Source organism: Gordonia sp. NPDC057258 (assembly GCF_042668985.1).
GTDB classification, from domain to species: domain Bacteria; phylum Actinomycetota; class Actinomycetes; order Mycobacteriales; family Mycobacteriaceae; genus Gordonia; species Gordonia hongkongensis.
The window spans coordinates 1-115,343 of sequence record NZ_JBHUXZ010000005.1 but is presented as its reverse complement, the minus strand read 5'-3'; the positions used below and the strand labels follow the sequence as shown (position 1 = coordinate 115,343).

At 68.6% G+C, this 115,343-nt stretch carries 96 protein-coding genes, 6 pseudogenes and 1 other annotated feature (1 of these 103 running past the window's edge); of the genes and pseudogenes, 76 read left to right on the top strand and 26 right to left on the bottom strand.

Annotation, left to right across the window (positions count from 1 at the left end):
* The 18 genes from ACFUEJ_RS05910 to ACFUEJ_RS05825 all read left to right on the top strand — a co-directional run.
* On the top strand, positions 1–338 hold the 3' end of the coding sequence (locus tag ACFUEJ_RS05910) for a peptidoglycan D,D-transpeptidase FtsI family protein (RefSeq protein WP_388028093.1). 1,588 nt of this gene lie to the left of the window's left edge; the window shows 338 of its 1,926 coding nt (coding positions 1,589–1,926); the start codon falls outside the window, past its left edge; the stop codon is at positions 336–338.
* A gap of 276 nt (positions 339–614) precedes the next feature.
* Positions 615–2,261: a UDP-N-acetylmuramoyl-L-alanyl-D-glutamate--2,6-diaminopimelate ligase gene (locus tag ACFUEJ_RS05905; RefSeq protein WP_226513545.1), complete on the top strand. Its 1,647-nt coding sequence runs from the start codon at positions 615–617 to the stop codon at positions 2,259–2,261.
* Positions 2,258–2,743 (top strand): UDP-N-acetylmuramoyl-tripeptide--D-alanyl-D-alanine ligase, encoded by a 486-nt coding sequence (locus tag ACFUEJ_RS05900; protein WP_137808486.1) that lies wholly within the window; start codon positions 2,258–2,260, stop codon positions 2,741–2,743. The genes ACFUEJ_RS05905 and ACFUEJ_RS05900 overlap by 4 nt, the downstream gene beginning before the upstream one ends.
* 121 nt (positions 2,744–2,864) lie before the next feature.
* Positions 2,865–3,962 carry a phospho-N-acetylmuramoyl-pentapeptide-transferase gene (mraY, locus tag ACFUEJ_RS05895; protein ID WP_058251712.1) on the top strand — a complete coding sequence of 366 codons (1,098 nt, stop codon included), beginning with the start codon at positions 2,865–2,867 and terminating at the stop codon, positions 3,960–3,962.
* On the top strand, positions 3,955–5,538 hold the full coding sequence (gene murD, locus ACFUEJ_RS05890) for a UDP-N-acetylmuramoyl-L-alanine--D-glutamate ligase (protein ID WP_388028089.1): 1,584 nt from the start codon (positions 3,955–3,957) through the stop codon (positions 5,536–5,538). Before mraY ends, murD begins: the two co-directional genes overlap by 8 nt.
* A gap of 5 nt (positions 5,539–5,543) precedes the next feature.
* Complete coding sequence (gene ftsW / locus ACFUEJ_RS05885) at positions 5,544–7,508, top strand: putative lipid II flippase FtsW (protein ID WP_388028086.1); 1,965 nt, start codon at positions 5,544–5,546, stop codon at positions 7,506–7,508.
* A 99-nt stretch (positions 7,509–7,607) separates the two neighbouring features.
* Positions 7,608–8,798, top strand: coding sequence for an undecaprenyldiphospho-muramoylpentapeptide beta-N-acetylglucosaminyltransferase (murG, locus tag ACFUEJ_RS05880; RefSeq protein WP_388028199.1), 1,191 nt, complete (start codon positions 7,608–7,610; stop codon positions 8,796–8,798).
* Positions 8,799–8,877: 79 nt separating this feature from the next.
* A complete protein-coding gene (gene murC / locus ACFUEJ_RS05875; RefSeq protein ID WP_065632398.1) occupies positions 8,878–10,449 on the top strand; it encodes a UDP-N-acetylmuramate--L-alanine ligase in 1,572 nt (523 codons plus the stop codon).
* On the top strand, positions 10,446–11,147 hold the full coding sequence (locus ACFUEJ_RS05870) for a cell division protein FtsQ/DivIB (protein WP_388028083.1): 702 nt from the start codon (positions 10,446–10,448) through the stop codon (positions 11,145–11,147). The genes murC and ACFUEJ_RS05870 overlap by 4 nt, the downstream gene beginning before the upstream one ends.
* A 326-nt stretch (positions 11,148–11,473) precedes the next feature.
* Positions 11,474–12,640, top strand: a complete 1,167-nt coding sequence (ftsZ, locus tag ACFUEJ_RS05865) for a cell division protein FtsZ (protein ID WP_058251716.1) — start codon at positions 11,474–11,476, stop codon at positions 12,638–12,640.
* A gap of 8 nt (positions 12,641–12,648) precedes the next feature.
* The gene (gene pgeF / locus ACFUEJ_RS05860) at positions 12,649–13,392 is read left to right on the top strand and encodes a peptidoglycan editing factor PgeF (RefSeq protein ID WP_065632301.1); all 744 of its coding nucleotides are present in this window, start codon (positions 12,649–12,651) and stop codon (positions 13,390–13,392) included.
* Positions 13,393–13,416: 24 nt separating this feature from the next.
* Positions 13,417–14,166 (top strand): YggS family pyridoxal phosphate-dependent enzyme, encoded by a 750-nt coding sequence (locus tag ACFUEJ_RS05855; RefSeq protein ID WP_065632302.1) that lies wholly within the window; start codon positions 13,417–13,419, stop codon positions 14,164–14,166.
* A 113-nt stretch (positions 14,167–14,279) separates the two neighbouring features.
* A complete protein-coding gene (locus tag ACFUEJ_RS05850; RefSeq protein ID WP_065632303.1) occupies positions 14,280–14,996 on the top strand; it encodes a cell division protein SepF in 717 nt (238 codons plus the stop codon).
* A gap of 56 nt (positions 14,997–15,052) precedes the next feature.
* Positions 15,053–15,394 carry a YggT family protein gene (locus ACFUEJ_RS05845; protein ID WP_065632304.1) on the top strand — a complete coding sequence of 114 codons (342 nt, stop codon included), beginning with the start codon at positions 15,053–15,055 and terminating at the stop codon, positions 15,392–15,394.
* 338 nt (positions 15,395–15,732) lie between these two features.
* Positions 15,733–16,548 (top strand): DivIVA domain-containing protein, encoded by an 816-nt coding sequence (locus tag ACFUEJ_RS05840; RefSeq protein WP_058251721.1) that lies wholly within the window; start codon positions 15,733–15,735, stop codon positions 16,546–16,548.
* Between the two features lie 33 nt (positions 16,549–16,581).
* Complete coding sequence (locus tag ACFUEJ_RS05835) at positions 16,582–17,463, top strand: hypothetical protein (protein ID WP_388028078.1); 882 nt, start codon at positions 16,582–16,584, stop codon at positions 17,461–17,463.
* Between the two features lie 332 nt (positions 17,464–17,795).
* On the top strand, positions 17,796–21,008 hold the full coding sequence (gene ileS / locus ACFUEJ_RS05830; RefSeq protein ID WP_388028076.1) for an isoleucine--tRNA ligase: 3,213 nt from the start codon (positions 17,796–17,798) through the stop codon (positions 21,006–21,008).
* Between the two features lie 254 nt (positions 21,009–21,262).
* Entirely contained in the window at positions 21,263–22,174 is a 912-nt protein-coding gene (locus ACFUEJ_RS05825; RefSeq protein ID WP_388028074.1) for an RNA polymerase subunit sigma-24, read from the top strand.
* Positions 22,175–22,241: 67 nt separating this feature from the next.
* On the opposite strand, the gene ACFUEJ_RS05820 is transcribed toward ACFUEJ_RS05825, so the two are convergent.
* Entirely contained in the window at positions 22,242–22,934 is a 693-nt protein-coding gene (locus ACFUEJ_RS05820; RefSeq protein WP_388028072.1) for a TetR/AcrR family transcriptional regulator, read from the bottom strand.
* Between the two features lie 115 nt (positions 22,935–23,049).
* Between ACFUEJ_RS05820 and ACFUEJ_RS05815 the strand changes: the two genes are divergently transcribed.
* Positions 23,050–23,505, top strand: a complete 456-nt coding sequence (locus tag ACFUEJ_RS05815; protein ID WP_068970578.1) for a nitroreductase/quinone reductase family protein — start codon at positions 23,050–23,052, stop codon at positions 23,503–23,505.
* Between the two features lie 91 nt (positions 23,506–23,596).
* The gene (locus ACFUEJ_RS05810; protein ID WP_388028195.1) at positions 23,597–25,042 is read left to right on the top strand and encodes a DNA polymerase IV; all 1,446 of its coding nucleotides are present in this window, start codon (positions 23,597–23,599) and stop codon (positions 25,040–25,042) included.
* Positions 25,043–25,102: 60 nt separating this feature from the next.
* Here ACFUEJ_RS05810 and ACFUEJ_RS05805 read toward each other — a convergent pair whose 3' ends face one another.
* Complete coding sequence (locus tag ACFUEJ_RS05805) at positions 25,103–26,125, bottom strand: asparaginase (RefSeq protein ID WP_388028069.1); 1,023 nt, start codon at positions 26,123–26,125, stop codon at positions 25,103–25,105.
* A 311-nt stretch (positions 26,126–26,436) separates the two neighbouring features.
* On the opposite strand from ACFUEJ_RS05805, the gene ACFUEJ_RS05800 reads away from it, so the two are divergent.
* A complete protein-coding gene (locus tag ACFUEJ_RS05800; protein WP_175401191.1) occupies positions 26,437–26,916 on the top strand; it encodes a hypothetical protein in 480 nt (159 codons plus the stop codon).
* Positions 26,917–27,041: 125 nt separating this feature from the next.
* Here ACFUEJ_RS05800 and ACFUEJ_RS05795 read toward each other — a convergent pair whose 3' ends face one another.
* Positions 27,042–27,989, bottom strand: a complete 948-nt coding sequence (locus ACFUEJ_RS05795) for a hypothetical protein (protein WP_068970582.1) — start codon at positions 27,987–27,989, stop codon at positions 27,042–27,044.
* A 40-nt stretch (positions 27,990–28,029) separates the two neighbouring features.
* On the opposite strand from ACFUEJ_RS05795, the gene lspA reads away from it, so the two are divergent.
* The 5 genes from lspA (at position 28,030) to ACFUEJ_RS05770 (ending at position 35,445) form a co-directional block, all read left to right on the top strand.
* On the top strand, positions 28,030–28,683 hold the full coding sequence (lspA, locus tag ACFUEJ_RS05790; protein WP_242697072.1) for a signal peptidase II: 654 nt from the start codon (positions 28,030–28,032) through the stop codon (positions 28,681–28,683).
* Positions 28,676–29,602, top strand: coding sequence for an RluA family pseudouridine synthase (locus ACFUEJ_RS05785; protein WP_165629909.1), 927 nt, complete (start codon positions 28,676–28,678; stop codon positions 29,600–29,602). Before lspA ends, ACFUEJ_RS05785 begins: the two co-directional genes overlap by 8 nt.
* A 98-nt stretch (positions 29,603–29,700) precedes the next feature.
* Positions 29,701–31,272 carry a protein kinase gene (locus ACFUEJ_RS05780; protein ID WP_388028066.1) on the top strand — a complete coding sequence of 524 codons (1,572 nt, stop codon included), beginning with the start codon at positions 29,701–29,703 and terminating at the stop codon, positions 31,270–31,272.
* A gap of 219 nt (positions 31,273–31,491) precedes the next feature.
* Positions 31,492–35,034, top strand: coding sequence for a DNA polymerase III subunit alpha (gene dnaE / locus ACFUEJ_RS05775; RefSeq protein ID WP_058251733.1), 3,543 nt, complete (start codon positions 31,492–31,494; stop codon positions 35,032–35,034).
* A gap of 141 nt (positions 35,035–35,175) precedes the next feature.
* Positions 35,176–35,445, top strand: coding sequence for a hypothetical protein (locus tag ACFUEJ_RS05770; RefSeq protein ID WP_055476140.1), 270 nt, complete (start codon positions 35,176–35,178; stop codon positions 35,443–35,445).
* On the opposite strand, the gene ACFUEJ_RS05765 is transcribed toward ACFUEJ_RS05770, so the two are convergent.
* Positions 35,388–36,374 (bottom strand): SMP-30/gluconolactonase/LRE family protein, encoded by a 987-nt coding sequence (locus tag ACFUEJ_RS05765; protein WP_388028062.1) that lies wholly within the window; start codon positions 36,372–36,374, stop codon positions 35,388–35,390. The genes ACFUEJ_RS05770 and ACFUEJ_RS05765 overlap by 58 nt on opposite strands.
* Before the next feature lie 233 nt (positions 36,375–36,607).
* Here ACFUEJ_RS05765 and ilvA point away from each other — a divergent pair, with 233 nt between their 5' ends.
* On the top strand, positions 36,608–37,984 hold the full coding sequence (gene ilvA, locus ACFUEJ_RS05760) for a threonine ammonia-lyase IlvA (protein ID WP_388028060.1): 1,377 nt from the start codon (positions 36,608–36,610) through the stop codon (positions 37,982–37,984).
* A gap of 261 nt (positions 37,985–38,245) precedes the next feature.
* Entirely contained in the window at positions 38,246–38,572 is a 327-nt protein-coding gene (locus ACFUEJ_RS05755; protein WP_388028058.1) for a hypothetical protein, read from the top strand.
* Positions 38,573–38,617: 45 nt separating this feature from the next.
* Here the strand turns inward: ACFUEJ_RS05755 and treZ are convergent, their stop codons facing one another.
* Positions 38,618–40,408, bottom strand: coding sequence for a malto-oligosyltrehalose trehalohydrolase (gene treZ, locus ACFUEJ_RS05750; protein ID WP_388028056.1), 1,791 nt, complete (start codon positions 40,406–40,408; stop codon positions 38,618–38,620).
* A gap of 313 nt (positions 40,409–40,721) precedes the next feature.
* Between treZ and ACFUEJ_RS05745 the strand changes: the two genes are divergently transcribed.
* From ACFUEJ_RS05745 to ACFUEJ_RS05705, 9 genes and pseudogenes are all read left to right on the top strand, one after another.
* Entirely contained in the window at positions 40,722–41,579 is an 858-nt protein-coding gene (locus ACFUEJ_RS05745) for an ABC transporter permease (protein ID WP_211539312.1), read from the top strand.
* 1 nt (position 41,580) lies between these two features.
* Positions 41,581–42,066: pseudogene (locus tag ACFUEJ_RS05740) on the top strand (MlaE family ABC transporter permease); the annotation flags it as partial.
* A pseudogene (locus ACFUEJ_RS05735) lies at positions 42,045–43,139 on the top strand (MCE family protein); the annotation flags it as partial. The pseudogenes ACFUEJ_RS05740 and ACFUEJ_RS05735, both read left to right, overlap by 22 nt.
* Positions 43,136–44,169: pseudogene (locus ACFUEJ_RS05730) on the top strand (MCE family protein). The pseudogenes ACFUEJ_RS05735 and ACFUEJ_RS05730, both read left to right, overlap by 4 nt.
* Entirely contained in the window at positions 44,166–45,155 is a 990-nt protein-coding gene (locus tag ACFUEJ_RS05725; RefSeq protein WP_388028053.1) for an MCE family protein, read from the top strand. Before ACFUEJ_RS05730 ends, ACFUEJ_RS05725 begins: the two are co-directional and overlap by 4 nt.
* A 41-nt stretch (positions 45,156–45,196) precedes the next feature.
* Positions 45,197–46,297 (top strand): MCE family protein, encoded by a 1,101-nt coding sequence (locus tag ACFUEJ_RS05720; RefSeq protein ID WP_078112849.1) that lies wholly within the window; start codon positions 45,197–45,199, stop codon positions 46,295–46,297.
* Between the two features lie 11 nt (positions 46,298–46,308).
* Complete coding sequence (locus tag ACFUEJ_RS05715; protein ID WP_078112850.1) at positions 46,309–47,457, top strand: MlaD family protein; 1,149 nt, start codon at positions 46,309–46,311, stop codon at positions 47,455–47,457.
* Positions 47,454–48,626, top strand: coding sequence for an MlaD family protein (locus tag ACFUEJ_RS05710; protein WP_078112851.1), 1,173 nt, complete (start codon positions 47,454–47,456; stop codon positions 48,624–48,626). Before ACFUEJ_RS05715 ends, ACFUEJ_RS05710 begins: the two co-directional genes overlap by 4 nt.
* 98 nt (positions 48,627–48,724) lie before the next feature.
* A complete protein-coding gene (locus ACFUEJ_RS05705; RefSeq protein ID WP_374193915.1) occupies positions 48,725–49,582 on the top strand; it encodes a hypothetical protein in 858 nt (285 codons plus the stop codon).
* Positions 49,583–49,663: 81 nt separating this feature from the next.
* Here the strand turns inward: ACFUEJ_RS05705 and treY are convergent, their stop codons facing one another.
* The 4 genes from treY to ACFUEJ_RS05685 form a co-directional block, all read right to left on the bottom strand.
* Positions 49,664–52,087 carry a malto-oligosyltrehalose synthase gene (gene treY / locus ACFUEJ_RS05700; RefSeq protein ID WP_388028049.1) on the bottom strand — a complete coding sequence of 808 codons (2,424 nt, stop codon included), beginning with the start codon at positions 52,085–52,087 and terminating at the stop codon, positions 49,664–49,666.
* Positions 52,088–52,092: 5 nt separating this feature from the next.
* Entirely contained in the window at positions 52,093–54,684 is a 2,592-nt protein-coding gene (glgX, locus tag ACFUEJ_RS05695; RefSeq protein ID WP_388028046.1) for a glycogen debranching protein GlgX, read from the bottom strand.
* A gap of 115 nt (positions 54,685–54,799) precedes the next feature.
* On the bottom strand, positions 54,800–56,977 hold the full coding sequence (locus tag ACFUEJ_RS05690; protein ID WP_388028191.1) for an acyltransferase family protein: 2,178 nt from the start codon (positions 56,975–56,977) through the stop codon (positions 54,800–54,802).
* Positions 56,978–57,136: 159 nt separating this feature from the next.
* Positions 57,137–57,694, bottom strand: coding sequence for a TetR family transcriptional regulator (locus ACFUEJ_RS05685; RefSeq protein WP_055476563.1), 558 nt, complete (start codon positions 57,692–57,694; stop codon positions 57,137–57,139).
* 131 nt (positions 57,695–57,825) lie between these two features.
* Between ACFUEJ_RS05685 and ACFUEJ_RS05680 the strand changes: the two genes are divergently transcribed.
* Genes ACFUEJ_RS05680 through ACFUEJ_RS05655 form a run of 6 tightly spaced genes read left to right on the top strand, consistent with a single transcriptional unit; the run spans position 57,826 to position 63,128 of the window.
* Positions 57,826–59,154 (top strand): adenosylmethionine--8-amino-7-oxononanoate transaminase, encoded by a 1,329-nt coding sequence (locus tag ACFUEJ_RS05680; protein ID WP_388028043.1) that lies wholly within the window; start codon positions 57,826–57,828, stop codon positions 59,152–59,154.
* Positions 59,151–60,350 (top strand): 8-amino-7-oxononanoate synthase, encoded by a 1,200-nt coding sequence (locus ACFUEJ_RS05675; protein ID WP_388028042.1) that lies wholly within the window; start codon positions 59,151–59,153, stop codon positions 60,348–60,350. The genes ACFUEJ_RS05680 and ACFUEJ_RS05675 overlap by 4 nt, the downstream gene beginning before the upstream one ends.
* Complete coding sequence (gene bioD, locus ACFUEJ_RS05670; RefSeq protein WP_388028040.1) at positions 60,347–61,183, top strand: ATP-dependent dethiobiotin synthetase BioD; 837 nt, start codon at positions 60,347–60,349, stop codon at positions 61,181–61,183. The genes ACFUEJ_RS05675 and bioD overlap by 4 nt, the downstream gene beginning before the upstream one ends.
* Positions 61,184–61,224: 41 nt before the next feature.
* Positions 61,225–62,262 carry a biotin synthase BioB gene (gene bioB, locus ACFUEJ_RS05665; protein WP_388028037.1) on the top strand — a complete coding sequence of 346 codons (1,038 nt, stop codon included), beginning with the start codon at positions 61,225–61,227 and terminating at the stop codon, positions 62,260–62,262.
* A gap of 33 nt (positions 62,263–62,295) precedes the next feature.
* Positions 62,296–62,535: a hypothetical protein gene (locus ACFUEJ_RS05660; protein WP_055476568.1), complete on the top strand. Its 240-nt coding sequence runs from the start codon at positions 62,296–62,298 to the stop codon at positions 62,533–62,535.
* Positions 62,532–63,128 carry a DUF2567 domain-containing protein gene (locus ACFUEJ_RS05655; protein WP_388028034.1) on the top strand — a complete coding sequence of 199 codons (597 nt, stop codon included), beginning with the start codon at positions 62,532–62,534 and terminating at the stop codon, positions 63,126–63,128. Before ACFUEJ_RS05660 ends, ACFUEJ_RS05655 begins: the two co-directional genes overlap by 4 nt.
* On the opposite strand, the gene ACFUEJ_RS05650 is transcribed toward ACFUEJ_RS05655, so the two are convergent.
* Both ACFUEJ_RS05650 and map read right to left on the bottom strand, forming a co-directional pair.
* On the bottom strand, positions 63,091–63,819 hold the full coding sequence (locus ACFUEJ_RS05650; protein ID WP_058251751.1) for an NUDIX domain-containing protein: 729 nt from the start codon (positions 63,817–63,819) through the stop codon (positions 63,091–63,093). The genes ACFUEJ_RS05655 and ACFUEJ_RS05650 overlap by 38 nt on opposite strands.
* Before the next feature lie 160 nt (positions 63,820–63,979).
* The gene (gene map, locus ACFUEJ_RS05645; protein ID WP_388028030.1) at positions 63,980–64,753 is read right to left on the bottom strand and encodes a type I methionyl aminopeptidase; all 774 of its coding nucleotides are present in this window, start codon (positions 64,751–64,753) and stop codon (positions 63,980–63,982) included.
* 101 nt (positions 64,754–64,854) lie between these two features.
* Between map and ACFUEJ_RS05640 the strand changes: the two genes are divergently transcribed.
* The 29 genes from ACFUEJ_RS05640 to ACFUEJ_RS05500 all read left to right on the top strand — a co-directional run bounded on the left by ACFUEJ_RS05640 (position 64,855) and on the right by ACFUEJ_RS05500 (position 96,966).
* A complete protein-coding gene (locus tag ACFUEJ_RS05640; protein WP_055476572.1) occupies positions 64,855–65,115 on the top strand; it encodes a helix-turn-helix domain-containing protein in 261 nt (86 codons plus the stop codon).
* A complete protein-coding gene (locus ACFUEJ_RS05635) occupies positions 65,112–65,618 on the top strand; it encodes a DUF1990 family protein (RefSeq protein ID WP_388028026.1) in 507 nt (168 codons plus the stop codon). Before ACFUEJ_RS05640 ends, ACFUEJ_RS05635 begins: the two co-directional genes overlap by 4 nt.
* Before the next feature lie 194 nt (positions 65,619–65,812).
* Positions 65,813–66,886: a quinolinate synthase NadA gene (nadA, locus tag ACFUEJ_RS05630; protein WP_388028023.1), complete on the top strand. Its 1,074-nt coding sequence runs from the start codon at positions 65,813–65,815 to the stop codon at positions 66,884–66,886.
* Positions 66,883–67,812: a carboxylating nicotinate-nucleotide diphosphorylase gene (gene nadC / locus ACFUEJ_RS05625; protein ID WP_388028020.1), complete on the top strand. Its 930-nt coding sequence runs from the start codon at positions 66,883–66,885 to the stop codon at positions 67,810–67,812. The genes nadA and nadC overlap by 4 nt, the downstream gene beginning before the upstream one ends.
* Positions 67,813–68,015: 203 nt before the next feature.
* A complete protein-coding gene (hisD, locus tag ACFUEJ_RS05620) occupies positions 68,016–69,359 on the top strand; it encodes a histidinol dehydrogenase (RefSeq protein WP_388028017.1) in 1,344 nt (447 codons plus the stop codon).
* Complete coding sequence (locus tag ACFUEJ_RS05615; RefSeq protein ID WP_388028014.1) at positions 69,356–70,501, top strand: histidinol-phosphate transaminase; 1,146 nt, start codon at positions 69,356–69,358, stop codon at positions 70,499–70,501. Before hisD ends, ACFUEJ_RS05615 begins: the two co-directional genes overlap by 4 nt.
* The gene (gene hisB / locus ACFUEJ_RS05610; protein ID WP_055476578.1) at positions 70,498–71,136 is read left to right on the top strand and encodes an imidazoleglycerol-phosphate dehydratase HisB; all 639 of its coding nucleotides are present in this window, start codon (positions 70,498–70,500) and stop codon (positions 71,134–71,136) included. The genes ACFUEJ_RS05615 and hisB overlap by 4 nt, the downstream gene beginning before the upstream one ends.
* Positions 71,133–71,774: an imidazole glycerol phosphate synthase subunit HisH gene (hisH, locus tag ACFUEJ_RS05605; RefSeq protein ID WP_068970342.1), complete on the top strand. Its 642-nt coding sequence runs from the start codon at positions 71,133–71,135 to the stop codon at positions 71,772–71,774. Before hisB ends, hisH begins: the two co-directional genes overlap by 4 nt.
* Positions 71,771–72,106, top strand: coding sequence for a hypothetical protein (locus tag ACFUEJ_RS05600; RefSeq protein WP_137808505.1), 336 nt, complete (start codon positions 71,771–71,773; stop codon positions 72,104–72,106). The genes hisH and ACFUEJ_RS05600 overlap by 4 nt, the downstream gene beginning before the upstream one ends.
* Positions 72,107–72,186: 80 nt before the next feature.
* Positions 72,187–72,930: a bifunctional 1-(5-phosphoribosyl)-5-((5-phosphoribosylamino)methylideneamino)imidazole-4-carboxamide isomerase/phosphoribosylanthranilate isomerase PriA gene (gene priA, locus ACFUEJ_RS05595; RefSeq protein WP_058251759.1), complete on the top strand. Its 744-nt coding sequence runs from the start codon at positions 72,187–72,189 to the stop codon at positions 72,928–72,930.
* The gene (locus ACFUEJ_RS05590) at positions 72,930–73,796 is read left to right on the top strand and encodes an inositol monophosphatase family protein (protein ID WP_388028007.1); all 867 of its coding nucleotides are present in this window, start codon (positions 72,930–72,932) and stop codon (positions 73,794–73,796) included. Before priA ends, ACFUEJ_RS05590 begins: the two co-directional genes overlap by 1 nt.
* Positions 73,793–74,566, top strand: a complete 774-nt coding sequence (hisF, locus tag ACFUEJ_RS05585; RefSeq protein WP_058251761.1) for an imidazole glycerol phosphate synthase subunit HisF — start codon at positions 73,793–73,795, stop codon at positions 74,564–74,566. The genes ACFUEJ_RS05590 and hisF overlap by 4 nt, the downstream gene beginning before the upstream one ends.
* 40 nt (positions 74,567–74,606) lie before the next feature.
* Positions 74,607–75,008, top strand: coding sequence for a phosphoribosyl-AMP cyclohydrolase (hisI, locus tag ACFUEJ_RS05580; protein ID WP_058251762.1), 402 nt, complete (start codon positions 74,607–74,609; stop codon positions 75,006–75,008).
* 73 nt (positions 75,009–75,081) lie between these two features.
* The gene (locus ACFUEJ_RS05575) at positions 75,082–75,261 is read left to right on the top strand and encodes a tautomerase family protein (RefSeq protein ID WP_004021167.1); all 180 of its coding nucleotides are present in this window, start codon (positions 75,082–75,084) and stop codon (positions 75,259–75,261) included.
* Positions 75,258–76,832, top strand: a complete 1,575-nt coding sequence (locus ACFUEJ_RS05570; protein WP_137808506.1) for an anthranilate synthase component I — start codon at positions 75,258–75,260, stop codon at positions 76,830–76,832. The genes ACFUEJ_RS05575 and ACFUEJ_RS05570 overlap by 4 nt, the downstream gene beginning before the upstream one ends.
* Positions 76,829–77,635 carry a TIGR02234 family membrane protein gene (locus ACFUEJ_RS05565; RefSeq protein ID WP_205332997.1) on the top strand — a complete coding sequence of 269 codons (807 nt, stop codon included), beginning with the start codon at positions 76,829–76,831 and terminating at the stop codon, positions 77,633–77,635. The genes ACFUEJ_RS05570 and ACFUEJ_RS05565 overlap by 4 nt, the downstream gene beginning before the upstream one ends.
* A gap of 164 nt (positions 77,636–77,799) precedes the next feature.
* On the top strand, positions 77,800–78,618 hold the full coding sequence (gene trpC / locus ACFUEJ_RS05560) for an indole-3-glycerol phosphate synthase TrpC (protein WP_065632347.1): 819 nt from the start codon (positions 77,800–77,802) through the stop codon (positions 78,616–78,618).
* A 62-nt stretch (positions 78,619–78,680) separates the two neighbouring features.
* Entirely contained in the window at positions 78,681–80,027 is a 1,347-nt protein-coding gene (gene trpB / locus ACFUEJ_RS05555) for a tryptophan synthase subunit beta (protein WP_388028000.1), read from the top strand.
* Positions 80,024–80,833 (top strand): tryptophan synthase subunit alpha, encoded by an 810-nt coding sequence (gene trpA / locus ACFUEJ_RS05550; RefSeq protein WP_388027998.1) that lies wholly within the window; start codon positions 80,024–80,026, stop codon positions 80,831–80,833. Before trpB ends, trpA begins: the two co-directional genes overlap by 4 nt.
* A 78-nt stretch (positions 80,834–80,911) precedes the next feature.
* On the top strand, positions 80,912–82,534 hold the full coding sequence (lgt, locus tag ACFUEJ_RS05545; protein ID WP_388027995.1) for a prolipoprotein diacylglyceryl transferase: 1,623 nt from the start codon (positions 80,912–80,914) through the stop codon (positions 82,532–82,534).
* Positions 82,535–82,806: 272 nt separating this feature from the next.
* Positions 82,807–87,378 carry a glutamate synthase large subunit gene (gene gltB / locus ACFUEJ_RS05540; RefSeq protein ID WP_388027992.1) on the top strand — a complete coding sequence of 1,524 codons (4,572 nt, stop codon included), beginning with the start codon at positions 82,807–82,809 and terminating at the stop codon, positions 87,376–87,378.
* Positions 87,371–88,876 (top strand): glutamate synthase subunit beta, encoded by a 1,506-nt coding sequence (locus ACFUEJ_RS05535; RefSeq protein WP_137808510.1) that lies wholly within the window; start codon positions 87,371–87,373, stop codon positions 88,874–88,876. The genes gltB and ACFUEJ_RS05535 overlap by 8 nt, the downstream gene beginning before the upstream one ends.
* A gap of 174 nt (positions 88,877–89,050) precedes the next feature.
* Positions 89,051–90,475 carry a pyruvate kinase gene (gene pyk, locus ACFUEJ_RS05530; RefSeq protein ID WP_388027987.1) on the top strand — a complete coding sequence of 475 codons (1,425 nt, stop codon included), beginning with the start codon at positions 89,051–89,053 and terminating at the stop codon, positions 90,473–90,475.
* A gap of 64 nt (positions 90,476–90,539) precedes the next feature.
* Positions 90,540–91,418, top strand: coding sequence for an acyl-CoA thioesterase II (locus tag ACFUEJ_RS05525; RefSeq protein WP_065632354.1), 879 nt, complete (start codon positions 90,540–90,542; stop codon positions 91,416–91,418).
* Between the two features lie 25 nt (positions 91,419–91,443).
* Positions 91,444–91,953, top strand: coding sequence for a hypothetical protein (locus ACFUEJ_RS05520; protein ID WP_247449477.1), 510 nt, complete (start codon positions 91,444–91,446; stop codon positions 91,951–91,953).
* A 218-nt stretch (positions 91,954–92,171) separates the two neighbouring features.
* The gene (locus tag ACFUEJ_RS05515) at positions 92,172–94,157 is read left to right on the top strand and encodes an ABC transporter ATP-binding protein/permease (protein WP_165629929.1); all 1,986 of its coding nucleotides are present in this window, start codon (positions 92,172–92,174) and stop codon (positions 94,155–94,157) included.
* 108 nt (positions 94,158–94,265) lie between these two features.
* Positions 94,266–96,095 carry a long-chain fatty acid--CoA ligase gene (locus ACFUEJ_RS05510; RefSeq protein WP_165629930.1) on the top strand — a complete coding sequence of 610 codons (1,830 nt, stop codon included), beginning with the start codon at positions 94,266–94,268 and terminating at the stop codon, positions 96,093–96,095.
* Positions 96,096–96,148: 53 nt separating this feature from the next.
* Positions 96,149–96,619, top strand: a complete 471-nt coding sequence (locus tag ACFUEJ_RS05505; RefSeq protein WP_065632357.1) for a DUF6325 family protein — start codon at positions 96,149–96,151, stop codon at positions 96,617–96,619.
* A 41-nt stretch (positions 96,620–96,660) separates the two neighbouring features.
* Complete coding sequence (locus tag ACFUEJ_RS05500) at positions 96,661–96,966, top strand: SHOCT domain-containing protein (RefSeq protein ID WP_165629931.1); 306 nt, start codon at positions 96,661–96,663, stop codon at positions 96,964–96,966.
* Positions 96,967–97,352: 386 nt separating this feature from the next.
* On the opposite strand, the gene eutC is transcribed toward ACFUEJ_RS05500, so the two are convergent.
* The 3 genes from eutC to ACFUEJ_RS05485 form a co-directional block, all read right to left on the bottom strand.
* Entirely contained in the window at positions 97,353–98,156 is an 804-nt protein-coding gene (gene eutC, locus ACFUEJ_RS05495; RefSeq protein ID WP_137808514.1) for an ethanolamine ammonia-lyase subunit EutC, read from the bottom strand.
* Positions 98,153–99,562, bottom strand: coding sequence for an ethanolamine ammonia-lyase subunit EutB (locus ACFUEJ_RS05490; RefSeq protein WP_065632360.1), 1,410 nt, complete (start codon positions 99,560–99,562; stop codon positions 98,153–98,155). Before ACFUEJ_RS05490 ends, eutC begins: the two co-directional genes overlap by 4 nt.
* Before the next feature lie 163 nt (positions 99,563–99,725).
* Positions 99,726–99,953: a dodecin gene (locus tag ACFUEJ_RS05485; RefSeq protein WP_065632361.1), complete on the bottom strand. Its 228-nt coding sequence runs from the start codon at positions 99,951–99,953 to the stop codon at positions 99,726–99,728.
* Between the two features lie 113 nt (positions 99,954–100,066).
* Between ACFUEJ_RS05485 and ACFUEJ_RS05480 the strand changes: the two genes are divergently transcribed.
* Complete coding sequence (locus ACFUEJ_RS05480) at positions 100,067–100,456, top strand: YchJ family protein (protein WP_165630821.1); 390 nt, start codon at positions 100,067–100,069, stop codon at positions 100,454–100,456.
* Positions 100,457–100,463: 7 nt separating this feature from the next.
* Here ACFUEJ_RS05480 and ACFUEJ_RS05475 read toward each other — a convergent pair whose 3' ends face one another.
* The 4 genes from ACFUEJ_RS05475 to ACFUEJ_RS05460 all read right to left on the bottom strand — a co-directional run bounded on the left by ACFUEJ_RS05475 (position 100,464) and on the right by ACFUEJ_RS05460 (position 104,298).
* Positions 100,464–101,396, bottom strand: a complete 933-nt coding sequence (locus ACFUEJ_RS05475; RefSeq protein ID WP_165630822.1) for an antibiotic biosynthesis monooxygenase — start codon at positions 101,394–101,396, stop codon at positions 100,464–100,466.
* Positions 101,397–101,475: 79 nt separating this feature from the next.
* Entirely contained in the window at positions 101,476–102,873 is a 1,398-nt protein-coding gene (locus tag ACFUEJ_RS05470; protein ID WP_165629932.1) for an amidohydrolase family protein, read from the bottom strand.
* A 193-nt stretch (positions 102,874–103,066) separates the two neighbouring features.
* Positions 103,067–103,702: a DUF2461 domain-containing protein gene (locus tag ACFUEJ_RS05465; RefSeq protein ID WP_165629933.1), complete on the bottom strand. Its 636-nt coding sequence runs from the start codon at positions 103,700–103,702 to the stop codon at positions 103,067–103,069.
* A gap of 2 nt (positions 103,703–103,704) precedes the next feature.
* Entirely contained in the window at positions 103,705–104,298 is a 594-nt protein-coding gene (locus tag ACFUEJ_RS05460; protein ID WP_165630823.1) for a CHAP domain-containing protein, read from the bottom strand.
* A 149-nt stretch (positions 104,299–104,447) separates the two neighbouring features.
* Between ACFUEJ_RS05460 and ACFUEJ_RS05455 the strand changes: the two genes are divergently transcribed.
* Positions 104,448–105,977, top strand: coding sequence for a phospholipase D-like domain-containing protein (locus ACFUEJ_RS05455; RefSeq protein WP_388027978.1), 1,530 nt, complete (start codon positions 104,448–104,450; stop codon positions 105,975–105,977).
* Between the two features lie 2 nt (positions 105,978–105,979).
* Here ACFUEJ_RS05455 and ACFUEJ_RS05450 read toward each other — a convergent pair whose 3' ends face one another.
* From ACFUEJ_RS05450 to ACFUEJ_RS05415, 8 genes and pseudogenes are all read right to left on the bottom strand, one after another.
* Positions 105,980–106,582 carry a TetR family transcriptional regulator gene (locus ACFUEJ_RS05450; RefSeq protein WP_165629935.1) on the bottom strand — a complete coding sequence of 201 codons (603 nt, stop codon included), beginning with the start codon at positions 106,580–106,582 and terminating at the stop codon, positions 105,980–105,982.
* Positions 106,579–107,775 carry an NAD(P)/FAD-dependent oxidoreductase gene (locus ACFUEJ_RS05445; RefSeq protein WP_165629936.1) on the bottom strand — a complete coding sequence of 399 codons (1,197 nt, stop codon included), beginning with the start codon at positions 107,773–107,775 and terminating at the stop codon, positions 106,579–106,581. Before ACFUEJ_RS05445 ends, ACFUEJ_RS05450 begins: the two co-directional genes overlap by 4 nt.
* The gene (locus tag ACFUEJ_RS05440; protein WP_058251790.1) at positions 107,772–107,951 is read right to left on the bottom strand and encodes a rubredoxin; all 180 of its coding nucleotides are present in this window, start codon (positions 107,949–107,951) and stop codon (positions 107,772–107,774) included. Before ACFUEJ_RS05440 ends, ACFUEJ_RS05445 begins: the two co-directional genes overlap by 4 nt.
* A gap of 116 nt (positions 107,952–108,067) precedes the next feature.
* Positions 108,068–108,238, bottom strand: a pseudogene (locus ACFUEJ_RS05435) (rubredoxin); the annotation flags it as partial.
* Positions 108,235–109,470 (bottom strand): alkane 1-monooxygenase, encoded by a 1,236-nt coding sequence (locus tag ACFUEJ_RS05430; protein ID WP_165629937.1) that lies wholly within the window; start codon positions 109,468–109,470, stop codon positions 108,235–108,237. The pseudogene ACFUEJ_RS05435 and the gene ACFUEJ_RS05430, both read right to left, overlap by 4 nt.
* Before the next feature lie 449 nt (positions 109,471–109,919).
* Positions 109,920–110,744, bottom strand: a pseudogene (locus ACFUEJ_RS05425) (HNH endonuclease); the annotation flags it as partial.
* A gap of 3 nt (positions 110,745–110,747) precedes the next feature.
* Positions 110,748–112,048 (bottom strand): IS3 family transposase gene (locus ACFUEJ_RS05420; protein WP_165629938.1). Its coding sequence is split into 2 segments (ribosomal slippage): positions 110,748–111,775 and positions 111,775–112,048, totalling 1,302 coding nucleotides; the frame shifts between segments, so codons are not numbered across the junction.
* Positions 111,645–111,776, bottom strand: a sequence feature (AL1L pseudoknot). It overlaps the preceding gene by 132 nt.
* 51 nt (positions 112,049–112,099) lie before the next feature.
* Positions 112,100–112,573 (bottom strand): annotated as a pseudogene (locus ACFUEJ_RS05415) (HNH endonuclease); the annotation flags it as partial.
* A 110-nt stretch (positions 112,574–112,683) separates the two neighbouring features.
* On the opposite strand from ACFUEJ_RS05415, the gene ACFUEJ_RS05410 reads away from it, so the two are divergent.
* Positions 112,684–113,922: an ISL3 family transposase gene (locus ACFUEJ_RS05410; RefSeq protein WP_165629939.1), complete on the top strand. Its 1,239-nt coding sequence runs from the start codon at positions 112,684–112,686 to the stop codon at positions 113,920–113,922.
* Between the two features lie 1,101 nt (positions 113,923–115,023).
* Positions 115,024–115,343 (top strand): transposase (locus ACFUEJ_RS05405; RefSeq protein WP_388027971.1); only part of this gene is annotated, 320 nt, incomplete at its 3' end.

Below are 115,343 nucleotides of genomic sequence, written 5' to 3'. Positions count from 1 at the left end.
TGCAGGACGACCCGACCGGTGAGCAACAGGGCACCGGGACCAAGGCGGCCGTCGACGGCTACCAGGTGAGCGGCAAGACCGGCACCGCGCAGCAGGTCGATCCATCCTGTGGGTGCTACTCGAACTCGCGGTACAACATCACGTTCGCGGGCATCGCCCCGGCCGACAACCCGCGCTACGTCGTCGGGATCATGCTCGACAACCCACGGCGCAGTTCCGACGGGTCGGGCGGTCAGTCGGCGGCTCCGCTGTTCTCCACCATCACGTCGTGGATGCTCCAGCGCGCCCAGGTGCCGCTGTCCGCGCCGACGCCCCGGCTGACCCTGACCGCACGGTAGCGCCCGCGGAGTCCGTCGCCGATCAGCCGGACACCCGGACAGGTGCGGCCACGGGCGCACCGTGTGCTGTGGCGTCGGGGCGGGTCGGTATCGTGAGTGCGATTCTGCGCCTCCCGACGAGGCACCGACGCACCTCGCGGCACAGCCCGGTCCGACGTCCGAACACCGACACCCGTACCGAGCAGTCCCGCACGACCAGCACAGTCCCGAGGAGCGAGCATGTCCGCTCGCCCGTGGGAAACGCCGAGAGAAGAACCGAGGAGGCGAGGAGCACCGATGGCGTCTCGTCGACCATCACCCGACCGGAGGGGCGGACCCATCCGTCCGCGTGAGGTCGCGCCGACAGCGGTGTCCGTGTTGTCCACCGCCACCGGGGCCCGACTCGACCTGGTCGGCGGCGCCGACGCCGAGACCCAGGTGACCGGGGTCGTCCTGCGGGCGCAGGACGTCCGGCCCGGTGACCTGTTCGCCGCTCTGCCCGGGGCCAGCACGCACGGCGCGAAGTTCGCCGATCAGGCCGTGGCGGCCGGTGCGACGGCCATCCTCACCGACCCCGCCGGCCGGGCCGAACTGGCTCGCGTCCTGCCGCCGGAGACTGCCGTCGCGGTCCTCATCCATCCCGCTCCCCGCACGGTGCTCGGCAATGTCAGCGCCCGCGTGTACGGCAATCCGTCCCAACGACTCAAGCTGATCGGCATCACCGGCACGTCGGGCAAGACCACCACGTCCTATCTGGTCGAGGCCGCCCTGCTGGCCGCCGGGCACTCGGTAGGGCTCATCGGCACCGTCGAGACCCGCGTGAACGGCGTCGCCCAACCGAGTTCGCTGACCACGCCGGAGGCCCCGACCCTGCAGGCCCTGCTCGCGGCGATGCTCGAGGACGGCGTCGACATCGTCGTCATGGAGGTGTCGAGTCACGCGCTGGCACTCGGTCGCGTCGACGGTGCGCATTTCGCGATCGGCGCGTTCACCAATCTCTCGCAGGACCATCTCGATTTCCACCTGACGATGCGCGCCTACTTCGACGCGAAGGCCCAGCTGTTCGTCCCGTCCGCCCCGACGCACGCGGTCCGGGCGGTCGTGTGCGTCGACGACGAGTGGGGTCGGCGGATGGCCGAGCTCGCCCGGCGGCCGGGCGAGGCCGCCCATCTGCAGCCGGTCCTGGTATCCACCGGGCCGACGCCGGCCCACTGGCAGGCGGATGACTCGTCGCTCGCCGACGACGGCTCGTCACGCACCCCGTTCACCGAGCCGGACGGCGAGCACGAGCTCCTCATCCCGCTGCCCGGCCGGTACAACGTGGCCAACGGGCTCCTGGCCGTCGCCGTGGCACACGCCGCCGGCGTGCCGGTGCCCACCGCACTCGAGGCGGTCGCGTCGGTAAGCGTCCCGGGACGCCTACAACGCATCGATCGTGGACAGCCGTTCCTGGCCCTCGTCGACTACGCCCACAAGCCGGGCGCGATCGAGGCGGTGCTGGCGACACTGCGCGGGCAGACGACCGGACGGGTGGCCATCGTCGTCGGTGCCGGCGGCGATCGCGACACCGGGAAACGGCCGCTGATGGGGGAAGCGGCCGCGCGCGGTGCCGAACTCGTGGTCGTGACCGACGACAACCCGCGTACCGAGGACCCGGGTGCGATCCGGGCCGAGGTGCTCGCCGGTGCACAGGCCGTGCCCGGAACCGAGCGCCCCCGCGGCGCGGAACCGATCCGGGAGATCGGCGATCGCGCCGCCGCGATCGAGGCGGCCGTCGCCTGGGCACGGCCCGGCGACATCGTGCTGGTCGCCGGCAAGGGACACGAGGCAGGACAGGAGATCGACGGCGTGAAGCATCCGTTCGACGATCGGGAGGTCGTCGCCCGCGCGCTCGAGTCCCGGGCAGGCGTCGCTCCGGGTGCGGTCGCGGAGGGCGAACGATGACCACCGGAGCGGTCACGGTCATCCGCGGCGATGCGCCGGTGTCGGTCGACGACGCCCGCCGGCTGATCCGGCGCCTCGCCGAGTCCGCCGGCGCCGGCCGCACCTGGGCGGTCATCGCCGAGCTGGCCTCGCCGGCCGACCTGACCGAGAACCAGCGCGTCGTCGAACACGATCTGCTGGGTCGCCTGGCGGTCCGGCTGGCCGTCGACAAGACTCTCTGCGTGGGGGATTCACGATCGGTGCACGCGCTGCACCAGGGCGCGGTCATGGAGGGTTCGTGGGGTGACGAGGCGCGCATCGTCGAGTCCGTCGACGCCGCCGCCCGACTCGCCGACACCGAACCGGACTGGCGGCCCGCCGCCGGCGACGTCATCCTGCTGGCCGCGGCCGGCGCCGATCTCGACTCGGTGATCACCGCGTGGTCCGAGCGGGGCGGATGGCGGGTCGTCGACGCCCCGGCCGGCGACGAGGCGGCGCCATGAGCGCTCGGGTGCGGGTGAAGGGGCCGACGATGCTCCTCCGCCTTGGGGTGCCAGGCAGGTTCGGGAAGATCGCGGCCGGGAACAGACCGGTCGCGTACGGAGAGGATGCGGGGGCAACGCGGTGACACAGATACTCCTCGCGGGGGCGATCGCGATCGCGGTGTCGATCCTGCTGACGCCGGTCCTCATCAAGGTGTTCTCCCGGCAGGGCTTCGGGCAGGAGATCCGGGTCGAGGGCCCGCAGAGCCACCAGACCAAGCGCGGGACGCCGTCGATGGGCGGCGTCGCGATCCTGGCGGCACTCTGGGCCGGCTATTTCGGCGCCCACCTCGTCGGGGTCTTCACCGACGCCGGGAACGGCCCGACCGCCTCCGGACTGCTCGTCCTGGGGCTGGCGACCGCGTTGGGCGTCGTCGGGTTCCTCGACGACATCATCAAGATCCGCAAGCATCGCAACCTCGGTCTGAACAAGACCGCGAAGTCGATCGGGCAGTTCATCGCCGCCATCCTCTTCGGCATCCTGGTGCTGCAGTTCCGCAACGACTACGGCTACACGCCCGCGAGTACGAACCTGTCCTACGTCCGCGACATCGATGCGATCACGCTGGGGTCGGTCGTGTTCGTGGTGTTCTGCTGGCTGGTCGTCGCGGCCTGGTCGAACGCGGTGAACTTCACCGACGGGCTCGACGGCTTGGCCGCCGGCTCCATGGCGATGGTCCTGGGCTCCTACGTCCTGGTCACCTTCTTCCAGTTCGTGAACGCCTGTGCGGGCGGCGCGAAACCGCCGAGCGAGATCCCCACCGGCTGCTACCAGGTCCGTGACCCCCTCGATCTCGCGCTCATCGCCGTGGCCGGCGGTGGAGCGTGCCTCGGCTTCCTCTGGTGGAATGCGGCGCCCGCCAAGATCTTCATGGGCGACACCGGCTCGCTCGCCCTCGGCGGCATGCTCGCCGGTCTGTCGATCACCACGCGGACGGAGTTGCTGGCGGTCGTCATCGGCGCGCTGTTCGTCGCCGAGATCATGTCGGTCGTGATCCAGATCGCCTTCTTCCGGACCACCGGTCGTCGCGTGTTCCGGATGGCCCCGTTCCATCACCACTTCGAACTCGGTGGCTGGGCGGAGACCACGGTGATCATCAGATTCTGGTTGCTCACCGCCATCGCCTGTGCGCTCGGCCTGTCGCTGTTCTACGGCGAGTTCCTGACCACCAATGGCTGATCAGCCGGAAGCGAGTCCGACCCCCGGGGGGCCCGACCCGCGCGCCCTGGCCGGCCGGACCGTCGTGGTCGGCGGGGCCGGGACCGCGGGGTTGTCCGCCACCCGGTTCCTGGTGACGCTCGGCGCGCATGTCCTGCTCGCCGACGACCGGTTCGCCGGTGCTGACGCGCCGCCCGTCGACCGGAACGCCGCGGCCGCGGCGGTCGCCGGGGTCACCGAACTGATGTCGCAGGGCGTCGAACCGGTCGCCGTCGCGGATCTGCTCACCGGTTCCGGGCGACTGGCGACGGCCAAGGTCGTGATCGTGTCACCCGGCTTCGCGCCCACCCACCACCTGGTGGCGGCCGCGGCCGCCGCCGGCGTACCGGTCTGGGGCGAGGTCGAACTGGCCTGGCGCGTGGACGTCGCGGGACTGCTGGGCGAACCACGCACCTGGCTTGTCGTGACCGGCACCAACGGCAAGACGACGACCACGTCGATGCTCGCCGGGATCGTCGAGGCGTCGGGCCGCAGGGGTGCGGCCTGTGGCAACATCGGGCTCCCGGTGCTCGACGCGATGCAGGCCGAGCCCAGGGTGGACGTGCTGTGCGCCGAACTGTCGTCATTTCAGCTGCATTGGGCGCCGTCGGTCCGTCCGCATGCGGGAGTCGTGCTGAACGTGGCCGAGGATCACCTCGACTGGCACGGGACCTTCGAGGCGTACGCACTTGCCAAGGCGGGAGCGCTGCGCGGTGCGGTGAGTGTCGTCGGACTCGACGACCCGGTCGCGTCCGGCCTGCCCGCCGCGGGCCGCCGCATCGGTTTCACGCTGCGCGAGCCGCAGCCCGGACAGCTCGGCGTCGCGAACGGTGTGCTGATCGACCGCGCCTTCGACGCGGGCCGGTTGTATGACGCCGACGAGGTGCGCCCGGCCGGACCGTCGGGTGTCGCCGATGCGCTGGCCGCGTCGGCTCTCGCGCTCGCGGCCGGCATCGGGCCGGAGGCGATACGGGCGGGGCTGGCGTCCTTCCGGCCGGCCGGTCATCGCGGCGAAGTCGTCGCCTCGCGGGACGGGATCGACTTCGTCGACGACTCGAAAGCCACCAACCCCCACGCCGCCCAGGCGGCGGTCGCCGCCTTCGATCGGGTCGTCCTGATCGCGGGCGGTCTGCTCAAGGGTGCGTCGATGGATGAGATGCTCACCGCGGTGGGCAGTCGGCTGGCCGGGGTGGTCGCGATCGGCCGCGACCGGGACCTGGTGATCGAGGCGATCGCGCGACACGCCCCAGAAGTCCCAACAGTCACAGTATTCACAGGGGACGATGGCACGGTGAACGCGCATCGTCCGGGACAGGCCGGTCCCCAAGCCTCAGCAGTTGATCTCCCGGGGACGGGCTCCTCGACATCGGTGGCGGTCATGGACCGGGCCGTCGAGGAGGCGTGGGTGCTCGCGGAGGCGAGCCCGTCCGCGCCCGACGCCGTGCTGCTCGCACCCGCGGCGGCCTCGCTGGACATGTTCGCCGGATACGGCGCGCGCGGTGACGCTTTCGCCGCCGCCGCGCGTCGGATCGCTGGCTTGCCCGACACCGGACGCTGAGTCGGATGAGCAGCCGCAACCCGGCCGCGGACAACGACCCCGTCGACGATGCCGACGACCGCAGCGGTCTCGACGGCGTCGGAGATGATGGTGTCGCTGCCGACAACGGGAGCGCTGATGTCGAGACCGGCGGGGACACCGGTGGCCGGACGCGCACGAGAGACGAACGGCCGGGCGTGAAGCGCGGCACCGGCGCCAGGTCGGCACGGGACGACGCCTCGGGCCGCTCCGCGGGTGCGGCAGCAGCGACTGCCGCGTCGATCCCCGCGATCGTGCTCGACGCCATCCGCAACCTGTTGGCGCGTCCGCTGGCGTCCTATCAGCTGATCCTCACGATGTCGTTCCTGCTCACCACATTCGGCCTGGTGATGGTCCTCTCGGCGTCGTCGGTCGAGGGGTATTCCAAAGAGGGATCGGCGTACGGGCTGTTCGCCACGCAGGTGATCTTCGCCCTGCTCGGCCTGGTGGTCTTCTACTTCATGCTGCGGATTCCGGTGCGGTTGCTTCGACGGTTCGCCGCTCCGGCGATGTTCGTCGCGGTGGTGCTGCTGGCGCTGGTCCTCATCCCCGGCGTGGGCACGCTCAGTCAGGGCGCGCGCCGCTGGTTCGTCATCTACGGCCTGTCGGTGCAGCCGTCGGAGCTGGTGAAGGTCGCGTTGTGCATTTGGGGTGCGCACCTGCTGGCCTCGCGCCGACGGGACAACGCCTTGCTGCGCGAGCTGCTGGTCCCGCTCGTCCCGGTGGCCATGCTCGTGTGCCTGCTCATCATCCTCGAGCCGAACCTGTCGACGACGATCACCATCGCGATCATCGTCGGTGCGCTGTTGTGGTTCGCGGGACTGCCGGTCAAGGTCTTCGTCTCGTTCGCGGTGTCCGGCATCGCGCTCGCCGTGATCCTCGCCCTGGCCGAGGGCTACCGCTCGCAGCGCGTGATGAGCTTCCTCGGCAACGTCGATGACCCGCAGGGCGCCGGCTATCAGGCGCGCCAGGCGACCTACGCGCTCGCCAACGGCGGGGTCTTCGGCGTGGGCCTCGGCCAGTCGAGTGCCAAGTGGAACTATCTGCCGAACGCGCACAACGACTTCATCTTCGCGATCATCGGCGAGGAGCTCGGGCTGCTCGGCGGGCTCATGGTGGTGTTCCTGTTCGTCGTCCTCGCCTACATCGGCTTCCGGATCGCATCCCGGTCGACCGATCCCTTCCTGCGCCTGATGTCGGCGACCATCACGGTGCTGATCACCGCGCAGGCGTTCATCAACATCGGCTACGTCATCGGATTGCTGCCGGTGACCGGGATCCAGCTGCCGCTGATCTCGGCCGGCGGCACGTCGACGCTCACCGTCCTCGCGATGCTCGGTCTGCTCGCCAACGCCGCGAGGCACGAACCCGAGGCGGTCGCCACGCTCACCGGCGGGTCGCCGAGCCGCGTCGCACGGTGGCTGCGCCTGCCGACGCCGGTGGCCTACCGGCAGACACGGGCGGAGTCGCTGCGCGATCGACTGGACCAGCGCCGCACGGCCGGTCCGCGTCCGACGGCCGGTGCGGGTCGCGGCGGCCGGGGACCGCAGTCGCGTCGCCGTCCGCCGAGCGGGCCCGCGCCGTCGGCCGATGCCGGACGTGGCCGTCGACGCTTCCCGTTGCCCTGGCGGCGTGCCGCCGAGACGTCGCAGCGGCGTGCCGCCCCGTCGTCGCAGTCCGCGCGGGACGATCGACGGCAGGGCCGGTCGTCGACGCGATCCGGTGCCGGCGACACCCGAGGGGCCCGGTCGGCGGCCTCCGGCCGGGCGGGTGTCCCGCGCGGGCGGGTCCGGCCGGGGACTTCTTCGCGGAGCGGCGTCGACTACGGTGTCGGGTATCGGGGGAGCGGGTCGTATGTACGCGGCGCCGGGAGCGGAGCGAGCGGGCCGTATGTACGCGGCGCCGGGAGCGGAGCGAGCGGGCCGAATGTACGCGGCGCCGGCCGTCGGTGACCGGCGGTGGGAGCGGCTGAGGTGCGGGCCCACGACGGGAGATCTCCCGGCCGGGAGCCCGCGAATGTGATCGAAAGCTGAAATGGAGTGACGACGCCGGTGAGTTCGGGTGCGGTACAAGCTGATACGACCGGACGGCCGAACGGCCGGCCGTTGTCGGTGGTCGTCGCAGGCGGCGGCACGGCCGGTCACATCGAACCCGCCCTCGCCGTCGCCGACGCGGTCAGCCGCATCGATCCGACGGCCCGTATCACGGCTCTGGGTACCAGTCGGGGCCTCGAAGTCGATCTCGTCCCGGAACGCGGATACGACCTGCAGCTGATCCCGCCGGTGCCGTTGCCGCGCAAACCCGGCCTCGACCTGGCGCGCACCCCCGGTCGTCTGCTGGGTTCGGTGGCCGCCACCCGCAAGGTTCTCGACGAGGTGGACGCCGACGTGGTCATCGGTTTCGGTGGTTACGTCTCGGTGCCGGCGTACCTCGCGGCGCAGATGCACCTGCGCCGACGCAATCGGATCCCGATCGTCATCCATGAGGCCAATGCCTCGGCCGGCATCGCCAACAAGGTCGGTGCCCGCTTCGCCGATCGGGTCCTGGCGGCGGTCGACGGTTCCGGGCTCGATGCGACGGTCGTCGGAATCCCGGTGCGCGGTGTCCTCGCCGAACTGGACCGGCCCGCCCTGCGGGCGAAGGCGCGCCACTACTTCGGACTCGACGACGACGCTCCGACGCTGCTCGTCTTCGGCGGCTCGCAGGGCGCGCAACGACTCAACGACGCCGTGTCGGGCGCGGCGAAGACATTGGGTGAGGCCGGCATCGGCGTGCTGCACGCATACGGTCCCAAGAACTCGATCGACCCCGCCGTCGTCGATGACGCGCCGCCCTACCGCGCCGTCGGGTATCTCAAACGGATGGATCTCGCGTACGCCGCCGCGGATCTCGTGATGTGCCGGTCCGGCGCGATGACCGTCGCCGAGGTGTCGGCGACCGGGTTGCCCGCGATCTATGTCCCGCTGCCGCACGGGAACGGCGAACAACGACTGAATGCGCTCCCGGTCGTGGAGGCGGGCGGGGGACTGCTCGTCGACGATGCGACGGTGGACGCGGAGTGGGTTGCCCGCGAAGTGCCTGCGCTGCTGACGGATTCGGCTCGGCTGCACGAGATGTCGATCGCTGCCGCGGGCACCGGGCATCGGGACGCCGCGGCGGCGGTGGCCACCGCCGCCATCGAACTCGCGCAGGATTTCCGGGCTGGACGTCGTCGCGGTGGGAGGTCGGCCCGTGAACGATGACGCCGTGAGCGAAGCGACGGAGAGGGACGAGGCGGCGTCGGCTCCGGGGTCGCTGCCCGATGAACTGAGCCGCGTCCACATGGTCGGCATCGGCGGCGCCGGGATGTCGGGGCTGGCCCGGATTCTGCTGGCCCGCGGGGGACAGGTGTCGGGGTCGGATGCCAAGAACAGTCGCGGCATCCTCGAACTCCGGACCCGCGGCGCCCGGGTGCAGGTCGGGCACGATCCGTCGGCGCTCGACCAGATCCCCGGTGGCCCGTCTGTCGTGGTGACCACTCACGCCGCGATCCCGAAGACCAATCCCGAACTCGTGGCGGCACGGTCGCGCGGCATCCCGATTCTCCTGCGACCGCGCGTCCTGGCCCAGCTGATGGCGGGTCAGCGCAGCCTGCTGATCGCCGGCACCCACGGCAAGACCTCCACGACCTCGATGGCGGTCGTCGCGCTGCAGCATGCCGGGACCGACCCGTCGTTCGCGATCGGCGGCGAGCTGAACGAGTCGGGGACCAACGCCCACCACGGTGGAGACCCGATCTTCGTCGCCGAGGCCGACGAGAGCGACGGCTCCCTGCTGGAGTACACACCCGACGTCGTCGTCGTCACCAACATCGACGCCGACCACCTCGACTTCTTCGGTTCCATCGAGGCATATGTCGAGGTGTTCGACCGGTTCGTCGCGCGCATCGCGGGCGGCGGGTCGCTCGTCGTGTGCCTCGACGACCCGGGCTCGGCCGCCCTGGCCGGCCGCGTCGCCGAGTCGCTCACCGCGCGCGGGGTGGAGGTCCTCGGTTATGGACGGGGGACCCACGCCGCGCTGGCGCCGACCGTCCGCAACGTCGCGACCATGACGTCCTGGCAGCCGCGCGGAGGCGGCGGAGCCGCCACGGTCCGGTTCACCTCGCCGCTCTGCCCGGATGTCGAGGATCGACCGATCGTCCTCCCGCTCCCGGGCGAGCACATGGCGCTCAACGCGATCGCCGCGGTGATCGGTGCCGCCCGGGTGGGTGCGCAGCTCGGCGTCGCAACATCCGACGCATCGACCGGGGCCGGGCGGCTCGATGGCATCGTGGCCGGGATCGGCGCGTTCGGCGGTGTCCACCGCCGCTTCGAGTTCCGCGGCCGGCGCGGCGGCGTCGAGGTCATCGACGACTACGCCCATCATCCGACCGAGGTGCGGGCCGTGCTCTCGGCGGCGCAGGACATGGTGTCCGCCCGCGGCGGGCCGAGCGGTTCGCGCGGGCGCGTGATCGCGGTGTTCCAGCCGCACCTCTACTCGCGGACCGTCGAGTTCGCCGACGAGTTCGCCGCTGCTCTCGACCTCGCCGACGCAGTCGTCGTCGCCGATGTGTACGGGGCCCGTGAGGCCCCGATCCCGGGAGTCAGCGGTCGCACGATCTCGGACAAGCTGACCGTGCCGGGGACCTTCGCCCCGGACCTGTCGCGGCTGGCCGCGCAGGTCGCGCGCCTGGCGCGGTCCGGGGATGTCGTGCTGACCCTGGGGGCGGGCGACATCACCATGCAGGGTCCGGAGATCCTCGACGCCCTGGCCTCGGCCTCGACGACCGCCGACACCGCCACCGTGACGGGTTCGGGCGCGACTCCGACCGACGGCCCGGCGGACTCCGACGGCCGGACGGGGCGGGTGTCGTGATCCGCTGGCCGCAGCGCCGCCGGTCGCGCGTGGTCCTCGGCACGCTCATGGTGGTCGCGGCCGGCGTCGGGTTGGTGCTCATCGCCTACCTCACGCCGCTGATGTCGGTGCGCGGCACCGACGTCCGCGACAACGGGTCGATTCCGGCCGACGAGATCCTGCGGGTCGCGGCGGTGCCGTCGGGCACCCCGCTGCTGCAGGTCGACACCCGGGCGGTCGCGCAGCGCGTCGCCACCATCCCGTCCGTCGAATCGGCGCGCGTGCAGCGGAGTTACCCCTCGTCGCTGACCATCACCGTCGTCGAGCGGGTCCCGGTCGTGATCGTGAACAACGGCGACGACGTCCACGTGATCGACAAGTCCGGGGTGGCGTTCCTCGACTACGACCGCACGCAGGGCGTCCCGCCCGAGGTGCTCAAGCTCCCCGTTCTCGACACCCCGAACCCGGGGCCGGCGGACCCGACCACCAGGGAGACGATCGCGGCGGTGGCGGGCTTGCCCGAATCGCTGGCGCGGCAGGTCATCCGGGTGACCGCGACCTCGCCGGTCGACATCGAGTTCACGCTGTCGGAGAAGCGCACCGTGGTGTGGGGGGACAGCGACCGCGGCGCCGAGAAGGCCCGCACACTGACGCATCTGCTCACCCGCGAGGCGCGGATGTACAACGTGTCGAGTCCCGAGTTCCCGGCCTATCGGTGACGCACGCCGGATCCGGCCGACCCCGAAATCACCGGTCGGGGTGAGGCGGACCCGCGTGACGGAACCGGACGACCCCCGTGGGGCGGCGAAAAGCTGAGGGTTCCGGCGGATTTCGCCACGACTTCCCGACACGCCGAGCGCGGATCTGGATACCGGGGCCCGCGATGCCTAGCGTCATCACCACAACGAGTTACTTGACATAACTCTAAATCTATGGTTCAGGTTTAGGGTTTGTCGCGAGCGGGACGTGGACCGGCCGGTTCACACAGGACATATCGAGACCAGAACTCGAACAACGAGATCGACCACACAAGGAAGGCGAGCGCATGACGCCACCGCACAACTACCTGGCCGTCATCAAGGTCGTCGGCATCGGCGGTGGCGGCGTGAATGCCGTCAACCGCATGATCGAACAGGGACTCAAGGGAGTCGAGTTCATCGCGATCAACACCGACGCCCAGGCGTTGTTGATGAGCGACGCCGACGTCAAGCTCGATGTCGGGCGCGACTCGACACGGGGTCTCGGCGCCGGTGCCGATCCCGAGGTCGGTCGCCGCGCCGCCGAGGACGCGCGCGACGAGATCGAGGAACTGCTCAAGGGCGCCGACATGGTCTTCGTGACCGCGGGCGAGGGCGGCGGGACCGGAACGGGTGGTGCACCCGTGGTCGCGTCGATCGCGCGGAAGCTCGGTGCGCTCACCGTCGGGGTGGTCACCCGGCCGTTCGCCTTCGAGGGCAAGCGGCGCGGCGGACAGGCCGAGGCGGGCATCACCGCGCTGCGCGAGTCCTGCGACACCCTGATCGTGATCCCCAACGACCGTCTGCTGCAGCTCGGCGACGCGCAGGTCAGCCTGATGGACGCGTTCCGCAGTGCCGACGAGGTGCTCCTCAACGGCGTGCAGGGCATCACCGACCTCATCACCACGCCGGGCCTGATCAACGTCGACTTCGCCGACGTCAAGGGCGTCATGAGCGATGCCGGCAGCGCGCTGATGGGCATCGGTTCGGCCCGCGGCGAGGAGCGTGCGCGCAAGGCCGCCGAGTCCGCGATCAATTCGCCACTGCTCGAGGCCTCGATGGAAGGCGCCCGCGGTGTGCTGATCTCGATCGCCGGTGGCAGCGACCTGGGTCTGTTCGAGATCCACAACGCCGCGACCCAGGTGCAGGAGGCCGCGCACGAGGACGCCAACATCATCTTCGGCACGGTGATCGACGACAACCTCGGTGACGAGGTCCGGGTCACGGTCATCGCCGCCGGCTTCGACGGTGGCTCACCCAAGAAGCGGACCGACGTCCCGGCCGCCGCGGGGCGTTCCGCGGTCGGTCAGGGCCAGGCCGGCGCCGTGGCGTCGCCGCCGAAGAACGATCCGCTCTTCGGGGACATGCCGAAGGGTGCGGGCGATCCGTTCGAGCAGGAGCCGGAGCCGCCCCGCCGCAACACCGTTCGGCTCGACGACGACGATGTCGACGTGCCGTCGTTCATGAAGCGCTGAGCCCGCGCATGCGGGTGCGTCGTGTCATCACCACCCGTGCCGGCGGGGTCTCGGTGTCACCGTACGATTCGTTCAATCTCGGTGATCACGTCGGAGACGATCCGGAAGCCGTGGCGGCGAACAGGATTCGGCTGGCCGAGCAGATCGGGGTGGCGGCCGGGTCGGTGGTCTGGATGGAACAGATCCACAGTCGCAACGTCACCGTGGTCGACGGACCGGTTCCCGAGCCGGTGCCCGCCACCGACGCGCTGGTCACGACCACGCCCGGTCTCGCCCTCGCCGTGCTGTCCGCCGACTGCGTCCCGGTACTCCTCAGCGACGACGACGCCGGTGTGATCGCGGGGGTCCATGCGGGCCGCGTCGGCGCCCGGATCGGCATCGTGCCCGCCACCCTGCGCGCAATGGTCGAACTCGGCGCCCGGATCGGGTCCATCGGCGCCTTCCTCGGTCCTGCCGCGAGCGGAGACCACTACGAGGTGCCCGCCGACATGCAGGCCGACGTAGAGAAACATCTGCCGGGCAGCGCCGTGCGTACCAAGAAGGGCACGGCCGGTCTCGACCTGCGTGCCGGCTTGCGGCGGCAGTTGCTCGAGGCCGGCGTCGCCGGAGTCGCGGTCGACCCGCGGGACACCATCGCCGACCCGAGCCTGTTCAGCCATCGCCGGGGCGCACCCACGGGCCGCCTGGCCTCGGTCATCTGGATGGACCCCGATGACGATGCACCCGGTGAGCGGCGCCCGCTCGGGGAGTGACCCGGTGGCGAGAAGGATGGGGACATGACCGGGTCATCTGATGCGCGCACCGCCGAGCTGGGGGAACGGTTGGCCGCGGTGCGTCGGCGCCTCGACGCCGCGGTCGAGGCCGCCCACCGGCCGGCGGGCTCCTGTCAGCTCCTCGTGGTCACGAAGTTCTTTCCCGCGGATGACGTCCGTCGGCTGCTGCAGCTGGGGGAGCGCGCGTTCGGCGAGTCGCGCGAACCCGAGGCCGGCCGGAAGGTGGCAGAGGTGCTGGGGGACTGGGAGTCCCCGGAGCCCGGCGACGTCCCCGTCTTCGACATGATCGGTTCGGTGCAGTCCAAGAAGGCCCGGTCGGTGGCGCGGTGGGCGCGCGCGGTGCACTCCGTCGACCGCCCGAAGGTCGTCGACGCCCTGGATAGTGCCGCGGTCGCGGCACTCGACGAGGGGGAGCGCGCCGATCCGCTCGGCATCCTGCTCCAGGTCAGCCTCGACGGCGATCCGCAACGCGGCGGCGTCGTCGAAGACGATCTCCCGGCTCTGGCCGAGCGGGTCGTCGAGGCCGACTCACTGCGGTTGCGCGGGCTCATGGTCATCGCCCCGCTGGACGGCGAACCCGGGCACTGGATGGCCGAGGCCGCACGCATCCACGAGGCGTTCCGCGGGCGATTCGACGCCGCCGAACTGTCCGCGGGCATGTCCGGGGACATGGAGGAGGCGGTCGCCGCAGGCTCGACATGCGTGCGTGTCGGAACCGCGATCATGGGCGATCGGCCGCTAATCTCTCAGTAATCACATTGGTAACACGAGAACCAAGTGACACACGAAGCGCAGTTAGCTCACTGACCACAGATGCACCATCCGGCACGGCAGCAACCGGCGTCGCACTACCAGAGAGGCCGTCAATGACCACGATGCAGAAGTTCAAGGCTTACTTCGGCATGGTGCCGCCCAGCGAGTACGAGGACGACTACCTAGAGGAGTCGGCCCCGCCGCTGCGTGAGCGGTCTCGTGAGCGCGCCTACCGTGACGACTACTACGGCGACTCCTCCTACGATCCCGGATACGAGCCGTCGTTCCGGGACGCCGGCTACCGCGACGAGATCGCGTACCGCGACGAGCTGTCCGACCGCCACTACGATGCCGGCTTCGACCTGGCCCCGGAGTACGCGGCGGAGTTCGCCTACGCCGGCAGTCGCGCGGTGGGCGAGGGGCCGATGCGGGCGCCCGCCCGCCTCGAACCGCTGCAGCGTTCGTCGAGCGCGGCCCTGCGCGCTGCCACCGCGCCGCGGTCGATGGGTGCCGACCCCCGCGAACTCGAGCGCGTCTTCGCCGACAGCCCGCTGCAGAAGATCACCACGCTGCGCCCGTCGGACTACAGCGAGGCCCGTACCATCGGGGAGCGTTTCCGCGACGGCAACCCGGTCATCATGGACCTCGTCGACATGAGCAACGACGACGCCAAGCGCCTCGTCGACTTCGCCGCGGGGCTTGCGTTCGCGCTGCGCGGATCGTTCGACAAGGTGGCCACCAAGGTGTTCCTGCTGTCGCCCGCCGACGTCGACGTGTCGCCCGAAGACCGCCGCAAGATCGCCGAGACGGGCTTCTACAACCACTCCTGACCGGCGTCGGGTACCTCGGTTCGCCGTCGTCCGAGATGTTCAGGCACTCTTGACGCGTGGCTGCGATTTTGTTGAGCGTCTTGTACTACATCCTGCTGATCTTCTGGTTGCTCCTCCTGGGCCGGCTGGTGGTCGAACTGGTCCGCACCTTCGCCCGTGAGTGGCGCCCCACCGGGATCGCGGTGGTCGTCATCGAGATGGTCTTCACCGTGACCGACCCCCCGATCAAGGCGCTGCGTCGCGTTCTCCCCCCGATCCCACTCGGTCCCATCCGGCTCGACCTGTCGCTCATGATCGTGATGCTCGTCGTGATCATCGGCATGAATATCGTCAACGGCCTACGCGCCGACGCCCTGGCCGAGTCGCTCGCGATCGCCGGCCACCTCGTCCGCCCCTGATCCCCCTGCTCCCTGAGGAGCGCCCGGAGCTTGCGGAGGGCGCGTCACGAAGGGTCCGTCACCGGCGGGCGCACCCGATCGGGCGGCGGGTACCCCGTGTCACGGCGATGGTCTACCGTTGTAAGTCATCTTCGGATGACTGTTTCATTTCAACAGCGCATCGCAGAGATGCGACCAACGGTTCGCGTGTGACAGGATTGGACGCCAGTTACAATTTTTGACTGGTATGAATAGTTAGTGACAACCTGTATCGGTCGAACGACTCACCGTCGCGCGATCCGGGTTGGACGGCCCGCCAACTGAACACAAGTTCACCACCAGACATGAGGGGAACCGACATGCGGCTGACTCCAGCTGATGTGCACAACGTCGCGTTCAGCAAACCGCCCATCGGTAAGCGCGGTTACAACGAAGACGAGGTCGATCAGTTCCTCGACTTCGTCGAAGCCGAACTCGCACGGCTGATCGAAGAGAACACCGACCTCAAGCAGCGCGTCGAGGAGCTCGAGAGCGAGCTCGCCGATGCCCGTTCCGGTGGTGGCGCCCAGGCGGACGACCGGACCCAGATGTTCGCCAAGCCCGCCGCGGCACCCGAGCCGCCCGCCCCGGCGCCGACGCCGGCCCCGCAGGCGACCAACGACGACGCCAACGTGCGTGCCGCACGCGTTCTCGCGCTCGCCCAGGACACCGCGGACCGGCTCACCGGCAGCGCACGCGCCGACGCCGACGCGATGCTGTCCGACGCCCAGACGCGCGCCGACACGCTGGTCTCCGAGGCGCAGACCAAGTCCGATGCCATGCTCGCCGATGCCCGGCAGCGCTCGGAGGCGATCCTCGCCGACGCGCAGACGCGGTCGGAGGCGCAGTTGCGGCAGGCACAGGAACGTGCCGATGCCCTGCAGAGCGACGCCGAGCGCAAGCACAGCGAGATCATGGGCACGATCAACCAGCAGCGCGGTGTGCTGGAAGGCCGGATCGAGCAGCTCAAGACCTTCGAGCGTGAATACCGTACGCGTCTGAAGACCTACCTCGAATCCCAGCTCGAGGAACTCCAGCAGCGTGGCAGCGCGGCGCCTGTCGAGGGCGGCCGACCCGATCAGTCGTTCTCGAACGATCCGGGTAACGGTGGATTCAGCAGCTACTCACCCAGCTGACCTGGGCGGATCGGTGCGCACTAGGCTGGTGATGTGCTGACCTTGGCGCTGGCCGCGACCCTCTTGGGGTTCGTGCTGCTCATCCTCGGTCTCATCACCGGGACCGTGTGGCTGGCCGTGGCCTGCATCGTGGTCTGTCTGGTGGGCCTCGGCTTCCTCCTGATGGACGTGTTCGCCGGTCGCAAGGGCGAAGCGGCCCGGTCACTGGAAGACATGGTCCCGGGCGCCGGTCGCGACACCGATCCGTCGCACGACGCCGATGACGACGCTGTCACCCGGCACGACCCGGCCGGCGATCGCGGCGACGATACACCGACGCGTCGGTACCCCGCCGCCGACGCCCCCGGTGTCGGCGATTCCGAGCCAGCCGGCTATCGGCCCGGGGCCTTCGACCCCGGAATGGCCGCGCCCGCTGGTTCGGTCCCGCCGAATCGTCCTGCTCCCGAGCGTCGTGAGGGCAACCTCGAGGACTATCTGCGTTCGGTCGGCGGCGACAGTCCGAGTGGTGACGGGCCGCCCCGCGGGGCCTCGCCCACCGGTGTCGATGTCGCCGGTGGTGCCCAGGGTCGCCCCGGCCCGCCGCCGGGTTCCCGACCGCCCGGCGTGGGACCGCAGAGTCGGCAACCCGGGGTCGGTCAACAGTCGTGGACGCAACAGCAGGCCCGGCCGCAGCAGGGGCAATTCGGTTCCCCGCAAGCCGGCCCGCCTCCGACGGGCCAACGGCCTCCGGTCGGCCCGCCGTCGGCTCCGCGTCCGTTCGACCCGCAGTCCTCGGGGTGGGCCCCCGACGACGTGCCGGGCGGCGACGCCGCCGGCCCGGACGACTGGGCAACAAGTCCCGATGAGTCCGCGCCGCGTCGTCGGCGTGCGGATTTCGATCCGCTTGATCCGAACTGGCATCCGCCGCCGGACTGAGCGCACCCGGGTGGCCGCACACCGGTCGACAACCCATTGGCCCGACCGGGTCGGTCGTCGCTACACTGGTTCACGCGTTGATCCGGCCATCACCGGGGAGCACCCGGAAGAACGGTGTCATCGAGTGCGGCGTCCAGTGGACGGTGCGAATGCGTGACTCCCAGTAGAACCGGGCGGGCGTGGCCCGTGACAGCCACAGGATCGTACGGTCACCAACCGTCGCGATTCGTCGAGTGGCGTCGGATCTCCGACGCAAGCGGGGTGGTACCGCGCAGACCTCCGGTGTGCGTCCCCGTGCCGATGAGCCATCACCAGGCACGAGGAGACGAGCCGTGAGCCACGCGACCGACCCCACCCAGTCCGCCCCCACTCAGTCCGGGCGGGTGTATCCCAAGGTCGACATGACCGGGGGCACCGGGCGCAGCGCCCCCGACTTCCCGTCCGTGGAACAGCGGGTCCTGCAGTACTGGGACTCCGATTCGACCTTCGCCGCGTCGATCGAGAACCGGGCCGACGCCGAGGAGTTCGTCTTCTACGACGGTCCGCCGTTCGCGAACGGCCTGCCGCACTACGGTCACCTGCTGACCGGTTACGTCAAGGATCTGGTACCCCGGTACCAGACCATGCGTGGCAAGAAGGTGGACCGCCGATTCGGCTGGGACACACACGGTCTGCCCGCCGAGCTGGAGGCCGAACGCCAGCTCGGGATCACCGACAAGTCGGAGATCGAGAAGATGGGCATGGCGAAGTTCAACGAGTACTGCCGCGACTCGGTGCTGCGGTACACGGGGGAGTGGCGTGACTACGTGACCCGCCAGGCCCGCTGGGTCGACTTCGACAACGACTACAAGACACTCGATCTCGACTTCATGGAGTCGGTGATGTGGGCGTTCAAGGCGCTCTACGACAAGGGGCTCATCTACCAGGGCTATCGCGTGCTGCCGTACAGCTGGTACGAGCAGACGCCGTTGTCCAACCAGGAGTCCAAACTCGACGACGCCTACCGGATGCGCCAGGACCCGGCGGTCACCGTCACGATGCCGCTCTCGGTGCCCGACGGTCCGCTGTCCTCCCTCGACGGTGTCAACGCGCTCATCTGGACGACGACCCCGTGGACGCTGCCGTCGAACCTCGCGATCGCCGTCAACCCCGAGGTCACCTACGTGCACGTCAAGGCCGGCGACGGTCAGGAGTACCTCCTCGCCGAGGCGCTGCTCGGTGCCTACGCGAAGGAGATCGCCGAACCGGAGGTACTCGGCACGCACCGCGGCGCGGACCTGAAGGACCTCTCATACGCACCCCCGTTCGATTTCTTTGCCGGCCACCCGAACTCGCATCGGGTGCTGCTGGGTGACTACGTGACCACTGACAGCGGCACCGGGATCGTGCACCTCGCACCGGCTTTCGGCGAGGAGGACATGGACCTCGCGACCGCCAACGGCATCGAGGTGGTGCAACCGCTCGACCCGGGCGGACGCTTCACCGCGCAGGTCCCGCCGTACGAGGGCCTGATGGTGTTCGACGCCAACCCGGTGATCATCAAGGACCTGAAGGAAACCGGCCGGATCCTCCGCCATGAGACCATCGAGCACTCCTACCCGCACTCGTGGCGGTCGGGCCAGCCACTGATCTACATGGCGGTGCCGTCGTGGTTCGTCGCGGTGACGCAGTTCCGCGACCGCATGGTCGAACTGAACAAGCAGATCACGTGGGTGCCCGAACACATCCGGGACGGACAGTTCGGCAAGTGGCTCGAAGGCGCCCGGGATTGGAACATCAGCCGCAATCGGTACTGGGGTGCGCCCCTGCCGGTCTGGGTGTCCGACGACCCGGAGTTCCCGCGCGTCGACGTCTACGGTTCGCTCGACGACCTCGAGCGCGACTTCGGGGTGCGACCGGACAACCTGCACCGGCCGTTCATCGACGAACTCACCCGGCCCAATCCCGATGACCCGAGCGGGAAGTCGACCATGCGTCGGGTACCCGAGGTCCTCGACTGCTGGTTCGAGTCGGGTTCGATGCCGTTCGCCCAGGTGCACTATCCGTTCGAGAACCGCGACTGGTTCGACGGTGGTGACTCCGCGCACGCCCCGGCCCACAATCCGGGCGACTTCATCGTCGAGTACAACGGGCAGACCCGTGGCTGGTTCTACACGCTGCACGTGCTGGCCACCGCGTTGTTCGACCGGCCGGCCTTCAAAACCGTTGCTGCGCACGGGATCGTGCTGGGCGACGACGGCCAGAAGATGTCGAAGTCCAAGCGCAACTACCCCGACGTCAACGAGGTCTTCGATCGCGACGGATCGGACGCGATGCGATGGTTCCTGATGGCCTCGCCGATCCTGCGCGGCGGCAACCTCGTCGTGACGGAGCGAGGCATCCGGGAAGGGGTGCGTCAGGCGCTCCTGCCGCTGTGGAACGCCTACAGCTTCCTGCAGCTCTACGCCGAGCGCCCGGCGACCTGGCGGACCGACTCGCAGCGCGTGCTCGACCGCTACATCCTGGCCAAGCTGGCGACGACCCGCGACACGATGACCGCGGCACTCGACACCTACGACATCGCGGGGGCGTGCGACGCCTTCCGTGAGTTCGTCGAGTCGCTCACCAACTGGTACGTGCGTCGTTCCCGGGCACGCTTCTGGGCCGGCCAGGACGAGGACACCGACGCCTTCGACACCCTCTACACCGTGCTCGAGGTCGCCTGCCGGCTGGCCTCGCCGCTGCTCCCCCTGGCGACCGAGGCCATCTGGCGGGGTCTCACCGGGGAGCGTTCGGTGCACCTGACGGACTGGCCGACGAGCGATGAGCTGCCGGCCGATGCCGACCTGGTCATCGCGATGGACCAGGTCCAGGCGGTGTGCTCGACGGCGTCGAGCGTCCGCAAGGTCAACAAGCTGCGGGTCCGGCTGCCCCTGTCAGGTCTGACGGTGGCCTCGCCGACCGCGGCCGCGCTCGAGCCGTTCGTCGACCTGATCAAGGACGAGATGAACGTCAAGGACGTCACTCTGGCGACCGATGCCAGCGAGTACGGACGTTACGAGATCGCGGTCAACGCGCGTGCCGCCGGCCCCCGCTTGGGCAAGGACGTACAGCGTGCGATCAAGGCGGTGAAGTCGGGCAACTGGACTGCGCGCGAGGGCGCCGACGGGTCCGAGGTCGTCGTCGCCGACGGCATCGAACTCCACGACGGGGAGTTCACCCGGCGGCTGGTGGCCGTCGAACCGGACTCGACCGCGGAGCTGCCGGGCGGAAACGGCCTGGTCGTCCTCGACACGGCGGTCACGCCCGAACTGGAGGCCGAGGGGTGGGCGAAGGACCGGGTTCGCGAGTTGCAGGATGCGCGCCGCACCCTGGGCCTGGACGTCTCCGACCGGATCACGGTGCGACTCGTCGTACCGGCCGAACGTCTGGACTGGGCGAGGACGCACGCCGACCTGATCGCCGGCGAGGTGCTCGCGGTGCGGTTCGACGTGACCGGCGATGGTGACGCGGGCAGCATCGAACTGGGCGACGGTGTGACCGCCGACGTGGCGAAGGCGAACTGATCCGCTGACCCGGGCACCGCGCGGACATCCCGGCCGGGTGTCCGCGCGGTGTCGTCGTCGGCTGGGCTGTCGTCGTCGGCTGGGCGGGGAGGCGTGGTCGGACGAGACGATCTGGGACACCGATCGCAACAGTCGCATCTGGTGGTGCTGCGCCACGTACGGTGTGGAGACTGCCGCGACATGGCCCCGCGGGGTGAGCACACACCCGAGCGCGCCGTTCGCCGCCCGAACCATCTACGAGGGGGCAGACCCCGATGACCCGCATGGACGTGGACCCGATCCCGGCGCGATCCGCCGCGTTCGAACCGCTGCTGTTCACGGTGGCCTACGAGATCCTGGGCTCGGCTGTGGACGCCGAACATGTTGTCCGACACTGCCTCTGGGATCATTCGGCGAGCGCGCCGGTGGACGCGTTCGGCCCCGGGTCGGCCCGAGCGCACCTCATCGCGCAGGTCGCCCGGCGCGCGCTCGAGACGCTCACTGCGCGTCGACGTGTTACCGGGGACTACGTCGGACCGTGGCTGCCCGATCCGATCCGGTTCGACGGCGACGTCCTCGCCGACGCGGGTCTCGCGGAATTCGCGTCGACCGCGATGCTGCTCGTTCTGGAGGAACTCGAGCCCGCTGAACGGACGGTGTACGTCCTGCGTGAGATCTTCGGATTCGCCGACGACACGATCGCCATGATGCTGTCCTGGACGCCCGACGAGGTGGGGACGCTCGCGGAACGAGGCCGGTCGTTCGTCGAGCGTCGGCGCCTCCGGTTCGATCCGATGGACCGCGCCCGCGCCGCGGACATCGTCGAAACGTTCCTCGACGCGGCCGAGTCGGGTGACGCCGACGCGCTTGTCGCCCTCATGACACCCGACGTCGTGCTGACCTCGGACAGCAACGGCAAGGCCACCGCGGTACGGCAGCCCATGCGCGGGGCGCCCGCGGTGATGCAGGTGCTGTCGGGGTTCGCCCGGATCGGTGCCGTGCTCGAGGATTACCGCGCCGAGTTCGTGGTCTTCAACGGCCAGCCCGGGATGATCCTCTACTTCGACGGCCGGCTGCAGACCGCGATCACCCTCCGCGTCGTCGATGGCCTGATCGTCGACATCTACGTGATGCGCAATCCCGACAAGCTCGTCGGGGTCGAGCTCCGTCGGCCGGTCACCCGCTGATCCACCCACCGCGCGGAGTGCGGGACCTGTACCGGAAACCGGTACGAATACCGCACTCTGTCCGATCTCAGGCGAACAGGCCCGACAGTGTCTGCTCGATCTGGAGCCGGAACAGCTGCTCGGGATGCGCGAAGGTGTCGGTCCCGTACTGGCCGAAGGTCTCCAGGCTGATCGCGCCGACGAGTACGGCCCACAACGTGGTGGCCGCGGCCAGGACCGCGGCGGGTGTGTCGAGGTCGAACTCGTCGCGGATCGCGTCCATGTCCGCGGCGACATCTTGTGTGGGAGAGGGGAGGTCGGCGCGTAGCAGGCCTTCGGAGTGGGCGGCCGAGCACTCGCGGAGGAGCCGCACGGGAATGCGTGTGCCGGGTCCGATGGTCCGCTCGCCGGGGGCGGAGTAGCCGGGCACCGGGCTTCCGTAGATCAGCGCCCATCGGGATGGCTCGGCGAGAGCCCAGGTCCGCGCTGCCCCGGCCGCGGCCGCGAGTCGATCGCGCCGTCGGGAGGTGGCAATGGAATCGGCCGCGGCGTCGACGGCGTCCGCGACATCGGTGTAGGCCTCCACAAGCAACATGGTCAGCAATTCGTCGCGGCTCGGGACGTACCGGTACACCGCCGAGGAGACGACGCCCATGTCGCGGGCGATGGCGCGCAACGAGAGCCCGGCGGCGCCGTAGGTGGTCAGGTGTTCGCGTCCCAGTCGACGGATCTCGTCGGTCATCATCGCGCGGTTCTCCGCGCGGGTTCGTCCGGTGGACATGGCGACGATCCTGCCACAAACCGAGAGCGGTGCTCTTGATTTCCTGGCGGCGTGGCTGCATACTCGATTTCGAGAGCACTGCTCTCGAAAGTGCCACCGCGACGAAAGGCCCATCATGACCGCGACCACCCACTACAAAGCCCCCAGCGGATTCGACGCCGCCTTCAACCGCGCGGTGCGCTGGCTCGCCGACCGCGGGGTCAACCTGGCCGGGGCGCAGACACTCACCGTCGTCGGCCGCAAGACCGGCACGCCGCAGCGAGTCCCGGTCAACGTCCTGCGGCTCGACGGGGCGGAGTACCTGGTGGCCGTCCGGGGCGACACGCAGTGGGTGCGCAACGCGCGCGTGGCCGGCACGGTGGAACTCCGCCGTGGCCGACGTCGGGCCGTCGTCACCCTCACCGAAATCGACCCCGCCCTTCGGCCGCCGGTCATCCGGGAGTACCTGCGCCGCTGGGGGTGGGAGGTCGGGCGGTTCCTGCCCGCGGGCCTCGCGCTCGCCTCGTCGGACGAGGATCTCGCCGCCCACGCCGGGTTGATCCCCGTCTTCGCCGTCACCGCTGCTCACTAGACTCGGTGAGGTGTCACGCCTCGAACCCGAACCGCCGCGCCCGGTCGGTGCGGTGTCGGGGCGGGGGTCCGAACGCAGCCCGCGCTGGGTGATGCACCTCGACATGGACGCGTTCTTCGCCTCCGTCGAACAGCTCACCCGCCCGACGCTGCGCGGCCGCCCGGTACTGGTGGGCGGGTCCGGTGGGCGCGGGGTGGTCGCCGGCGCCAGCTACGAGGCACGCGTGTTCGGGGCCGGCTCGGCGATGCCGATGCACCAGGCGCGTCGGCTCATCGGGCCGACCGGCGTGGTCATCCCGCCGCGCGGATCGGTGTACAGCACGGTCAGCAAACGTGTCTTCGCCATTGTGCGCGAAGCGGTTCCGGTCATCGAGACGCTGTCGTTCGACGAGGCGTTCGGCGAGCCGGAAGAACTCGCGGGGGCGACCGTCGACGCGGCCGGCGAGTTCGCCGAGGAGCTCCGATCCCGGATCCGGAGCGAGGTCGGACTCGCCGCGTCGGTCGGACTCGGAAGCGGCAAACAACTCGCGAAGATCGCCTCGGGGATGGCCAAACCCGATGGGGTGATGGTGATCCCACCGTCCGGCCAGCTGGAGTTCCTGCATTCGCTCCCGGTCCGCAAGCTGTGGGGCATCGGGCCCGTGTCCGGCGATCGGCTGGCGCGGCTGGGGATCGCGACCATCGGTGACCTCGCGGCGATGTCGCCGGTCGAGGTGGCCTCCGTGCTGGGCGCCACCGTCGGTCCCGCGCTGCATCGCCTTGCTCACGGCATCGACGACCGGCCGGTCGCCGAACGTGCCTCCGCGAAGCAGATCAGCGCCGAGTCCACCTTCGCCGAGGACATCGTCGAACTCGACGCGCTGCGTCCCGCCATCCGCAAGGCCGCCGCCGGCGCTCACCGCCGACTGCTCACCGACGGCCGGGGAGCGCGCACCGTCGTACTGAAACTGAAGAGATCCGACATGTCGATCCTGACGCGCTCGGCGACGACCGCGGCGGCCACCACCGACTTCGACGACCTCGAGCGGACGGCGCAGCGGCTCGCGCTCGATCCGCGTTCCATCGGGGCGATTCGCCTGGTCGGCGTCAGCTTCTCGGGGTTGACCGCGGTGCAGCAGTACGCCCTCTTCGACGAGCTGGGCAGCGAGGGACCGGCCGATGTCGAGACCACCCACCACGACACCGCCGCAGGCCACGGTGCGGAAGAAGGGGGTCGCGCCGAGGTGGCGACGTCACCGGACCCGGCCGGGGCCGAGGCGTCGGCCGTCCAGATAGCTGACTCGGCGCCCGAACCCCCGCGGTTCGCGCCGGGAGGGAGTTCGATGCCGGTCGGCCGCTTCGGCCCCGGCGCCGACGTGACCCACCCCGACCACGGGCACGGCTGGGTTCAGGGGAGTGGACACGGGGTCGTGACCGTGCGATTCGAGACCCGCACGAGCGGGCCGGGGCGCACGCGCACGTTTCCGGTCGACGATCCGAACCTCCGTTCGGCGGATCCGCTCGACAGCCTCGAGTGGGATCTTCCCGGCGACGGTTGACCGATCGGGCATGGTAAAGACCGGCCGTGACCGCCACCCGGCGGGTGCCGGTGGCAGCACTCAGTCCTGTTGTGCGACAAAGAAATCGGTGATCAATCCGAGATCGTGACCCGAGGTCAGCAGTGCGATGAGCGCCATGCGCGCCTGCGGTGCGCGCAGCCAGGGTGACACGATCGCCCCGGCCCGCCGCAGATCGACCGCGCCGCCGCCCCCGCCGTAGGTTGCAGTCACCTCGCCGTACGGGACGCGGCTGGTGACGACGACGGTCACCCCGCGCTGGACGGCGAGTGCCACCTCGGCGGTGATGTCCGGGTGGGTGTTCCCGGAGCCGGTCGCCGCGAGGACCACGCCGGCGGCGTTCTGTGCGACCGATGCGGCGATGAGTCCCGGTGACACGCCCGGGTAGAGGGTGAAGGCGTCGACGCGTGCCGGCCGGCCCACCGGTACCGGTCCGGCGAGCACCCGTCGCGGCACCGGCGGGTCGTCGGCTCGACCGGTGCCCTGCACGGTGTCGAAGGCCGCGGGGTCGGTGGTGGAGACCTTGAACAACCCGCGTGCCGGCAGGAGTCGGCCGCCCATGGCCACGAGGACTCCTCGACCGCGGGCGGTCGGGTCGTCGATCGCGGCCAGCGCGGCGGCGAGATTCGACGGCCCGTCGGCGTGTGGGGAGTCAGACGGCAGCATGGCCCCGGTGAACACGACCGGCCGCTCGTCGGCGGCATACAGGTCGGCGAGGTAGGCCGTCTCCTCCATCGTGTCGGTCCCGTGCGTGACCACCACACCGCGAACGGCGGGGTCGGCAAGCGCGTCGGCGATCGCGCGGACCACCGCGAACTGGTCGGCGACGGTCATCGCGGAACTGTCCACCGACATGAGGTCGACGGTGCGGATCGCCGACGGAGTGCGCGGCGTTCCGTCGTCCCCGGCCCTGTCGGTCCCGGTGGTGATCGTCCCGGCGGCGGAGAGGAGAGCGGCCGAGCCGAGCGCCGGGACCGCGCCGTCGTCGGTGGTCTGGGCGGCGATCGTGCCTCCGGTGCTGATCAGCACGGTGACTCCGGCGGCCGCGGGCGGGGTGCCTGTCATGGTGCCCAAGGGTCACCGGAACCCGGTCGGCCCGTCAAGCGTTACCTGCTCGGCGCCGCCGGCCGGGCGGATCGTCGTCGCGTGTCGTCGGGCCACCGGGGACCCCTGGTGCCCGCCGTTTGGCATAGTGGTGTGGGCCGTCGCCGGGGGGAACCCGGCACACACGTCCGGCTGGGGGTCAACCCTGGCAGACACGTCCGGCATCGCGGTACGAGAGCGCCCGCCGGCGCACCCCATGCCCGAGAACACAGTGAGGGAGATCGTTGAAGTATCGGAAATTCCTGGGCGCGACCATGATCGCGGCCGCGTTGATGACCACCGTCGCGGCCTGCGGGAGTGACGACGCCGACGCGCCGCCCGCACCGACGCTCACCAGCACCGACACCGCAGCCGCGAGCGGCGACGGCTCCGAGATCACCGACGGCAGCAACCCGCCGTCGATCGCCGCCCTCAACGAGATGGTCGACCAGGCTGTCGACCCCGACATCCCGCGGGCCGAGAAGGTCGAACTGGTCGAGGGTTCGGAGAAGGACCCGGCGATCTTCGACGAGCTGGTCAAGGCGCGTGCCGAGAACTCCGACGTCGACTGGGTCCTCGTCAACCCCGTGATCAGCGCCGGCCCGAACAAGGCTCGCGTCAAGGTCCGGATCGAGACCGCGGGCAACCCCCCGACCAACGCCGAGTCGACCATCGTCTTCGACGACGGACGCTGGAAGCTCTCGAACGAGACCGTGTGCAACCTCCTCGGCCTCTACCAGGTCGAGAGCGCCATGTGCGCTCCTGCGAGCTGACCTCTCCTCGCCTCGCCACCGAGACCGGTGGTGTACGCGACGGCGCCTTCCGGCTCGTCTCTGGCACAGCATGATCCGCGGCCCCGTGTCGCCGACGCCTGTCGGTGACCCGGGGCCGTCGGCGTTCAGCGCCAGGTGACGGACAGTCCGGTCCGCTGCACCAGCGGCCGGTTCGGGTCCGCACCGACCAACTCGCGAGCGCCCCGATAGGTGGCTTCGCCGGCGATGGGCAGCCCGCGGGTCAGGTCGACGGTCACCGAGCCCTGACCGGTGTAGCTGTAGCGGCTGATGGTGAGGCTGTCACTGCCGCCGGGGATCGCGAACACCGAGTTCACCGGGGTCTCGTCGGCGGTGTACTCGATGGTCAGCCGGTTGCCGTCCCATCCGGTGAGCCGTGCCTCGATGGTCTGGGTGACGGTCGCCGCGGCCGCGATCACCCGCTCGCTCCGCCACGTCGCACCCACCGCGACCGGTTCGGTCGGGAGCACGACCGCGGCGTTGAACGCCGACACCAGCGCCTGCTCGACCGCCAGTCGCGCCTCGCCGCCGGCCGGCTCCGGCGGCGCGATCCGCAGCGACACCGGCGCCAGGCCCGGACCGAGCGTGAGACCGGCTTTCGCGCCGGCCATCGCCGACAGTTCGTCGTTCAGGGTCGTGTCGGGGGATGTGACCGTGCCGAGGTCGAGTTCGAGGTCGGCGGGATCGGCGCACCCGAACCGCGCGGTCAGTGGCATCTCGACGGTCTGGGCGTCCGAGGTGCCCGGTGACGCCACCTCCGAGGTCGTCACCAGGGTCACCGACTGGGCGGTGGCGACGTCCGGCGCAGTCGTCGGCACGCGGCGCTCCCCGGTTCCCGCGTCGACGATCGTCACCGTCGCCGGTGCGATCGGGACCGGCGCCGCACCGGCGGCGCGGGACGGCGAGTCGGTGCTGCAGCCCGCCGATGTGCTCGCCGCCGGAGCGCCGGGCGTCTCGTCGGGACCCGATGCGCATCCCGCGACCAGTACGGACAGCGCGGTCACCGCCCCGATGGACGAGACGACGGACCGGAGGCGACGGGGATGCGGGGACACGGGTAGCCAGCGTATTCGACGTGTCGTGGACAATGATGCTGTGGATGACCAACCCCTGACGGATCGAGAGCACGTGGACCCGCACGACCGTGTCGAACCCGGGGCCGACCGCCGACCCGGCGACACCGACGCCGCCGCACGTCCCGGCCGCCGGGTGCCGACGGCGACGATCGTGGTGCTCGGCGTCGCGCTCGTGGTCCTGGGACTCGACCAGCTGACGAAATCGATCGCGGTCGCCGCGATCGACCCGATGCGCCCGGTGGAGATCATCGGCGACTTCGTCACGCTGCGTCTGGTCCGCAACAGCGGCGCGGCCTTCTCCATGGCCACCGGATACACCTGGGTGCTGTCGATCATCGCCCTGGTGGTCGTGCTCGTGATCATCCGCTACAGCAGCCGGCTGCGCTCCTGGTGGTGGGTGGCCGGTCTGGCCCTTGTGCTCGGCGGCGCCATCGGCAACCTGACGGACCGCATCTTCCGTGCCCCGCAACCACTTCAGGGCCATGTCGTCGACTTCGTGTCGGTGGGGTGGTGGCCGGTGTTCAACGTCGCCGACTCCGCCGTGGTGTGCGGGGCGATCCTCCTGGTCGTCCTCTCCGCGCTCGGTTTCGACTACGACGGCACCCGCACGGGCTGGGCGGCCCGCCGCGCGCAGCGCGACCCCGCCGGCACCGAGGGCGGTGCGCATGCGTGAATCGCGGTTCCTGCCGGTGCCCGACGGCCTCGACGGGATGCGCGTGGACGCCGGCGTCTCGCGGATGCTCGGACTGTCGCGCACCGTCGTCGCCACTCTCGCCGAGGAGGGCGACGTCGTCGTCGACGGCGTGGCGGTGGGGAAGTCGCACAAACTCGCCGCGGGCACGATGCTGCACGTGACGCTGCCCGAACCGGAGGAGCCGCTGCGCGTCGAGCCGACCCCGGTCGAGGACCTCGAGGTCATCTACCACGACTCCGACATCGTCGTCGTCGACAAGCCGGTGGGAGTCGCCGCGCATCCCTCGCTGGGCTGGAGCGGCCCGACGGTCATCGGGGCCCTCGCGGCTGCGGGTTTCCGGATCTCGACCTCCGGAGCGCACGAACGTCAAGGGATCGTCCACCGTCTCGACGTCGGCACGTCGGGGGTCATGGTGGTCGCGGTGTCCGAACGGGCGTACACGTTGCTCAAGCGGGCGTTCAAACAGCGGACCGTGCACAAGGGTTACCACGCGCTCGTCCAGGGGCACCTCGATCCGCCGTCGGGGACCATCGATGCGCCGATCGGCCGCCACCGCGGCAACGACTGGAAGTTCGCGGTGACCGCGAACGGCAAACCGAGTGTCACCCACTACGACACCCTGGAGATGTTCGCGTCGGCGTCGCTGCTGGACGTTCACCTCGAAACCGGTCGCACACACCAGATCCGGGTTCACTTCTCGGCCCTCCACCATCCGTGCTGCGGTGATCCCACGTACGGCGCCGATCCGGTGCTGGCCAAGAAGCTGGGTCTGGAACGCCAATGGCTGCACGCGCGGTCGCTCGGTTTCGCCCATCCGGCCGACGGCCGACAGGTGGAGTTCACTTCTGCATACCCCGAGGACCTGCAGCACGCGCTCGAGGTCCTGCGCGCGACCTGATGTCACGAGGCGCCGGGAGCGGAGCGAGCAGGCCTGAGGCCTCGCGCGACCAGGCCGTTCGATCGACTATTTCCGAGACACACCGCTAGATTGGGAGAGTGCTCGAGCCGGGAACCCTCGTCGCCGGGTACCGCGTCGAACGGGTACTCGGCAGCGGCGGCATGGGTGCGGTCTTCCTCGCCCGGCATCCGGAGCTGCCCCGGTACGACGCCCTGAAGGTGCTGAAGGCCTCGGCCGGGCTCACGGACAGCAACTTTCGCCGGCGGTTCCTGCGGGAGGCCGAGGTCGCGGCCACGCTCGACCACCCCAACATCGTCACCGTGTTCAACCGCGGACGTGCGAGTGTGCCGGTGGCGTCGAGGCCGGACAAGTCGGCGGAGGCCGATCTGCTCTGGATCGCCATGCAGTACGTCCCGGGAACCGACTGTGCGCGCGAACTCGCCGGCCGCGGCCGGCTCGCCCCGCGTCGCGTGGTGCACATCGTGTCGGAGGTGGCGCGGGGGATCGACCACGCCAACCGGCGTGGACTGCTGCACCGCGATGTGAAACCCGCCAACATCCTGCTCGCCGAGGTCGACGAGGATTCGTCGTTCGACGAGCAGCGGGTCCTGCTGACCGACTTCGGGGTCGCCAAACTGTCCGACGAGACCGAGGCGCTCACCTCGGTCGGCACGGTCCTCGCCACGCTGTCGTACGCGTCCCCGGAGCAGCTGACGGGTCGTCGACTCGATGGCCGGACCGACCAGTATTCGCTGGCGGCCACCACTTTCCACCTGCTCACCGGGCGCGTGCCCTTCGACGACCGCGACAACGGCGCCGTCATCGGAGCACATCTGAAAGAACCCGTACCGCGGGTTTCCGAGCTCGTGCCCGGACTCTCGCCCGACGCCGACGCGGTCATCGCGCGTGCGATGGCGAAGTCCCCGGACGAGCGCTTCGCCAGCTGCCGGGAGTTCGCCGACGCGCTGGCGACGGGTCTGCGGAACGTGCGGCCGAGGTCGGCCGCCGACCTCGACGCGGAGACGGTTCGCGGCCTCCCCGGTCGGATGGCCGGCGGCGCCGTCCCGGGTCCGCGCGCGCCGGACATGCCCGGACGGTCCGACCGGCCGACACCGCCGCCCGCCGGTCGCGCCGCGACCCCCGACCGACCACCCGCGGAACGTCGATCACGGCCGGGGCCGGCCGAGCCCCGCCGACCCGGGCCCGGCCGTCCCGCGGCGAACGTTGACCCGGCACATGAAGCGACGCAGCGCGCGGCTCCCGCGCGCGGCGGTCCTTCGAACGCCCCACCGGGTGCGGCCACGCCGTCCGCGGGCCCCGCGCCGGGCTCGCGGGTGCCCGGGCGCGGCCCGAGATCGAGGCCGACGACCGGTGCCGATCCGGCGGTGTGGCAGCACCCGCCGTCGAATCCGTTCCGGCAGAGCAACGACCACCTGCGGCCCGACCGGAGCCGCCCGGGCGGCGTCGGCCCGACACCGGCCGGCACCCCGCCGCGCGGCCTGGATGCCGCGGGACCCGGCGGGCTGCCCGGTCAAGGTCCCCGGGGCTTCGCCGGACCGGTGGGACCAGCACCGTCGACGCCGTCGTCGTCGAACCGGTTACCCATCGTGCTGGCGATCGTCGCCGCGGTGTTGCTGGTCGCGATCGTCATCGTGTTCATGGCCCTGTGAGCGCGGTGAGCGAACCGGCTCCGCTACCACAGCTGTCCCATCCGTCACGACGCGGAGTGGGAGCCCGGCGGTGTCGGTGCACGCGCCTAGAGTGGACCCGGACTCGGACCCGCCCGACCGCCTTCGGGCGCGCTCTCCCGGGTGCCGATGACCGCCGACCGAACCGACATCTGACGACTGACCCGACATCTACCGACTGATCTCGACAGAAGAGGCGCCGTGACGGACTCGTTTGTACACCTGCACAACCACACCGAGTACTCCATGCTCGACGGTGCGGCGAAGGTGTCCCCGTTGTTCGCCGAGGCCAAACGTCTGGGAATGACCGCGATCGGCATGACCGACCACGGAAACATGTTCGGCGCCAGCGAGTTCTACAACACGGCGGTCAAGAACGACATCAAGCCGATCATCGGCATCGAGGCCTACATCGCCCCCGGCTCGCGATTCGACACCAAACGAATCCAGTGGGGCACCCGCGATCAGAAGAGCGACGACGTCTCCGGCTCGGGTGCCTACACCCACATGACGATGGTCGCCGAGAACGCGACCGGGCTGCGCAACCTGTTCAAGCTGTCGTCCCTGGCGTCGATCGAGGGGCAGCTCGGCAAGTGGTCGCGGATGGACGTGGATCTGATCGCCGAGCACGCCGAGGGGATCATCGCGACGACGGGGTGCCCGTCCGGTGAGGTGCAGACCCGGCTCCGGCTCGGCCACGACCGCGAGGCGCTCGAGGCCGCGGCGAAGTGGCAGGAGATCTTCGGCAAAGACAACTTCTACCTCGAACTCATGGAGCACGGGCTCGAGATCGAGCGGCGTGTGCGCGACGGTCTGCTCGAGATCGGTCGCAAGCTGGGCATCAAGCCGATCGTCACGAACGACTGCCACTACGTGACCAAGGAGCACGCCGCGGCGCACGAGGCGCTGCTGTGCGTGCAGACCGGCAAGACCCTCTCCGATCCCACCCGGTTCAAGTTCGACGGCGACGGTTACTACCTGAAGTCCGCGGCCGAGATGCGCGAGCAGTGGGACTCGATCGTCCCCGGGGCGTGTGACAACACCCTGGAGATCGGCGAGCGCGTCGAGTCCTACAAAGAGGTCTTCACCCACCGCGACCGGATGCCGGTCTTCCCGGTCCCCGACGGCGAGACGCAGCAGACGTTCCTGCGCAAAGAGGTCGCGAAGGGACTCGCGGAGCGCCGTTTCGCCGGCACCGAGGTGCCCGAGGAATACCTGCAGCGCGCCAACTACGAACTCGACGTCATCATCCAGATGGGGTTCCCGGCCTACTTCCTCGTCGTCGGCGACCTCATCCGCCACGCTCTCGAGGTCGGCATCCGGGTCGGCCCGGGCCGTGGCTCGGCGGCCGGTTCGCTCGTGGCCTGGGCGCTGGGCATCACCAACATCGACCCGATCCCGCACGGCCTGCTCTTCGAGCGGTTCCTCAACCCCGAGCGGGTGTCGATGCCCGACATCGACATCGACTTCGACGACCGTCGTCGAGGCGAGATGGTACGGTACGCGACCGACCGGTGGGGCAGCGACAAGGTGGCCCAGGTCATCACGTTCGGCACCATCAAGACGAAGGCCGCGATCAAGGACTCGGCGCGCGTCCAGTTCGGTCAGCCGGGATTCGCGATCGCCGACCGCATCACCAAGGCGCTGCCGCCGCCCATCATGGCCAAGGACATCCCGGTCTGGGGTATCACCAACCCCGAACACGAGCGCTACAACGAGGCCGCCGAGGTCCGCACGCTCATCGAGACCGATCCGGACGTCAAGAAGATCTACGACACCGCGATCGGACTGGAGGGTCTGATCCGCAACGCCGGTGTGCACGCGTGTGCGGTGATCATGTCCTCGGAGCCGCTGACCGACGCGATCCCGGTGTGGAAGCGCGCGCAGGACGGCGCCATCATCACCGGCTGGGACTACCCGTCGTGTGAGGCGATCGGCCTGCTGAAGATGGACTTCCTGGGTCTGCGCAACCTCACCGTCATCGGTGACGCCCTGGAGAACATCAAGCTCAACCGGGGAATCGATCTCGACCTCGACTCGCTGCCGCTCGAAGACGAGAAGACCTACGAACTGCTCGCCCGTGGTGACACCCTCGGGGTGTTCCAGCTCGACGGCGCCGCCATGCGCGAACTCCTGAAGATGATGCAGCCCACCGGGTTCGAGGACATCGTCGCCGTGCTCGCGCTGTACCGTCCCGGCCCGATGGGTGTGAACGCCCACACCGACTACGCCAAGCGTAAGAACGGTCTGCAGGAGATCAGGCCGATCCATCCCGAGCTGGAGGAGCCGCTCAAGGAGATCCTGTCGGAGACCTACGGCCTCATCGTCTACCAAGAGCAGATCATGCAGATCGCGCAGAAGGTCGCCGGGTACTCGCTCGGACAAGCCGACCTGCTGCGTCGCGCGATGGGCAAGAAGAAGAAGGAGATCCTCGACGAGGCCTACGACGGCTTCGCGGAGGGCATGCGCAACAACGGTTTCTCCCAGGCCGCGATCACCGCGCTGTGGGACACCGTCCTGCCGTTCGCCGGCTACGCGTTCAACAAGTCGCACGCCGCCGGCTACGGGCTGGTCTCCTTCTGGACCGCGTACCTCAAGGCGAACTATCCCGCCGAGTACATGGCCGGCCTCCTGACCTCGGTCGGCGACGACAAGGACAAGGCCGCGATCTACCTGGCCGACTGTCGCAAGCTCGGGATCACCGTGCTGCCGCCCGACGTCAACGAGTCGCAGCGGAACTTCGCCGCGGTCGGCAAGGACATCCGATTCGGTCTCGCCGCGATCCGCAACGTCGGCTCCGGCGTCGTCGGTTCGATCATCGCCGCGCGCGAGGAGAAGGGGAAGTTCACCAACTTCTCCGACTACCTCGGCAAGATCGACGTCACCGCCTGCAGCAAGAAGGTCACCGAGTCGCTGATCAAGGCCGGCGCCTTCGACTCACTCGGACACCCGCGCAAGGGTCTGTTCCTCGTACACGGGGAGGCCGTCGAATCGGTCATCGGAACCAAGAAGGCCGAGGCGATCGGACAGTTCGACCTCTTCGGCGACGCCGGCGGTGCCGACGACTCGATGGCCGAGGTGTTCGCGGTCAAGGTGCCCGAAGAAGAATGGGACACCAAGCACAAGCTCGCCATCGAGCGGGAGATGCTGGGGCTGTACGTGTCCGGCCATCCGCTCAGCGGCGTCGAGCATGCGATCGCCGCGCACACCGACACCTCGATCTCGACGCTCCTCGAGGGCAACGTCGCCGACGGCGCCCAGATCACCATCGGCGGCATCATCTCCTCGGTGACCCGGCGGGTGAACAAGAAGGGCGAGCCGTGGGCCGCAGTGACCCTCGAGGACATGGTCGGTGGAGTCGAGGTGTACTTCTTCCCGCGGGCCTACGTCGCGTACGGGATGGACATCGTCGCCGACAACATCGTCCTGATCAAGGCGCGCGTCAACCTGCGCGACGACAGCATGATGATCAGCGCGAACGATCTCGCGGTGCCGGATCTGGAAACCGCGGGGGCGACCAAACCGGTGGCCCTGACACTGTCGGCGCGACTCTGCACCCCCGACCGCGTGGCGGCGCTCAAGCAGGTGCTGACCCGGCATCCCGGCATGGCCGACGTGCACGTGACGCTCGTCAGCGACAAGCGGCAGACCCAGCTGAAACTGACCGAGTCGTTACGTGTGGCCCCGAGTTCGGCGCTGATGGGCGACCTCAAAGCCCTCCTGGGACCAAGCTGTCTGAGTTGACGCGGCTGAAGTGAGGGTCGCCTGCTCGACCGACTTCACCCGGCCGTGACCCAGGATTCGGGTCGCCGAACATTTTCGTTCGTTCTGCGCTACACTCGACGGCACGTCCAGCGCACCCGGCCAGTGAGGGAGTGATCCGACATGGCGACTCTGATCGACGTCGACCCCGGTCGTCCGGCATCGCGACAGCCCCGCACCGTCGATGTCCTGGGTGCGCAGTGGCCGGTCCACAAGGCGCACGCCGTCGCCGCCGCGGTCGTGGTGGCACTGGTCAGCCTCGTTCTTCTCGGCTCACTCGCGGTCACCGCCTGGGCGAGCGGATTGACGCTGCTCGCGGTGTGGTGGGGCGAGCGCTACCTGCCTGGGACGGCGGCCGTCGCGCCGGCATCGAACCCGCCGGGGATCTCGTAGACCCGTCCGTCGAATCCGGCGCGGAAGAGACGTCCGGCCGAGAACCCGCGGTCGCCTCGTCCGTAGGACACGACGCTCGAGGTCGGTAGGCCCGTCGCGAGCACGCAGTAGCTTCCGGGCGCCGTCACGCGCACGATCTCACCCGTCGCGTTGAACGGCACCACAGGTCGGTCGCGTGAATCGAGGGTCAGTCCGTCCGGCGTCGATGGCGCACCCACGCTGAGCAGGTTCTGCACGACGCGCGGATTCGCGGTGGAGATCCGGCTGACGCCCGGGTTCACGAAGGTCCTCGACACGTACAGCCACCCGTCGCCGCGTCCGAGAACTGCTCCGTTCGCGCTCGGCAGCGCTCCCCAGGCGGCCTGCACGGCGCCGGTGGGGCTCACCCGACCGATGAGATTGCCGAAGTCGTTGGTGGCGTACACATTTCCGCGCGCCGACACGTCCATCCCGTTGGCCGCCGAGAGTCCCGTCACCCAGGGCCGCAGTGCGCGGGTGTTGATGTCGAGCCGGGCGATGGACGCGTGTCGCAGCGCGTCGCCCACGAAGACACGCGGGTCGGCGCCGTATCCGACCAGCAGGGTGCCGCCGGGGGTCCACGCCAGCGCGCCCGCTCCGCTCCCGCCCGGCACGCGTGCGATCGGAACCGCAGGTGCGCCCGGTCCGGCCAGACGATACACGCGACCGGTGATCAGGTCGGTGGTGTAGAGGCGACCGGCGGCGTCGACGGTCAGGCCCTCGAGCGCCGCGCCGGGCACCGACCCGACGAGTCGCGCCGGCTGCCCGGCGCCCGCGCACACGGGGGCGGCCGAGGCGGGGGCGGGGTCGACGGCGGCTCCGAGCCCGACCGCCAGGGCGGCGGCCGCGCCGAGCGCGGCCAGTCGCGACAGGCGTCGCGTGTGGGGTGGGAAAGTTCGACGAGTTGTCATGGCTGCTCCCTGGTCGGTGAGGCTGGTCGCCGTCGGCGATGGTCGGGCGAGACGGTCGTCGGGAAGATTCCCGTCCGGCCCGCTGTCAAACGCACCCGTCCAGTGTTACGCCATCGGGTGCGCGAATGTGCCGCGATGTGGATTCATCCGGCGCCGCCATGCCACGACCCACGACGCGGTCGCGGACGGGCGTCGGAACCCGCGACATCGGATCACCGGCAGACAGTGAGAACATGGCTGTCGTGAGTACGCACCACGTCCCGGTCCATCAACAGGCGTTGTCGGTAGACGCGATCGAAGCCGCATCGATCCGTATCGCCGACGCGGTGGCGCGTACCCCGCTCGAGATCTGCCCGCGGCTGTCCGCCGACACCGGGGCCGAGATCTTCCTCAAGCGCGAGGACCTCCAGGCCGTCCGTTCCTACAAACTGCGCGGTGCCTACAACGTGATGGCGCAGCTGTCCGCCGAGGAGCTGTCGCGTGGCGTCGTCGCGGCCAGCGCCGGCAATCACGCCCAGGGGGTCGCGTTCGCATGCCGGAGCATGCAGGTGCCCGGACGCATCTATGTCCCGACCACCACGCCCAAGCAGAAACGAGATCGAATCCGTTGGCACGGTGGTGACTTCGTCGAGCTCAGGGCCGTCGGCGACACCTACGACGCCGCCGCGGCCGCTGCTCAGGACGACGTGATGCGTACCGGGTCCGCGTGGATTCATGCATTCGACGACCCGCGGACCGCGGCCGGTCAGGGGACCATCGCGCACGAGATCGTCGAACAGCTCGGTCGTGTTCCCGACGTCGTGGTCGCACCGGTCGGCGGCGGGGGATGCCTGGCCGGGATGGCCACCTATTTTCGCGGCCTGTCCGAGGACGTCACGATCGTCGGTGTCGAACCGACCGGCGCGGTGTCGCTGAGCGCCGCCCTCGTCAACGGGGGACCGGTGACCCTCGCCGAGATCGACCCGTTCGTCGACGGGGCAGCGGTGAAGCGCATCGGGACCATCGGGCACCGGGTGTTGTCGGAGATGGGCGCGACCGTGACCGATCACCCGGTGCTAGCGAGCATCACCGACGCCCCCGCCGCACGCGTGGTACCCGACGAGCGTCACGCCCCCGTGCCGGGAACCGCGCACATCACCCACGTCGATGAAGGCGCCATCTGCTCGGCGATGCTCGAGCTCTACCAGAACGAGGGCATCATCGCCGAACCCGCGGGGGCGCTCGCCGTCGCGATCCTCGACAAACTGCAGCTGCCCGCGAACTCCACGGTGGTGTGCCTGGTCTCAGGCGGCAACAACGACGTGTCCCGGTACGGCGAGATCATCGAGCGCTCGCTGGTGCACCGGGGACTCAAGCACTACTTCCTGGTCGACTTCCCACAGGAGCCGGGTGCACTGCGGCGTTTCCTCGACGAGGTTCTCGGACCCGATGACGACATCACGCTGTTCGAGTACGTGAAACGCAACAACCGGGAGACCGGCGCCGCCCTCGTCGGAGTCGAGCTGGGACATCGCGACGGGCTCGGCGACCTGATGGACCGGATGGCCCACTCCCGGCTGCACTGCGAGCGGCTCGAACCGGGTAGTCCGGCGTACGCCTACCTGACCTGAGACCGGTCCCGCCCTTGGGCCGCCCGCCGGCAGGCGTGCTGAGATGCGCCCTGCTGGGGGGACGCCGGCGACGGTCTGTGGACCGCGTCGCTGTGGTGGGCGCATATCCGCCGGGCACCCGACAGCCCGCGCTACGGCGTCCGCTGTCCGAACGACTCTCGGCAGCCCGGGAACATACGCGTCCGGTGCCGCCTCCAAGTACATGAACCGCCCACGAGCACTGCACCACCACAGCGCCACAGCACTTGGAAGGACAACCCCATGAGCACCGAGATCCCCGCCGACGCCGTTCTCGTCGACACCGACGGCGACGGAGCCGTCGACGCCGCACTCACCGACGTCGACGGTGACGGCACCACCGACGCCATCCTCGACACCGACGGCAACGGCCAGGCCGACTCCATCGCCTACGACACCGATGCCGACGGCGAGATCGACGTCATCGAGGCCGACACCGACGCCGACGGCTACACCGACATCGCCGTCGCCGACACCGACAGTGACGGCACCTTCGACACCGCGGTCGACGACGAGGGCAACGTCGAGGTCGGCGACTTCGGCAGCATCGACGGCGGCGACGCCATCTGACCACTTGACTTCATGGCCCGGAGCCGCGGAACACGCGGTTTCGGGCTATGAGCCGTCACCGCGGCGGCCGACGATCACGTTGTGACCCGGCGAGGCGAATCCGGAGTTCTCGGAACTCGGTGACTGCCAGGCCAATTCGATGTCGAGCGAGATCGGGACGGTCACCGGGTCGGCGCCGGGAACGCAGACCACCGACCAGTCACCGCGATGCATCGCGAACCATCCGGCCGCCTCGTCGAAGTCGACGGACACCGACGAGAAGGCCGGATCGGACAGTGCGGCTTCGGCTTTCCGCAAGGCGATGAGGGCTCGGTAGAACTCGAGCACGCGCGCGTGCGCGGGATCGTCGAGTTCGGTCCAGTCCAGCTTCGACCGCTCGAACGTCGCCGGGTCCTGCGGATCGGGCACGTCGTCGCTGTCCCAGCCGTGCTCGGCGAATTCCGATTTGCGCCCCTCCGCGGTGGCTCGGCCCAGTTCGGGCTCCGGGTGGGAGGTGAAGAACTGGAACGGTGTCGCGGCCGCCCACTCCTCACCCATGAACAGCATCGGGGTGAACGGGGACAGCAGGACCAGCGCCGCCTTGATTGCCAGCTGCCCGCCGTCGAGGTAGGCGCTCGGGCGGTCGCCGATCGCCCGATTGCCGATCTGATCGTGGTTGCAGGTGTAGGCGAGGAGGGCCGACGCGGGCAGCCGGTCGGTCGGGATAGGTCGTCCGTGACGGCGTTTGCGGAACGACGAATAGGTGCCGTCGTGGAAGAACCCGCCGGTGAGAACCTTCTGCAGGCAGCCGTAGCTTCCGAAGTCGCGGTAGTAGCCCTGCCGTTCGCCCGACACCAGCGTGTGGATCGCGTGGTGGATGTCGTCGTCCCACTGCGCGGCGAGTCCGAGTCCGCTGACGCTGCGCGGGGAGATCATGCGGGGATCGTTGAGGTCGCTCTCGGCGATCAATGACAGCGGCCGTCCGAGTTCGACGGCGAGATCGTCGGTGGCGGCGGCGAGTTCTTCCAGGATGTGCACGGCGCGGTGATCGGCCAGCGCGTGCACCGCGTCGAGGCGCAGGGCGTCGACGTGGAACTCGGTGAACCACCGCAGGGCCGTACCGGCGATGAACGCACGGACCTCGTCGGAGTCCGGATCGGACAGGTTGACCGACGATCCCCAGGATGTGACGCCCTCGGAGAGGTAGGGCCCGAAGTCGGGTAGGTAGTTGCCGGACGGACCGAGATGGTTGTAGACGACGTCGAGGACGACACCGAGTCCCCGGGCGTGACAGGCGTCGACGAACCGGGCCAGCGCCGCCGGTCCGCCGTAGGTCTCCTGCACCGCGTACCAGCCGACGCCGTCGTAGCCCCAGTTGTGAACCCCGTTGAACGCGTTGACCGGCATCAGCTCGACGAAGTCGACCCCCAGGTCGACGAGATGGTCGAGCCGGCCGATGGCGGAGTCGAGCGTGCCCTCGGGGGTGAAGGTGCCGAGGTGGAGCTCATAGACCACCGCTCCCCGGATGTCGCGACCGGTCCAGTCGGCGTCGGTCCAGCCGGCGTCGTCGACGGTGAACAACGCCGACAGTTCGTGCACCCCGTCCGGCAGGCGCACGGCCCGCGGATCAGGACGCACCGGTCCGCCGTCGATCGAGAATCCGTAGCGCAGTTCCCCGACGGGTTCGGTTCCCGGTGCGGTGTCCACGTGCCACCACCCGCCCGCGGCTGCCGTCATGGCGATCCGGTCCGCGGCCGGGTCCTGCGCGGACGACCCGATCACCAGCTCGACGACCTGCGCGTTCGGTGCCCAGACCCGGACTTCGCCCAGTGATCGCGGTGATCGGAAGGGCTCCACATTGGAACGAAGTGGTAGGTTTTGTTCCCGCTGGTCGTCCGACCAAGTTATTGTGCTCTGGGCAACAGCGGCAGCGGTCGGGGGATTCGTCACATCATGCAAGGTATGTCGGACCTCGGACAGGTGCAGTCGGGCGCTAGTGTGAGGCCGGACACATTCGGACGAGGGGAATGGGGTATGTTACCCGCGGCGCTCATGCCCACGGGGGGCACGCGAAGCGGGTCTGCGGGAACGAGAACGCGCGTCGACGTCGACACGCGCCATCGCGACCTGACGGCCGGTGAACGGGTAAGCCGAGACGCAAGGGCAGGGATTGAGCACTAACGCAGTCACCTCGGACGACGAGGAGGTGGGTCGCAAGAGGCCGGGGGCGGTGCGGTCGTGGGTGGACGGCCATGTCGTCGCCTCGTTCGACACTTTCGGTCGCCAGCTCGGCATGTTCGTCGAGGTGTTCCGGACCCTCTTCGTCGATCTCTTCAAGCGACGGTTCCCGTTCGGGGAGTTCATCCGTCAGTGCGCCTTCATGGCTAGCACCTCGGTCTTCCCGACCCTCCTGGTCGCCATCCCGATCGGCGTCATCGTGTCGATCCAGGTGTCCAACATCGCCGGTCAGGTCGGCGCAACGTCGTTCTCCGGCGCGGCAACGGGTCTCGGTGTGATCCGGCAGGGTGCACCGCTGGTGACGTCGCTGCTCCTCGCGGGCGCCGTCGGCTCGGCGATCGCCGCAGACCTCGGATCCCGCACCATCCGCGACGAGATCGACGCGATGCGCGTCATGGGCGTCAACCCCATCGAGCGCCTGATCTCACCGCGACTGCTCGCGACGATGGTCGTCAGCTTCTTGCTCTGCGGGTTCGTCTGCTTCGTCGGGTTCATCACCGGCTACGTCTTCAACGTCTACTTCCAGGGCGGCACGCCGGGTAGCTACACCGGCACCTTCGCGTCCTTCGCCACCACCGCCGACCTCATGTTCGCGTTGGCCAAAGCCGTCATATTCGGCGCGATCGTGGCCATCGTCGCCTGCGATCGCGGCCTCTCGACGAAGGGCGGGCCCGCAGGTGTGGCCAACTCGGTGAACGCCGCAGTCGTCAACTCGGTCCTGCTGTTGTTCACGGTGAACGTGATCCTCACGCAGCTGTTCGCGATCCTGTTCCCGTCGAGGGTGGTGTGAGATGACCGCGTCACGGTATGTACCTCCGGCCCTGCGGCCGCTCGAGGCCGCCAAGGCGGTGTATCGCGGTCCGCGCGATGCGCTCGCCGCGATGGGCCATCTGATCACCTTCCTGGTCCGCTCGATCGCCGCGGTGCCGCTGGCGTTCCGTCACTACAGCAAAGAGGTGTGGCGCCTCCTCGCCGACGTGGCCTGGGGCAACGGCGCCATCGTCGTCGGTGGCGGCACCGTGGGCGTCATGGTGATCCTCGGCATCATGGGCGGCGCGACCGTGGGAATCGAGGGCTACACCGCCCTCAACCTGCTCGGCATGTCCCCGGTGACCGGCGGGCTGTCCGCCTTCGCGACGACCCGCGAGATCGCACCGCTGCTCGCCGCGACCGCGTTCACCGCGCAGTCGGGGTGCCGGTTCACCGCACAGTTGGGCTCGATGCGCATCGCCGAGGAGATCGACGCCCTCGAGGCGATCGCGATCCGGCCGCTGCCAGGTTGATCAAGAACGTCGCCATCGACATCGAACCGGCGCAGGCCGATGGCATTCCCGCCTCGGTGACCGCGCGTACGGTTCCGTCGAACCTGTTCGGCGTCAACTCCGTCGAGCTGGTGCCGCCCGCCGAGGTGGGTGACGACCGGCTGTCCGCCGGCGACGTGATCCCGGCCGACGACTCGCTCGAGACGATCAAGCTGCAGGACGCCCAGAACGAGCTGAAGCAGATCCTCGACGCGGTGCCGCCGGAGGAACTGGCGCAGGTGCTCGGCGTCATCGCCGACGCGCTCAAGGGCGGCGGCTCGGTGTTCGGGTCGTTCGTACCCGTGCTGCGGAACTACATCGACTCGATCAACGCCCAGTTCCCGCCGGGCGCGCCCCCGGGTTTCGACAACTTCGACGCCGCGCTCACCGGCCTCTCGCAATCGACGCCGCAACTGCTGGACACCCTGGGCCGAAGCGTGATCCCGGCGATCACCATCGCGGAGAAGCAGCGTGACCTGACCGCGGTGCTCACAGCGAGCGAGGGCCTGCTCGATCAGACCCAGTTGCTGTTCGCGCGCAACGGCGACAGCGGTCAGCGTCTAGTGACCGATCTGAACCGGATGCTGGGTGCGCTCGTCCTCGAGCCGAACTCGCTGCCGCAGGGCGTGATCGCACTGAACAACCTGGCCGCCCGGGTGCTGACGGTGTTCACCGGCACCAATGGCCACGTGCAGCTCAACATCGGCGTCAGCTTCGGCGCCTTCCAGCGCTACACCCGGCAGAACTGCCCGGTGTACGACGGCGGCCCCTACGGCACCCTGCGCGGCCCGGGCTGCGTGGGTCCCGGCACGGGCACGGGACCGACGATGTCGGGTCCGCTGGCGATCTATCCCTCCGACGGGATGCGCCGTAACAAGCCGGTCGGCAACGTCACCACCGATGCCGACAACAAGACGCTCGGCACCGTCCTGCGCCGTACCCCGTCGGCAGCGGACACGATCATGCTGGGACCGCTGGTCCAGACGCTCGACGTGCGCAACGCCGCCGAGGCGGGCCGGGGCGGCGAAGGTCAAGGAGGAGGACGATGAACGCGGCTTCGGGGTCGATCCGCAAACCGCTGATCGGTTTCACCATCTTCGGGATCGCCGCGTTGCTGGTCACCTACGTGATCTTCTCGACGCTGGAGCGCTCGGTGCCGGGGACGACGAACAGCTACACCACCTACTTCGGTGACGCGTCGGGTCTCGCCGCGGGCGACGACGTCCGGATGGCCGGTGTCCGCGTCGGTCGTGTGGACCAGATCGAATTGGCCGACGGCCGCGCCCGGGTCACGTTCGAGGTGCAGGACAACCAGCAGGTCTACACCAACACGCGGGGGGCGATCCGCTACCAGAACCTCATCGGGCAGCGATATCTGAACCTGACGCTGGTCCCGGACCGGGAGAGCCGGCCCCTCGACCCGGGGTCGACGCTCGAGCTGCCCTCCGAGGACTCCTTCGACGTCACCACGTTGCTCGCCGGGTTCCAGCCGGTCTTCGAGACTCTCGCCCCGGAACAGGTCAACGCCCTGTCCGAGGGCCTGATCCAGGCGTTCCAGGGCAACTCGGTGTCCTTGAGCTATACGGTCGCCGAAGTCGGCCGCCTCGCGGAGGACACGGCAACCGGGACGTCGTGCTCGGCGCGATCATCAACAACCTGAGCGCGGTCATGCGCGACCTGTCGCGCCAGGGCGGCCAGCTGGGCACCGTCATCGAATCGATGTCGGCGCTGATCGCCAACCTCAACTCGAACTCGGCGGCGTTCGGTAGTGCGGTGACCGACATCGGGCGCACCGCAAGCGGATTCGCCGACGTGCTGAGTGAGAGCCGGCAGAGTCTGGCCGACGCCGCCACGGACGGCCGGATCGCGACCAACACGCTGATCAGCAATGGCTCCAAACTCGATCGGATGGCGGTCGACGCGCCGATCTTCCTCGGTCATTTCCCGCTCGTGCTCGGTGAGGGCGCTTACTTGAACATCTATGCATGTGATCTCGACGTCGCGATCGGCGACGTCCTGCTACCGCCCGGGATCTTCAACAAGATCGGCGGCACGAATCACTCGGTGGTGTGCCGATGAACTGGTTCCGCAGGAGTTTCCGTGACAACCGGCGCGTGTGGTTCGGCGTGATCGGCGCCGTGGTCATCGTCGCCCTGTTGCTCGGCGTGACCGCTCTCGCGACCGCGCATCTGGGCAAGAAGACCCTCACCGGCGACTTCGCCCAGGCCGGCGGTATCCGGCCGGGGGACAAGGTCCGCGTCGCCGGTATCGACGTCGGTGAGGTCACCGACACCGAACTCGCCGGACAGCACGTGGCCATCACCATGAAGGTCGACAGCGACGTCCGGGTGACGTCCAACGGTTCTGCCGAGATCAAGATGTCGACGCTGCTGGGTCAGCGCTACATCGATGTGTCGCTGGGGGATTCGTCGGAGGATGCACCCGACGGTCACATCGCGAAGACCGCCGTGCCCTACGATCTCCAGCGCACCATCGAGGCGGGCGCGCCGATCCTGACCGGGATCGACGACCGGACGCTCTCCGAGAGCATCCGCACCCTCAACCGGCAGCTCGCCGGCGTACCGGCGATCACCGAGCCGACCTTCGAGGCGCTCACCCAGATGTCGAAGGTCATCACCAATCGCAAGGACCAGATCAACCAATTGATCGCCGACACCAAGACGATCACCAACATCGTCAACGACAATCAGGCCCAGCTCGCCGTGATCGTGGGTCAGGGACGCGACCTGACCCAGAAGATCGTCGCGCGTGAAGAGCTGGTCACCCGGATGCTCGACGGCATCGCCGAACTCACCGAGCAGGCGACCGCGGTGGCCGGTGAGAACGCCAACCAGTTCGCGCCCATCATGGCGAACCTGAACACGATCACCCAGGGCCTGGAGAAGAACCGCAACAACCTCCGCAAGTTGCTGGAGATCCTCCCGGTCACCGCGCGCCTGACCAACAACGTCATCGGCGACGGGCCCTACGCGAACGGCTATCTGCCGTGGGGCATCTTCCCCGACAACTGGCTGTGCCTGGCCCGGGTGGTGGACGGATGCTGAGCCCGGAAACGATGAGCCCGGACACGACGGCAGGTACGACGATGCACGCCCACGGACTCCGCCGCCCGATCCTGCTGGTCGGGGTCGCGCTGCTCGGCATCCTCGGTCTCTCCGGCTGTTCGATGATCCCGGGTAGCTGGAAGGCGGCGGTCGGCCAGGCCATCGAGGTGACTGCCTACTTCGACAACGTCGCCGGGCTCTACGTGAGCAACGACGTAGCCGTCCTCGGCATGCCGGTCGGTCAGGTCACCGCGGTGGAACCGCAGGGCGAGCGCGTCAAGGTGACCATGACGATCGACAGCGACGTCCCCGTCCCGGCCGACGCCACGGCGGCGATCGTCAACACCTCGATCGTCACCACCCGCCACGTCGAGCTGTCACCCGCCTACGACGGCGGACCGAAGCTCGAGGACGGGTCGGTCCTGAAGGAGACGAAGGCCCCGGTGTCGGTCGGCGAACTGTTCGACGCCATCGACGGTCTGGTGGTGGCCCTCAAGGGTGAGGGAGAAGGACCCGGCCCGCTCGCGGAGATGATCGACATCACCTCCGGCATCGCCACCGGCAACGGCGAGGAGATCCGGGCGGCGCTCGACGAACTCGGAGGGGCGTCGGATGTGGTGGCGGGCAACAGCGATGCCCTCGTCGACATCCTCGAGACCATCGAGGGCCTGACCACCACCCTCGTGCAGAACTATCCGAAGATGACGGCGTTCTCCGAGTCGGTCAACCAGGTCTCGCAGCTGCTGGGCGATCAGGCACCCGGTCTGCTCGCCACCCTGGCCAACCTGAATCAGACGCTGCAGAACACCACCGTGTTCCTGCAGAACAACACCAACACCATGTCGGTGTCGTTCGACCGGTTGGCCGCACTGACCGCCAACCTCGGCGACTACTCGCGGCAGGTCGTCGAGACGATCGACGTCGGCCCGCTGCTCTTCCAGAACCTGAGCAACTCGATCTCGGCCGAACAGGGCGCGTGGCGCGCGCAGGTGCTGCTCGACAAGACGCTCCTCGACAACGAACTCCTCGCCGAGTTCTGTGAGGCGATCAACCTGCAGAAGGACGGTTGCCGAACGGGCAAGCTCAAGGACTTCGGTCCCGACCTCGGTATCTACTCGGCGATGCTGGAGCTGACGAAATGAGAACGGCGACAATGGATTCGCTGAACCGTTCGGACGGTCCCGGGCGCCCGGCGCGATCCCACGGCCGGGTCCGCCGAGGCGGAGTCATGGCGGTGCTGCTCGCGGCGCTCATGGGGCTCACCGGTTGCGGACTCCTCCCGAGTCTCACGGTGGAGCAGATCCCGCTGCCCGCACCGGGCGGCATCGGTGACTCGATCACGATCACCGCGAACTTCGCCAACGCGCTCAACCTGCCGGCGCAGGCGAAGGTGAAGCTCAACGGAACCGACGTCGGACAGGTCACCGACCTCGTCGCCAAGGACTACACCGCCGTGGTGACCATGCAGGTCAGCAAGAAGACCAAGCTCCCGGTCGGGACCGGCGCCGAACTCCGCCAGGCCACACCGCTGGGCGACGTCTTCGTCGCCCTGCTGCCGCCGATCGAGGCGCGCGACGGTCTGATGGTGGACGGGGACACGCTCACCGGTCCGACGTCGGCCGCGGCGACGGTCGAGGATCTGCTGATCAGCATGAGCGGAGTCGTGGACAGCGGTTCGCTGAACTCGTTGACGATCATCCTCACCGAGCTGAGCAGCGCGGTCGCGACGAACCCGTCGGATCTCAACGGCGCCATCCGGGGCCTGACCACCGGCATCCGGAAGCTGAACGAGAGTTCGGCGGCGGTCGATCGGTCGCTGGCCGCCACGCGGGTGCTCAGCGGTCAGCTCGCCGACGGGCGTGCGCAGATCATGGCGTCGATCAACAAACTGGGTCCGGCGCTCGAGTCGCTGAACGGGCAGATCGCCACGATCCTGACCACCCTGGACAAGACCCAGCAGGTCACCGCGGCCACCAACGACTTCCTCGACAGCGATCAGGACAACCTGGTCGAGATGCTGGGCCATCTGTCGACGGTGCTGGCCGGGCTCCGGCAGGCCGCCGGTCCGCTCGGATCGCTGGCCGACAACCTGCACGAGCTCACACCGAAGTGGGTCAAGTCCACACCGGGTAGCGCGGCGGCGGTGTCGTCGAAGGTCTACTGGCTCAGCCCGGGTGTCGGCTTCGACTCGGCGAGCAGACTGCCCGAGATCCAGGACGTGGACGAGGGTTCGGCGGCGTTGCAGCAGACACTGACCCGTCTGCTGGCGCGGATCACGGGGACGAGGGGGTGTTGCGGATGAGCGGCATATTCGGTGTCCTACGCCGGAATTCGGTACTCGTGGGCAACATCGCCCTGGTACTGGTCATGGTCGTCGGACTCAGCTATCTCGCCCTGGGCATCCTGCGGTGGCAGCCGTTCGCCGACAAGTACAAGCTCACCATCCAGTTCCCGATCTCCGGCGGTCTGCAGGAGACGTCCGGGGTCACGCTGCGCGGCGCGCGCATCGGCGACGTCGACACCGTTCGGGTGCAACCGGATTCGGTGGAGGTCGTCGTCACGGTCGAGGACCGGTACAGAATCAACCGCGACACCACTGTTGCGGCACTGGGTCTGTCGGCTGCGGGCGAGCAGTACGTCGACTTCCAGCCGGACACCTCCGATGGCCCCTACCTGGAGGACGGGGACGTCATCCGGGCCGACCAGACCGAGGTCACCGTGCCGTTCTCGCAGCTGCTCGAGTCCTCGCTGGAACTGATCAACCAGATCGATCCGGCCAAACTCCGTTCCGCCGTGGACAATCTGAAGATCGCCCTCTACGACGAGGACGGCACGAACGACCTGTCCGTCATCTTCGACTCCGGTGGCACGATCTTCGCGAAGCTGTACACCGCACTGCCGGAGACCACCAAGTTCATCCAGAACGCGGGGACCATCTTCAAGACGACGGCACAGATCCAGCCCGACCTCGGCACGACGGTGGCGGGATTGAGTTCGCTGGTCAACTCGGCGGCTGCCTCCGACAAGGAACTCCGCGAGCTCCTCGACCGAGGTCCCTCGCAGTTCACGAGCCTGGCCGGGTCGATCAACCAGTTGACGGATCCGATCACCGATGTGACGAAGCAGTTCGTCGACATCGCCGAGCAGGGTGCGTTGCGTGCGCCGGCGCTCGCGACGCTGTTCCCCGCGATCCGCGATGCCAGTGTCAAGAGCCTCACCATGTTCCACGACGGTGCGTGGTGGGCCTTCGGGTCGGTGTACCCGCGTCCGAGCTGCAACTACCCGGTGACGCCGCGGCGGCCGACGCAGATCCTCGAGCTGACCATCCCGACCAATCTGTACTGTGTGACCGAGGATCCGCGTCAGCAGATCCGTGGCTCGGCCAATGCGCCGCGGCCACCGGGCGACGACACCGCGGGACCGCCGCCGGGTTACGACCCGAACGCCCGTACCGTTCCGCTCGACAAGTGATGGGCCGCTCGACGACTGACGGCCACTCGACGACGACAGACAAGTTGTGTGACCTGTAGATGACTGACCGGAATGACCCAGATCGTACTGATCCCGATATGAATCCAACGGACGAGAAGGCCGACAGCACGTCGCCCGAGAGCGGGGCTGTCGCAGCCGATCACACCGATGGGGCGACGAGCGCGGAGGACACGAACGACGCCGGGACCGCGGCGACGCCGCGGGGGAAGTCGGCTCGACGGAGCGGAACCGGCACGGTGGCGAGCACGTCCCAGACCGACGGTGCCGACGCCTCCGGTGCCGCGGGTGACCCGTTGCCGGCAGCATCATCGAAGGCGGGTTCGGATCGGCGCGAGATCTCGTTCACGGTCACCGGCGGCGGGATCAAGAAGGTTCTCGCCGCCATCGTCGCGGTCGCCCTCATCGCGCTGGTGGCGTTCTTCGGCTGGCGCGCCTACGACCTCCAGCGAGAGGCCGACGCGTTCGCCGACTCCAAGGCGGCCTCGGCCGACTTCGTCACGAAGCTCGTGACGACGCTCAACGCCGACAACGCGGGCAACTCGAAGGAACTGCTGGGTCCGCTGTCGACGGGGGAGTTGCGCAACCGCCTCGAGCAGGAACGGGCCGACACCGAGGCCAATGTGGAGTCCCTGAACATCGAGGTGTCCTCGACGATCAGCGTGGTCGCCGTCGAGACCGTCGATGCCGACACCGCCAAGACCGTGGTGATGGCGGAGGTGACCGGCCGCAGCGTCAAGTTGCCCAGCGGCGGTACCAGCCTGATGGTCTTCCGCTTGGACCTCAGCAAGGAAGACGGCAAGTGGCTGGTGTCCGAGGTCGACGGGCCGCCGGGGAGCCCCAGCGGTCAGATCGATCCGTCGCAGTCGCTGCCCGGCGCCGCAGGTGCGCCGGCACCCCAGCCGTCGCCGGCACCGCAGCCCGCGCCGGGCGGCTGAACCGGGCTGACACACTCACCGGTAATGGACGAGCGCGCCTCCGATTCGGGGGCGCGCTCGTCCATCAGTGGTGGGTGGACGTCACGTCCGGACGAGTATCGCCACGGGGTGTTCGCCACGGGCCGAGGCGAGGTCGACCGATCCCTCGTACACCGATTCCGTTCGGTCGTCGCGCCACCGGAAGCCCGGCGGCAGGGTGATCGACGTCGCGGCCGCGGCATCGTGGTCGAGGTTGTGGGTGAACCGGGCGGTCACCACGACGACCGAGGGGGTGTCGCCGGTGCCGCGCACGAACGCGATGGTGTGGTCGGCGGCGGGCCCGTCGGCGGTCAGCCGTTGATAGGTGCCCGCAACGCCGAACGCATCGGGATGCGCGGCCCGGGCACGTAGAGCTTCCTGGACGAGTCGGGTCTTCGGGTGCTCGGTCGACCGGCCGAAGTCGACCGGTCGTCGATTGTCGGGATCGACGAGGGAGTCCTCCCACCACTCGGTGCCCTGATAGATGTCGGGGACCCCGGGCCCGAGGATCGCGATCGCCTTGCGCGCCAGCGCTTCCTGCTCCCACGCCGGTCTGATGCGGTCGACGAGTGCGGCGACCGAGGATGCGACGTCCCCGCTGGTGACCTGGCCGATCCAGGTCTCGACTGCGGTCTCGAACTCCTCGTTCACCTCGGTCCACGTGGTGCGCAGACCGGCCTCGCGAGTCGCCTTCCGGGCGTACTCGATCAACCGGCCCCGCAACTCGTCGGTGACCGGGGCGCCGGTGGGCCAGACCCCGACGATGTTCTGCAGCAGGAAATAGCCGGTCAGGTCATCCGGCACGTCGGTCTCGCGCCAGACCTTGTCGACGAGCTGGGACCAGCGGTCGGGGATCTGGGCGAGCACCGCGATCCGCGCGCGCACGTCCTCACCGCGTTTGGTGTCGTGCGTCGACGTGGCCGTCATGGCCAGCGGCCACCGCGCGGCGCGCTCGGCGTTGTGCTCGTGGAAATCGGCCAGCGACATGACGGGATTCGCGGGATCGACACCGACCTCCTGGGCGGAGACGAGCCGGGCCGTCCGGTAGAACAAGCTGTCCTCGACGCTCTTCGCGGTCACCGCCCCGCAGGTCTGCGCCAGCCTCGATGTCGCCTCACCGGGCACCGCCGTCTCCCGCACGATGAGGTCGATCGCGGCACGCAGTTCGGGTTTCGCCTCGGCGATCCCGGTGGCGACGGCGAGCAGACGTGGACGCAACGACGGGTAGTCCGCCCGGTAGACCCCGAGCGCGGCGATCAGTTCGGCGCAGGCGGTGGCGATCACGTCCGGATCCGCGGCCGGTGATCCCTCGACGCGCGTGGTGACGGCGCGCACGAGACGTCTGAGCTCCGCCGGGAACGACTCCCGCACGGTGCGGAGTTTGCGATCGTGCTCGGCGGCCTCCACCCACCGCGCGTCACCGCTCTCGCCGGTGATCCGTTCGTGTAGCTCGGTGAGCTGGGCGACGCCGGCCGGCGCCACGAACACGGCATCGATCACGCGCATGTGGTCGTACCCGGTGGTGCCCTCGACCGGCAGGGTCGGTTCGAGGGGCTCGTCCGGCGCCAGGATCTTCTCGATGTACAGGAGACGATCGTCCCCGACGTCCGCGCGCAGCCGGCGCAGATAGTCCTGGGGGTCCCACAGACCGTCCGGATGATCCACGCGCACACCATCGATGAGGTCGGCGTCGAGCAGCTCACGCAGCCACTGGTGCGTCGCGTCGTAGACCTCCGGGTCCTCCTGGCGCAGACCGGCGAGTTCGTTGACCGTGAAGAACCGCCGGTAGCCGATCAGGCCGCTGTTCCACGGCACGAGCCGATAGTGCTGGCGGGAGTGGATCTCACCCGGTGTGCCGCCGGCGCCGGGAGCGGAGCGAGCGGGCCGAGTGTCCCCGGCGCCGGGAGCGGAGCGAGCGGGCCGAGTGTCCCCGGCGCCGGGAGCGGAGCGAGCGGGCCGAATGTCTCCCGCGGTGCCGGGGGCGATCGGGAACGCGTGATCGTAGTACCGCAGATTCCCGTGCTCGTCGATCTCGAGCGGGCTCAGGTCCCCATCGGCGGCGACGATCGGCAGGGCCAGCTTTCCGTCGGCACCGTTGTCGTCGCTGAAGTCGGCGTCGAAATAGTGCGCGTACGCCGATGCGGGCCCGTGTCGGAGCAGGTCGGCGAACCACGGGTTGGCGAGTGCATCGGCGACCCCGGTGTGGTTCGGGACGATGTCGATGATCAGACCCAGTCCGCGTTCGGCCGCGGCGGAACGCAGTTCCCGCAGCCCGTCGATCCCGCCCAGCACGGCGGAGACCGCCGGCGGCGGCAACCAGTCGTAGCCGTGCGTCGACCCGGCCGACGCCGTACCGATCGGGGAGAGGTAGACGTGGCTGATCCCCAACTCGACGAGGTGGTCGAGCTGTGCTGTGGCATCGGCGAATCCGAAGTCGCCGTGTAGTTGGAGCCGGTACGTCGCGCGCGGGGTCGGACGATTGCACATGGGAGTCACGAGGTCTTTCGCAGGACCAGGACGGAGCGGGCACCAACGGTCACCGACTCGCCGGCGGAGGCCGTCAGCTCGCTGTCCCCCACGGGATGCGTCGTGTCCAGTTCGCCGACCCACTCGTTGCCGTACCACGTCGGCGGGAGCGTGAAGTCCAGGTCCTCGTAGTGGGCGTTGAAGCAGATGAAGAAGGAGTCGTCGACGACCAGTTCGCCACGTTCGTCCTTCTCGCCCAGTCCGTTTCCGTTGAGGAACACGGCGAGGCTCTTGCCGAACCCGCTGTCCCAGTCCTCGGCGGTCATCTCCTGGCCGGCCGGGGTGAGCCAGGCGATGTCGAGTGCCTGGTCGCCCCACCGGATCGGCTTCCCGCCGAAGAACTTTCGTCGCCGGAAGACCGGATGCCGGGTGCGCAGTGCGATGGCCTTGCGGGTGAACTCCAGCAGGTCGGCGTTCTCCTCGGCGAGAGTCCAGTCCATCCAGGACAACTCGGAGTCCTGGCAGTAGACGTTGTTGTTGCCCTGTTGGGTACGCCCGATCTCGTCGCCGTGCGCCAGCATCGGCGTCCCCTGCGACAGGAACAGCGTCGCCAGGATGTTCCGCTGCTGCCGCGCGCGGAGGGCGTTGATCTCGGGATCGTCGGTGGGTCCCTCGACTCCGCAGTTCCACGACCGGTTGTGGCTCTCGCCGTCTCGGTTGTCCTCACCGTTGGCCATGTTGTGCTTCTCGTTGTAGGACACCAGGTCCCGCAGCGTGAAACCGTCGTGCGCGATGACGAAGTTGATGCTCGCGAGCGGCCGTCGGCCGGTCGCCTCGTACAGATCCGACGATCCGGTGAGCCGGGAGGCGAACTCGCCCAGGGTGGACGGCTCGCCGCGCCAGTAGTCGCGGACGGTGTCGCGGTACTTGCCGTTCCATTCGGTCCAGAGCGGCGGGAAGTTGCCCACTTGGTAACCACCCTCGCCGATGTCCCAGGGCTCGGCGATCAGTTTCACCTGACTGACCACCGGGTCCTGCTGCACCAGATCGAAGAACGCAGACAGTCGATCGACGTCGTGCAGTTCGCGGGCCAGCGTGGACGCGAGGTCGAAACGGAAGCCGTCCACGTGCATCTCGAGGATCCAGTACCGCAGCGAATCCATGATGAGCTGCAGCGTGTGCGGATGACGACCGTTGAGGCTGTTGCCGGTTCCGGTGTAGTCCATGTACATCTCGGGATCGCCGTCGACGAGCCGGTAGTAGGCGGCGTTGTCGATGCCCCGGAACGACACGGTGGGTCCGAGGTGGTTGCCCTCGGCGGTGTGGTTGTAGACGACGTCGAGGATGACCTCGATGCCGGCGTTGTGGAACTCACGCACCATCGCCTTGAACTCGGTCACCGCGCTGGCCGGCTGGTCGGGGTTCGACGAGTACTCGATGTGCGGTGCCAGGAATCCGAAGGTGTTGTAGCCCCAGTAGTTTCGGAGACCCTGATCGCGCAGGACGAAGTCCTGCATGAACTGGTGCACGGGCATCAGTTCGATGGCGGTGATGCCCAACTCCTTGAGGTGATCGATGATCACCGGATGGCACAGCCCCGCGTACGTGCCGCGCAGGTACTCGGGGATGTCGGGATGGGTCGCGGTCATGCCCTTGACGTGCGCCTCGTAGATGACCGTCTGGTGGTACGGACGATTGGGCGACCGGTCGTTCTGCCAGTCGAAGTAGGGGTTGATCACCACCGAGACCATGGTGTGCCCGAGTGAGTCCAACTGCGGCATCGGATTGACCGGCTCGGGATCGGGGATGTCCTCGTGCTCCGCGGGCGCGGCATCGCCGTCGGACTCGCCTGCCACCTCGGCGGGATCGGCCGCGTCGCCCGCCTCGGCGGACGGCTCGTCGGCATCGTCGACCGCGCCCTCGTCGGTCCCGCCACCGTCGGTCCCGGTGTCGGCGGCCCCGGTCTCGGGGGTTGCGGATGCGTCGTCGTCGACCGCCGATTCGTCGGTGTCCTCGGGCGGCGTCGGGAGCGGGTAGGAGAACAGCGATGCGTCGCCGTCGAAGTCGCCGTGGAAGGCCTTGCCGTACGGATCGAGCAGGAGTTTGCTCGGGTCGCAACGCAATCCCCGCGACGGGTCGTACGGCCCGTAGACGCGGAAGCCGTAGAACTGGCCGGGGCCGACGTTGGGCAGATAGCAGTGCCAGCAGTAACCGTCGACCTCTTCGAGCCGGATCCGACGCTCGTGGCCCTCGCGGTCGATCAGGCACAGCTCGACGGCTTCGGCCACCTCGGAGAACAGCGAGAAATTCGTTCCCACACCGTCATAGGTGGCGCCGAGGGGGTACGGAGTACCCGGCCACACCGGGATCGGGGCCGGTTCCGGTTGGACCAGCGCCTCGGCCTGGATCGGGTCGGACGGCATCGGTACGGGGTCGGCGATGGTCTTGCCGCCGCTCGGAGGTGCTGCCGTCGTCGAGGAGGTGTCGGACTCCGGTGCGCGGGGCTCCGAGGGGGAGCCGGGATCGGCAGTGGAATCTGAGTCGGGAGTGGAGTCGGGATCACCCGGCTGTTCACCGGGGGCCGGCGGTCCGGTCTTACCCGCCTTCGACGACGTCATGGGTCGACCCTAGTCGCGTTGCCGCGGACGGTCATCTCAGGACGCGGCCGGTGGGGTCAGATGTGGGCTGCCCCACCCGCCGCTTCCCGAGGAAGCCCGCGACTTCCGCCGACCGTCACGGCACCGCGGGACCAGCCCACGGCAGTTGCGCCTCCATCTGGCGCCCCAGCTCGTCGGTGAGGCTGCGGACATAGGTCGCACTCAGGTGGTGCGGGTCTTTGTAGACGGTGATGTTGCCGACGATCGCCGGGCACCGCTCGGCGTCGCAGATCCCGTCGGACATGTCGAGGGGGTGGAAGTCGGGTCGCGTGGCGGCCAGCTCCGCCGCCGGGTCCTCGGGCGAGAGGACAGCACTGCGGCGCGACCCGCAGCTCTCGGCGTCGCCGCCGTCGGCGAGGCAGATCGGGGTGTCGATGGTGCCCTTCGCGTTCTTCGGCCACGGGGTGTCCCGCATGCCCAACACCGGCACCCCGGCGTCGAGGAAACGGTCGAAGATCGGCACGTAGTCCGGTGGCACCCAGTCGCCGGGTTCGTAGTCCCGCGGTCGCGTCGAATTCGTCAGCACCGCGTCCGGCTTGTCCGCGATGACGCGGTCGATGACGCGCTGTCCCCAGTCGTAGCACTCCGGGTAGGGCACGCCGCGCTGTTTGGGTACCCGGTTCGTCGACAGTGGGCACCCCATCTTGAGGTAGGTCTTCACCTTGAAACCGTTGCGCTTGCCGAGAATGTCGAGCGCCGAGATCCACATCTCGGCATGCGAGCCGCCGGCGAGCGCGATGGTGCGCGTCGCGGTCGGATCGCCGTAGGTGCCGACGTGGATCTCGTTGTCGGTGAAGTCGCTCATGTACCCGTCGGTGGAGGTCTCGGGGAAGTCCTCGATGACCTCCAGCGCCGACGGTTGTGGATCGAGGGCGGGCACCGGCCAGCCGTCGAGCAGTGCTCGGGCCCCCGGGTACGACCTCGGGTCGAGGTTCTTGGTGTCGACGACGATGTTCGCGACGTGCCGCTCCCACACGGTGATGCCGACGCCGGTGACGAGCGTCGCCACCACGAGGATCGAGGTGACGACCGACGTGTACGACAGCCACCGCGACCGCCCGTCGCGGCGGCCGCGGCTCAGCGCCGAACGATCGCCGCCGCGCAGCGGGTCCTCGATGTAGCGCTTGGTGAGCCACGCGAGCCCGACCGACGCCGCGAGGATGAGCACGCCCTCGACGAAGTTGGCATGGTTCTTGTCGCGCCAGGTCAGATAGAAGATCAGCAGCGGCCAGTGCCACAGATACAGCGAATACGCGATGGTCCCGAGCCAGACCGGCCACCTGCTCGCGAGCCAGCGGTTCGTGACGGGCATCTCGGTGGCCGCGGCATGGGACCCCCGAGGTGGCTTCTGCAACGCCGTCGCGCCCGCCCAGATGATCAGCAGCGTCGCGCCGACCGGCACCAGCGCCATCGGACCGGGGTAGGCGTTGACACCGTCGATCCAGAACCCGCAGCTGACGATCAGCGCGAGCGCGAAGACGGTCGCGATGTTGCGCAGCCAGTTCGGGATTCGCAGGGACGGCAACCAGATCGCGAGCAGGCCGCCGGCCAGCGGTTCCCACAGACGGGAGATCGTGTCGTAGTAGTTGTACGGCTGGTTGATCGCCAGGCCGCGGTGCGCCCAGTAGAACGAGGCGAGCGCGACGACCAACACCGCGCCGCCGACGAGGAACCTGATGACCCGCGGGTCGGCGAACGGCCGGGCGATGCGGGCACCGACCTTGAGCAACGTCGCGAACGCGAGGGCGACGAGCAGGGTCAGGACGAAGAACTGGCCCTGCACCGACATCGACCAGATGTGCTGCAGCGGGCTGTTCGCCGAACTCGCGGCGAGATAGTCCTGGGAGTTCTGCGCGAGATACCAGTTCTGGTAGTACAGCGCGCTCGCGATGACCTCGCGGCCGACATTGGCCCACCGGGTCTGCGGGAGGATCAGCAGAGTCAGCACCGTGACCGCGATCAGGACGGTGAGCAGCGCCGGTAGCAGCCGTTTGAGGAGCCGTTTGAGACGTGGCCACGGGTTGAGGGTGTCGCGGAACGAGACGTGCGGAGCCTGGCTCGTGATCGCGTGCCGCAGCAGCGACCCGACGAAGAAGTATCCCGAGAGGGTGAGGAAGACGTCGACGCCGCCGGAGACCTTGCCGAACCACACGTGAAAGCAGGCGACGAGGGCGATGGCGATACCGCGCAGGCCGTCGAGGTCGGTGCGGTATGCGGGCGTTGTCGGCGTCGAGGGGGACGACTCCGGCGCCACTACTCGCGTCGTCGATGCCACAGGGCGTGTTCTTTCCGGTGGGGGACAGATCGGTCTCGGGGCCGGGATGACCGGCTAGCAATGTACTCGTCGAAGCTGTGAAACACCGATTCGGACGACCGCGACACTCGCGCACCGGTCTGCGGGGCCGCGCGGGGTTCACCGCGAGCGGCGCGTCCGGGCTCCGTCGAGGATGATGGCCAGCCCGTCGCGGAACTCGCCCGCGAAGTCGCGACCCGACGGCCCGGTGACACCCAGACGCTCCATCTGCGCGCGTGTCTGTTCCTCGATGGTGAGCCCGATGACCAGCTGACACAGTGCGGTGCTGACCGCCTCGGCGTCGCGGACGGACAGACCACCGGCCGTGCCGGCGGCGATGATGTCGGCGGTGATGGCCTTCGACGACAGGCCGCTGGCCCAGCTCGACGACACGACCTCGGCACTGTCGGGAACTCCGAGGAGCGCGCTGCGCATGTCGGTCGCGAGCAGATCGAGGCGCTCGTCCCAGGCCAGCGAGGTGTCGGGGATGGCGACCGCACCCAGGATGTCGTCGGCGAGCGCGGCCAGCAAGGTCTGCTTGTTGGGAAAGTGCCAGTACAGCGCGTTGGGACGGACGCCGAGTTCGGTGGCGAGGCGTCGCATCGACAGGTCGGCCAGGCTGTGCTCGCCCAGGATGTCGCGGGCGGCGCGCAGAACGTCGGTGCGACTGTTGCTCACCCGCGTCAGCGTAATGACCCGGCAGTGGGGCATCGAACCCCGGGCCTGTACACCGTTCAGGACGCCCTGTACGGTGTTCAGGGTCCTGGACGGTGTCCAGGACTGCCTAACGACAGGCCGGGAGGTGCCTCATGGATCACGACGCGATCAGTCGCATCGATGCCGACCACATCTGGCACCCCTACGGTGCGCTGCCGGCGGCCACCCGGCCGTTGGTCGTGGCCTCGGCCTCGGGTGTCCGCCTCGAACTCGCGGACGGCCGATCGGTGGTCGACGGGATGAGCTCATGGTGGGCGGCGATCCACGGTTATGGACACCCCCGACTCGACGCCGCCGCGGCGGCTCAGCTCGGTCGGATGTCGCACGTCATGTTCGGCGGTCTGACCCACGAACCGGCCGCCCGGCTGGCGCAGCTCCTCGTCGAGATCACCCCGGCCGGCCTGGAGAAGGTGTTCTTCTGCGACTCGGGATCGGTCTCGGTCGAGGTGGCGGTCAAGATGGCGCTGCAGTACTGGCGCAGCCGCGGTCGGTCCGGCCGCACCCGTCTGCTCACCTGGCGTGGCGGCTATCACGGCGACACCTTCACCCCGATGAGCGTCTGCGATCCCGACGGCGGTATGCACGCGATGTGGAAGGGTGTTCTCGCACAACAGATCTTCGTCGACGCCCCGCCGGCCGAGTTCCGGCCCGACTACGTCGCCGAGTTCGAGCGCACCGTGCGCGCGCACCGCGACGAGCTCGCCGCGGTCATCGTCGAACCCGTGGTCCAGGGCGCGGGCGGCATGCGATTCCACGACGCGGCATATCTGCGTGCGCTCCGGGAGATCTGTGACCGCCACGACGTCCTGCTGATCTTCGACGAGATCGCGACCGGATTCGGCCGTACCGGAACGTTGTTCGCGGCCGACGCCGCCCCGGGGGCCGAGGCGGCGCCGGGCGCCGGCGTCGCGCCCGACATCATGTGTGTCGGCAAGGCGCTCACCGGTGGCTACCTCACGCTCGCCGCGACCCTGTGCACGTCCGAGATCGCTCAGGTGATCAGTGCGGGGGAGGCGGGCGGACTCGCGCACGGCCCGACCTTCATGGCCAACCCGCTGGCCTGCGCGGTGGCCGTCGCAGCGATCGAACTGCTGCTGGAAACGCCGTGGGCCGAGCGGGTCTCGGCGATCGAGCGAGGGCTCCGCGACGGACTCGAACCGCTGCGTGATCGCCACGGCGTCGTCGATGTGCGGGTCCTCGGCGCGATCGGCGTCGTCGAACTCGATCGCCCGGTCGACATGGTGGCGGCCACCGCCGCGGCCGTCGAGGCCGGGGCATGGCTGCGGCCGTTCCGCAATCTCGTCTACACGATGCCGCCGTTCATCTGCACACCCGAGGACATCGGGGTGATCGTGCGCGGAGTGTCCGCTGCCGTGCATGCCACGGTCGGCGATCGCGAACCGGCAGTGGTGCGGTCATGACTTCGATTCAGGTGCAGCCGGATTCGAGGGTCGACGACGATGCGCGGGTCAGCGGCGGGGGAGAGATCGGTCTGGCGTGGCTGGCCGGCGCCGCCCGTGCGCGCGCCGAGGCCGGCCTGCATCGCAGCCCACACGTCCGCAGGGCGGCCGGCGACGAGATCAACCTCGGTTCCAACGACTACCTCGGGTTGTCGACCCACCCCGCGGTGATCGCCGGTGCGCGGGCCGCCGCGGAACGGTGGGGAGGTGGCTCGACGGCGTCGCGCCTCGTCGTCGGCACCACCCAGGCACACATCGATCTCGAGCACGATCTCGCCGACTTCCTCGGATTCGATGCGGCACTCGTCTTCTCGTCCGGCTACCTGGCGAATATCGGTGCGATCACCGCGCTGGCGACGCGCGGCGACCTGATCGTCAGCGACACCGGCACCCATGCGTCGCTGATCGACGGTTGCCGGTTGTCGCGTGCCCGGGTGGTGGTCGTCGACCGCGGCGATCACGAGGCGGTCCGGCGGGCCCTCGCCGAACGTACCGAGGCCCGGGCGCTCGTCGTCACCGATTCGGTGTACAGCATCGACGGTGAACCGGCGCCGGTCGCGGATCTGTATGCCGCGGCACGCGCGCACGGGGCCGTCCTGCTCGTGGACGAGGCCCACGCTCTCGGGGTGCGTGGTCCGGGTGGTCGCGGACTCGTCGCCGAACAGGGACTTTCGGGCGCTCCCGATCTCGTCGTCACGACCGTGCTGTCGAAATCGCTCGGCGCGCAGGGCGGTGTGGTCCTCGGGTCGGAGCTGCTGCGCTCGCACCTCGTCGACTGCGCCCGCACCTTCATCTTCGACACCGGCCTGAACCCGGCCGCGGTCGGCGCCGCGCATGCCGCCCTGACGATCCTGCGGGCGCAACCCGGGTTGCCGGACCGACTGCGCGACAACGCCCGTCGCCTGGCGCTCGCGTGTGGCGTCGAAGAGCCCGCCGCGGCGGTCATCTCGATCGTCGTCGGGGATCCGCAACGCGCGGTGGCGGCTGCTGCCGCGTGCCGGGACCGTGGCGTCCTCGTCGGGTGTTTCCGTCCGCCCTCGGTCCCGGTCGGGACTTCGAGGCTGCGGATCACGGTGCGCGCCGACCTCGATGCCGCTGCCCTCGACCACGTGGCCGCCGTCGTCGACGCCGCGCTGCGCGAAGTCGGTGCGCGGTGATCGCCGCACGCCGCGGCAGGGTCCTCGCCGTCACCGGGACCTCGACCGACGTCGGGAAGACCGTCGCCACCGCGGCACTCGCCGCCGCCTGCCACCTCCCTGAGGTGGCCGACCCCTTGCTCCCTGAGGTGGCCGACCCCTTGCTCCCTGAGGTGCGAGGAGCCCTGGCGACGAGCCACGAAGGGCCGATGACCCGCGTCGCCGTCTGCAAACCCGTCCAGACCGGCGTCGGTCCGAACGAACCCGGCGACCTCGCCGAGGTGCAACGCCTGGCGGGCGACGTCACCGCGGTCGAGCTCTACCGCTACCCGGAACCCCTCGCGCCCGACACCGCCGCGCGCCGTGCCGGGATGCGATTGGCCGATCCGGCGGCGATCGTCCGCGCCGTGGACGATCTGGCCGCGTCACACGACCTGACCCTCGTCGAGGGCGCCGGCGGAGTGCTGGTGCGGCTGGGGGAGTCGGCCACGATCCTCGACATCGCCGCGGCGACCCTCGTTCCCGATACCGTCGACGGTGTGGTGGTCGTGGTGGCGCCGGGGCTGGGCGCGCTCAATCACGCCGAGCTCACCGTGAACGCGGTGCGGGCGCGCGGTCTGCGTCCCGCCGGACTCGTGATCGGTTGGTGGCCAGACGATCCCGACCTCGCGATGCGGTGCAACCGCACCGACCTGCCGCGGGTGACCGGCGTGCCGGTCGTCGGGGTCCTGCCCGCCGGCGCCGCGCACCTCGAACCCGACGAGTTCCGCCGCCACGCAGCGTCGTGGTTCGACGACGAGTGGCTCGCGACCCTTTCTCCCAGCCATCCGGAACAGCTCGTCCGGACGCCGTAACACGTTCCCGCAGCGGAACAATCATCCAAGGAGTATCACCAGTGACCCAGGCAACAGTCGACGCCGCCACCTCGGCACCGGCGTCGGACGACATCCTCGCCATCGCCCGTGACCAGGTGCTCGACCGCGGCGAGCCGCTCGATCAGGAGCAGGTTCTCCGGGTTCTGCGGTTGCCCGACGACCGGCTGACCGAACTGCTCCAGCTCGCCCACGATGTGCGGATGCGCTGGTGCGGGCCCGAGGTCGAGGTCGAGGGCATCATCTCGCTGAAGACCGGCGGGTGCCCGGAAGACTGCCATTTCTGTTCCCAGTCCGGACTTTTCGCCTCGCCGGTACGAAGTGCGTGGATCGACATCCCCTCCCTCGTCGAGGCGGCCAAGCAGACCGCGAAGACCGGTGCGACCGAGTTCTGCATCGTCGCGGCGGTCCGCGGTCCCGACAAGCGGCTGCTCAGTCAGGTCGCGGCAGGTATCGAGGCCATCCGCAACGAGGTCGACATCCAGATCGCGTGCAGCCTGGGCATGCTCACCCAGGAGCAGGTCGACCAGCTCCGCGACATGGGCGTGCACCGTTACAACCACAATCTCGAGACCGCGCGCAGCCACTTCCCGAACGTGGTGACGACCCACACGTGGGAGGAGCGCTGGGACACCCTGCACATGGTCCGGGAGGCGGGCATGGAGGTCTGCTGCGGCGGCATCCTCGGCATGGGTGAGTCCCTGGAGCAACGGGCCGAGTTCGCCGCCGAACTGGCGACGCTCGAACCCGACGAGGTGCCGCTGAACTTCCTGAACCCGCGGCCCGGCACACCGTTCGGCGATCTCGACGTGCTTCCCGCCGCGGAGGCCCTCAAGTCGGTGGCCGCATTCCGTCTGGCGCTCCCGCGCACCATCCTGCGATTCGCCGGCGGACGCGAGATCACGCTCGGCGACCTCGGGGCCAAACAGGGCATCCTCGGCGGCATCAACGCCGTCATCGTCGGCAACTACCTGACGACCCTCGGCCGGCCCGCCGAGGACGACCTCGATCTCCTCAGTGATCTGTCCATGCCGATCAAGTCGTTGAACGACACGATCTGACGGGCTCGTCGCCGCGATGGGTAGCGTGTTCTCATGATCGACACCGTCCCGGGTCCTCTCGCCGAGCCGTGCCGGTTCGGTGTGTTCACCGGACTCGAACTGGAACTGCAGGCTCCCGACGCCGTGCCGCCGGCCGCCCGGTTGGGTCTCGAACCCCCTCGCTTCTGTGGCCAGTGCGGTCGCCGGATGGTGGTCCAGGTGCGGCCCGACGGATGGGATGCCCGCTGCTCACGGCACGGGACGGTCGACTCGTCGGAGCTGGGTCGCCGGTGAAACCGCCGGTCCGCACGGTCTCGCGACTGGCCGCGATCACCGTCGGCGTGGCACTGATCGGCGTGGTCGCCGGGGTCGTCTGGGCGCTCCTCACCCCACCGACCACCGGCGTCGTGTTCGAGGGTCTCCGTCGCGAGGACATCCCCGCCGACTTCACCGGCGTGGGCGGCTTCGCCCTGACGATGTTCGCCTACGGCGCGGTCACCGCCATCGTCGTGTGGTTTGCGGCCCGGTCGTGGCGCGGGGTCGCCGGATTCGTGTGGCCCGCCCTCGCGACGGTGGCAGGTTCGGCGCTTGCGGCGTCGGTCGGGATGTGGGTCGCGGGCCTGCGGTTCGACGACGATCCGACCGCACTGCCGGTCGACGCCGTCTACCGGGTCGCGCCGGAGCTGTGGCTCGACGGCGCGACGCGGTCCGGCTCGAGCGAGCCGTGGACGCTGCTCATCTGCGCGCCGTTCACGTTCGCCGTGGTGTATCTCGTCTGCGTGTTGTCCTCGCGGACAGCCGATCTGGGCGTCGGAGATCTCGAGTCCGACGAGCCGCCGGCGGACGTGTTCACATCGGTGGGCGCAGCGTCGCGAACTCATCCGTGACGCGTAACTCCTTCTCCGCGAAGGCGTAGAGCGCCGGCGGGCGACCCCCGTTACGGCCGGTCTTGCCGACGGTCCCGGTGGCGACCACCACCGCGCGCCGGCTCAGGATGCGGAGCAGGTTGGTCGTGTCCACGGGATAACCCAGTGCGGCGCAGTAGATCTCCGACAATGCCGACATCGGGAACCGGGCGGGGGCCAGCGCGAACGCGATGTTGGTGTAGGAGAGTTTGGCGGCGAGTCGATGCCGGGCGGCCTCGACGATCCCGGCGTGATCGAAGGCCAGGGGCGGTAATCCGTCGACGGCGAACCAGCCCGCGGCGTCGGGGGGTGTCGCCTCGGCGTCGGAGGGCACGAGGCCCATGTAGGTCGACGCGATGGTGCGGACCGTGGGCACCCGGTGCGGGTCGGAGAAGACCGACAGTTGTTCCAGATGCGCGATCTCACGGACGTCGAGCGCGTCCGCGACGAGCCGGCGTGCGCTCGCCGACAACGTCTCCTCGGCGCCGACCCCGCCGCCGGGAAGTGTCCACACGCCGTCGGCGGACCGCGACAACAGGACGCACAACGACGGGTCGTCGGTGTCCGGCGTGTTCCGGGTCTCGGGTACGCGGATCTGGAAGACGACGCTCAGGACTTCCACCCGGAGGGTCGCACCGTCGGCGATGGGTGGCTCGGACCCGGCGGATGGCATGCGCCCGATTGTAGGGTGCACCCTGCTGGTGACCTCCGCTGGAGGAGTCGGCGACCCCCTGCTGGTTGAGCCGGCTCCGAGCGAAGCCGCCGGGCCGAGCAAGCGACGAAGGAGCGCGTCGAGGTCGAGGCGCCGTGTCGAAGCCACCTGGTGACCGCGACTACCCGCCCCCGTGCGCCGTGAGGACCATCGCCTCGCCGTCGGTGACGGCGATCGTGTGTTCGCTGTGCGCGCCGCGCGAGCCGTCGAACGACCGGATGGTCCACCCGTCGGCGTCGAACTTGATGCGCTCGGAACCGAGCGTGAACCACGGTTCGAGCGCGAGGGTCAGGCCGGGGCGTAGTTTCATGCCGCGTCCGGCCCGGCCCACGTTGGCGACGTGGGGATCCTCGTGCATGGTGCGGCCCAGTCCGTGTCCGCCGAACTCGGTGTTGACCCGATACCCGTGTGCGGCGGCGACCGCTCCGATCGCGGCCGAGATGTCGCCGAGCCGACCGCCCGGACGAGCGGCGTCGATGGCTGCGCCCAGTGCTTCTTCCGTGGCCGCGACGAGTCGCTGATCGTCGGGCCGTGGGGTGCCGACGATGACGCTGCGCGCGGAGTCGGCCACCCAGCCGTCGATGGCGACGGCGATGTCCATCGAGAGCAGGTCTCCGTCGGCGAGGGCGTAATCGTGCGGGAGTCCGTGCAGGACAGCGTCGTTCACCGACAGGCAGATCACATTGCGGAACGGGCCGCGGCCGAAGGACGGCGAGTAGTCCCAGTAGCAGGACTGTGCACCGCGGTCGTTGACGAGCTTCCGCGCGCGTTCCTCGAGCTCGAGGAGGTTGACCCCGACGTCGGCGCGTCCGGCGAGGTCGTCGAGGAGATCTGCGATGAACGCCCCCGTCACTCCCATGGCGGCCACCTCGGCAGGCGACTTCAGTTCGACCATTCCCGTCCTCTCGTGGTCATTGCGTCCTCTCGGATCGCTGGTCGGTATACAAATACCACCGCGTCTCGGTATTTGTATACCGGACCCGCTACGATCGCTACATGGTGCGTAACCCCCTGACCCCGGAACAGATCGCGGCCGGGCGCCGGCTCGGCGCCCGGCTCCGCGAGTTGCGCGGCGATCGTCCGCTGGGCGATGTGGCGTCGGGTGCGGGTATCTCGCCGGAGACCCTGCGCAAGATCGAGACCGGACGCATGCCGACGCCCGCTTTCGCCACGATCGCGGCGCTTGCTCGCGCGCTGGGTACCTCACTCGACGATCTGGCACTCGTGCTCGACGCCGAGGTGGCACGAGTCGGGTGACCGCGAACCGATCGGATCTCACCTATCCCGAGGTCGGCGCGACGGCCGGGACGCTCCCGCCCGGTTACCACCATCTGCGCCGGTCACGGGTCATCGGCTCGGGAGCTGCCTGCTTCGCCACGGCCGGCCGGCGAATCATGAACTGGGACATGCATCGTCGTGCCGGCTTCGGTGTCGACGAATCGACGCCCGCGGCCACTGTCGGCGCCGACGTCGACCTGCGCGCGGGTCTCGGCCCCCTCGCGATCACCGCACGGTGCCGGGTCATCGAGGTGATCGACGCCCCGCGCGAGCGCGGCTTCGCCTACGGCACGCTGCCCGGCCATCCCGAGATCGGCGAAGAGCGCTTCTGGGTGGAATGGCTCGACGACGACACCGTGGTCGGGCATGTTGTCGCGTTCTCGCGTCCGGGGCGGTGGTTCACGCGTCTGGGCGGTCCGATCGGGCGGGTTGCGCAGTCGCGATTCACCGAGCGCTACCTCGACGCTCTGATGTGTGGCTGAACTGGTCGTCCGCCTGAATCGCGGCCGAGAACGCCGGCGACGAGGTCATGGGAATGCCGTGAGTGTGGCGAATGTTACGATGCATAGCGTTTTCGACCATGAGTCGAAAACCTGCCTCGGACACACGGCCCGTGATCTGGGGAACCAGCGTCCCGGGGACGGAACTCGTCGCCGGGTAGCCAGAGGAGTGGCACATGAGCATCACCAGTGATCGCCTCACGTCGATGACCGCGCCCGCAGTCCAGGACTCGGCGCTCGTCGATGCGACGTGGTACGACGCGCCGGGCGGCTACACCGGCGTGGAGCCGACGCAGGAGTGGGCGGACGAGGTCCGCCGCCTCGCCAAGGCGCGCAACGCGACGCTGCTCGCGCACAACTACCAGCTCCCAGCCATCCAGGATGTCGCCGACCATGTCGGCGACTCTCTTGCCCTCTCGCGGATCGCCGCCGAGGTCGACTCCGACGAGATCATCTTCTGCGGCGTCCACTTCATGGCCGAGACCGCCAAGATCCTGAGCCCCGAGAAGCGGGTCCTGATCCCCGACGAGCGCGCCGGATGTTCGCTGGCCGACTCGATCACCGCGGACGAACTCCGGGCCTGGAAGGCCGAGTTCCCCGATGCGCTGGTGGTGTCCTACGTGAACACCACCGCCGAGGTGAAGGGCCTCACCGACATCTGCTGCACGTCGTCGAACGCCGTCGACGTGGTCGCCTCGATCGATCCCGACCGTGACGTCCTGTTCCTGCCCGACCAGTTCCTCGGCGCGCACGTCAAGCGCGAGACCGGCCGCGACAACATCCACATCTGGGCGGGCGAATGCCACGTGCACGCCGGCATCAACGGTGACGAGTTGACCGCGCAGGCGAACTCGCACCCGGACGCCGACCTGTTCATCCACCCCGAATGCGGTTGCGCGACCTCGGCGCTGTATCTGGCCGGCGAGGGTTTCGTGCCCGAGGAGAAGGTGAAGATCCTGTCGACGGGCGGCATGCTCGACGCCGCGCGCGAGACCGGCGCGAGGCAGGTGCTCGTCGCCACCGAGGTCGGGATGCTGCATCAATTGCGCAAGGCCGCACCGGGTGTCGACTTCCAGGCCGTCAACGACCGGGCATCGTGCCCCTACATGAAGATGATCACCCCGGCGGCCATGCTCCGGTGCCTGCGGGAGGGTCGCGACGAGGTGTTCGTCGACGCCGACGTCGCCGAGAAGGCGCGCAAGAGCGTCGAGCGCATGATCGCGATCGGCAATCCCGGATCGGGCGAGTGAGCAGCTCCACCCCCTCGACGACGGCCCCAGCCGGAGGCTTCGTCGGCCAGGCCGCGGGCGGTGAACTCGGCGCCGCGGTCACCGACGAGGTCCGCGCGTTGATCCGCACCGCGCTCGACGAGGATCTGCGATACGGACCCGACGTCACGACCACGTCCACGGTCCCCGCCGACGCGGTCGTCGACGCGGCGATCATCAGCCGCGCGCATGGTGTGATCGCCGGCGTGCCGGTGGTCGAGGCGGTCTTCGACGAGGTGATCGGGGCGGGCGAGTACACGATCACGTCGCGCGTCGACGACGGAACCCGCGTCGAACCCGGCACCGTCGTACTCGCCGTCCACGCTCCGACGCGAGCGCTGCTGACCGCGGAACGCACGGCGCTCAACCTGATCTCGCACCTGTCGGGGATCGCCACGACCACCGCGGCCTGGGTGGCGGCGGTGGAGGGTACGGACGCCCGAATCCGCGACTCGCGCAAGACGCTTCCGGGTCTTCGGCATCTGCAGAAGTACGCGGTTCGTGCCGGCGGGGGAGTCAATCATCGGATGGGGCTCGGCGACGCCGCCCTCATCAAGGACAACCACGTCGTCGCCGCGGGTTCGGTCGCCGCGGCGCTGGAGGCGGTCCGGGCGGCGGCGCCGGGCCTACCGGTCGAGGTCGAGGTCGATTCGCTGACCCAGCTCGACGAGGTCCTCGGACTCGAACCGCAGTTGGTCCTGCTGGACAACTTCGAGCCGTGGGAGACCCAGATGGCCGTCCAGCGCCGCAACACCCGGTCGCCGGGCACCAAGCTGGAGAGCTCGGGAGGCCTGTCGCTCGACGTCGCGGCCGACTATGCCCGCACCGGCGTCGACTACCTGGCCGTGGGCGCGCTGACGCACTCCGTCACCGTCCTGGACCTCGGTCTGGACATCCCGGCGCCCTAGGTCGCTCGGCTGCCCGGTGTCGGTTCGGGCGTCGACGTCGGACAACTCGGTTCTGGCGATCAGCCACGTGGAAGGACGGGGGCAGATTCGTCCGCATACCGGATCGAACTGCCCCGACGTTCTCGGTGACAACCCGCACCAGAAACCCGCTGGCACCCGACACGTATCCTTGTCGGGTACATCAGCAGCCACCAGGAGAGATCATGCTCGCCCGAATTGACCTGCGCGGTAGCACGCCGACACTCGCCGAGTTGCGTCGTGCGCTGCCCCGCGGGGGTACCGATGTCAATGCCGTCCTCGACACGGTGACACCGGTCGTGCATGCGGTGGCGGAGAACGGCAGCAGCTCTGCGCTCGACTACGGCGAGAAGTTCGACGGTGTCCGACCCGCGTCGGTGCGGGTGCCCGCTCAGGTCATCGCCGATGCTCTGGCCGGGCTCGACCCGCAGGTCGCCGAGGCGCTGCGCGAGTCGATCACCCGCGCGCGCAAGGTCCACGCCGACCAGCGCCGGGAGACCACCCGCACCCAGGTCGTCGACGGCGGCGTCGTCAGCGAGAAGTGGATTCCGGTGCGCCGCGTCGGCCTGTACGTCCCGGGCGGCAACGCCGTCTATCCGTCGTCGGTCATCATGAACGTCGTCCCCGCCCAGGAGGCCGGCGTCGGCTCGCTGGTCGTCGCCTCGCCTCCGCAGAAAGACTTCGGCGGGTGGCCGCACCCGACCATCCTCGCCGCCTGCGCACTCCTCGGCGTCGACGAGGTGTGGGCGGTCGGCGGTGCCCAGGGCGTGGCCCTGCTCGCCTACGGTGGCGCCGACACGGAATCCGCGGACGAGCCGAATGCTGTTCTCGACCCCGTCGACCTCATCACCGGCCCGGGCAACATCTACGTCACCGCGGCCAAGCGTCTGTGCCGCAGCGTGGTCGGCATCGACTCCGAGGCCGGACCCACCGAGATCGCGATCCTCGCCGACGACTCGGCGGACGCGGGCATCCTCGCCTCCGACCTCATCAGCCAGGCCGAGCACGACGTCCTCGCGGCGTCGGTGCTTGTGACCGACAGCGCCGAACTCGCCGACGCCGTCGACGAAGCTCTCGAGCAGCAGGTCGCGGCCACCAAGCACCGCGAACGCGTGACCACCGCGCTGTCGGGAAAGCAGTCGGGCGTCGTCCTCGTCGACGATCTCGACGCGGGGCTCGCCGTCGTCGATGCCTATGCGGCCGAACACCTCGAGATCCAGACCCGGGACGCGGCCGCGGTCGCCGACCGGGTGCACAACGCGGGCGCGATCTTCGTCGGGCCCTATGCGCCGGTCAGCCTCGGTGACTACTGTGCGGGCTCCAATCACGTTCTGCCCACCTCGGGTTCGGCGCGCTTCGCCTCCGGGTTGTCGGTGCAGACCTTCCTCAAGGGCGTCCACGTCATCGACTACGACGAGGCCGCGCTGCGCGAGGTCGCCGACAAGGTGGTGACCCTCGCCGACGCCGAGGACCTGCCCGGTCACGGTGATGCGGTGAAGCAGCGCTTCGTCGGGAGAGCGGGCCGGTGACGGCCGCCGATCCGGTGACGGCAACCCCGGGCAGCTCGATCACCGTCGACGACCTGCCGCTACGTGAGAACCTCCGTGGCAAGAGCGCTTATGGCGCACCGCAACTCAGGGTTCCGGTGATCCTCAACACCAACGAGAACCCGCACGCGCCGTCGCCGGCCCTGATCGACGATGTCGCCGCGTCGGTGCGCGAGGCCGCCGGTGAGTTGCACCGCTATCCCGATCGCGATGCCGTCGCCCTCCGTGCCGACCTCGCCGCCTACCTGACCCGGGCCACCGGTGTGCAGCTCGGCGTCGAGAACCTGTGGGCGGCAAACGGTTCCAACGAGGTTCTGCAGCAACTGCTGCAGGCCTTCGGCGGTCCCGGCCGCAGTGCGCTCGGGTTCGTGCCGTCGTATTCGATGCATCCGATCATCTCCGACGGCACCGACACCGCCTGGCTGGTCGCGGCGCGGGCGGGCGACTTCTCGCTCGACACCGACTACGCGGTCGCCGAAGTCGCGAACCGCGAACCGGACGTCGTCTTCGTGACCTCGCCGAACAACCCGACCGGCGGTTCGATCCCGCTCGCGGACCTGCGTCGCATCGTCGAGGCGGCTCCGGGCATCGTGATCGTCGACGAGGCCTACGCCGAGTTCTCGGCGGCTCCGAGCGCCGTCGAGCTCATCGACGAGTTCCCGGCCAAGGTCGTCGTCAGCCGGACGATGAGCAAGGCCTTCGCCTTCGCCGGTGGCCGGCTCGGTTACCTCGCCGCAGCACCCGCCGTCGTCGACGCGATCCAGCTGGTGCGGCTCCCGTACCACCTGTCCGTGCTGACCCAGGCCGCCGCGCGAGCAGCATTGCGCCACAGCGACGACACCCTCGCCGGCGTCGCCGCGATCCGGTCCGAACGCGAGCGCGTGGTCGCGGCGCTGACCGCCTTCGGGTACCGCGTCATCGACTCCGACGCCAACTTCGTGCTGTTCGGACGGTTCCGGGATGCTGCGGCGTCGTGGCAGCGTTACCTCGACCAGGGCGTCCTCATCCGGGACGTCGGCATCGCCGGTCACCTCCGGGTGACCATCGGTCTCGCGCATGAGAACGACGCCTTCCTCGACGTCAGCCGCACGCTCGCCACCACAGATCTGGAGAACCCTCAGTGAGCACCCCCTCTGCGACCAACCCCGCGCCCCGTGTCGCGAAGGTCGAACGGAGCACCAGGGAGTCGTCGATCTCCGTCGAATTGAATCTCGACGGCACCGGCGTGACGAACATCTCGACCGGCATCGCGTTCTTCGATCACATGCTCACCGCCTTCGGTCAGCACGGCAGCTTCGATCTCACCGTCGAGGCGAAGGGCGACATCGAGGTCGAGGGCCACCACACCATCGAGGACACCGCGATCGTGCTCGGCCAGGCTCTCGGCCAGGCGCTCGGCGACAAGAAGGGCATCCGTCGCTTCGGCGATTCCTGGATCCCGATGGACGAGACCCTCGCCCAGGCCGTCGTCGACGTGTCGGGCCGCCCCTACTGCGTCCACACCGGCGAGCCCGAGCACATGCTCACCGCCGTGATCGGTGGCTACCCGGGTGTCCCGTACTCGACCGTCATCAACCGGCACGTGTTCGAGTCGATCGCGCTCAACGCGCGCATCGCGCTGCACGTGCGGGTCCTCTACGGCCGCGACCAGCACCACATCACCGAGGCGGAGTTCAAGGCCGTGGCCCGCGCGTTGCGCGCGGCGACCGAGTACGACGCCCGCGTGACCGGTGTGCCGTCGACGAAGGGCGCGCTGTGAGCGTCGCCGACGTCACGATCCTCGACTACGGCTCGGGCAACCTGCGGTCCGCGCAGCGTGCGCTCGAGCGGACCGGGGCACAGGTGACGGTCACCTCCGACTTCGACACGGCCCTGAACGCCACCGGCCTCGTCGTGCCCGGCGTCGGCGCGTTCGCCGCCTGCATGGAAGGCCTGCGCGCGGTCAAGGGCGACCGGATCGTCGGGCGACGATTGGCGGGCGGCCGCCCGGTCCTGGGCATCTGCGTGGGCATGCAGATCCTGTTCGAGCGCGGCGTCGAGTTCGGCGTCGAGGCGGAGGGTTGCGGGGAGTGGCCGGGCAGTGTGACCCAGTTGCCCGCTCCCGTTCTGCCGCACATGGGCTGGAACACGGTCGACGCACCCGAGGGCACCGTGCTCTTCGACGGGCTCGACGCCGACACCCGCTTCTACTTCGTGCATTCCTACGCCGCGCAGACCTGGGAGATGGACAACGAGGGTTCGCCGTTGACCGCGCCCAAGCTGACCTGGGCCGAACATGGTGGACCGTTCCTCGCCGCGGTGGAGAACGGGCCGCTGTCGGCGACCCAGTTCCATCCGGAGAAGTCCGGCGACGCCGGTGCGCACCTGCTGGAGAACTGGGTTCGGGGACTCTCGTGACCGACGGCACGCCGCGCCCGGACGACGCCGGGTACGGCGACGGACCCGTCGGGCGACCGTCCGGGTCCGACGCGGCGGGCGCGTCCTCGGCGTCCTCCGGTTTCTCGATCGCCAAGCTCGCCTTCTACGCTCTCGGTGCGGGAGTGCTTGTCCTGATCGTGTCCGTCCCGATCATCGCGCTGTGTGCGCACTGGTCGCCGATCGCCGGACTGGTCGCCGCGCTGGTGGCGGTGGCGGCGATGATCGCCGCGATCGGTACCGTTGCCAACCGCATGGTCGACCGCGCCCGGACAGACCTGATCGCGGCGCGCGACGGTCACCACCCCGCCTGACCCCACCCCGATCACGTCCACCGCCGACTCGCTCGATCAAGAACCGCGCTCGATCCAGAACAGACAGGACAGATTCACCCATGGGTAGCACCCTCGAACTCCTTCCCGCCGTCGACGTCGCCGACGGGCAGGCGGTCCGCCTGGTCCAGGGCGCGGCCGGCACCGAGACGTCGTATGGTTCGCCGCGCGACGCGGCGCTGGCGTGGCAGCGGGACGGTGCGGAGTGGATCCATCTCGTCGACCTCGACGCCGCGTTCGGCCGTGGCGACAATCGCGAACTGCTGGCCGGCGTGGTCGGTGAACTCGACGTGAAGGTCGAACTGTCCGGCGGCATCCGCGACGACGATTCGCTGGCCGCCGCCCTCGCCACCGGGTGCACGCGCGTGAACCTCGGTACCGCCGCCCTGGAGAACCCGGAGTGGTGTGCCCGCGCGATCGCCGAGCACGGGGACCGCATCGCGGTCGGTCTGGACGTGATCCGCGACGGCAGTTCCTACCGGTTGCGCGGGCGGGGCTGGGTCACCGACGGAGGCGATCTCTGGGAGGTCCTCGAGCGGTTGAATCGCGACGGATGCGCCCGCTACGTGGTCACCGACGTCTCCAAGGACGGCACGCTGCAGGGTCCGAATCTCGATCTCCTCGCCGAGGTCGCCGCGGCCACCGACGCCCCCCTCGTGGCCTCGGGCGGCGTCTCGGCCATCGACGATCTGGTCGCGATCGCCGGCCTCACCGGCCAGGGTGTGGAGGGCGCCATCGTCGGCAAGGCGCTCTATGCGGGCCGATTCACGCTGCCGGAGGCGTTGACCGCGGTCGCCGGGGTCTGATGAGCGCGGCGGACTCCACCCTCGACCTGCCCCGGCTGCTCGACACCGCCGGGTCGATCCTCGACGCCGCCGTCGATCGCTTCGTCGACGGTCAGGGTGCGCCGAGTGCGATCAACAAGGGCGGCACCGACTTCGCCACGCAGGTGGACCTCGACCTCGAGCGCCACATCGGGGCCGAGCTCGCCGACCGGACCCAGATCCCGGTCCACGGCGAGGAATTCGGCGGCGCCGACGTCGTCGACGGTCCGGTGTGGGTGCTCGACCCGATCGACGGCACCTTCAACTACTCCGCGGGGATGCCGCTCACCGGGATCCTCCTCGGTCTGGTGGTCGACGGCGAGGCCACGCTCGGGATGACGTGGCTGCCGCTCGTGGGACGCCGGTACGCCGCACACGCCGACGGTCCGCTGCTGCTGAACGGCGTAGCCGTCCCGCCGGCTCCCGACATGGAACTCGCCGAGGCAGCCATCGCCTTCGGTCCGTTCGATGCCCGCGGCGGTGGCCGCTACCCGGGGGCGCGCCGGGCCCACCTCCTGCGCGAACTCAGCACGCGTGCCGCCCGGATCCGGATGACCGGGTCGACGGGTGTTGACATGGCGTTCACCGCGGCCGGCGTGTTCGGCGGGGCGATCGCCTTCGGCCGGCACCCCTGGGACAACGCGGCGGGTGCGGCGCTGGTCCGGGCCGCCGGCGGTGTGGCGACCGACATCGCCGGCCGTCCGTGGACCGTGGCGTCGCCGTCGCTGGTCGCCGGTACCCCGACCGTGCACGCCGGTCTGATGCGTGTCATCGGCGAGACGATCCCGGAATGGGCGGCAGACGTCATCACCCCAGAATCCACCACCCCGAAGGAGACCCGACGATGACGCTGGCGACCCGGGTCATCCCGTGCCTCGACGTCGACGACGGCCGCGTGGTCAAAGGCGTCAACTTCGCCAACCTGCGCGACGCCGGCGACCCGGTCGAGCTGGCCGAGCGCTACGACCGCGAAGGCGCGGACGAACTGACCTTCCTCGACGTGACCGCGTCGAGCTCGGGGCGCTCGACGATGATCGACGTGGTGAAGCGCACCGCCGATCAGGTGTTCATCCCGCTCACCGTCGGCGGGGGCATCCGGACCGTCGACGACGTCGACACCATGCTGCGCGCCGGGGCCGACAAGGTCAGCGTCAACACCGCGGCCATCGCCCGGCCGGAGGTGCTCGCCGAGATGAGCCGGCGCTTCGGTTCGCAGTGCATCGTGCTGTCCGTCGACGCCCGGACAGTTCCCGAAGGTGCGGAACCCACGCCGTCGGGCTGGGAGGTCACCACCCACGGCGGCCGTAAGGGCACCGGGATCGACGCGGTCGAGTGGGCGGTCCGTGGCCAGGACCTCGGTGTCGGCGAGATCCTGCTCAACTCGATGGACGCCGACGGCACCAAACAGGGCTTCGACCTGCGCATGCTGACTGCCGTACGCGCCGCGGTGTCGGTGCCGGTCATCGCCAGCGGCGGCGCCGGCCGCATCGACGATTTCGCGCCGGCGGTGCAGGCGGGCGCTGACGCCGTTCTCGCGGCCTCGGTCTTCCACTTCGGCGAACTCACCGTGGCCCAGGTGAAGACGGCCATGCGCGACGCCGGGATCACCGTCCGATGACACGCCGCGTCCCCTCCCGCACCGATCCGGAAGGTCGCTGATGGCACTCGATCCCGATCTCGCCGCACGCCTCAAACGCAACGCCGACGGCCTGTTCACCGCGGTGGCGCAGGAACGCAGCACCGGGACGGTGCTGATGGTCGCCTGGATGGACGACGTCGCGCTCGAGCGCACGCTCGCCACCCGGAAGGGGACCTACTACTCGCGGTCACGCCAGGAGTACTGGGTGAAGGGGGAGACGAGCGGGCACACGCAGTATGTGCACGACGCCCGCATCGACTGCGACGGCGACACCGTGCTGCTGATCGTCGACCAGGTGGGCGCGGCCTGCCACACCGGCAACCACAGCTGTTTCGACACCGAGTCGCTGACGTTCGGGATCGACGCGGCGCCGGGTTCCGGGGCCGAATCCGGGTCGGGCTCGACGGACCCAGCAGAATAGACCCGAGACACGAGTCCCGGGTGCGAACTCCGGGACACGCCACAGCTCGAGACCTTCGAAAGGCGGTGCGTCCATGCCCCTCATCCAGATCTCGCAGACGCCGGGACTGTCGGATCGCGTCAAGCGCGAGACGATTGCCGCGGTCACCGAGGCCTATGCCAAGGCAACCGGCAAGAACCCCGACTCGGTCTGGGTGACGATCACGGAGGTTCCGCGTAATCAGTGGGGCGTCGGCGGCGAGCCGCTCGGATGACCGCCACCACCGGCGGGGCCGCCGACACCACGACTCTCGCCGAGTTCCTCGACCTCGCGCGCGATCACCGCGTCGTACCGGTGACGCGTAAGGTCCTCGCCGACTCCGAGACGCCGCTGTCGGCCTATCGCAAACTCGCGGGCGACCGTCCGGGGACCTTCCTGCTGGAGTCCGCCGAGAACGGGCGGTCCTGGTCCCGATGGTCGTTCATCGGCGCGGGCGCACCATCGGCCCTGACCGTCGTCGACGGACAGGCGCACTGGTGGGGGTCGGTGCCCGTCGGCGCACCCGAGGGCGGCGACGCGCTCGAGGTCCTCGCGGAGTCATTGCGCCTCCTGCAGACCGATCCACTCCCCGGGATGCCCCCGTTGACCGGCGGATTCGTCGGCTTCATGGCCTACGACATGGTCCGCCGGCTCGAGCGTCTGCCCGAGACCACGGTCGACGATCTGGGCCTCCCGGACATGATGATGGTGCTGGCCACCGACCTCGCCGCGGTCGACCATCATGAGGGCACGATCACGCTCATCGCCAACGCGGTCAACTGGGACGGCTCCGACGAGCGGGTCGAGGACGCCTACGCCGACGCACTCGACCGGCTGGACCGGATGACCGAAGCGCTCGCCGCACCCGCGCCGTCGACGGTGTCGACCTTCGACCGCCCGCGGCCCGAGTTCGCCGCGCAGCGATCGCTCGCGGAGTACAGCGAGATCGTCACCGATCTCGTCGGCGAGATCGAGGCCGGCGAGGCCTTCCAGGTCGTGCCGTCGATGCGCTTCGAGATGGACTCCGACGCCGACCCGCTCGATGTCTATCGCGTGCTGCGCGCATCCAATCCGAGTCCGTACATGTACCTCCTGCGGATGCCCGGCACCGAGGAGCACAGCGACACCGGCTCGCCCGACGCGATTGCGCGCAAGCCGTTCACCATCGTCGGCAGCAGCCCCGAGGCACTGGTCACCGTGGCCGACGGGGTGGCGACCACGCACCCGATCGCGGGCACCCGCTGGCGCGGCGCGACCGAGGAGGAAGACCAACTGCTCGGCAAGGGCCTGATCGAGGACGAGAAGGAGAACGCCGAGCACCTGATGCTGGTGGACCTCGGGCGCAACGACCTCGGACGTGTCTGCGTACCCGGCACGGTCAAGGTCAGCGACTATCGGCACATCGAGCGCTACAGCCACGTCATGCATCTCGTCTCGACCGTGTCGGGGACCCTCCGCGACGACAAGCATGCCCTCGACGCCGTGACGGCGTGCTTCCCGGCCGGAACCCTGACCGGCGCACCGAAGGTGCGGGCGATGGAACTCATCGACGAACACGAGATGACCCGCCGCGGGCTCTACGGCGGGATCGTCGGCTATCTCGACTTCGCCGGCAACGCCGACACCGCCATCGCCATCCGCACCGCGCTGCTCGCGCGCGGCAAGGCGTTCGTCCAGGCCGGCGGTGGTGTGGTGGCCGACAGCGAGCCCGAGTACGAGTACAACGAGGCGCGTAACAAGGCCACCGCGGTGCTCAACGCGGTCGCGGCCGCCTCGACGATGCGACGGGTGGGTGAGAACTCATGACCTCTGACGAATCCGGAGCCGCGGCAGGTCCTGACGTAGAGGCCATCCGCCGCAAGTCCGTCCGGCGCCGACAGGTCGTCGCGGCACTGCTGATGGCGGCGGCCGCAGCGGCCTTCTGGGGTGCGAGCCGGCTGACCTGGGCCACCGTCTCCGCCGAGGACGGGTTGTCCCCGCAGCGCGCGTTCGAGGTCAACGGCGGGGACTGGAGTCCCTGGCTCACGCCGCTGGCGCTGGTCTACTTGGCGGGCATACTCGCGGCGCTGTCAGTGCGTGGCTGGGCCCTCCGAGTCGTCGCGATCCTGGTCGCCGTCGGCGGGCTCCTGGCCGCTTTCCCGGCGATCTCGCTGATCACCGGGGGCACCGACTCTGCGTACGCCGCCGAGGCGGGCAGCATCCCCGATCGCTACATCGTGCTCTTCGTCGACACCAACCCCCTCGCCGCGGTGGTCGTGCTCGCCGGCACCGTGTGTGCGGTAGGTGCAGCGGTCATGCTGCTGCGCGTCGCGAAGGGGGCCACCCGATCGTCGAAATACACCACTCCGGCCGCTCGCCGCGAGGAGATCGAGACCGAGATCTTCGCCGACTACGAGCGTCGTAAGGCCGCCGAGCAGAACGAGGACTCCGCGGCCGCGGAGCCCGATGCGACCCGATCCGGCTCTGCGAAGCCCGGAACGAGCGGTCGGGCGGACGACCCCGGCCCGGCGGCGGAGCCGACGCCGCCCGGAGCGAACGAGCGGATGATGTGGGACGCGCTCGACACCGGCATCGACCCGACCGACCCGAACGACCCCGACCGTCGCTGAACCGCAAGCCGATGACGGGTCGGCGACGGCGACGCCCGGTCGCAGACTCCGACGATGGACGCATCAGCGCGATGAGGTCACTGATCGGCCAACCCGGACGCAACCGGCCCGAACGGCCCGTCTACCCTGAGAACACACGTCGAGGGAGAAGGGAGCAAGTCGCTGTGAGCGTGCCCAACGTTCTCGAATCGATCATCGAGGGAGTGAAAGCCGACGTCGCGGCACGTGAGGCCGTCGTCGACTTCGCCTCGGTCAAAGCGGCCTCCGCCAAGGCTCCCGCCCCCAAGGATGCGCTGGCCGCCCTGCGTCAGCCCGGAATCGGTGTCATCGCCGAGGTGAAGCGCGCCAGTCCGTCGAAAGGCGAACTCGCCAGCATCGGGGACCCCGCCGAACTCGCCCGCGCGTACGAAGACGGCGGCGCGCGCATCATCAGCGTGCTCACCGAGGAACGCCGGTTCCGCGGCTCGCTCGCCGACCTCGACGCCGTCCGCGCCGCGGTCGACATCCCGGTGCTGCGCAAGGACTTCATCGTCGGCACGTACCAGATCCATGAGGCCCGCGCCCATGGCGCCGACGTCATCCTGTTGATCGTCGCCGCCCTCGAGCAGAACGTGCTCGCCTCACTTCTCGACCGCACCGAGAGCCTGGGCATGACCGCGCTCGTCGAGGTACACACCGAGGAGGAGGCCAGCCGCGCCCTCGAAGCCGGCGCCTCGGTCGTCGGCGTGAACGCACGCAACCTCAAGACCCTGCAGGTGGAGCGGGACACCTTCTCGCGCATCGCACCCGGTCTGCCCACGGAGACCATCCGGATCGCCGAGTCGGGTGTGCGCGGCACCGCCGATCTGCTGGCCTACGCCGGTGCCGGCGCCGATGCGGTACTCGTCGGCGAAGGTCTCGTCACCAGTGGCGACCCGCGTGCCGCGGTCCGTGAGCTCGTCACCGCGGGCACACACCCGTCGTGCCCGAAACCTGTTCGCTGACAAAGTGTCCGGGCCGGCATCGGTCCGTGTGAGCCTGTCGGCCCGATCGTCTGTGAGTTGAAGTGACCGCTCATCCTGATTCCGTCCGCACCGACGCCGCCGAGGCGACTCCGCTGCCCACCGCGAGCGTCGGGCTCACCACTCGTACCTCGATCGAACCCGACGAGCACGGCCACTTCGGTGTCTACGGCGGGCGCCATGTACCCGAGGCCCTGATGGCCGTCATCGACGAGGTGACCACGACTTTCCAGAAGGTCCGCGCCGACGACGATTTCCTTGCCGAGCTGGACCGCCTGCAGCGCGACTACGCCGGCCGCCCGTCGCCGCTGTACGAGGCGAAGCGCTTGTCCGAGCACGCCGGCGGGGCGCGGATCTTCCTCAAGCGCGAGGACCTCAACCACACCGGTTCGCACAAGATCAACAACGTTCTCGGACAGGCACTCCTGGCCCAGCGGATGGGCAAGCACCGCGTCATCGCCGAGACCGGCGCCGGTCAGCACGGGGTCGCCACCGCGACCGCGTGCGCGCTTCTCGGTCTCGAGTGCGTGATCTACATGGGCCGGGTCGACACGGATCGCCAGGCGCTCAACGTCGCCCGCATGCGACTCCTCGGCGCCGAGGTGATCGCCGTCGACAACGGTTCGGCGACGCTGAAAGACGCGATCAACGAGGCCATGCGTGACTGGGTCACCAACGCGCACAACACGTATTACTGCTTCGGTACCGCTGCCGGGCCGCACCCGTTCCCGGTCATGGTCCGCGATCTGCAGCGCGTCGTCGGGCTCGAGGCACGCTTCCAGATCCTGGAGAAGGCCGGACGCCTGCCCGACGCGGTGACCGCCTGTGTCGGAGGCGGTTCGAACGCGATCGGCATCTTCCACCCGTTCATCGACGACGAGGGCGTCCGGCTCGTCGGCTTCGAGGCCGCCGGCGACGGCGTCGAGACCGGCCGCCACGCAGCCACTTTCACCGGTGGGACACCGGGCGCATTCCAGGGCGCGTACTCCTATCTCCTGCAGGACGACGACGGTCAGACCATCGAATCCCATTCGATCTCGGCGGGCCTGGATTATCCGGGGGTCGGACCCGAGCACGCCTATCTCAAGGACACCGGACGGGCGGAGTACCGGCCGATCACCGACACCGAGGCGATGGACGCCCTCGCGTTGCTCAGCCGCCGCGAGGGCATCATCCCCGCGGTCGAGTCGGCCCATGCGGTCGCCGGCGCCCTGAAGCTCGGGCAGGAACTGGGGGAGGGCGCGATCATCGTCGTCAGTCTCTCCGGTCGCGGCGACAAGGACGTGGACACCGCCGCACGCTGGTTCGGGCTGTTCGACGCCCCGCCGTCCCAGGACGAGGCCACCCTGTCGGAATCGTCGGACGTCCAGAAGCCCGGAGAGCAGGCATGAGCCCACAGTCGATCCCGTCGAAGCTCGGCCCCGTGTTCGCCCGCTGCCGGGACGAGGGTCGCAGTGCACTGATCGGTTACCTCCCGGTCGGTTTCCCGACCGTAGACGAGTCGCTGACCTCGTTCCGGACGATGGTCGACGCCGGTTGCGACATCATCGAGGTCGGCGTGCCCTACTCAGACCCGGTGATGGACGGCCCGACGATCCAGGACGCCGCCGACCAGGCACTGGCCAACGGGGTGCGCGTCCGTGACGTGTTCACCGCGGTCGAGGCCATCACTTCCGCCGGCGGCAACGCGGTGGTCATGAGCTACTGGAACCCCGTTCTCAAGTACGGCGTCGAGAACTTCGCCCGCGATCTGGCGGCGGCCGGCGGTGCCGGACTCATCACCCCGAACCTGATCCCCGAAGAGGGCGCGGAGTGGCACGACGCGGCGGACCGGCACGGGCTCGACCGCATCTACCTCGTCGCTCCGTCGTCGACGACCGAGCGGATCGCCCTCACCGTCGATGCGTCCCGGGGTTTCGTCTACGCGGCCTCCACGATGGGTGTCACCGGCGCGCGAGATGCCGTGTCGGACATGGCTCCCGAGCTGTGCGCGCGGGTTCGCGAGTACTCCGACATCCCGATCGGCGTCGGGCTCGGCGTTCGCAACCGTGAGCAGGCGGCCCAGATCGCCTCGTACGCAGATGGAGTCATCGTGGGTTCGGCGCTGGTGACCGCCGCGAACGCGGGCCAGGACCGGTTGGCCTCGCTCGTCTCCGAACTGGCCGAAGGGGTCCGCTCGCGTCGGGCGTCTGTCTGAAGCGGACGCTCTCGTGATCGACGCGGCGGGTCCCGGTCGACAGGTCGAACGTCCCATCCGGTCGGCTAGGGTGACAGCGTGATCGCGCCGACCTCGACGATGCTCGCCTACCTCCCGAGTCCGCCTCAGGGCGTCTGGGAGATCGGACCCTTCCCGCTACGCGCGTATGCGTTGTGCATCATCGTCGGCATCGTCGTCGCGGTCTGGTGGGGCAACCGCCGATGGATGGCCCGCGGTGGCCAGGACGGCGAAGTTCTCGACGTCGCGATCTGGGCGGTCCCGTTCGGCCTCATCGGTGGCCGGCTCTACCATCTCATCACCGATTGGAAGACGTACTTCGGTGCTGATGCGCTGAAGGAACCGATCGACGCACTGAAGATCTGGGACGGCGGACTCGGTATCTGGGGCGCGGTCGCGCTCGGTGCGGTGGGCGCGTGGATCGGCGCTCGTCGGCGCGGCATCCGCCTGCCCGCCTTCGGCGACGCCATCGCGCCGCCGATCCTGTTGGCACAGGCGATCGGTCGCCTCGGCAACTACTTCAACCAGGAGCTCTACGGACGCGAGACCACACTCCCGTGGGGCCTGGAGATCTACGAACGCGAGAACGCCGCCGGGTACTCCGACCCCGGACTGATCGACGGCGTGTCCAACGGCGTCGTGGTCGCGGTGGTCCATCCGACCTTCCTCTACGAGCTGCTGTGGAACGTGCTCATCGTCGTGCTCCTGGTGGTCGTCGACCGGTACTTCCGCATCGGGCACGGCCGGTTGTTCGCGCTCTACGTCGCGGGCTACTGCCTGGGCCGGTTCTTCATCGAGTTGCTGCGCGACGACCGCGCGGCCGTCGCCAACGACATCGCGGGCATCCGACCGAACCTCTTCACCGCGGCGTTGGTGTTCCTCGCCGCCGTCGTCTACTTCGTGGTCGCGCCCAAGGGACGCGAACAGGGACTGGAGATGTATCACGACGACCGTGCCGCGGAGCTCGCGGAGCAGGGTGTCGCCGGGTACGTCGACGACTGGTACGACGAGGACATCGAACCGGACCCGAGTCCGGCGGCCGCCGCCGGGGTGGCGACGGGTGCGGCGGGATCATCCCTGTTCGATTCCGACGACCATGGTCGGAAGGCGGGCACGGCGGGGAAGCCGTCCACCGACGACACCGCCGGCACGAATGACCCGGTTGCGGCCGCACACCCCGTGACCGCGGGCAGCGATGCGGAACCGGGCGCCGAACCGGACACGGACTCGTCCACCGAACCGGAGCCGGGCGCCGAACCGGACACGGACTCGTCCACCGAACCGGAGCCGGTTGCCGACGGTCCGGTCGAGCCGGGCGAGGACACCGTCGAGGCCGGTGGCGAGGAGCCGGTCGACGAGCCGGCCGACGAAGCGATCGACGAGGCCGAGTCGGACACCACCACGCACCCCGAGACTCCGACAGACGAAGCGGTCGACCTCGGGGCCGACGAGGAGACGACCTCGGCGACCGAGGCCGGAACGCCCGCTCAGCCGGAGACGGCGACGTCGCCGGGGGACGAACCGGCTGCCGACGAGACCGTGGACTCCGCAGACTCCGAGGCCGACACGGTCACCGACACCGTCGATCCCGCTGAGGAGTCGGATACCGACATCCCGACGGACATCCCCACCGACACCACACCGGGTGCCGGTGCCGGTTCCGCTGACGCGGACAAGTCCTGACGTTCGGTCCTGCCACGAGCTGATCCGTCGGCAGGGTCACAGGTCGCAGGTGACGACGCCTCCCCGGGTGTTCGGATAGGATCGGATCTCACGGTGCGCGATCCTCCGCCCGGTACCGACCGTTCCAGAGCACGTGAGCGCTCAACGGTTCTGACTCAGCCCGGTACCGATCTCGGCACGGTCATTCGTACGCCGCGCAATGCTCCACGGGCCAGTGCTGTCCCAATGGACACTCAGCAGCGAGCCGGTTCTCGGTTCGAGTGGAGGTAGTGATGCTGTTTTCTGCGCTGCCGGCCAGGCAGGGTCTGTACGACCCGGAGGCCGAGGTCGATTCGTGTGGTGTGGCCATGGTCACCGACATCCACGGTCGCCGTTCGCATTCGATCGTCGCCGACGGGTTGCTGGCGCTGGAGAACCTCGAGCATCGCGGTGCGGCCGGGGCGGAGACCAACAGCGGTGACGGCGCGGGAATCCTGATCCAACTCCCCGACGAGTTGCTGCGCGACACCGTCGACTTCGACCTTCCCGAGCCCGCCGCGGACGGGTCGAACAGCTACGCCGCGGGAACGTGCTTCCTGCCCATGGACCCCGATCTCCGCCGCGCCGCGATCGAACGGGTCGAGGCCCTCGCCGCCGACGAGGGCATCACCGTACTCGGCTGGCGGGACCTCCCCGTCGACCACGAACACGCCGACGTCGGCGGGACGGCCGTCGCATGCATGCCGTACATGATGCAGCTGTTCGTCACCGTCGACCCGGCGCCCGGCGCCGACCGCATCGCCGGGCTCGCACTCGATCGCTTCATCTACCCGTTCCGCAAGCAGGCCGAACGGGTGACACCGGAGATCGACGAAGCCGGCACCGGGCTGTACTTCCCATCGCTGTCGAGTCGAACGATGGTCTACAAGGGCATGCTCACCACGATGCAGCTCCCGCTGTACTACGAGGATCTGCGAGATGACCGCTGCCTCAGCGCGATCGCCATCGTCCACTCCCGGTTCTCCACCAACACCTTCCCGTCGTGGCCGCTCGCGCACCCCTTCCGGTTCGTGGCGCACAACGGCGAGATCAACACCGTGCGCGGCAACCGGAACCGGATGCGTGCCCGCGAGGCGCTCCTCGAGACCGACCTCATCCCCGGCGATCTCAAGCGCGCGTTCCCGATCTGCACGCCCGAGGCCTCCGACTCGGCGTCGCTCGACGAGGTCCTCGAACTCCTGCACCTCGGCGGTCGGGACGTCCACCACGCGGTGATGATGATGGTGCCCGAGGCGTGGGAGAACGTGCCCGACATGGATCCCCGTCGTCGGGCGTTCCTGCAGTTCAACTCCTCGCTCATGGAGGCCTGGGACGGTCCCGCGTGCGTCACGTTCACCGACGGCACGGTCGTCGGCGCGGTCCTCGACCGCAACGGACTGCGCCCGGGCCGGTGGTGGCAGACACGCGACGGCCGGGTCATCCTCGCCTCCGAGTCCGGTGTGCTCGACGTCCCGGTCGACGACGTGATCAGCAAGGGCCGGCTCGAACCCGGCCGCATGTTCCTCGTCGACACCGAGCAGGGCCGGATCATCCCGGACGAGGAACTCAAGGGCGAGCTCATGAACGCCGAGGCGTACGACGAGTGGCTCCACGCCGGGTTGCTCGACATCGCCACGCTCCCGGACCGGCCGGTCTTCCAGCCCAACCACGACACCGTCGTCCGCCGCCAGATCTCCTTCGGTTACACCGAGGAGGATCTGCGCGTACTCCTGACCCCGATGGCGGCGTCGGGCTACGAACCGCTCGGATCGATGGGCACGGACACCCCGGTCGCGGTGCTGTCGCAGCGTTCACGTCTGCTCTACGACTACTTCGTCGAGCTGTTCGCCCAGGTCACCAATCCGCCGCTGGATGCGATCCGCGAGGAGATCGTCACGTCGATGAGTCGCGTGATGGGGCCGGAACAGAACCTGCTGCGGCCGACCGCGGCGTCGTGCCGCCAGATCATGGTGCACTGGCCGGTGCTGGACAATGCCGAGCTGGCCAAACTCGTCCACATCAACGACGACGGGGACAATCCCGGTCTGTCGGCGAAGGTGTTGCGCGCGCTGTACGAGGTGTCCGAGGGCGGTGCGGGTCTCGCCGCGGCGCTCGAGGACCTCCGGATGCGCGCCAGTCAGGCGATCGCCGAGGGGCACACGACGCTCGTGATCTCCGACCGGCTCACCGACGCCGAGCACGCGCCCATCCCGTCGCTGCTGGCCACCTCGGCGGTGCACCACCACCTGGTCCGCACCAAGGAGCGGACGCGGGTCGCCCTCGTCGTGGAGTCCGGCGATGCCCGCGAGGTCCACCACATCGCCACTCTCATCGGTTTCGGGGCCGCCGCGGTCAATCCCTACCTGGCGCTCGAGACCATCGAAGATCTGATCGCCGAAGGTGAGCTGACCGGGGTGACCCGGGCCAAGGCGATCGGCAACTATCTGGAGGCCCTCGGCAAGGGTGTGCTGAAGGTGATGAGCAAGATGGGCATCTCGACCATCAGCTCCTACACCGCGGCACAGGCTTTCGAGGCCGTGGGATTGTCGTCGGAGGTGGTGCGCGAGTACTTCACCCGGACGGTGTCGCGGATCGAGGGCGTCGGACTCGACGAATTGGCCGAGGAGGTGCGCATCCGCCACCACCGGGCCTTCCCGGAGAACCCCACCGAACAGGTCTACCGTCGACTCGAGGTCGGCGGCGAGTACCAGTACCGCCGTGAGGGCGAATTGCACCTGTTCTCGCCCGAGACCATCTTCCTGCTGCAGCACGCCACCAAGACCGGCCGGGCCGAGATCTTCCAGAAGTACTCCGACGAGGTCGACCGGCTCTCGCGTGAGGGCGGCACCCTGCGCGGTTTGTTCGACTTCGATCTCGGTGCGCGCGAACCGATCCCGCTCGACGAGGTGGAGCCGGTCGAGGAGATCATGAAGCGCTTCAACACCGGCGCGATGAGCTACGGCTCGATCTCCGCGGAGGCCCACGAGACCATCGCGATGGCCATGAACCGGATCGGTGGTCGCTCGAACTCCGGTGAGGGCGGTGAGGACGTCGAGCGTCTCTACGATCCGGAACGCCGCAGCGCGGTCAAGCAGGTCGCGTCGGGCCGGTTCGGGGTGACCAGCGACTACCTCATCAACGCCACCGACATCCAGATCAAGATGGCGCAGGGTGCCAAACCCGGTGAGGGCGGCCAACTCCCGGCCTACAAGGTGTATCCGTGGATCGCGAAGACCCGGCATTCGACGCCGGGTGTCGCGCTGATATCGCCGCCACCGCACCACGACATCTACTCGATCGAGGACCTCGCCCAGCTGATCCACGACCTGAAGAACGCGAACTCGCAGGCACGCATCCACGTGAAGCTGGTCAGTGCGGTGGGCGTGGGGACGGTCGCGACCGGGGTGTCGAAGGCGCACGCCGACGTCGTCCTCATCTCCGGGCACGACGGCGGCACCGGCGCGTCACCGCTGACCTCGCTCAAACACGCCGGCACGCCGTGGGAGATCGGCCTCGCCGACGCCCAGCAGACGTTGATGCTGAACGGCCTGCGCGACCGCATCACGGTGCAGTGCGACGGGGCGCTGCGCACCGGGCGCGATGTCATCACCGCGGCATTGCTCGGCGCCGAGGAATACGGGTTCTCCACCGCGCCGCTGATCGTCGCCGGGTGCATCATGATGCGCGTCTGCCACCTCGACACGTGCCCGGTCGGCGTCGCCACCCAGAACCCGCTGCTGCGGTCCCGCTTCACCGGTCAGGTCGACCACCTGGTCAACTTCTTTCGCTTCATCGCCGAGGACGTCCGGAAGTATCTGGCGCAGTTGGGTTATCGCACGCTCGACGACGCCATCGGGCAGTCGCAGCGGCTGCACACCGACGCCGCGGTCGCGCACTGGAAGTCCAAGGGGCTCGACCTCAGCCCGATCTTCCGCAAGGTCGAGGACAAGGGGCCGAGTCGTCGGGTGCGGGGCCAGGAACACGGCCTCGAGCGCGCGCTGGACCAGACGCTGATCCAGCTCGCCGAGGGTGCACTCGAGGACGCACACCCGGTGACCCTGGATTTGCCGGTGCGCAACGTGAACCGGACGGTCGGCACCCTGCTCGGCTCGGAGGTGACCCGGCGGTACGGAGCCGACGGCCTCGCCGACGACACGATCACGGTCAGGCTCGAGGGCTCGGCCGGGCAGTCGCTCGGGGCCTTCCTGCCGCCGGGAGTGACGATCCGGTTGACCGGCGACACCAACGACTACGTCGGAAAGGGATTGTGCGGCGGCAAGATCGTCGTCACGCCGAATCCCGACTCGCTGTTCGTCGCCGAGGACCAGGTGATCGCCGGCAACACGATCCTCTACGGGGCGACCTCCGGCGAGGTGTACCTCAGAGGCCGAGTGGGAGAACGCTTCTCGGTACGCAACTCGGGTGCGACGGCGGTCGTCGAAGGAGTGGGCGACCACGCCTGCGAGTACATGACCGGTGGCCGGGTGGTCGTCCTCGGACCAACGGGACGCAATCTCGCGGCCGGCATGTCGGGTGGTATCGCGTTCGTCCACGACCTCGATCCCGCGAAGGTCAACATGGCCATGGTCGAACTCCTGCGTCCCGACCCGGAGGACCTCGCCTGGCTCAAGCACACCATCGCCACGCACACGGAACTGACCGGTTCTGCGATCGGCGCGTCGATACTGGCCGACTGGCCTCGACGCTGCCTGGCGTTCACCAAGGTGATGCCCACCGATTACAAGCGTGTCCTCGACGCGGCCCGGATGGCCGAAGCCGAAGGGCGCGACGTCGATTCAGCGATCATGGAGGCGGCACGTGGCTGACCCGCGCGGGTTCCTGGAGGTCCCGAAAAAAGAGGCGAAGTACCGTCCGGTCGCCGAACGCGTCCAGGACTGGGACGACGTCTACGAGCACGCCGACAATCCGATCAAGGTCCTCGACGAGGTCAGCGGACAGGCCCGCCGGTGTATGGACTGTGGTATCCCGTTCTGTCATTCGGGAACCGCGGGTTGCCCTCTGGGCAATCTCATCCCGGAGTGGAACGACCTCGTCCGGCGCGGCCGGTGGGATGCCGCGAGCAGCAGGCTGCACGCGACCAACAACTTCCCGGAGTTCACCGGGATGGTGTGCCCGGCGCCGTGCGAGTCGGCCTGCGTGCTGTCGATCTCCGAACCGGCCACCGGCGGCAGCGTGACGATCAAGCGCATCGAGAAGACCATCGCCTACGAGTCGTGGGCCGAAGGCATCATCGGGCCCGAGCCGCCCGAGTCCACGACCGGCAAGTCGGTCGGGGTCGTCGGCTCCGGACCCGCGGGACTGGCTGCGGCACAACAGCTCACCCGGGCTGGTCACGACGTCACCGTCTACGAGCGCGACGACCGTCTCGGCGGTTTGCTCCGCTACGGCATCCCGGAGTACAAGCTACAGAAGTCCGACATCGACCGACGTATCGCCCAGATGCGGGCGGAGGGAACGACCTTCGTCACCAACTGCGACGTGGGGGCCGACCTGTCCGTGGCCGATCTACGCGCGAACCACGACGCGGTGGTCCTGGCCATCGGTGCGATGGAGGCACGCGACAACCCGGTGCCGGGGCGGGAGCTGAACGGCATCCACCTCGCCATGGAGCATCTCGTGCCCGCCAACAAGGAGTGCGAGGGCGACGGGCCGTCACCCATCACCGCCGCGGGCAAGCACGTCGTGATCATCGGCGGTGGTGACACGGGAGCCGACTGCCTGGGTACGGCGCACCGTCAGGGCGCGGCCTCGGTCGTGCAACTCGACTACAACCCGGAACTGCCCGGGCAGCGCGACGACGAACGGTCGCCGTGGCCGACGTGGCCGTTGATCATGCGGACCTCGAGCGCACACGACGAGGGCGGCGAACGGCTGCACCAGGTTGCGGTTCAGCGATTCGAGGGTGACGAGGACGGCAACGTCACGACGATGGTGCTCGCCGAGGTGGAGGTGACGCGCGATGCCGACGGGCGCCGCGAGATCACGCCGGTGAGTGAGGAATTCGAGATCCCCTGCGAGCTGGCCCTGTTCGCGATCGGGTTCGCCGGGGTACGGGGTGGGGCGCTGCTCGCCGATCTCGAGATCGAGCCGAACCGGCGCGGCGTCATCTCCTGCGGGAGCGACTGGCAGACCGACGCCCCGGGCGTGTTCGTCTGCGGTGACGCCCACCGCGGCGCGTCGCTGGTGGTGTGGGCGATCGCGGAAGGTCGCTCGACCGCGCGTGCGGTCGACGAGTTCCTGGTCGGCGAGTCCGACCTCCCGTCTCCGGTCCGTCCGGCGTCCCTGCCCTTGTCGGTGCGCTGAGCAGGCCCTTGTCGCCACCCGGCGGGCTCGGTCGAACACACGCGGCCGCAACAAGTTAAGTAAATTTCATACTCGGCGGTAGTGGCTCGCCACCAGCGGTAACAGCCGGTGGCGGGCCGGTGACATGTCGTCGGCGACATGGAGATGGACCATGGACGGGACTAAGGTGTTCTTGTGACACGCCGAACCAAAATCGTCTGCACCCTGGGCCCCGCCACCGCGAGCGACGAGCGACTGAAAGAGCTCGTCGAAAGCGGCATGGACGTGGCCCGGATGAACTTCAGCCACGGCACGCATGAGGACCATGCGGCCGTCTATGCGCGCGTCCGCAAGGCCTCGGACACCACGGAGAAAGCTGTCGGCGTCCTCGCCGACCTACAGGGCCCCAAGATCCGGCTCGGCCGTTTCGACGGTTGTGACGGTTCGACCGTCTGGGAGACCGGTGAGCAGGTGCGCATCACCGTCGACGACGTGGTGGGCGACCACGATCGCGTCTCGACCACCTACAAGCAGCTCGCCGAGGACGCGAGCCCCGGCGACCGCCTGCTCGTCGACGACGGCAAGGTCGGCCTCGCCGTGTCCGCGGTCGAGGGCAACGACGTCGTGTGCACCGTGACCGAGGGCGGCCCGGTCAGCAACAACAAGGGCCTGTCGCTGCCGGGGATGAGTGTCTCGGTGCCGGCGATGTCGGAGAAGGACATCGCCGACCTCGAATTCGCCCTCGAACTGGGCGTGGACATGGTCGCGCTGTCCTTCGTGCGCAACCCGTCCGACATCGAACTGGTCCACGAGGTGATGGACCGCGTCGGCCGCCGGGTTCCGGTCATCGCGAAGCTCGAGAAGCCAGAGGCGATCGAGAACCTCGAGGCCATCGTGCTGGCCTTCGACGCGATCATGGTCGCCCGTGGCGACCTGGGCGTCGAACTGCCGCTCGAAGAGGTCCCGCTCGTCCAGAAGCGGGCCATCCAGATGGCCCGCGAGAACGCGAAGCCGGTGATCGTGGCGACGCAGATGCTCGACTCGATGATCGAGAACTCGCGGCCGACCCGGGCCGAGGCCTCCGACGTGGCGAACGCGGTGCTCGACGGCGCCGACGCGGTCATGCTCTCCGGCGAGACGTCGGTGGGCAAGTACCCGCTCGAGACGGTGCGGACCATGGACCGGATCTGCCGGGCGGTCGAGACCGGCCCCCGCGACGTGCCGCCGCTGTCCCACGTGCCCCGTACCAAGCGCGGTGTCATCTCCTACGCGGCGCGCGACATCGGCGAGCGCCTCGAGGTGAAGGCGCTGGTCGCGTTCACCCAGTCCGGGGACACCGTGCGTCGACTGGCCCGTCTGCACTCGCGCCTCCCGTTGCTGGCGTTCACGCCTACCCAGGCTGTCCGCAGCCAGCTCGCGCTGAGCTGGGGAACCGAGACGTTCATCGTCGACCACGTCGACACGACCGACCACATGATCGACCAGGTCGACCATCAGCTGCTGCGTATCGGGCGGCTCAGCGAGGGTGACGTCGTGGTGATCGTGGCCGGGGCCCCGCCCGGGACGGTGGGTTCGACCAACCTGATCCACGTGCACCGGATCGGCGAGCAGGACCACTGACCGCGTCCGCTCCTGCTCGGGCCGGTGCGCGACGCAGCCGCGTCCGGGTTCTAGGGTGTGAGGCATGACCGTGGACCAGGCCGGGGATCTCGGCAAGCTACTCGCGTTGCTCGACGTCGAACGTCAGGGTGACGACCTGTTCATCGGGCACCATCCCGAGCAGGTCACCGCCCGGACGTTCGGCGGTCAGCTGCTCGGCCAGGGGGTCGTCGCGGCGGCCCGGAGCCTGAGTCGGGGCAACCCGCCGATCCACGCGCTGCACGCGCACTTCATCCGTGGTGGCGATGTCACCAAACCGTTGGAGTACCACGTCGACCGGTTCCGCGACGGCAGGTCGTTCGCCAATCGTCAGGTGACGGCCAAGCAGGACGGCGAAGAGATCTTCACGATGCTGGTCGCGTTCCAGGACAACACTTCTGGGCTCGAGCACGCAGTGGAGATCCCCCAGGTGCCCTATCCGGAGGAACTGCCCACTCTCGGTGAGCATTTCAAGGGTTACGAGGACCGTATCGCGGCCTTCGTGAATGCGTTGCACCCCATCGACATCCGTTTCGCGAACGATCCGAGCTGGAAGGCGAAGGAGGCGGGGGAGAAGCTGACCGACAACCGGGTGTGGATGAAGGCCGACGGCACGATGCCCGACGACCCCGTGATGCACGTCGCCGCAATGTGTTACGCCTCCGACACCACGGTGCTGGACTCGATCATCACCACCCACGGCCTCTCTTGGGGCATGGACCGGTTGTTCGCCGCGACTGTCAATCACTCGATGTGGTTCCACCGCGAGTTCCGGTTCGACGACTGGCTGCTGTACGCCACCCGGTCGCCGGTCGCCACCGGGTCACGCGGGATGGGATCGGGCCGGTTCTGGATGCGCGACGGCACTCTCGCGACGTCGGTCGTGCAAGAAGCGCTCATCAAGTACTTCCCGCCCAAGAAGTGACCGCACGGGTCTGCAGGGGGAGCTCATGGATCGCGGCACGGGCGGGTCGATGACCCCGGGGTACGGCCCCGCACCCGAGATGTGGCTGGACCCCGGCCCGCCGCTGCCGCGCCGGACATGGCAGCGGCGCACGCGGGTCCCGGTCATCGTCGCGTCCGCAGTCGCGTTGATCGTCTTCGCGGTCATCGTGGGTGTCGCGGTCGTCGCCGGCCTGCTGACCACCCCGACGTTCACCGCCAAGGGCGGGGTCGTTGCGGATTGTCTGACCGAGAACGCCGCGCTCCCAGACGGCGGCACGTTGGCCCGCGGCGCACCGGTCGTTCTCTACGACGCGGCCGGCGGCGAGGTGGCGACCACCACGCTGTCGGTGTTCCTCCGCGGCGACGACGGGTGCCAACTCACCTTCGAGGTGAGCGGCGTGGAGTACACCGACGCGGGCTATCTCGTCAGCGTCGGCGATGCCGACGGTCGCTTCTCGGAGTCGGTCTCGACCGCGGCGCTCCAGCAGGGTGCGGTGCTGCGCCCGCTGGGCTGACGTCACCAGAACCGCTCGGCAAAACCGACATTCCGCGCTCCCGGCGACCGGTCGGCGCTCCGTCGACGCGGTTGCCCGGACACCGGGTGAACGCCGGGTTAAACTGCGCCGGATCATCGTTGAGGCCCGGACCCGTGGTGGCGGGGCCATCGCTGCGATCGACCGGGGTTTGTCGACCGTGATGCCCGCCGCCGGGCCATCCGACGCGAGGAGTGTGCGTGGAGTACAGCATCGACTGGGGCAACGAGGTGTGGGCCAGTCTGAAGTGGTTGGCCATCGCGTTCGCGATCTCGGCCGTGGCCATCTTGGTGATCGGGTACCTGCTGTCGCGATTCAGCCGGTGGGGCGGCCCGCTGTGGCGGGTGATCGGGGGGTTCTTCACCGACCCGAGAACCCGGGTCTGGGCGTGGGCGCTGGTCGTCGTCCTCACCCTGCTGTCGTTGCTCGGTGTGCGGCTGAGCGTCCTGTTCAGCTACTGGAGCAACGACCTGTACACGTCCCTGCAAACCGCGGCCGAGGGCATCGCGACGGGCGGGCCACAGGGAGCGGAGATGCTCCAGATCGGCAAAGACGCGTTCTGGCATTCGATCACGATCTTCGGCATCCTCGCCGCCACTCACGTCGTCCGCACCATGGTCGAGATCTATGTCGGTGCGGCTTTCGAGATCCGGCTCCGCTACTGGCTGACCGAAGGGGCGACGGGCGACTGGATGTCCGGCCGTGCCTTCTACCGCAACCGATTCGTCGACCTCAGCGCTGGACTGTTGCGGCGCAGACGATTCGGGCGCGCTAAGTCGGATCCGCAGCGACGGGCCGTCGACATCCACCCCGGCGTCGACAACCCGGACCAGCGTATCGAGGCCGACATCACCAACATCGCCACCGTCGGCTCGTCGTTGTTCTGGGGCGGCGGTGGGGTCTCGACGAACGGTGTGCTCCCGGCGTGTGCGTCCATCGTGTCGTTCTCGGTCGTGCTCTGGGACCTGTCCGGGCCGGTCACGCTGTTCGGGGTCGAGATCCCGCGCATGATGATGTGGCTGGTCCTGGTCTACGTTCTCGTCGCCAGCGTGGTCGCGTTCGCCATCGGACGCCCGCTGATCCGACTGAACTTCTGGCGCGAACGCCTCACCGCGAACTTCCGCTACGCACTCGTCCGCGTCCGTGACAGCGCGGAGAACGTCGCCTTCTACAGCGGCGAGCGCGTCGAACACAACAACCTCATGACCAGATTCCGTGCGGTCGTGAAGAACTTCTGGCAGATCATCCATGTGCAGCTGGCGTTCGTCGGATGGAACTTCAGCGCGTCGCAGCTCGCGGTGGTGTTCCCACTTCTCGTGCAGGCACCGCGGTTCTTCGACGGTCAGATCAAGCTCGGTGACATGACGCAGACCGCCAGCGCCTTCGGCGAGATGCACGACGCACTCTCGTTCTTCCGGAACGCCTACGACGATTTCACCGCTCTGCGCGCGTCGATCATCCGTCTCGACGGTCTCGCCGACGCCGATGCGCGCTCGCGGACCATGGCCGAGGTCACGACTGTGGATCGCGAACGCGCCGTTGCTCTGTCGGACGTCGACGTGAAGACCCCGAGCGGTGACGAACTCATCAGCGCGCTCAACCTCTCCCTCGCACCCGGGGCCGCTCTCGTCGTCAAAGGGCGGTCGGGCTCGGGCAAGACGACACTGCTCCGCGGCCTCGCCGGACTGTGGCCCTTCATCGACGGCGAGTTCACCCGGCCGCCGGGGGAGCACACGCTGTTCCTGTCGCAGATGCCCTACATCCCGCTGGGGGATCTGCGCACGGCGGTCGCCTACCCGGCACTGCCCGACGACGTCGGTGACGAGGCCATCAAGGCGGCGCTCGAGAAGGTCTTCCTCCCGCATCTGGCAGACCGGCTCCACGACGAGGAGGACTGGGTCAAGGTGCTCTCCCCGGGCGAGCAGCAGCGCATCGCCTTCGCGCGCATCCTGCTGACCCGGCCGCAGGCCGTGTTCATGGACGAGGCGACCTCGGCCGTGGACGAGGGGCTGGAGTACTCGCTGTACTCGCTCATCCGCACGGAGCTGCCGGAGACGATCCTGGTGTCGGTGAGTCACCGCAGCACCACCGACCAGCATCACACCGATCTGCTCGAGCTGACCGGTGGCGGCGCCTGGAATCTCGAGTCGCTGACCGAGCGTCCTTCGCTCGACAAACGGTCCTGATCTGGGGTTTTTGTCAACAGTTCACCATTCACCGGAACCGGCCGTGACGCGCGCCCGAACTGGCTAATGTGACGTGCAACACATCACTTCGGCCAGTCGAGGACTGTCATGACCGCTGCAGAGACCATCACCTTCCCCCATCAGACCGGTGTCGCAGTGGCGACGCTGCCCGCCGCGTTCCAGCAGACGGTCACCGTACGGCCCGACGCCGTCGCCATCCGTACGGTCGGTGGGCTGCAGGAGATCACGTGGACGGAGTACGCCGCGCGCGTCGAAGCCATCGCCGGCGGGCTCGCGGCCCTGGGGGTCAAGCGCGGCGACACCGTCGGGATCATGCTGACGAACCGCCCCGAGTTCCACCTCGTCGACGCCGCGGCGCTGCACCTCGGCGCGGTTCCGTTCTCGATCTACAACACGAGTTCGCCCCAACAGATCGAGTACCTCTTCGGTAACGCGGAGAACTCCGTCGTCGTCACCGAGCAGGTGTTTCTGCCCGCGATCACCGCCGCGGCGACCGGGGTGTCCACCACGATCGTCGTCGACGGCGTCGCGACGGGCGCGCTGTCGCTGGCCGATCTCGAACAGTCCCCGCCGCCGGCCGGATTCGACTTCACCGCGGCATGGCAGGCGGTGGAACCCGAGGACCTCGCGACCCTGATCTACACCTCGGGCACCACCGGCCCGCCGAAGGGCGTCGAGATCACCCATCGCAACATCGTCGCCGAGATGACGGCGCTCGCCGAGATCGTTCAGGCGGGCTTCGACGACCGTGCCATCTCGTATCTGCCCGCAGCGCACATCGCCGACCGGGTCTCCTCCCACGCCGCGAACATGATGCGCGGCATCCAGATCACCACGGTGCCCGATCCCCGGGAGATCGCCGCGGCCCTTCCCGACGTGCACCCGACGTTCTTCTTCGGGGTGCCGCGGGTGTGGCAGAAGATCCGAGCGGGGATCGAGGCGAAGTTGGCCGAGGAGTCCAGCCCGGTCAAGAAGGCGCTCGCGGACTGGGCGTTCCGCGCCGGGGCCTCGGCGGCGCAGGCCCAGATCGACGGCAAGGGCTCCGGCGGTCTCTCACACGGTCTCGCCGATCGCCTGGTGCTGCGCAAGGTCCGCTCCGCACTGGGCCTCGACCAAGTCTCCTTCGCCGGATCGGGTGCGGCCGCGATCCCACCGGAGGTGCTGAAGTTCTTCCTGGGACTCGGTATCCCGGTTCTCGAGGTCTGGGGGATGTCGGAGACCACCGGCGTCTCGACGATGACGACCAGCGACAACCTCCGGATCGGAACCGTCGGCAAACCGGTCCGCGGCATGGAGGTGCGACTGGCCGACGACGGAGAGCTCCTCGTCCGCGGACCGGTCGTGATGCGCGGCTACCGCAAACAGCCCGACAAGACGGCCGAGACGATCGATGCCGACGGCTGGCTGTCGACCGGTGACATCGCGACGATCGACGGTGACGGCAACGTGACCATCGTCGACCGCAAGAAGGAACTGATGATCAACGAGTCCGGGAAGAACATGTCGCCCACCAACATCGAGAACGCGATGAAGGCGGCGTCGTCGCTGATCGGTCAGGTCGCGGCGATCGGCGACGGCCGGCCCTATGTGTCCGCGCTCGTGGTTCTCGACCCGGATGCGGCGGCCGCGCGAGCCAAGCGACTCGACCTGTCCGGTGCCGACCTGACCGAGTTGTCCTCGCACCCCGACGTGGTGGACGAGGTGGCGGTGGCAATCCGTGCCGGAAATCGGTCACTGTCCCGCGTGGAGCAGGTCAAACGATTTACCATCGTGCCGACCGCCTGGGATCCCGGCGGCGACGAGCTCACCCCCACGATGAAGTTGCGCCGCAAGCCGATTGCGACCAAGTACGCCAGTGAGATCGGCGAACTGTACGAGGCGCAACCGGGACGTTCGGTGGTGGATCTGAGGTCGTGACCGGGGCCCGCTGCCAGACGGTCACATCGACGGCACGAGACAGGGAGAAGGAATTGGACGACCAAGCAGGTGTCGACCAGACGGCTGACCGCGAACTCGGACCCATCGACTACATCGTTGTCGAGTGGACGGGCAAGCAGCCGACCGGTGAGGCACTTCCACATCTCATCGATCTGATCGACCGCGGAATCGTGCGACTGATCGACATCGTCTTCATCACCAAGGACGCCGACGGTACGGTCGCCCGGCTCGAGATCAACTCGCTCGGCGCTGATTTCGCGATCTTCGACGGCGCGGCGACCTCCCTGCTCGACGACTCCGACCTCGCGGAGGCGGCCACGGTGATCGATCCGGGGTCGAGCGCGGCCGTCCTCGTCTGGGAGAACGCATGGGCTGCTCCGTTCGCCACGGCCGTCCGAAAGGGTGGCGGACAGCTCGTCGCTTCGGGCCGGATACCGGTGAACGCACTGCTCGCCCAACTCGATGCGGCCGACGAGGCGGCGCCGGCCGCTCCGACCGCGTAGCGCACTGCGACCACCGACCTGAAACCCCGAAAGGACAGACCATGCCAGGACTTCTCCGCGGCGTCGCCCGCACCGCCGTCATCTCCGGCACCGCGACGGCGGTGAGCAACCGGGTGTCCCGACGCCAGGCGAGCCGATGGGCCCAGCAGGGTGCCGCTCCCCAGGACCCACGGGCACAACAACAGTACGCACAACCCCAGTACGCCCCGCCGCCTCAGCAGCAGGCGCCCGCATCGACCCCGACGGACACCATCTCGGCGCTGAAGGAGCTCGGAGCCCTGTACCAGCAGGGCATCCTCACCGAGGCCGAGTTCGCCGCACAGAAGGCGAAGATCCTCGGGACCTGACCCCTCCGCTCCCTGATCCGAAAGAAGCACAGACCCAACTGGTCCCTGAGGTGCGAGGAGCGTTAGCGACGAGCCACGAAGGGCCGGGTGAGACACGTATGGAGTCCTTCGAGGCTCGCTTCGCTCGCACCTCAGTAGCTGCACCTGGCGGCCGTCGTGGACTGGAACGAACTCGTTGTGCTCGGAGCGGGCCCAATTACTGCTCCTTGAGGAGGCCGGAGCTTGCGGAGGCCGTCACGAAGGGTCTTGGTGAGATGCGTCGTCAAACCCTTCGTGGCTCGTCGCTTGCGCTCCTCGCACCTCAGGGAGCAATGGTTGTGTCGTCCTTTCGGATCAGCGAGCAGAAGGAGGCTCGCTTCGCTCGCACCTCAGGGAGTGAAACGCACTCACGACTCGTGCGGGAGTGCCTCCGCGTCGTCGATCTGCGCGAGGGCGTCCGTGCGCGACATGTCCTTCAGTGCGACACCGGATCGTCCGAGTTTCCGGGCGCCGTCGATGAGCGCGGCAGTCGTCCGCGCGGCGACGTCGTAGTGCAGACCGTCGGGCGGGTGGATGTTCGAGATGCAGTTCCGGTCGGAGTCGGCGCGTCCCGGCCGGGGGAGGTGGGTGAGATAGACGCCCAGGCTGTCGGCGACCGAGAGGCCGGGACGCTCGCCGATGATCACGATGAGCGTGCTGACGCCGAGCGCCTCGCCGATGTGATCACCGAGGGCGACGCGGGCCTCGGTCGCGATGACCGGCGGCGCGATCGAGTACCGGCCGTCGAATTGACGTAACAGTGCCGCGACCAAGCCGCCGCCGTGATCGGTGAGGGCGCGAGGTGACAGTCCGTCGGCCAGCACGATCCCGATCTCGGCGTCGGCGTGCGGGAGCTGCGAGAGATCTTCGGGTAGCCGGCCGAGGTCGGGTCGGCGCAGGTACTCGCTGCGCGTTGCCGCGCGACTCCGGACCACGATCGGGGGATCGAGGTCGAGTTCGCCGATCGCGCGCGTGAGATCCTCGACGTCGAGCGGCTCGTGGACGGCGTCGCGGGCGACTGCGTGGGCGGACTGGAACTCGAGGACCCGTTGCGACGGAAGCGAATTGCCCGCGCGTCCGAGTCCGATCCGGGCCTGTGTGCTCCGGCGCAGCTCGGTCCAGGGGTCGGGGGTCGATCGGTCATCCGCGGGTGCGGGCTGGCTCGGCGTCATCGCCCGGACGCCAGTGGCAGGAGTGGGGATTCGCCCGGATCGACCGGCAGGATGCGACCGGCGCCGTCGGTCATGCCGAGTCGCGCCAGCCAGGATTCGAACTCCGGCGCGGGCCGCAGTCCGAGTGCCTCACGGACATAGAGGGCGTCGTGAAACGACAGGCTCTGATAACCGAGCATCACGTCGTCCGCCCCGGGCACGGCGATGACGAACGCGGCGCCGGCGACGCCGAGCAGGGTGAGCAGCGTGTCCATGTCGTCCTGGTCGGCCTCGGCGTGATTGGTGTAGCAGACGTCGACACCCATCGGGAGCCCGAGCAGCTTGCCGCAGAAGTGATCTTCGAGTCCCGCGCGGATGATCTGTTTCCCGTCGTAGAGATATTCGGGTCCGATGAAGCCGACGACGGTGTTGATCAACAACGGTTTCAGCATCCGCGCCACCGCGTAGGCCCGCGTCTCCAGGGTCTGCTGGTCGACCGGCTTGCCGCCGGTGCCGAGATGCGCACCGGCCGAGAGCGCCGATCCCTGACCGGTCTCCAGGTACATCACGTTGTCGCCGACGGTTCCGCGGCGCAGCGACCGTCCCGCCTCGTCGGCCTCGCGCAAGATGTCCAGGGTCACGCCGAACCCCTTGTTGGCGCCCTCGGTGCCCGCGATGGACTGGAACACGAGATCGACCGGCACCCCCTGCTCGATGAGGTCGACCGTGGTCGTCACGTGCGACAGCACGCACGACTGCATCGGGATCTCGAAACGCTGCCGGATGTCATCGAGCATGTGGAGCAGGTCGGCGGTCGCCCGCGGCGAGTCCGACGCCGGGTTGATCCCGATGACCGCGTCGCCGCAGCCCATGAGCAGGCCGTCGAGGGTCGCCGCGGCGATTCCGCGTGGGTCGTCGGTGGGGTGGTTGGGCTGTAGGCGCGTCGCGATCCGGCCGGGCAGTCCGATGGTCGTGCGAAAGGCGGACGTCACCCTGGTCGCCGCCGCCACCAGGATCAGGTCCTGGTTCCTCATGATCTTCGACGCGGCGGCCACCATCTCGGGGGTCAGTCCGGGGCCGACGCGGGCGAGTCGTTCACCGGCATCGGATCGGGTGGCGATCTCCAGCAGCCAGTCCCGGAACCCGCCGACGGTCAGGTCGGCGATCTCGGCGAACGCGGTCCGGTCATGAGTGTCGACGATCAGTCGGGTCACCTCGTCGGACTCGTAAGGCACCAGCGGCTCGTCGAGAAATCGGCTCAGTGGCACATCGGCGAGTTGCCATGCGGCCGCGGCACGTTCGGCGTCGGAGTCGGCGGCGCAACCGGCCAGTTCATCGCCGGATCGGCGTGGGGTGGCCTTCGCCATGAGTTCGACGAGGCCGTCGAACCCATAGGTGGTGCCGGCGATCGTCTGTGTGTACTTCATCGCATCGACCGGCCGGGGAGGAGCTGAGTGCGCGTCATGATCCCCCGAAGTCTAAGTTCGGACCCGACCGGGCGCATGCCGAACGCGGGCGTCTCCTCGCACCGTCGGGGCCGAGATCGGTGCGTTCCTCACCGCCGCGAACTCACGGCGGTGAGGTCGCGTGTCACTGTGCCGCGTCGGCAGAGGACTCGAGCGTGAAACCGATCTTCAGCGTGACCTGGAAGTGCGCGATCTGACCTTCCTCGATGTGGCCGCGGGTCTCGGTGACCTCGAACCAATCGAGATGCTTGACGGTCTGCGAGGCACGAGCGATCGCGTTACGAATGGCGTCGTCGGTGCCGGTCGATGACGATCCGACCACTTCGATGACTCGATACACATTGTCCGACAAGGTAATCGCTCCAATCGTGAGAACATCTGGGCATAGTCCGCGGTGGGTCCGCCGCCCGGGCGGGCCGCCACTCCTGTCTACCCTACGATCGAGGGGTGAAACGCGGTTCGGAAATGCGGGACGTCCCCGAGAGATGCCCGTGCACGTCCGGCTTGTCGCTCGACGACTGTTGCGGTCCCGTTCTCGCCGGTGAGCGGGCCGCGCCGACCGCAGAGACGTTGATGCGTTCGCGTTTCACCGCTTTCGCGCTCGGCGATCGGAATCACCTGCTCGCGAGCTGGCATCCCGACACCCGCCCCGCCGCACTCGATCTGGACGAGTCGATGCGTTGGTACCGCCTCGACATCGAGTCGAGTAGTGGCGGTTCACTGTTCGAGGTCGAGGGAGAGGTCACGTTCACGGCCCACTATCGGCGAGGTGCGGAGCGTGGATCGCTGCACGAGCGCAGTCGCTTCCTCCGAGCGAACGGCCGCTGGCTGTACGTCGACGGGATCGTGGGGTGAGCCGAGATCAGGCGTCGGCGTAGTCCCAGAACTGGAGCCACGTCACGTTGGCGAACACCGTCAGACACAGGAGGTAGAGGAGCAGGACCGTACCCGCTCCCGCGATGTTGCTGCGCCAGTTGCCCCCGTCTACCGGATCGAGCCACCGCCGGAACGGGCGTGAGGCCCATGGCATCAGCCACCACTGCATGAGCGAGACGCTGACCACCTGGCTCAGCCACAATGCCAGCCACGGCTCCGCACCGAGACGATCGAGTGTCGGGCCGAGGAACCTGGAGAGGGTCATCACGGTCGGGTACAGGACCAGCAGCACCATCATCGCCGACTTCCAATTCGGTGTCTGAAGAATCCGGCCGCGATCGGTGCGCACCGTGGTGCCGAAGGCCGTCGTGCTGGCCATCGTCTCGAAGTCATGGGTCAGGCTCGAACGCAGCCCGGCGAGCGCTTCGCTGCGTCGGCTCGACGAGACCCAGGCCGCCAGCTGGCGGTCCGTGCGGAACCGCAACACCGACAGCGATGTCTCCTGTTGCGCATCGACGAACAGCGCGGTGCCCTCGTAACCACCGAACTGGCTCGCTGCGTCGGTCAGAACGTGTTGTGCCGCAATGAATTCGGGCACCGCGCCGGCGACGATGTCGTGCCGGAACGCGCCGACACCAGGCGGCGGCGACTGACCGTCGACGAGCTCGAGAACGGGCGTCGCCGGTAGCCAGCCGCGCGCTCGTCCGGCATCGAGCGCCGCGCGGTGACCCGTGCTGTCGAGCCACCGGTCGAGGGCGTCCTCGTCGACGAAGGTGGTGGCGACCGCCGGATCGAAATGTCCGTCGGTCACCGCCGAGATCGCGACACCCAGACAGCCGTCGGAGTCGGTGGCCGACGCGGCGAGCGTCGCGGCCCACTCCGCGAAATCGCCGGTGTCGCCGGCGTGGAAGACCGACACCGCGATGATCGCGGTGCCTGTGGCGTCGTGGGTGGTGACGATCGTCGTGTCCTCGGGTCGCCGATTCATGGGCTGCCGGTCAGACGGTGACCCGACGCCCCTGGACGTAGACCTCGGCGATGGACGACTCGCGCAGGCCCATCAGCAGGCCGAACAGGGTCTGGTCGCGGGCGAGATCGGCATCGTCGGACCGGACGGCGTTCTCCAGCGTCGACTTCAGGGCGTCCACGGGTTCGATGACCAGGAAGTCGGCTTCCTTGCCCTCATCGAAGTTGCCGAAACGGTTCTCCATGTCGAGCGCCCGGGCCCCGCCGACGGTCCCGATGAACAGCATTTCGGCCGGGTGCATCGACACCCCGGCGTCTCCGGGCTCGGTGATGTGCTGTTTGAAGGCATCTCCGAGTACGCGCGGGACGAGCCATTCGTCGCCGCCGCCGAAATCGGTTCCGGCGGAGATGTTTACACCCGCCGCCACGGTGCGCTTCCACGGCATCGTGCCGGATCCGAGGAACAACTGCGACACCGGACAATGCGAGATAGAGGTACCGGTCTCGGCCATGCGCGCGAGTTCGGCGTCCTGGCAGTGCACGCAGTGCGCGAGGATGGTCCGCGGACCGAGCAGGCTCTTGCCGCCGACCTGCGATCCGGGCAGGAACTTCCCGTCATAGGTGTCGAGGTAGGAGTCGACCTGGTAGACCTCCTTGGTGGTGTCCACCTCTCCGGTGCCGGGACGGTTGTTCTCGTTGAGGTGGCTGTGGACGTAGACGCCCTGCTCGCGGTATTCGTCGTACAGGTCGCCGAGGTTCTTCAGCGTCTCGGTGGTCACCGACAGCGAGAACCGCGGCACGATCGCGACGTGCAGCAACGCGGTCCGGTAGTCGCCGGTGTCGGCGGCATGCCACTTGTCGATCTCGGCCCGGGTGAGGCGGATGGCCTCCTCCTCCGAGGTCAGCAGCGGCTTGGCGGTGTCACCGCCGACGGTCTGGATGCCGCGGCCGGCCACGATACGCAGCCCGGCCTTCTGGGTCTCGGTGAACAGGGAATCCTGGGCGTGGGGGAAGGCGGAACCGAACACCATCATCGCCGTCGTACCCGCGGCGACCCGTCGCCTGGTGAACTCGACCGCAGCGGCCTGGGCGAATTCGGGGTCGGCGAACTTGGATTCGGACGGGAAGATGCACAGATTGAGCCATTCGAGCAGTTGCCCGCCGCCGTAGGAGTCGCCGGCGTAGGTCTGCGGGAAGTGGATGTGGGTGTCGACGAAGCCCGGGATGAGATACCCGCTCGGGTGCTCGTGCGCCTCCGCGCTCGCGAATTCGGAAGGGAGCTCGGATCTCTCGCCGGCGAACTTGATCGTGCCGTCGTCGCCTACCACCAGAGCTCCGTCGGGTATCGATACCAGCGCGTCCACCGCCTCGGTGATCGCGGGACTGCCGGCGAGATGGAAGATGTGCCCGTAGTGGACGGTGTCGGTCATCGGTGCTCCTCGGGCATCGGGGTCACAAACTCGGATCGTCATCGGAGGTCCACCCGGGTGCCTGTGATCGTCCTCGGATCTCGGACGCGGTCGGCGACCAGTATCACCCGCCTCCCGTCGCACGCGCGCGCCAACCGTCGAAGTCGCCGTCTGATCGTTTCCATGTGTCGCGCGGACCGGTCGGTGCGGGCTCTCAGCTACCGGTGCGGACCGCGATCCATTCGACGAGCGGGACCGTCGCCCGCCAGTCCCGCCGCACCCGATCGACGAGTTCCGCGGAATGGATGATCTGGTCGAATCCGTAGTCCCGCCCCACCGACAGCGATCGGTGGCGAAGTAGTTCGATCCGCGGGTGAGCGACGTCGTACCCGCGAGGTGCGGTCTTCAGCCGGTCCCCGGCGATCTCCCAGCCGTCCCCCGTGAGCCGCCGGAGCAGGCTCTCGAGCTCGGGTCCGCTGCGGTCGTGGTCGATGGACTTCCGAATCTCGGCGAGCCGGGCCGGGGTGGCCTCGTAGAAGCCCGCGCCGACGCGAACACCCGGTGCGCCGATCTGCACGTAGTACCCGGTGGCCGGGGCCACGGCGACGAACGCGCCCTGATGGGTCTTGTACGGCGCTCTGTCCTTCGAGAACCGGACATCGCGGTGCGGTCGGAAGATCTTGGCCGGGCCGAACTCGTCGGCCAGCGCGTCGGTCAGGGCGCGCATGGGTTCGGCTACCGCGGCACGGTAGGTGTCCTTGTGGGCCTCCCAGAACACCTTGGAGTTGTCGATCTCCAGATCGTCGTAGAAGTCGAGGGCGGACTCCGGAAACCCGGTGAAGTCTGTCATCGTCACCCCGGCAACCCGCGACCGAATCCGACGACACCGCCGTCGGAGCGCCAGTCCAGTGAATGCACCCGGATGCGGCCCATCTCGTTGCCGCCCACCGTGACCGCGGTGTCGCCGTCGACTGCGACGACAATGTTGGTGTGCCGGCCGAATCCGGAGGACCGGTCGTAGAGCACGACGTCGCCCACCCGGGGCGGTTGATCGCCTACGGCGTCGAACCGGCCCGCGGCCTCGTAGTACTCCTGCAGCGTGTACACGCCGGGGATGCGCCAGTGACCGGAGTGGGGGTTGACCAACGGACTGCCCGCCGCCTGCATGATCCAGCTCACGAAGTTCGCGCACCACGGTTCGTCGACGCCCTCGGAGTAGAACGTCCCGGGACGCTGAGCGGTGTGTTCGTGTCGCACCGCCTCGACGACGCGGCGCTGGGCCGGCGTGAGTTCCGCGGCGTCGACCTGCGGGAACTCGGCGGTGTCCCAGGGCAACCACCGTTCGGGTACGGCCCGCCACGCGACGAGACCGACGCCCGCGACGACGATCACGACCAGCGCCGCGGCGATCACCGTCCGCCGACCACGTCGACGCACCGGGCGCATGCCCGCACCGTCTGCGGGTCGGTCGGCAGTCGTGTCGGCGCTCACCTCGACGAGTCTAGGCATCGGCGCCGTGGCCGCGCCTCGTTCCTCGTCCCCGCCGGCGTTCGCCCGGCGCCTCGCCCGCGCGGGCGACATGCGCGCTTGGCACAATGGGCGCCGGTCGGGGGGCCAAGGCGATTCAAGGAGCGAACGCGGTGGACGAGTCAGATCACGAGCCGATCCTGCGTGCCGGGGACACGTGCCGGGAGATCGCGACCGCCGACCGCGTCGCATGCATCGTCGACGCGGCGGACTACTTCCTGCACGCCAAGTCGGCGTTGCTGCAGGCCCGGCGCCGCATCGTCCTCATCGGTTGGGACGTGGACACCCGGATCCGGCTCGATCCGCGGACCGCCGACGACGAGGTCCCCGACGTGCTCGGTGACTTCCTGCGGTGGCTCATCGACAACCGTCCGGAACTGGAGATCTACGTCCTGCGCTGGAGCACCGGCGCGTTCACCGGCATCCTGCGCGGAGTCGCGCCGCCCTTCGTCCAGGATCTGCTCACCGGCCGTCGTCTGCACTACCGGATCGACGCCGCCCACCCCGTCTCCGCCGCGCATCATCAGAAGATCGCGGTGATCGACGACCAGTTCGCGTTCTGTGGCGGCATCGACATGACGGTGAACCGGTGGGACACTTCGGAACATCTGTCGCACAACGAGTTCCGCCGGGATCCCGATGACCGGCCGCATGGGCCCTGGCACGACGTCACGGTCGCCCTCGACGCCGACGCCGCGCGCGTGGTCGCGTCCGTCGCGCTCGACCGGTGGGAGGCCGCCACCGGGGAGAGCCTCAAACCCCTCGTCGACACCGACGGCCCCGACATCTGGCCGACGGATCTCGACGTCACGTTCACCGACTGCGACGTCGCGGTGGCCCGGACGATTCCGCAGTACGACGACCGGCCCCAGGTCGAGGAGATCCGGCGCCTGTACCACGCGGCCTTCGCCGCGGCCCGCCGAACCATCTACATCGAGAGCCAGTACCTGGCGGCGCGCGAGGTCGCGGACGCCCTGGCGGAACGGCTCGCCGAGCCCGAGGGTCCCGAGATCGTCCTGGTGCTGCCGAGGCATGCGGACAGTCCGGTGGAACGGCTCGCCATGGACGGTGCGCGGCACAAGCTCCTGCAACTCCTGTGGCGCGCCGACAAGTACGACAGATTCCGCGCCTTCTACCCCGTGACCGCCGAGGGGGACCCGATCTACGTGCACGCCAAGGTGCTCATCGTCGACGACGTCCTCCTGCGCATCGGATCCTCGAACCTCAACAACCGGTCGCTCGGATTCGACAGCGAGTGTGACGTCGCCATCGAGGCCGATCCGAACGACCCTGCCGACGGCGACCTGCGCGAGACGATCCTGTCCATGCGCACGCGGTTGTTGTCCGAGCATCTGGGTGTCGACCACGAGGTGTTCGACGATGCTGTGGCACAGGAGAACTCACTCGTCGGGGCGGTCGATCGGCTGACCGGCCCGGGCCGGACACTCGAGGCATTCGATCACGAGACGATCGACGGCGAGGAGTCTGTCATCGCGGAGAACGAACTCGTGGACCCGGAGGACGCGCGGATCGGCACGATCGACCGCATCTACCGCGCGGTGATCCGTCGAGGCACGCGGAACCTGCTGCGGCGCTGACGTCACACCCGCGTGCGGGCCGCCTCGATGGCGGGGGCGATGACCTCGGCGAGGTCGGATGCGACGTCGCGATCGCCCTCCGGGGGCATCGCGATATAACTCAGCGCCATCCTGGTGATCGCGCGCGAGATCCGCACGACGTCGGACTCCGGCATCGACAGCCACTCGGACTCGCGGAAGGCCTCGGCCAGCCGGTCGGCGGCCGTGGTGATGATCGGTGCCGCATCGGTGGTGATCAGCTTCATCAGATCGGGTTTGGCCTCGCCGGACAGCAGCGAGGCGATCAGCGGGTCGGTGGCGACTCCGGCGAAGAATTCACCGAAACCCTTGTGTAGGGCCTCGGTGACGTCGCCGACCGAATTCGCCAGTGAGTCCGCGACATGGCCGGCGAAACGGCCCGCCAACCGCACCGCGTAGCCCTGCGCGAGGCCGTACCGGGAACCGAACTCGTTGTAGACGGTCTGGCGGCTGACCCCCGTCGCGGCGGCGACATCGGACATGCGCACCGCCGCCCAGTCCCGGTCCAGCAGCAGGTCGTGCAGTCCGTCGAGCAGCGAGTTGTGCAGCAGGGCTTTGCTGTCCTGCGCATAGTTGCGAGTCGTCATCCGTGCGCACCGACCGGCTGGAGAGAGGACTCGATCTCGGCGCGGAGGGTGCGCCCGGAAGCTCCTCGTCCGATGCAGACAGCGCCGACGAGTCGATCGTCCGCGAAAGCCCGCACGACAGAGCAGGAGTCGTCCAGGTCGACCTCCACACGATCTCCCGATGTCGGCCACCCGACGATCTGGATGTTGGTCGTGTACTGCATCGTCCAGGCCAGTGGCACACGCGGTACCGCAGTGCTGATGCCGGTGTCCAGCCCGAGGTCGGCGGCGATCGTCATGGCGACCAGTCTGCCGTGCTCGGTCGCGGTGAGCCACTGCTCGGCACGCATCGGTGCGCCCGTCAACGGATGGGGCCGCGCCGCGACGTCGCCGGCCGCGTAGACGCCGGGGACCCCGGTTCGCAGCGAATCGTCGACGACGATCCCGGCCGCATCGACGGGAATCCCTGCGCTGCGCGGCAATTCGAGATCAGGCTCCATTCCGATCGCGCTGATCACCGTTCCGGCCAAGGTCCGCCCGTCCGCCAACGTCACGGACTCGGCGGTGATCGTGGTGGGCACCACGCCGGTGAGAATCTGCACCCCGCGTTCCCGGTGCAGGGTCGCCACCGCCTCGGCCACCGTTGCCGGAACGACCCGTGACAACAGCGACGTCTCGCGCTCGATGACGGTGACGTGCGAACCGTCTCCGGTCGACGCCACGGATGCGGCGATCTCCAATCCGATCAGTCCGCCGCCGAGAACGATCACCGGCCCGTCCTGGATCGCGTGCCGGAGCTCCGCCGCGTCGTGCCGGGTGCGCAGGGCGAGCGGGGACGACGTCGTGCCGGGGAGTCGCCGGGCACGCCCTCCGGTGGCCAGGACCAGCGCGTCGTAATCCACTTGGGAGGAGTCGGCGAGACAGACCCGCCGCGACGAGGTGTCGACGTCGGCGACGCGCGTCGAGGTCACGATCTCGATGCCCCGATCCGACCAGTACCCGGGCGGACGGAGCGTGATCTTGGCGTCCGTCAGGTCGCCGTCGACGAGGTTCTTGCTCAGCGCCGTTCGACGGTAGGGGAGTTGTGGCTCCTTCCCGAACACGGTTATTGTGCCGTCGAAACCGTTGGAACGCAGCGACTCCGCAGCCGTGATGCCGGCGACGCCGGTGCCGACGATCACCACCGAACCGCCCCGGGTGGTGCCGGCGCTCACGGACGGGCCACCTCGACCATCTCGAAATCGGCCTTGGCCGCACCGCAGTCCGGGCAGCTCCAGTCGTCGGGGATGTCAGCCCAGCGGGTGCCCGGCTCGATGCCGTCCTCCGGCCAGCCGAGCTCTTCGTCGTACTCGAAACCGCAGACCTCGCAACGGAAGAGCTTGAAGTTCATCGCACAGAGTTCCCTTCGCTGATTTCATCCGGCCCCCTCGCTTCGCTCCCGGCGCCGCTGGGGTCATTCGGCCCGCTCGCTTCGCTCCCGGCGCCGCTGGGGTCATTCGGCCCGCTCGCTTCGCTCCCGGCGCCGAGGAAGTCGATCTTCTCCCGCACGCCGCAGTCGGGGCACGGCCAGTCGTCGGGAATGGTGGCCCAGGGGGTGCCGGCCGGGAATCCCTCCCGGGGAGCTCCGGCGGTCTCGTCGTAGACGTAATCGCAGACCGGACAACGGAATGTGCTCATCGCGGCGACACCCCGTGCTCGGCCAGGACGCGTTCGCGGCGGTGCGGTGCGATGTTGATCCGTTCGACGTCTCCGTCGTAGTGGTCGAGCACCCTCTTGTCCATCACCCGCCGCCAGATCGGCGGGAAGTAGGCGAGCGTGATCATGCTCGCGTATCCGCTCGGCAGGTTGGGCGCGCCGTCGAAGCTGCGCAGCGTCTGGTACCTCCGGGTGGGGTTCGCATGGTGATCGCTGTGGCGCTGGAGGTGGTACAGGAAGATGTTGGTGCAGATGTGGTCGGAGTTCCAGCTGTGCTCGGGCGTGCACCGCTCGTAGCGGCCGGTCCGCGTCTTCTGGCGGAGTAGACCGTAGTGCTCGAGGTAGTTCACGGTCTCCAGCAGTGAGAAACCGCAGACGGCCTGGATCACGAGGAAGGGGAGGATCTCCCAGCCGAAGATCGCGGTGAGCGCCCCCCACAGCACGATCGACATCGCCCATGCGTTGAGGACGTCGTTGCTCGGATGCCAGAAGGGCTTGCCCGCCCGCTCGAGGCGTTTGCGTTCGAGTTCGACGGAGGACGTGAGGCTTCCCCAGACGCTACGGGGGAGGAAGCGCCAGAACGACTCTCCGAAACGGGAGCTGGCCGGATCTTCGGGCGTCGCGACCCGCACGTGGTGCCCACGGTTGTGCTCGATGTAGAAGTGACCGTAAAACGTCTGGGCGAGAGTGATCTTCGACAACCAGCGTTCCAGATCGTCCTTCTTGTGCCCCAGTTCGTGAGCGGTGTTGATTCCGATCCCGCCCATCGCTCCGATCGACAGCGCCAGCCCGATCTTCGACGCGAGCCCGAGCCCGCCGTCGATGCCGAGCCAACTGAGGTCGTCGGCCGTCCACAGGTAGCAGGCCATCACGAGACTCGCGAGCTGGAACGGGATGTACACGTACGTGCAGTAGCGGTAGTACTTGTCGTTCTCCAGCTGCTCCATCAGCTCTTCGGGCGGATTCGATCCGTCGGGCCCGAAGAACACGTCGAGGATCGGGAGCAGGACGTAGACGAGTAGCGGCCCGATCCACCACCACACCGGCGACACGACGTCGAAACCGTGGCCGATCGCATTGAAGCCGGCGACGAGACCCATTGCGAGAAAGATCGACGTCGGTGGGATCAGGCCGAGCAGCCAGAGATGGCGTTTGCGGTCCTTCCACTCGGCGGCGGAGTCGTCCGCGGTGAACGGGGTCGGTGCGGTACTCATACGCGCTCCTGTCTGCACGGGCTGTGATGTACAGCACTGGACATTAACCGAGACAATGTCCGTTGTCTAGACATTTACGTCGATTTGTAAATCGGCATCGGTGTGGCGCGTATGACGAGGACTGTGCGGCAGGAAGGTCGCTCGCCGACGCGTGCGGCAGTTCTTGCGTTCTGGAGTTCGGCGCGGTTTCGCGCAGGCCCGCCGTGGTCAACGAACCGCGCGGCGAGGCTCTTGCAGGTGCGACTGCCGCCGTCGTGGTGCTCGATCGAGGTCTGTTCAGTGATCAACGTCGACGTCGGGTTCGGCTGCCCGGAACCCGCTCCCGCTCGAATGGCCGAGTGGGAGCGGGTCGGTCGTATTCCGCTGTGGAGTTGTCAAAGTACGGATGCGGTCCCGGGTATGGCCCGGGTGCGGAGGGTGCTACGCGAAAGTGGTTGTCGGACGGCCGGTCAGGCGGCGTCGTCGAGGCGCATGGTGCGGCGGTTGTAGGCGGGTAGTGGTCGGCGGTGCGGGTCGATCGAGGTGGGTGGGACGAGCCAGGGGTGCCGGTCAAATCCCATGACGATGTCCCAGCCGTGGTGGTGGACCTGGGTGTGGCAGCGCTGGCAGAGCAGACACCCGTTGTCGAGGTCGGTGGGTCCGCCGTCGGCCCAATGGGTGACGTGGTGGACCTGGGTATGTGGCGGTGGCGCACCGCATTTGATGTAGCAGGCGTCGCGGACGATCATTGCTTTGCGCAGGTGCGCCGGGAACAAGCGGTGGGTGTGGCCCATCTGTAGCGGTACGCCCTCAGCGTCGAGTCGCCCCTGCTCCCCGAGGTGCGAGCGAAGCGAGCCTCGAGGGGTCAGCGAGCCGTCGCACGACACCTGTTTGGCGGTCGCTTGGCTGACCGATCCGGTCCACGGCAGCGTTGCGAGGTCTCCGGTCGCGGGGATGGTCAGCATTAGTTGGGTGCGTGGGCTTCCGACGGTGTCGAGGGTGGCGCCGACCGCTGCTTGGTCGAGGATCAGTTCGAAGGCGTCGGCTCGGCGTTGCTCTGCGGTTCGTCGATCTTCGGCGCCGTCGGGTTCGGGCAGCGGACAGGACCGCTCGTCGATCATCGCCAGGAACTTCTCACCGACGACCTGGGTGAGGTCGGCGCGCACCTCGACACGGCCGTCGTCGGTGGTGTGCGCGTTGACCGAGTTCAAGCTTGCATCGTCCGACGCTGGGATTCCGGCGTCAGAGGCGTCGGCGAGAGCGTTGCCGATGGCGTGAGCATGCTTGAGCACTTTGAATCACCCTAGGTTTTGTGCCGCCTCCAATGTGGGCTGGTCCTCGGGTCCGAGGCCAGCGTAGTGGAGCGTTTCGAACTCGGTCGGGGGAATCTGGCCGATACTCGAGTGCAACCTGCTGTTGTTGTACCAGTCGACCCAACCAGCGGTCGCGAACTCGACGTCGGAGATCGTCCGGTACGGGCCGGAGTGGAAGATCGTGGTCCGGATGCACTCGGTCTTGTACAAGCCGTTCACCGACTCGGCCAGCGCGTTGTCGTAGGCGTCCCCGACCGATCCGATCGACGCTGCGATGTCTTCCAGTCGCAGACGCTCAGTCAGTGTAACTGATGTGTACTGACTGCCGGCATCCGAATGATGAATCAGCTCAGCAGCTTTCACCGGATGCCCTTCCCGATTGCGCTGCCACAGTGCCATCCGAAGCGGGACCGTGACCAACTCCACCGTCTTCGAAGTCGACGCATGCCACGCCACGATTCGACGGGAGAACACGTCGATGATGAACACCACGTACACCCACCCAGCCCAGGTCCGGCAGTAGGTGAAATCGGTCACCCAGACCCGGTTCGGTTCGGCAGCACTGAACTGTCGGTTCAGCAGATCCTCCGCGCGCACACCATCAGCGGAGCGGACGGTAGTGCGGACTCCCTTGGACCTTCGAATCCCATTGTGGCCTAGTGTCTTCATCGCTCGATCAACAGCACCATACGACACCCCCGGCAGCATTGTGCGGTGCAGATGGGCGCGCATCTTCACCCGCCCGTAGAGGCCCTCCGGAGTCATCTTCCGCCGGCCGTCGTCACCGGTACGCCAGACCACGGTGCGCACCGCATCGACGACGTGGGCATCGGAGACCGTCCGTGCGGCAGGCGTGCGTGATCGCCATGCCCGGTAGGTTCGTGCGGCAATCTGGCAGCCCTGCTCACGCATGACCCGGCAGATCGACTCGACCGCAAAACCGTTGGCACGCATCTGATCTATGAACGCCACGATCATCGGTTGCGGGGGTCGAGTTCCCCCGCGAAGAAAGTCGTCGCTGCTTTCAGAATGGCAACGTCCTCTCGCAGCTGCTTGTTCTCCGCCTTGAGGCGCTTGATCTCGGCGGACTCCTTCGAGGTGGTCCCGGAGCGGGCGCCGGCATCGACTTGGGCCTGCACGGCCCAGCGGCGTACCGTCTCCCCGCCGACACCGACTTGCTTGGCGATCGCTTCGGCAGCGGCAGTCAACGACGTGTACTCGCCGCCGTGGGCCTCCAGCAGCCGCAAGGCCCTCGAACGGACCTCTGGGTCGATTTTCTTAGGCATGTGCTCATCCTTCCTGACTCAGAAGGAAGCGGCATCAAACCTGGGGTGATTCACTTCAGTCGGCGTAGCACCCGAGAGCGCTTGGGCGATGAGTTCGACCTCATACCGGGAGCGCTCACCCTCGGAAAGTTCTTCACCACAACGCTTGTCGATCTCGTTCATGCCGCGGACGATGGCATCGACAATCTCGCTGGACAGCCGCCCATCGGCGGCATGACGCGCCAAAGCGGGCAGGTTGGGCAGGGCGTCGACACTGCGCATGGTGCGAAGAGCAGCGGCCGGCGCATGGCCTGACTCGATCAGCAGTTTCTTGGTAGTGCTGCCGGCCTTCTGTGCGACCCCGAGGGCGTCGAGTTGCGCTGCGTGCGTGGCGATCTGATGGTCAGCAAGGTTGCGGATCAGACGCCACGTGTCGAGGGAGTCGAATGTTGCTCTGCCGGTTGGGTCGTCGGCGGGCGGGGTGGTCTCGATGAGCTGATCGAGGAGAGTGACGAGCTCTGGCATGACTCCACAGTACAGGAACATGTGTGGCTCTTCTGACGTCGAAGTGGGTTCCTTTTCGCGAGCCTAACGCACGCAACGCCCAGTCTCGCTTAGGTTTTGATTTGCGAAGAACAAGACCAAAGGAGTGGGCGTTGCGCACTGTCAGAGTACTGCAGAAGTTGCTCGGAATCGAGCGTGCCCGTGTTGTGGGTGTCAGGTTCGATGAGGATGACCGCGGGCAGATGGTGGTCGTGTCGCTGGAACTGCACAAGAACGCACGATCACGGTGCCCGCAATGTAAGAAGCGCTGCCCTGGTTACGATCAACCTGCGGCGCCGCAACGGTGGCGACATCTCGACATGGGCGGTTGGCGGTGCTTCCTCGAGTTGCCCGCCAAGCGTGTGCAGTGTCCTCGCCATGATGTGAAGACTGAGTTGGTTCCGTGGGCACGTCCGGAAGCGAAGATGACCAGGGCGTTCGACGACACCGTCGCATGGCTGTGCGCGCACGCCCCGATGACCGCGGTCAGTGCCTATCTGCGGGTCTCCTGGCGGACGGTATCTCGTATCGTCGAGCGCGTGGTCGACGACCATGTCGGACTCACTAAACGCTTGAACGGGTTGCGGCGCATCGGTATCGATGAGATCGCCTATCGCAAGGGCCGCCGGTACCTGGTTGTCGTGGTCAATCATGACACAGGTCAGTTGGTATGGGCGGGTGAGGGCGCCAAAAAGGAGACGATCGAGCGGTTCTTTGATGAACTGGGTGATGTGCGCGCACGCAGGATCACCCATATCAGCGCTGATGGCGCCGAGTACATCGGTGCGGTCCTCGCCGAGCAGGCGCCGGGGGCGTACTGGTGTATGGACCCATTTCATGTGCTGCAGTGGGTCAATCAGGCGCTGGACCGGTGCCGGTCTCGGGTGATGAGTCGGATAGCCGGCTTGTCGAAGGTGGAACGTGGCCGGTTGAGGTGGGCGTTGTTGAAGAATCCTGACAGCCTCACCGAGAACCAGGAGCGGTTGCAGTCCATCGTGGTCAGCGATGCCAACAGTGTGCTGGCCCGTGCGTATCAGATGAAAGAAGAGATACGGCACATACTTTCAGGTGCCTACTTGTCATGTTGGGCGCCGTTGCGGCGGTGGTTGAAGAAGGCGGAGGCTTGTGACATACCAGAGATTCGCACCCTGGCGCCGAGTATCCGTAAACGTGAGGTCCAGATCTTTAACGCGGTCGAGTGTCAGATGAGCAATGCGCGAGTCGAAGCAACGAACTGCCATCTGCGGTCATTGACAAAGCGGTCGTACGGATTTCACACTCCCGACGCTTTGATCGCGATGGCGAACCTCACCAGGGGTGGCGCATGCCCAGAACTTCCACATCGAATCTGACCGAAAACCGCCCACTTTCAGATCAGGAGATCCACATGCGTTCGATTTCGAGAGAATTCCACAACCCGAGAACCGTGAATTTCTCTACTGTGCAGCATATTTCGTTCACTGTGCGTCTGATGGCGTTGACTGTGCGCATCTCGTGTCAGTGGCTGCTGGTTCAAGTCACTCCAGTTTTCGAATACGCCCGAATCGGGTGTGCATTTTTGCTGGTGGAGCAGTCTCGACGTCCCAGGCGGCGACCGGGCTGACGTGGCCAGCGTGCGGAAGGTAACGGCGATATGTGTTGGGGGCGGGAGGGTATCGTCCGGCCCAGCGCTCATTGATTTCAGATGCCGCTGAGTATGCGGGAATGGCTGTCGCCGAGACACTGACTGGGTCGTCGAAACGGTCGCCTCGATGGTGCGGGCATACGTAGGACCGGCGGAGCCGTCGTGCCGCCTACCCGGGCCCAAGGTCGGCAGGGGTTCGAGGCGGAACAGCTGTGTCACCGTGACGTCGCCTACTGCATCTTCTAGCGGTGGCGACGCCCCTGTTCAGGTATCGATGTGGGCGCGTTGGCTGTTGAGGGTGTATCCCTCGGGTGTGGCCGGTCGGCGGTTCTCGGCCTGGTGCGATGAGGCACTCTTGTGGCGCCCCGTGGGTGGGTGCGCGGCGGGGCTACGACCCGGTGTTCTCCGGTCGCGGTGACCCGCCGGGTCCTTGGTGGTGAGACAGGTATCCGGCGGTCTCCGTCCGATCCGATGCCGGAGGTCGCCGAGTTCGGGTCGGTTGAAGTCGATAGACGTCGGGCCGATGTCCAGTCGTCCGGGCAACCCCGTCTCGGGGTGCGCCGAACTCGGTTCGCGGAGGGGTCTTTTCGGCGACGAGTCGTCGGCGGGAGCACGTGGGGTCGAGAGAGCCGCACCGACCTCCACCTGTGCGCGCGGCGAACTCGTTGATGGAACGAGCCGTGACGTACATCGATCAACCCATCATCGGGCCCCGGCCGGTCAGGTTCGGCGGGTCATCGAGGGGCTCGGCGACGTGAGAACTCATTGGGTCTGCGGGGGTGTCAGATGGTCTGTGTAAGTCCAGTGCTCATCAGTGAGAGGACAATCTATGAGCATGGCGTTAGACGACAAGCAGCACGACGACGGTCAGCAGCTGCCTGAGTTGGCTGAGCCGCGTTCGACCGCGGAGGTGGCCGAGGCGCTGGAGGCCTCGGGCATGGTCGATGAGTTGTTGGCCCAGATCGATACCGGCCAGGTCCAGATCACCGGCGACGGCGGCCTGATCCCGGGTCTGATCAAACTCGCCCTCGAACGCGGCCTGAAGGCCGAGCTGACCGATCACCTCGGCTATGCCAAGGGCGATCCGGCCGGTCGGCAACTGCCCAACGCCCGCAACGGGTCGAGCCCGAAAACGGTGGACTCCGCGGC

What these genes read in the sequence shown, in the direction of transcription:
- ACFUEJ_RS05820 (WP_388028072.1), bottom strand. Translation starts at nt 22,934, where the DNA reads ATGTCCACCGGACGAACCCGCGCGGAGAACCGCGCGATGATGACCGAC.
- murD (WP_388028089.1), top strand. Translation starts at nt 3,955, where the DNA reads ATGGCTGATCAGCCGGAAGCGAGTCCGACCCCCGGGGGGCCCGACCCG.
- ACFUEJ_RS05440 (WP_058251790.1), bottom strand. Translation starts at nt 107,951, where the DNA reads ATGAACTTCAAGCTCTTCCGTTGCGAGGTCTGCGGTTTCGAGTACGAC.
- ACFUEJ_RS05900 (WP_137808486.1), top strand. Translation starts at nt 2,258, where the DNA reads ATGACCACCGGAGCGGTCACGGTCATCCGCGGCGATGCGCCGGTGTCG.
- murC (WP_065632398.1), top strand. Translation starts at nt 8,878, where the DNA reads ATGGTCGGCATCGGCGGCGCCGGGATGTCGGGGCTGGCCCGGATTCTG.
- ACFUEJ_RS05755 (WP_388028058.1), top strand. Translation starts at nt 38,246, where the DNA reads ATGAGCACCGAGATCCCCGCCGACGCCGTTCTCGTCGACACCGACGGC.
- ACFUEJ_RS05800 (WP_175401191.1), top strand. Translation starts at nt 26,437, where the DNA reads ATGACCACCGTCGCGGCCTGCGGGAGTGACGACGCCGACGCGCCGCCC.
- ACFUEJ_RS05465 (WP_165629933.1), bottom strand. Translation starts at nt 103,702, where the DNA reads ATGACAGACTTCACCGGGTTTCCGGAGTCCGCCCTCGACTTCTACGAC.
- ACFUEJ_RS05660 (WP_055476568.1), top strand. Translation starts at nt 62,296, where the DNA reads ATGATCGACACCGTCCCGGGTCCTCTCGCCGAGCCGTGCCGGTTCGGT.
- hisD (WP_388028017.1), top strand. Translation starts at nt 68,016, where the DNA reads ATGCTCGCCCGAATTGACCTGCGCGGTAGCACGCCGACACTCGCCGAG.
- ACFUEJ_RS05850 (WP_065632303.1), top strand. Translation starts at nt 14,280, where the DNA reads ATGACCACGATGCAGAAGTTCAAGGCTTACTTCGGCATGGTGCCGCCC.
- ACFUEJ_RS05720 (WP_078112849.1), top strand. Translation starts at nt 45,197, where the DNA reads ATGCACGCCCACGGACTCCGCCGCCCGATCCTGCTGGTCGGGGTCGCG.
- ACFUEJ_RS05455 (WP_388027978.1), top strand. Translation starts at nt 104,448, where the DNA reads ATGGGCGCCGGTCGGGGGGCCAAGGCGATTCAAGGAGCGAACGCGGTG.
- ACFUEJ_RS05650 (WP_058251751.1), bottom strand. Translation starts at nt 63,819, where the DNA reads ATGCCATCCGCCGGGTCCGAGCCACCCATCGCCGACGGTGCGACCCTC.
- ACFUEJ_RS05640 (WP_055476572.1), top strand. Translation starts at nt 64,855, where the DNA reads ATGGTGCGTAACCCCCTGACCCCGGAACAGATCGCGGCCGGGCGCCGG.
- ACFUEJ_RS05575 (WP_004021167.1), top strand. Translation starts at nt 75,082, where the DNA reads ATGCCCCTCATCCAGATCTCGCAGACGCCGGGACTGTCGGATCGCGTC.
- ACFUEJ_RS05570 (WP_137808506.1), top strand. Translation starts at nt 75,258, where the DNA reads ATGACCGCCACCACCGGCGGGGCCGCCGACACCACGACTCTCGCCGAG.
- nadA (WP_388028023.1), top strand. Translation starts at nt 65,813, where the DNA reads ATGAGCATCACCAGTGATCGCCTCACGTCGATGACCGCGCCCGCAGTC.
- ACFUEJ_RS05500 (WP_165629931.1), top strand. Translation starts at nt 96,661, where the DNA reads ATGCCAGGACTTCTCCGCGGCGTCGCCCGCACCGCCGTCATCTCCGGC.
- ACFUEJ_RS05770 (WP_055476140.1), top strand. Translation starts at nt 35,176, where the DNA reads ATGGCGACTCTGATCGACGTCGACCCCGGTCGTCCGGCATCGCGACAG.
- ACFUEJ_RS05810 (WP_388028195.1), top strand. Translation starts at nt 23,597, where the DNA reads ATGCACCTCGACATGGACGCGTTCTTCGCCTCCGTCGAACAGCTCACC.
- ACFUEJ_RS05710 (WP_078112851.1), top strand. Translation starts at nt 47,454, where the DNA reads ATGAGCGGCATATTCGGTGTCCTACGCCGGAATTCGGTACTCGTGGGC.
- ACFUEJ_RS05840 (WP_058251721.1), top strand. Translation starts at nt 15,733, where the DNA reads ATGCGGCTGACTCCAGCTGATGTGCACAACGTCGCGTTCAGCAAACCG.
- ftsW (WP_388028086.1), top strand. Translation starts at nt 5,544, where the DNA reads ATGAGCAGCCGCAACCCGGCCGCGGACAACGACCCCGTCGACGATGCC.
- ACFUEJ_RS05525 (WP_065632354.1), top strand. Translation starts at nt 90,540, where the DNA reads ATGACCGTGGACCAGGCCGGGGATCTCGGCAAGCTACTCGCGTTGCTC.
- ACFUEJ_RS05450 (WP_165629935.1), bottom strand. Translation starts at nt 106,582, where the DNA reads ATGACGACTCGCAACTATGCGCAGGACAGCAAAGCCCTGCTGCACAAC.
- treY (WP_388028049.1), bottom strand. Translation starts at nt 52,087, where the DNA reads ATGTGCAATCGTCCGACCCCGCGCGCGACGTACCGGCTCCAACTACAC.
- glgX (WP_388028046.1), bottom strand. Translation starts at nt 54,684, where the DNA reads ATGACGTCGTCGAAGGCGGGTAAGACCGGACCGCCGGCCCCCGGTGAA.
- ACFUEJ_RS05815 (WP_068970578.1), top strand. Translation starts at nt 23,050, where the DNA reads ATGACCGCGACCACCCACTACAAAGCCCCCAGCGGATTCGACGCCGCC.
- ACFUEJ_RS05825 (WP_388028074.1), top strand. Translation starts at nt 21,263, where the DNA reads ATGACCCGCATGGACGTGGACCCGATCCCGGCGCGATCCGCCGCGTTC.
- ACFUEJ_RS05805 (WP_388028069.1), bottom strand. Translation starts at nt 26,125, where the DNA reads ATGACAGGCACCCCGCCCGCGGCCGCCGGAGTCACCGTGCTGATCAGC.
- ACFUEJ_RS05725 (WP_388028053.1), top strand. Translation starts at nt 44,166, where the DNA reads ATGAACTGGTTCCGCAGGAGTTTCCGTGACAACCGGCGCGTGTGGTTC.
- ACFUEJ_RS05715 (WP_078112850.1), top strand. Translation starts at nt 46,309, where the DNA reads ATGGATTCGCTGAACCGTTCGGACGGTCCCGGGCGCCCGGCGCGATCC.
- ACFUEJ_RS05590 (WP_388028007.1), top strand. Translation starts at nt 72,930, where the DNA reads ATGAGCGCGGCGGACTCCACCCTCGACCTGCCCCGGCTGCTCGACACC.
- ACFUEJ_RS05460 (WP_165630823.1), bottom strand. Translation starts at nt 104,298, where the DNA reads ATGCGCCCGGTGCGTCGACGTGGTCGGCGGACGGTGATCGCCGCGGCG.
- ACFUEJ_RS05470 (WP_165629932.1), bottom strand. Translation starts at nt 102,873, where the DNA reads ATGACCGACACCGTCCACTACGGGCACATCTTCCATCTCGCCGGCAGT.
- ACFUEJ_RS05490 (WP_065632360.1), bottom strand. Translation starts at nt 99,562, where the DNA reads ATGAAGTACACACAGACGATCGCCGGCACCACCTATGGGTTCGACGGC.
- ACFUEJ_RS05520 (WP_247449477.1), top strand. Translation starts at nt 91,444, where the DNA reads ATGGATCGCGGCACGGGCGGGTCGATGACCCCGGGGTACGGCCCCGCA.
- map (WP_388028030.1), bottom strand. Translation starts at nt 64,753, where the DNA reads ATGGTCGAACTGAAGTCGCCTGCCGAGGTGGCCGCCATGGGAGTGACG.
- gltB (WP_388027992.1), top strand. Translation starts at nt 82,807, where the DNA reads ATGCTGTTTTCTGCGCTGCCGGCCAGGCAGGGTCTGTACGACCCGGAG.
- hisF (WP_058251761.1), top strand. Translation starts at nt 73,793, where the DNA reads ATGACGCTGGCGACCCGGGTCATCCCGTGCCTCGACGTCGACGACGGC.
- pgeF (WP_065632301.1), top strand. Translation starts at nt 12,649, where the DNA reads ATGCGGGTGCGTCGTGTCATCACCACCCGTGCCGGCGGGGTCTCGGTG.
- ACFUEJ_RS05705 (WP_374193915.1), top strand. Translation starts at nt 48,725, where the DNA reads ATGAATCCAACGGACGAGAAGGCCGACAGCACGTCGCCCGAGAGCGGG.
- ACFUEJ_RS05480 (WP_165630821.1), top strand. Translation starts at nt 100,067, where the DNA reads ATGCGGGACGTCCCCGAGAGATGCCCGTGCACGTCCGGCTTGTCGCTC.
- ACFUEJ_RS05785 (WP_165629909.1), top strand. Translation starts at nt 28,676, where the DNA reads ATGCGTGAATCGCGGTTCCTGCCGGTGCCCGACGGCCTCGACGGGATG.
- trpA (WP_388027998.1), top strand. Translation starts at nt 80,024, where the DNA reads ATGAGCCCACAGTCGATCCCGTCGAAGCTCGGCCCCGTGTTCGCCCGC.
- ftsZ (WP_058251716.1), top strand. Translation starts at nt 11,474, where the DNA reads ATGACGCCACCGCACAACTACCTGGCCGTCATCAAGGTCGTCGGCATC.
- ACFUEJ_RS05510 (WP_165629930.1), top strand. Translation starts at nt 94,266, where the DNA reads ATGACCGCTGCAGAGACCATCACCTTCCCCCATCAGACCGGTGTCGCA.
- eutC (WP_137808514.1), bottom strand. Translation starts at nt 98,156, where the DNA reads ATGACGCCGAGCCAGCCCGCACCCGCGGATGACCGATCGACCCCCGAC.
- ACFUEJ_RS05765 (WP_388028062.1), bottom strand. Translation starts at nt 36,374, where the DNA reads ATGACAACTCGTCGAACTTTCCCACCCCACACGCGACGCCTGTCGCGA.
- hisI (WP_058251762.1), top strand. Translation starts at nt 74,607, where the DNA reads ATGGCACTCGATCCCGATCTCGCCGCACGCCTCAAACGCAACGCCGAC.
- ACFUEJ_RS05855 (WP_065632302.1), top strand. Translation starts at nt 13,417, where the DNA reads ATGACCGGGTCATCTGATGCGCGCACCGCCGAGCTGGGGGAACGGTTG.
- ACFUEJ_RS05565 (WP_205332997.1), top strand. Translation starts at nt 76,829, where the DNA reads ATGACCTCTGACGAATCCGGAGCCGCGGCAGGTCCTGACGTAGAGGCC.
- priA (WP_058251759.1), top strand. Translation starts at nt 72,187, where the DNA reads ATGGGTAGCACCCTCGAACTCCTTCCCGCCGTCGACGTCGCCGACGGG.
- ACFUEJ_RS05430 (WP_165629937.1), bottom strand. Translation starts at nt 109,470, where the DNA reads ATGAGTACCGCACCGACCCCGTTCACCGCGGACGACTCCGCCGCCGAG.
- ACFUEJ_RS05680 (WP_388028043.1), top strand. Translation starts at nt 57,826, where the DNA reads ATGGATCACGACGCGATCAGTCGCATCGATGCCGACCACATCTGGCAC.
- ACFUEJ_RS05905 (WP_226513545.1), top strand. Translation starts at nt 615, where the DNA reads ATGGCGTCTCGTCGACCATCACCCGACCGGAGGGGCGGACCCATCCGT.
- ACFUEJ_RS05675 (WP_388028042.1), top strand. Translation starts at nt 59,151, where the DNA reads ATGACTTCGATTCAGGTGCAGCCGGATTCGAGGGTCGACGACGATGCG.
- ilvA (WP_388028060.1), top strand. Translation starts at nt 36,608, where the DNA reads ATGGCTGTCGTGAGTACGCACCACGTCCCGGTCCATCAACAGGCGTTG.